The 114,218-nt window shown below is 72.5% G+C and carries 94 protein-coding genes (2 of these 94 only partly in view); 55 read left to right on the top strand and 39 right to left on the bottom strand.

Annotation, left to right across the window (positions count from 1 at the left end; genetic code table 11):
- From NQZ70_RS36710 to recA, 4 genes are all read right to left on the bottom strand, one after another.
- On the bottom strand, positions 1-97 hold the 5' portion of the coding sequence (locus NQZ70_RS36710) for an HDIG domain-containing metalloprotein (protein WP_237244368.1). Its footprint begins 875 nt before the window's first position; the window shows 97 of its 972 coding nt (coding positions 1-97); it begins with the start codon at positions 95-97; its stop codon lies off the left edge, out of view.
- 173 nt (positions 98-270) lie between these two features.
- Positions 271-1,011, bottom strand: coding sequence for a hypothetical protein (locus tag NQZ70_RS36705; RefSeq protein ID WP_237244367.1), 741 nt, complete (start codon positions 1,009-1,011; stop codon positions 271-273).
- 437 nt (positions 1,012-1,448) lie between these two features.
- Positions 1,449-1,952, bottom strand: a complete 504-nt coding sequence (gene sixA, locus NQZ70_RS36700) for a phosphohistidine phosphatase SixA (RefSeq protein WP_129578385.1) — start codon at positions 1,950-1,952, stop codon at positions 1,449-1,451.
- A 17-nt stretch (positions 1,953-1,969) separates the two neighbouring features.
- On the bottom strand, positions 1,970-3,148 hold the full coding sequence (gene recA / locus NQZ70_RS36695; RefSeq protein ID WP_129578384.1) for a recombinase RecA: 1,179 nt from the start codon (positions 3,146-3,148) through the stop codon (positions 1,970-1,972).
- A 364-nt stretch (positions 3,149-3,512) separates the two neighbouring features.
- Here recA and NQZ70_RS36690 point away from each other — a divergent pair, with 364 nt between their 5' ends.
- Entirely contained in the window at positions 3,513-4,877 is a 1,365-nt protein-coding gene (locus tag NQZ70_RS36690; protein WP_165374348.1) for a serine/threonine-protein kinase, read from the top strand.
- Between the two features lie 51 nt (positions 4,878-4,928).
- Here the strand turns inward: NQZ70_RS36690 and NQZ70_RS36685 are convergent, their stop codons facing one another.
- On the bottom strand, positions 4,929-5,663 hold the full coding sequence (locus NQZ70_RS36685; protein ID WP_129578382.1) for a tyrosine-protein phosphatase: 735 nt from the start codon (positions 5,661-5,663) through the stop codon (positions 4,929-4,931).
- A 71-nt stretch (positions 5,664-5,734) separates the two neighbouring features.
- Here NQZ70_RS36685 and NQZ70_RS36680 point away from each other — a divergent pair, with 71 nt between their 5' ends.
- Together NQZ70_RS36680 and NQZ70_RS36675 are read left to right on the top strand one after the other, a co-directional pair.
- Positions 5,735-6,277, top strand: a complete 543-nt coding sequence (locus tag NQZ70_RS36680; RefSeq protein ID WP_237244366.1) for a hypothetical protein — start codon at positions 5,735-5,737, stop codon at positions 6,275-6,277.
- Between the two features lie 125 nt (positions 6,278-6,402).
- Positions 6,403-7,629: an ArsA-related P-loop ATPase gene (locus tag NQZ70_RS36675; RefSeq protein ID WP_237244365.1), complete on the top strand. Its 1,227-nt coding sequence runs from the start codon at positions 6,403-6,405 to the stop codon at positions 7,627-7,629.
- A 120-nt stretch (positions 7,630-7,749) separates the two neighbouring features.
- On the opposite strand, the gene der is transcribed toward NQZ70_RS36675, so the two are convergent.
- Together der and era are read right to left on the bottom strand one after the other, a co-directional pair.
- Complete coding sequence (gene der / locus NQZ70_RS36670; RefSeq protein WP_129578380.1) at positions 7,750-9,537, bottom strand: ribosome biogenesis GTPase Der; 1,788 nt, start codon at positions 9,535-9,537, stop codon at positions 7,750-7,752.
- A complete protein-coding gene (era, locus tag NQZ70_RS36665; protein WP_207217584.1) occupies positions 9,534-10,466 on the bottom strand; it encodes a GTPase Era in 933 nt (310 codons plus the stop codon). Before era ends, der begins: the two co-directional genes overlap by 4 nt.
- Before the next feature lie 810 nt (positions 10,467-11,276).
- Between era and NQZ70_RS36660 the strand changes: the two genes are divergently transcribed.
- Both NQZ70_RS36660 and NQZ70_RS36655 read left to right on the top strand, forming a co-directional pair.
- A complete protein-coding gene (locus tag NQZ70_RS36660) occupies positions 11,277-13,997 on the top strand; it encodes a glycosyltransferase family 39 protein (RefSeq protein ID WP_129578379.1) in 2,721 nt (906 codons plus the stop codon).
- 129 nt (positions 13,998-14,126) lie between these two features.
- Complete coding sequence (locus NQZ70_RS36655) at positions 14,127-14,624, top strand: TIGR02266 family protein (protein WP_129578378.1); 498 nt, start codon at positions 14,127-14,129, stop codon at positions 14,622-14,624.
- Positions 14,625-14,651: 27 nt separating this feature from the next.
- Here NQZ70_RS36655 and NQZ70_RS36650 read toward each other — a convergent pair whose 3' ends face one another.
- Together NQZ70_RS36650 and NQZ70_RS36645 are read right to left on the bottom strand one after the other, a co-directional pair.
- Complete coding sequence (locus NQZ70_RS36650) at positions 14,652-15,629, bottom strand: zf-HC2 domain-containing protein (protein WP_129578377.1); 978 nt, start codon at positions 15,627-15,629, stop codon at positions 14,652-14,654.
- A 19-nt stretch (positions 15,630-15,648) separates the two neighbouring features.
- Positions 15,649-16,266 carry an RNA polymerase sigma factor gene (locus NQZ70_RS36645; RefSeq protein ID WP_129578376.1) on the bottom strand — a complete coding sequence of 206 codons (618 nt, stop codon included), beginning with the start codon at positions 16,264-16,266 and terminating at the stop codon, positions 15,649-15,651.
- Positions 16,267-16,779: 513 nt separating this feature from the next.
- Between NQZ70_RS36645 and NQZ70_RS36640 the strand changes: the two genes are divergently transcribed.
- From NQZ70_RS36640 to NQZ70_RS36595, 10 genes are all read left to right on the top strand, one after another.
- On the top strand, positions 16,780-17,700 hold the full coding sequence (locus tag NQZ70_RS36640) for a hypothetical protein (protein ID WP_237244364.1): 921 nt from the start codon (positions 16,780-16,782) through the stop codon (positions 17,698-17,700).
- Between the two features lie 26 nt (positions 17,701-17,726).
- Positions 17,727-20,135 (top strand): tetratricopeptide repeat protein, encoded by a 2,409-nt coding sequence (locus tag NQZ70_RS36635; RefSeq protein ID WP_129578375.1) that lies wholly within the window; start codon positions 17,727-17,729, stop codon positions 20,133-20,135.
- Complete coding sequence (locus NQZ70_RS36630; RefSeq protein WP_129578374.1) at positions 20,132-24,469, top strand: hypothetical protein; 4,338 nt, start codon at positions 20,132-20,134, stop codon at positions 24,467-24,469. The genes NQZ70_RS36635 and NQZ70_RS36630 overlap by 4 nt, the downstream gene beginning before the upstream one ends.
- Positions 24,466-25,821 (top strand): lipopolysaccharide assembly protein LapB, encoded by a 1,356-nt coding sequence (locus NQZ70_RS36625; RefSeq protein ID WP_129578373.1) that lies wholly within the window; start codon positions 24,466-24,468, stop codon positions 25,819-25,821. The genes NQZ70_RS36630 and NQZ70_RS36625 overlap by 4 nt, the downstream gene beginning before the upstream one ends.
- Before the next feature lie 14 nt (positions 25,822-25,835).
- Positions 25,836-26,084 (top strand): hypothetical protein, encoded by a 249-nt coding sequence (locus tag NQZ70_RS36620; protein WP_020738965.1) that lies wholly within the window; start codon positions 25,836-25,838, stop codon positions 26,082-26,084.
- 61 nt (positions 26,085-26,145) lie between these two features.
- Positions 26,146-26,736 carry a hypothetical protein gene (locus NQZ70_RS36615; RefSeq protein WP_129578372.1) on the top strand — a complete coding sequence of 197 codons (591 nt, stop codon included), beginning with the start codon at positions 26,146-26,148 and terminating at the stop codon, positions 26,734-26,736.
- 190 nt (positions 26,737-26,926) lie between these two features.
- Entirely contained in the window at positions 26,927-28,375 is a 1,449-nt protein-coding gene (locus NQZ70_RS36610; protein WP_129578371.1) for an AgmX/PglI C-terminal domain-containing protein, read from the top strand.
- A 147-nt stretch (positions 28,376-28,522) separates the two neighbouring features.
- Complete coding sequence (locus NQZ70_RS36605) at positions 28,523-29,161, top strand: hypothetical protein (RefSeq protein WP_237244363.1); 639 nt, start codon at positions 28,523-28,525, stop codon at positions 29,159-29,161.
- Positions 29,162-29,199: 38 nt separating this feature from the next.
- Positions 29,200-30,594 carry a hypothetical protein gene (locus tag NQZ70_RS36600; RefSeq protein ID WP_129578370.1) on the top strand — a complete coding sequence of 465 codons (1,395 nt, stop codon included), beginning with the start codon at positions 29,200-29,202 and terminating at the stop codon, positions 30,592-30,594.
- The gene (locus NQZ70_RS36595; protein ID WP_129578369.1) at positions 30,594-31,187 is read left to right on the top strand and encodes a polysaccharide biosynthesis/export family protein; all 594 of its coding nucleotides are present in this window, start codon (positions 30,594-30,596) and stop codon (positions 31,185-31,187) included. The genes NQZ70_RS36600 and NQZ70_RS36595 overlap by 1 nt, the downstream gene beginning before the upstream one ends.
- A 66-nt stretch (positions 31,188-31,253) precedes the next feature.
- On the opposite strand, the gene NQZ70_RS36590 is transcribed toward NQZ70_RS36595, so the two are convergent.
- Complete coding sequence (locus NQZ70_RS36590; RefSeq protein ID WP_129578368.1) at positions 31,254-32,177, bottom strand: PPC domain-containing DNA-binding protein; 924 nt, start codon at positions 32,175-32,177, stop codon at positions 31,254-31,256.
- A complete protein-coding gene (locus NQZ70_RS36585) occupies positions 32,174-34,195 on the bottom strand; it encodes an OmpA family protein (protein WP_129578367.1) in 2,022 nt (673 codons plus the stop codon). The genes NQZ70_RS36590 and NQZ70_RS36585 overlap by 4 nt, the downstream gene beginning before the upstream one ends.
- A 167-nt stretch (positions 34,196-34,362) precedes the next feature.
- Here NQZ70_RS36585 and NQZ70_RS36580 point away from each other — a divergent pair, with 167 nt between their 5' ends.
- From NQZ70_RS36580 to NQZ70_RS36570, 3 genes are all read left to right on the top strand, one after another.
- Positions 34,363-35,019 carry a nucleoside triphosphate pyrophosphatase gene (locus NQZ70_RS36580; RefSeq protein ID WP_129581791.1) on the top strand — a complete coding sequence of 219 codons (657 nt, stop codon included), beginning with the start codon at positions 34,363-34,365 and terminating at the stop codon, positions 35,017-35,019.
- On the top strand, positions 35,016-36,581 hold the full coding sequence (locus NQZ70_RS36575; protein ID WP_129578366.1) for a hypothetical protein: 1,566 nt from the start codon (positions 35,016-35,018) through the stop codon (positions 36,579-36,581). Before NQZ70_RS36580 ends, NQZ70_RS36575 begins: the two co-directional genes overlap by 4 nt.
- 84 nt (positions 36,582-36,665) lie before the next feature.
- A complete protein-coding gene (locus NQZ70_RS36570) occupies positions 36,666-36,929 on the top strand; it encodes a hypothetical protein (protein ID WP_012238561.1) in 264 nt (87 codons plus the stop codon).
- Here NQZ70_RS36570 and NQZ70_RS36565 read toward each other — a convergent pair.
- Positions 36,910-37,932 (bottom strand): RluA family pseudouridine synthase, encoded by a 1,023-nt coding sequence (locus NQZ70_RS36565; RefSeq protein ID WP_129578365.1) that lies wholly within the window; start codon positions 37,930-37,932, stop codon positions 36,910-36,912. The two genes, NQZ70_RS36570 and NQZ70_RS36565, sit on opposite strands and share 20 nt — an antisense overlap.
- Before the next feature lie 65 nt (positions 37,933-37,997).
- Positions 37,998-38,558 carry an SMI1/KNR4 family protein gene (locus NQZ70_RS36560; RefSeq protein WP_129578364.1) on the bottom strand — a complete coding sequence of 187 codons (561 nt, stop codon included), beginning with the start codon at positions 38,556-38,558 and terminating at the stop codon, positions 37,998-38,000.
- Positions 38,559-39,408: 850 nt separating this feature from the next.
- Between NQZ70_RS36560 and NQZ70_RS36555 the strand changes: the two genes are divergently transcribed.
- Together NQZ70_RS36555 and sixA (NQZ70_RS36550) are read left to right on the top strand one after the other, a co-directional pair.
- On the top strand, positions 39,409-41,262 hold the full coding sequence (locus tag NQZ70_RS36555) for a MopE-related protein (protein WP_165374346.1): 1,854 nt from the start codon (positions 39,409-39,411) through the stop codon (positions 41,260-41,262).
- Between the two features lie 80 nt (positions 41,263-41,342).
- A complete protein-coding gene (sixA, locus tag NQZ70_RS36550; RefSeq protein ID WP_129578361.1) occupies positions 41,343-41,864 on the top strand; it encodes a phosphohistidine phosphatase SixA in 522 nt (173 codons plus the stop codon).
- A 24-nt stretch (positions 41,865-41,888) separates the two neighbouring features.
- On the opposite strand, the gene NQZ70_RS36545 is transcribed toward sixA (NQZ70_RS36550), so the two are convergent.
- Entirely contained in the window at positions 41,889-42,923 is a 1,035-nt protein-coding gene (locus tag NQZ70_RS36545) for a MoxR family ATPase (protein ID WP_129578360.1), read from the bottom strand.
- A gap of 128 nt (positions 42,924-43,051) precedes the next feature.
- Between NQZ70_RS36545 and NQZ70_RS36540 the strand changes: the two genes are divergently transcribed.
- A complete protein-coding gene (locus tag NQZ70_RS36540) occupies positions 43,052-44,596 on the top strand; it encodes a flavohemoglobin expression-modulating QEGLA motif protein (protein ID WP_129578359.1) in 1,545 nt (514 codons plus the stop codon).
- 58 nt (positions 44,597-44,654) lie between these two features.
- Here the strand turns inward: NQZ70_RS36540 and NQZ70_RS36535 are convergent, their stop codons facing one another.
- Both NQZ70_RS36535 and NQZ70_RS36530 read right to left on the bottom strand, forming a co-directional pair.
- Complete coding sequence (locus NQZ70_RS36535; RefSeq protein ID WP_129578358.1) at positions 44,655-45,503, bottom strand: RNA polymerase sigma factor; 849 nt, start codon at positions 45,501-45,503, stop codon at positions 44,655-44,657.
- 113 nt (positions 45,504-45,616) lie between these two features.
- Complete coding sequence (locus NQZ70_RS36530; protein WP_129578357.1) at positions 45,617-46,408, bottom strand: enoyl-CoA hydratase/isomerase family protein; 792 nt, start codon at positions 46,406-46,408, stop codon at positions 45,617-45,619.
- A gap of 84 nt (positions 46,409-46,492) precedes the next feature.
- On the opposite strand from NQZ70_RS36530, the gene NQZ70_RS36525 reads away from it, so the two are divergent.
- From NQZ70_RS36525 to NQZ70_RS36505, 5 genes are all read left to right on the top strand, one after another.
- Positions 46,493-46,759 carry a phosphopantetheine-binding protein gene (locus tag NQZ70_RS36525; protein WP_044989135.1) on the top strand — a complete coding sequence of 89 codons (267 nt, stop codon included), beginning with the start codon at positions 46,493-46,495 and terminating at the stop codon, positions 46,757-46,759.
- A gap of 25 nt (positions 46,760-46,784) precedes the next feature.
- Positions 46,785-49,097: a beta-ketoacyl-[acyl-carrier-protein] synthase family protein gene (locus NQZ70_RS36520; protein ID WP_129578356.1), complete on the top strand. Its 2,313-nt coding sequence runs from the start codon at positions 46,785-46,787 to the stop codon at positions 49,095-49,097.
- On the top strand, positions 49,094-50,005 hold the full coding sequence (locus NQZ70_RS36515; protein WP_129578355.1) for a hypothetical protein: 912 nt from the start codon (positions 49,094-49,096) through the stop codon (positions 50,003-50,005). The genes NQZ70_RS36520 and NQZ70_RS36515 overlap by 4 nt, the downstream gene beginning before the upstream one ends.
- Positions 50,002-51,912 carry a beta-ketoacyl synthase N-terminal-like domain-containing protein gene (locus tag NQZ70_RS36510; protein ID WP_129578354.1) on the top strand — a complete coding sequence of 637 codons (1,911 nt, stop codon included), beginning with the start codon at positions 50,002-50,004 and terminating at the stop codon, positions 51,910-51,912. The genes NQZ70_RS36515 and NQZ70_RS36510 overlap by 4 nt, the downstream gene beginning before the upstream one ends.
- Positions 51,913-52,078: 166 nt before the next feature.
- Entirely contained in the window at positions 52,079-52,522 is a 444-nt protein-coding gene (locus NQZ70_RS36505) for a nuclear transport factor 2 family protein (RefSeq protein WP_237244359.1), read from the top strand.
- A 37-nt stretch (positions 52,523-52,559) separates the two neighbouring features.
- Here NQZ70_RS36505 and NQZ70_RS36500 read toward each other — a convergent pair whose 3' ends face one another.
- The 4 genes from NQZ70_RS36500 to asnS form a co-directional block, all read right to left on the bottom strand.
- Positions 52,560-53,474: a patatin-like phospholipase family protein gene (locus tag NQZ70_RS36500; protein WP_129578352.1), complete on the bottom strand. Its 915-nt coding sequence runs from the start codon at positions 53,472-53,474 to the stop codon at positions 52,560-52,562.
- A gap of 41 nt (positions 53,475-53,515) precedes the next feature.
- Positions 53,516-54,268, bottom strand: coding sequence for a hypothetical protein (locus NQZ70_RS36495; protein WP_129578351.1), 753 nt, complete (start codon positions 54,266-54,268; stop codon positions 53,516-53,518).
- On the bottom strand, positions 54,243-54,980 hold the full coding sequence (locus NQZ70_RS36490; RefSeq protein ID WP_236644106.1) for a class II glutamine amidotransferase: 738 nt from the start codon (positions 54,978-54,980) through the stop codon (positions 54,243-54,245). Before NQZ70_RS36490 ends, NQZ70_RS36495 begins: the two co-directional genes overlap by 26 nt.
- Positions 54,981-55,708: 728 nt before the next feature.
- Entirely contained in the window at positions 55,709-57,049 is a 1,341-nt protein-coding gene (asnS, locus tag NQZ70_RS36485) for an asparagine--tRNA ligase (protein WP_129578350.1), read from the bottom strand.
- Between the two features lie 94 nt (positions 57,050-57,143).
- Here asnS and NQZ70_RS36480 point away from each other — a divergent pair, with 94 nt between their 5' ends.
- Positions 57,144-57,971 carry a C2 domain-containing protein gene (locus tag NQZ70_RS36480; protein ID WP_237244358.1) on the top strand — a complete coding sequence of 276 codons (828 nt, stop codon included), beginning with the start codon at positions 57,144-57,146 and terminating at the stop codon, positions 57,969-57,971.
- A gap of 15 nt (positions 57,972-57,986) precedes the next feature.
- Positions 57,987-58,514, top strand: coding sequence for a TrmH family RNA methyltransferase (locus NQZ70_RS36475; protein WP_129578349.1), 528 nt, complete (start codon positions 57,987-57,989; stop codon positions 58,512-58,514).
- 37 nt (positions 58,515-58,551) lie between these two features.
- Here NQZ70_RS36475 and NQZ70_RS36470 read toward each other — a convergent pair whose 3' ends face one another.
- The 3 genes from NQZ70_RS36470 to groES form a co-directional block, all read right to left on the bottom strand.
- Entirely contained in the window at positions 58,552-59,085 is a 534-nt protein-coding gene (locus tag NQZ70_RS36470) for a GNAT family N-acetyltransferase (RefSeq protein ID WP_129578348.1), read from the bottom strand.
- A gap of 120 nt (positions 59,086-59,205) precedes the next feature.
- Entirely contained in the window at positions 59,206-60,834 is a 1,629-nt protein-coding gene (groL, locus tag NQZ70_RS36465; protein ID WP_020738935.1) for a chaperonin GroEL, read from the bottom strand.
- A gap of 33 nt (positions 60,835-60,867) precedes the next feature.
- Positions 60,868-61,158 carry a co-chaperone GroES gene (gene groES, locus NQZ70_RS36460; protein ID WP_061609505.1) on the bottom strand — a complete coding sequence of 97 codons (291 nt, stop codon included), beginning with the start codon at positions 61,156-61,158 and terminating at the stop codon, positions 60,868-60,870.
- Between the two features lie 453 nt (positions 61,159-61,611).
- Here groES and NQZ70_RS36455 point away from each other — a divergent pair, with 453 nt between their 5' ends.
- The 11 genes from NQZ70_RS36455 to NQZ70_RS36405 all read left to right on the top strand — a co-directional run bounded on the left by NQZ70_RS36455 (position 61,612) and on the right by NQZ70_RS36405 (position 76,872).
- On the top strand, positions 61,612-62,217 hold the full coding sequence (locus tag NQZ70_RS36455) for a hypothetical protein (RefSeq protein ID WP_237244357.1): 606 nt from the start codon (positions 61,612-61,614) through the stop codon (positions 62,215-62,217).
- Positions 62,217-62,882, top strand: coding sequence for a hypothetical protein (locus NQZ70_RS36450; RefSeq protein ID WP_129578347.1), 666 nt, complete (start codon positions 62,217-62,219; stop codon positions 62,880-62,882). The genes NQZ70_RS36455 and NQZ70_RS36450 overlap by 1 nt, the downstream gene beginning before the upstream one ends.
- Before the next feature lie 120 nt (positions 62,883-63,002).
- On the top strand, positions 63,003-63,863 hold the full coding sequence (locus tag NQZ70_RS36445) for a response regulator transcription factor (protein WP_324293032.1): 861 nt from the start codon (positions 63,003-63,005) through the stop codon (positions 63,861-63,863).
- Between the two features lie 345 nt (positions 63,864-64,208).
- Positions 64,209-66,146: a hypothetical protein gene (locus tag NQZ70_RS36440; protein ID WP_129578346.1), complete on the top strand. Its 1,938-nt coding sequence runs from the start codon at positions 64,209-64,211 to the stop codon at positions 66,144-66,146.
- Between the two features lie 72 nt (positions 66,147-66,218).
- Entirely contained in the window at positions 66,219-67,223 is a 1,005-nt protein-coding gene (locus NQZ70_RS36435) for a MoxR family ATPase (RefSeq protein ID WP_129578345.1), read from the top strand.
- A gap of 18 nt (positions 67,224-67,241) precedes the next feature.
- The gene (locus NQZ70_RS36430) at positions 67,242-68,195 is read left to right on the top strand and encodes a DUF58 domain-containing protein (RefSeq protein WP_129578344.1); all 954 of its coding nucleotides are present in this window, start codon (positions 67,242-67,244) and stop codon (positions 68,193-68,195) included.
- A gap of 2 nt (positions 68,196-68,197) precedes the next feature.
- Positions 68,198-70,105 carry a VWA domain-containing protein gene (locus NQZ70_RS36425; protein WP_129578343.1) on the top strand — a complete coding sequence of 636 codons (1,908 nt, stop codon included), beginning with the start codon at positions 68,198-68,200 and terminating at the stop codon, positions 70,103-70,105.
- Positions 70,102-72,924: a VWA domain-containing protein gene (locus NQZ70_RS36420; RefSeq protein WP_129578342.1), complete on the top strand. Its 2,823-nt coding sequence runs from the start codon at positions 70,102-70,104 to the stop codon at positions 72,922-72,924. The genes NQZ70_RS36425 and NQZ70_RS36420 overlap by 4 nt, the downstream gene beginning before the upstream one ends.
- A 225-nt stretch (positions 72,925-73,149) precedes the next feature.
- A complete protein-coding gene (locus NQZ70_RS36415; protein ID WP_129578341.1) occupies positions 73,150-74,091 on the top strand; it encodes a homocysteine S-methyltransferase family protein in 942 nt (313 codons plus the stop codon).
- Between the two features lie 72 nt (positions 74,092-74,163).
- Positions 74,164-75,495, top strand: a complete 1,332-nt coding sequence (locus tag NQZ70_RS36410) for a glutamate--cysteine ligase (protein WP_237244355.1) — start codon at positions 74,164-74,166, stop codon at positions 75,493-75,495.
- A gap of 63 nt (positions 75,496-75,558) precedes the next feature.
- Positions 75,559-76,872, top strand: coding sequence for a hemolysin family protein (locus NQZ70_RS36405; protein WP_129578339.1), 1,314 nt, complete (start codon positions 75,559-75,561; stop codon positions 76,870-76,872).
- A 1,805-nt stretch (positions 76,873-78,677) separates the two neighbouring features.
- Here NQZ70_RS36405 and NQZ70_RS36400 read toward each other — a convergent pair.
- Complete coding sequence (locus tag NQZ70_RS36400; protein WP_165374345.1) at positions 78,678-80,594, bottom strand: HEAT repeat domain-containing protein; 1,917 nt, start codon at positions 80,592-80,594, stop codon at positions 78,678-78,680.
- A gap of 188 nt (positions 80,595-80,782) precedes the next feature.
- On the opposite strand from NQZ70_RS36400, the gene NQZ70_RS36395 reads away from it, so the two are divergent.
- The 5 genes from NQZ70_RS36395 (at position 80,783) to NQZ70_RS36375 (ending at position 86,224) form a co-directional block, all read left to right on the top strand.
- Positions 80,783-81,736, top strand: coding sequence for an XdhC family protein (locus NQZ70_RS36395; protein ID WP_129578337.1), 954 nt, complete (start codon positions 80,783-80,785; stop codon positions 81,734-81,736).
- Positions 81,733-82,371 carry an NTP transferase domain-containing protein gene (locus NQZ70_RS36390; protein ID WP_129578336.1) on the top strand — a complete coding sequence of 213 codons (639 nt, stop codon included), beginning with the start codon at positions 81,733-81,735 and terminating at the stop codon, positions 82,369-82,371. The genes NQZ70_RS36395 and NQZ70_RS36390 overlap by 4 nt, the downstream gene beginning before the upstream one ends.
- 114 nt (positions 82,372-82,485) lie before the next feature.
- The gene (locus NQZ70_RS36385) at positions 82,486-84,819 is read left to right on the top strand and encodes a xanthine dehydrogenase family protein molybdopterin-binding subunit (RefSeq protein ID WP_129578335.1); all 2,334 of its coding nucleotides are present in this window, start codon (positions 82,486-82,488) and stop codon (positions 84,817-84,819) included.
- Entirely contained in the window at positions 84,816-85,298 is a 483-nt protein-coding gene (locus tag NQZ70_RS36380; protein WP_129578334.1) for a (2Fe-2S)-binding protein, read from the top strand. The genes NQZ70_RS36385 and NQZ70_RS36380 overlap by 4 nt, the downstream gene beginning before the upstream one ends.
- Positions 85,295-86,224, top strand: a complete 930-nt coding sequence (locus NQZ70_RS36375; RefSeq protein ID WP_129578333.1) for a xanthine dehydrogenase family protein subunit M — start codon at positions 85,295-85,297, stop codon at positions 86,222-86,224. Before NQZ70_RS36380 ends, NQZ70_RS36375 begins: the two co-directional genes overlap by 4 nt.
- Here the strand turns inward: NQZ70_RS36375 and NQZ70_RS36370 are convergent, their stop codons facing one another.
- On the bottom strand, positions 86,225-86,428 hold the full coding sequence (locus NQZ70_RS36370) for a hypothetical protein (RefSeq protein WP_129578332.1): 204 nt from the start codon (positions 86,426-86,428) through the stop codon (positions 86,225-86,227).
- A gap of 736 nt (positions 86,429-87,164) precedes the next feature.
- On the opposite strand from NQZ70_RS36370, the gene NQZ70_RS36365 reads away from it, so the two are divergent.
- Together NQZ70_RS36365 and NQZ70_RS36360 are read left to right on the top strand one after the other, a co-directional pair.
- Positions 87,165-87,842 carry a hypothetical protein gene (locus NQZ70_RS36365; RefSeq protein WP_129578331.1) on the top strand — a complete coding sequence of 226 codons (678 nt, stop codon included), beginning with the start codon at positions 87,165-87,167 and terminating at the stop codon, positions 87,840-87,842.
- A gap of 11 nt (positions 87,843-87,853) precedes the next feature.
- On the top strand, positions 87,854-88,501 hold the full coding sequence (locus tag NQZ70_RS36360) for a hypothetical protein (protein ID WP_129578330.1): 648 nt from the start codon (positions 87,854-87,856) through the stop codon (positions 88,499-88,501).
- A gap of 10 nt (positions 88,502-88,511) precedes the next feature.
- Here NQZ70_RS36360 and NQZ70_RS36355 read toward each other — a convergent pair whose 3' ends face one another.
- Together NQZ70_RS36355 and NQZ70_RS36350 are read right to left on the bottom strand one after the other, a co-directional pair.
- Positions 88,512-89,111 (bottom strand): hypothetical protein, encoded by a 600-nt coding sequence (locus NQZ70_RS36355; RefSeq protein WP_207217583.1) that lies wholly within the window; start codon positions 89,109-89,111, stop codon positions 88,512-88,514.
- A gap of 280 nt (positions 89,112-89,391) precedes the next feature.
- Positions 89,392-89,847, bottom strand: coding sequence for a hypothetical protein (locus tag NQZ70_RS36350; protein ID WP_129578328.1), 456 nt, complete (start codon positions 89,845-89,847; stop codon positions 89,392-89,394).
- Positions 89,848-91,016: 1,169 nt separating this feature from the next.
- Here NQZ70_RS36350 and NQZ70_RS36345 point away from each other — a divergent pair.
- Positions 91,017-91,883 (top strand): hypothetical protein, encoded by an 867-nt coding sequence (locus NQZ70_RS36345; RefSeq protein WP_129578327.1) that lies wholly within the window; start codon positions 91,017-91,019, stop codon positions 91,881-91,883.
- Positions 91,884-92,162: 279 nt separating this feature from the next.
- Here the strand turns inward: NQZ70_RS36345 and NQZ70_RS36340 are convergent, their stop codons facing one another.
- The 4 genes from NQZ70_RS36340 to NQZ70_RS36325 all read right to left on the bottom strand — a co-directional run bounded on the left by NQZ70_RS36340 (position 92,163) and on the right by NQZ70_RS36325 (position 96,064).
- A complete protein-coding gene (locus tag NQZ70_RS36340; protein ID WP_165374344.1) occupies positions 92,163-93,230 on the bottom strand; it encodes a hypothetical protein in 1,068 nt (355 codons plus the stop codon).
- 210 nt (positions 93,231-93,440) lie between these two features.
- Positions 93,441-94,088 (bottom strand): hypothetical protein, encoded by a 648-nt coding sequence (locus NQZ70_RS36335; protein ID WP_129578325.1) that lies wholly within the window; start codon positions 94,086-94,088, stop codon positions 93,441-93,443.
- Positions 94,085-94,558: a hypothetical protein gene (locus NQZ70_RS36330; protein ID WP_020739862.1), complete on the bottom strand. Its 474-nt coding sequence runs from the start codon at positions 94,556-94,558 to the stop codon at positions 94,085-94,087. Before NQZ70_RS36330 ends, NQZ70_RS36335 begins: the two co-directional genes overlap by 4 nt.
- Before the next feature lie 261 nt (positions 94,559-94,819).
- On the bottom strand, positions 94,820-96,064 hold the full coding sequence (locus NQZ70_RS36325; protein WP_207217582.1) for a hypothetical protein: 1,245 nt from the start codon (positions 96,062-96,064) through the stop codon (positions 94,820-94,822).
- A 200-nt stretch (positions 96,065-96,264) separates the two neighbouring features.
- Here NQZ70_RS36325 and NQZ70_RS36320 point away from each other — a divergent pair, with 200 nt between their 5' ends.
- Entirely contained in the window at positions 96,265-96,645 is a 381-nt protein-coding gene (locus tag NQZ70_RS36320) for a site-specific integrase (protein ID WP_269467623.1), read from the top strand.
- Between the two features lie 369 nt (positions 96,646-97,014).
- On the opposite strand, the gene NQZ70_RS36315 is transcribed toward NQZ70_RS36320, so the two are convergent.
- Positions 97,015-97,296 (bottom strand): helix-turn-helix domain-containing protein, encoded by a 282-nt coding sequence (locus tag NQZ70_RS36315; protein WP_129578323.1) that lies wholly within the window; start codon positions 97,294-97,296, stop codon positions 97,015-97,017.
- A gap of 98 nt (positions 97,297-97,394) precedes the next feature.
- Between NQZ70_RS36315 and NQZ70_RS36310 the strand changes: the two genes are divergently transcribed.
- Both NQZ70_RS36310 and NQZ70_RS36305 read left to right on the top strand, forming a co-directional pair.
- Positions 97,395-98,111, top strand: a complete 717-nt coding sequence (locus tag NQZ70_RS36310) for a sigma-70 family RNA polymerase sigma factor (RefSeq protein WP_237244353.1) — start codon at positions 97,395-97,397, stop codon at positions 98,109-98,111.
- A complete protein-coding gene (locus tag NQZ70_RS36305; protein ID WP_129578322.1) occupies positions 98,108-98,734 on the top strand; it encodes a JAB domain-containing protein in 627 nt (208 codons plus the stop codon). Before NQZ70_RS36310 ends, NQZ70_RS36305 begins: the two co-directional genes overlap by 4 nt.
- Before the next feature lie 193 nt (positions 98,735-98,927).
- Here NQZ70_RS36305 and NQZ70_RS36300 read toward each other — a convergent pair whose 3' ends face one another.
- From NQZ70_RS36300 to hisF, 3 genes are read right to left on the bottom strand one after another with little or no spacing between them, the layout of a single operon-like run.
- Positions 98,928-99,311, bottom strand: a complete 384-nt coding sequence (locus NQZ70_RS36300) for a TerB family tellurite resistance protein (RefSeq protein WP_129578321.1) — start codon at positions 99,309-99,311, stop codon at positions 98,928-98,930.
- 33 nt (positions 99,312-99,344) lie between these two features.
- Positions 99,345-101,762 (bottom strand): hypothetical protein, encoded by a 2,418-nt coding sequence (locus tag NQZ70_RS36295; RefSeq protein ID WP_129578320.1) that lies wholly within the window; start codon positions 101,760-101,762, stop codon positions 99,345-99,347.
- On the bottom strand, positions 101,759-102,571 hold the full coding sequence (gene hisF, locus NQZ70_RS36290; protein ID WP_129578319.1) for an imidazole glycerol phosphate synthase subunit HisF: 813 nt from the start codon (positions 102,569-102,571) through the stop codon (positions 101,759-101,761). The genes NQZ70_RS36295 and hisF overlap by 4 nt, the downstream gene beginning before the upstream one ends.
- A gap of 179 nt (positions 102,572-102,750) precedes the next feature.
- Between hisF and NQZ70_RS36285 the strand changes: the two genes are divergently transcribed.
- Positions 102,751-104,757: a zinc ribbon domain-containing protein gene (locus NQZ70_RS36285; RefSeq protein WP_165374343.1), complete on the top strand. Its 2,007-nt coding sequence runs from the start codon at positions 102,751-102,753 to the stop codon at positions 104,755-104,757.
- On the top strand, positions 104,754-106,019 hold the full coding sequence (locus NQZ70_RS36280; protein ID WP_129578317.1) for a hypothetical protein: 1,266 nt from the start codon (positions 104,754-104,756) through the stop codon (positions 106,017-106,019). Before NQZ70_RS36285 ends, NQZ70_RS36280 begins: the two co-directional genes overlap by 4 nt.
- A gap of 102 nt (positions 106,020-106,121) precedes the next feature.
- Here NQZ70_RS36280 and NQZ70_RS36275 read toward each other — a convergent pair whose 3' ends face one another.
- A complete protein-coding gene (locus NQZ70_RS36275; protein ID WP_237244352.1) occupies positions 106,122-108,401 on the bottom strand; it encodes an alkaline phosphatase in 2,280 nt (759 codons plus the stop codon).
- A 233-nt stretch (positions 108,402-108,634) separates the two neighbouring features.
- Between NQZ70_RS36275 and NQZ70_RS36270 the strand changes: the two genes are divergently transcribed.
- Together NQZ70_RS36270 and uraH are read left to right on the top strand one after the other, a co-directional pair.
- Entirely contained in the window at positions 108,635-110,068 is a 1,434-nt protein-coding gene (locus tag NQZ70_RS36270) for a DUF6986 family protein (RefSeq protein ID WP_129578316.1), read from the top strand.
- Between the two features lie 81 nt (positions 110,069-110,149).
- Positions 110,150-110,491 carry a hydroxyisourate hydrolase gene (gene uraH / locus NQZ70_RS36265; RefSeq protein WP_129578315.1) on the top strand — a complete coding sequence of 114 codons (342 nt, stop codon included), beginning with the start codon at positions 110,150-110,152 and terminating at the stop codon, positions 110,489-110,491.
- Between the two features lie 429 nt (positions 110,492-110,920).
- Here the strand turns inward: uraH and NQZ70_RS36260 are convergent, their stop codons facing one another.
- Complete coding sequence (locus tag NQZ70_RS36260; RefSeq protein WP_129578314.1) at positions 110,921-111,601, bottom strand: TetR/AcrR family transcriptional regulator; 681 nt, start codon at positions 111,599-111,601, stop codon at positions 110,921-110,923.
- A gap of 253 nt (positions 111,602-111,854) precedes the next feature.
- Here NQZ70_RS36260 and NQZ70_RS36255 point away from each other — a divergent pair, with 253 nt between their 5' ends.
- Positions 111,855-112,292 carry a CHRD domain-containing protein gene (locus NQZ70_RS36255; protein WP_129578313.1) on the top strand — a complete coding sequence of 146 codons (438 nt, stop codon included), beginning with the start codon at positions 111,855-111,857 and terminating at the stop codon, positions 112,290-112,292.
- A 96-nt stretch (positions 112,293-112,388) separates the two neighbouring features.
- Here the strand turns inward: NQZ70_RS36255 and NQZ70_RS36250 are convergent, their stop codons facing one another.
- A complete protein-coding gene (locus NQZ70_RS36250) occupies positions 112,389-113,942 on the bottom strand; it encodes an allantoicase (RefSeq protein WP_129578312.1) in 1,554 nt (517 codons plus the stop codon).
- Positions 113,921-114,218: the final stretch of an allantoinase AllB gene (gene allB, locus NQZ70_RS36245; protein ID WP_129578311.1), read on the bottom strand. It continues 1,058 nt past the right edge of the window; only the last 298 of its 1,356 coding nucleotides appear in the window; its start codon lies off the right edge, out of view; the stop codon is at positions 113,921-113,923. Before allB ends, NQZ70_RS36250 begins: the two co-directional genes overlap by 22 nt.

Genomic DNA, 114,218 nt, shown 5'->3' with positions numbered 1-114,218 from the left:
GCTGCGCGGGCTCGGCCCTCTCTGCTCGCTGAACGGCCCACTCGAGCGCCTCCATGGCCCGCTTCGGGCTCGCTTCCTGGGTGAGAATCTCCTGCACGCTGTCCTTCCACACTTTCGAGGTTACGGGATCGCCCGGGGCGCGCCGGTCGCGCGGCCCGCACGGGGGTCCGCCGGTTTAGAGCCAGCCGGTACTCCGCGCAATGGTTCGTCGCTCGGCGCCGGTTCGTCGCGCGTCGCGCCGGAGCGCGCAGGTCCGACGGAGACGGCGCGTCAGGTGCGGAGGAGCCTGCCCACGTGGTCCCGCTCCCACGCGAGGGAGCGCTCGTAGTCGCGGAAGAGCCGCTCGCGGGCGAGGAACTGGGGCGGATGGAGCATCCGGCGCCCGTTGCCGTGGCTCGCGGGCATCACGTGGTGGAGCATCTCGTGGTAGATGACGTAGGAGATGAAGTAGCGGGGGACCCAGGGCCGGTCGAGCACCGGGTGGATGCGGATCAGCCGCTCCACCGCCGAGTAGCTCCCGAGCTTGATGGTGCGCCGCGGCTTCCGCGCCTTGGTCCGCTTGCCCCAGGTGATCAGCGCGTCGACCACGCCGCCGAAGTACGTGTGGTTCACCTTCTGGAACAGGGTCAGCAGATCGTGCGTCCGCCCCTGCGTCGAGAGCGGCGTGCTCACCGGCCGGCTCGCCCGGATGCGATGACCGTTCTCGTCGATGTACTGGCCGACGAGGAGCGACGCGGCCCGGTCCTGGTTCACCACGTACCGGACGAGCGCATCCTGAACGACCGCCGGCGCGTCCAGGAACATGTGATGGACGCGCGCCTGCAGGATCCCCTCCCGCAGCGACGAGGAGATCATCTGCCGGTAGTTGTCGGTCACCGAGAGGAGCACCGGCCGCTTCTGGGCCAGCTCCAGGCGCCGGACGAGCGCCTGGCGCGCCCCCTCGTGCACGTAGATCTGCGGCTGGCCCGACGGCAGGTCGATGTCGATCGGATGGTGGCGGGGGTCCGGCACCCGGACGACGGCCCGAGAGACGCGCGGCCACAAGGAAGAGGGTGCTGCACCCTTCCCACCGCTGCGCGACAGACGGCCTGGAGGGGGTTGAGCGAAGGGGAAGACCATCTGTCCCGCCATCTCAATCCTCCTTATTTGGGCGTATTCTCGGGTGGGATCCTTGTCAAGCGAGCGGCCGAAATCATCGAAATCATTCGGATTTGTGATTACGTAAGCAGGGGGCCGGCACCGCCTGCGGGGGTGCGGCAGGCGCCCCGGCCGCCGCTCGCCCACAATCGGGATTTCCACCGCAAATTCATGGACTTGCCTGGGCCGCCGCGGCGCGCCGCGGGGCTGCTCCGGTCGACCCGGCTCGGGCCGCGCCGCCTTCCGCCTCGGACGCGTGCGTCTGCTCCCGCTCCATCGCGATGACCCGGCACGCGCACGGCGCGTCCTCGCTAGGCGAGCGCGCGCGGGTCGAGGATCCGCGCCACGCGCCAGCGGTGCTGCGCGTGCGGCGCCGGGTCGGGCTCGAGGGCGACGATCAGGGCCGTGGTGAAGCCGGGGAGGGCCAGGCCGGGCGCGCCCCGGCCGGACGCGTCGATGAGCGTCCGGACGAGGTGCTCCACGTTCGGCTGGTGCCCGACCAGGAGCGCGTCGGCCCCGCCTCGGGCGAGCGCGGCGACGAGCGCGAGCGGGAGATCGGCGTCGACCGAGAGCTCGTCCCGGACCTCGACCTCCGGCGCGCCGCAGCGGGGCGCCGCGATCTCGGCGGTCTCGCGGGCGCGCGCCAGGGGGCTCGCGAGCACCCGCGAGAGCGGCGCGCCGCCCCGGATGCGGTGGAGCTCGATCGCGACCCGCTCGACGCGGTCGCGGCCCTCGGGGGTGAGCCTCCGGTCCGCGTCCCGTCCGCTCGCCGCTCGGTCCTCCGCCGGGCCGTGCCGCATCACGTAGAGGTGCATGGCGGTCGCGGCCCGCGTCAGTTCGTCTTGCCCGGGGCGCGCCGGGTGTCCTGGCCGGACGGGCCCGCTTCGCCGCGACCCTTCGCCTGTGCGGGGGGCTCGGCCGCGGCCGCTCCGCCCTTCGGGCCGGCGGCCGCGGCGCCGTTCGCCGCGGCGCCCGCGCCGGCGCGGGAGATGCCGTGCTTCGCGAGGACCATCGACTCGATCTTATCGAGCACCGGCGGGTGCTGCTCGAGATAGGAGCGGGCGTTCTCCCGGCCCTGGCCGATGCGCTCGCCTTGGAACGAGAACCAGGAGCCGCTCTTCTCGATGATGCTCGCCTCGGTCGCGAGGTCGATGACGTCGCCGCTGTGGCTGATGCCCTGGCCGTAGAGGATGTCGAACTCCACCTCGCGGAAGGGGGGCGCCATCTTGTTCTTCACGACCTTGACGCGGGTCCGGTTGCCCACGACCGCCGGCTCCTTGCCGCCCGCGGCCGCCTCCTTGATGGCGCCGATGCGGCGGATGTCGAGCCGGACCGAGGCGTAGAACTTGAGGGCGTTGCCGCCGCTCGTCGTCTCGGGGCTGCCGAACATGACGCCGATCTTCATGCGGATCTGGTTGATGAACATCAGCAGGCACTGCGAGCGGGAGGTCGTCCCGGTCAGCTTGCGGAGCGCCTGGCTCATCAGCCGGGCCTGGAGGCCGACGTGGCTGTCGCCCATGTCGCCCTCGATCTCCGCCTTGGGGACGAGCGCGGCGACGGAGTCGACGACGATGATGTCGACGGCGTTCGAGCGGACCAGCATGTCGGCGATCTCGAGCGCCTGCTCGCCGTAGTCGGGCTGCGAGATGAGCAGCTCGTCGGTCTTCACGCCGAGCTTCTTGGCGTAGTTCACGTCGAGGGCGTGCTCGGCGTCGATGAACGCCGCCGTCCCGCCCGCCCGCTGGATGGCCGCGATGGCGTGGAGGGTGAGGGTCGTCTTGCCGCTCGACTCCGGCCCGTAGATCTCGACGATGCGGCCGCGCGGGTAGCCGCCGATGCCGAGGGCGATGTCCAGGCCGAGCGAGCCGCTCGGCACGGCCGCGACCTCGTCGTGCAGCGTCTGCCCGTCCTTGAGGCGCATGATCGCCCCTTTGCCGTACTCCTTCTCGACGCTCGCGATCGCGAGCTCCAGGGCGGCAGACTTCTGCTTGGTGTTCTTCTCGTCGCTCATGCGTACCTCGGGGCGGGGGGCCGAAGGGAGGGGGAGACCGAAGGGGATCACGCTGCCGGATCCCCGACGTGCGGGGCAACAGTTTCCGGCAGCTTTACTGTCCGGTTGTTCAGGAAGCAAGACCCCCGCACCCCGGATAGGACCGAAAACGTCCGCGCGCCGGCCCGGCCGGGCCGGGCCGGACGGCCGTCGCGCGCGGCCGCCGCGCCGGGCGCCGCGACAGCCTCGCGCCCGGTCGGACCGACGCCGGACAGGGCGAGGACGTCGCGGTCGGAAGGGCCGTTTCCCGGCTGCCGTGGAGTCTCACAACCCGGGCAACAATCGTGATCGTCGCACACCGGGAACGCTGGCGGACTCTTCATGTGTGGGCCACACCTTCCACGTGGGGGGCGGGGGCCGCTTTTTCCCGGGGTTTTCCCTGGGCCGGTACGAGTTCGTCCTGCGGGTGGCCGCAGGCGAGACGGGGGAGGTCTGGGCGGGTCGGCTCAGGCGCGAGCACGGGTTTCAGAAGCTCTTTGCCATCAAGGTGCTTCACCCCGAGCTCTCGCCCGACCCCGACGCCGTGCGGATGTTCCTGGAGGAAGCCGCGCTCGCGGCGCGCATCCGGCACCCGAACGTGGTGCCCGTCGTGGATCTCGGCGAGGAGGGCGGCACCCTCTTCTATGTCATGGAATGGGTCAGCGGCGAGCCCCTCTCGGCGGTGCTGCGCGCCGCGCGCCGGCGCCCGGCGCCGGTGCTCGCCGCGGCCCGGCTGGCGTACCAGATCTGCGCGGCGCTCGACGCGGCGCACGAGCTCCGGGACGAGGTCGGAAACCCCCGGGAGCTCCTCCACTACGACGTCTCGCCCGACAACGTCCTGATCACGTCCGAGGGGCTCGTCCGCCTGGTCGATTTCGGTATCGCGAGGTTCGAGGAGGAGCGGCTGTCGGAGCGCCGGCCTTCGCTCCGGGGCGACGGCGGGCGCGCCTTCGCCGCGGCGGCGGGCGGCGAGGGGGGCGCGCTCCTGTTCAGGAGCAGCGCGCCGTACATGGCGCCGGAGCACATCCGGGGGCAGCCGTGCGACCGGCGGGCCGATCTCTTCGGGGTGGGGGTGCTGCTCTACGAGCTCCTCTCGGGCGCGCACCCCTTCCAGGCCGACGACAGCGAGAGCACGATGACCCACATCGCGAGCGAGCGGCCCGCCGCGCCGCTGTCGTCGCGCGCCGTCCCGTCCCGCCGCGGGTTCGCCGAGCGGCTGAGCGCGGCGCCGCCGCCCGAGCCGATCCCGCCCGCGCTCGATCGCCTCGTCTCCGAGGCGCTCGCCAAGTCGCCCACCGCGCGCACGGCGACGGCCGCGCAGCTGATGCGCGCGCTCGAGGAGGCGGTGCCGGGCGCCGCGCACCCGGGCAACGACGCGCTGGTCGCCGCCTGGATCGGGCAGGTGCTCGGGAACGCGTCCCACCTCCGCACGCAGCAGCTGCGCGCCGCGCTCGAGTCGCTCGATCCGGGGGGCGGCGCGGCCGACGAGGCGGAGCCGCTGCCCGCCTGGCGGCGGTGGGCGCAGGCGGCGTGGGCGTTCGGGGCCGCGGTCCTCGGGGTCGCGCTCGCCGGGACCACGGCGGTGAGGGACAGCCCGCTCCCGCCGGCCTCGTTCGCCGCGCCGGCCGGGCCGCGCGCGGACAGCGCCGCGAGCAGCCTCGGCGCGCCCCCGCGCCGCCGAGGCGCGGCGACCACGCCGCACCGGAGATGAGCCGGCGCCGGCGCGAGGTCCCGCGCCGCCGAGGGAGCGGGGCCGCGCGCGTCAGGGGTCGACGGTGCCCTCGAGGATCGCGCGCGGGCCGTCGATGAGCATGAAGGTCGCTTCCTCCTCGCCGACCCTGGCGAAGAGGGCGTCGATGCCGCCGCGGACGTCGGCGACGTCCCTTTCGGCGTGGGCGTCGCTGCACGCGGCGTAGTAGTAGCCCTCCTCGAGCAGCTGCTCCGCGGCGCGGCGGGGGGTGCGCCCGTACTTGCCGGTGAGGGCCGCGACGTCGAGGAGGAGGACGGCGCCGGCGTCGAGGAGCGGATCCAGCGAGGAGCAGTCGTCGAAGACGGGCTCGTAGCGCTCCGGGTGGGCGATGACGGGGCGGAGCTTGCGGCGGCTGAGGTCGAAGAGCCGCTCGGCGACGCGGACGGGGAAGCTCCGGGTCGGGAGCTCGACGAGCGCCGCGCGGCCGCCAGGGTAGGGGAGGGCGCTGCCGTCGAGGAGGCGCTGGAAGACGATGTCATCGAAGAAGTGCTCCGACGAGAGGTCGAGCGCGGGCAGGCCGCGCGCGTCGTCGGCGCGGCGCAGCGCGGCGCACGTCGCGTCGTAGGCGGCGCGGAGGCTCTGCCGGGTGTTGTCGAACATCCCGGGGCGCATGTGCGGCGTGGCCACCACGGTGTCGAACCCGGCGCCGCGGAGCGCGGTGAGGAGGGCGAAGCTCTCCTCGACGGTGCGGGCGCCGTCGTCGATGCCGGCGACCCAGTGGCAGTGGAGATCGATGAAGCCGCGCATCGTGCGCTCGAACTTAGCAAAGTTGGCCGCCCTCGTGCGCTGCGACCATCCTTCGCGTGGAGGAGGTGTTCGTGTCGCTCTCGTTATCGAACCAGCAGCTTGTGCAGGAGCCCGGGTCGAATGGCGGTGCAGGGGGCCAGCGCGGCGACCAGCAGGGGAGCCGCGCGGAGCGGCCCGAAGGCCGAGGCGCGCTCTCGGCCGAGGGGGACGCGGCGGCCGCCGGGGAGGGGGCTCCCGCCTCCGAGCGGCGGCGCCGCCGCAGCGACGACCCGATCACCGCGCTGCACTATCAGCTCTCGACGACGCGCTCGGAGGCGAACCTGGACGTCGTGGTCCTCGTGGACGACAGCGGCTGCCTGGTCGCCGGGGCGGGCGCGTGGCCCGCGTGCGAGGAGCTCGCCGCGTACGCCCCGCTCCTCGCCAACCCGGACGCCGTCCAGAGCGCCGCGGTCGGCTCGCGCATCGCCGCGCTCACCGCGGAGGTCGAGGTGCAGAGCCTCGCCGTGGCGGGCGGGGAGGTGCTGCTCTGCGGCCGCGGCGGCACGGCGGAGCGCGGCGCCTCCATCGCCCGGGCCGCCGCCGGGTGCCTGCGCATCCTCCGCGCCGCAGCCTGAGCGCTGCGTTCACCGCGGGCCGAGCGGTCGTCCGGCCGCAGCCGGAGCGCTCGCCGCGCGGCCGGACGAGCGCTCGCGCCCCCCCGGTTCGTGCTACAAGGGGCCGCGACCTCAGGTCGCGCGCCATGCCCGGCCCGCTCGCACCCCCTCGAAACACCCCGCCCGCCGCCCACGCACCCCTCCGGGCGGACGACGCCGGCCTGGCCCCGCTGCTCGCCTCCCGCAGGGTGATCCTCTGCGTCGGCTGCGGCGGCGTCGGCAAGACGACCACCACCGCGGCGCTCGGCCTCGCCGCGGCTCGCCGGGGCAAGCGCGTGCTGTGCCTGACGATCGACCCGGCGCGCCGCCTCTCCCAGAGCCTCGGGCTCGAGGAGATGAAGACCGAGGCGCAGACGATCGAGCCGGCCCGGTTCGCCAGGGCGGGGATCGACGTGCCCGGCTCGATGACGGTGATGATGCTCGACACGAAGTCGACGTTCGACAGCCTCGTCGCCTCGCTCGCCCCGTCGCCCGAGCAGCGCGACCGGATCCTCGGCAACGTCCTCTACAAGTACATCTCCACGTCGCTCGCGGGCACGCAGGAGTACATGGCGATGGAGAAGCTCTACGCCGTGAGGAGCGACCCGAGCTACGACCTCGTCCTGCTCGACACGCCGCCCACGGCGAACGCGCTGGATTTCCTCGACGCGCCCGAGCGGCTCGTCGGCGCCATCGACAGCGCGGCGACGCGCTGGTTCGTGCAGGCCTTCCAGAGCTCCGGCAAGCTGTCGCTCAACCTGCTGGCGCGGTCGACCGCGGCGGTGCTGCGCGGCATCGGCAAGCTGACCGGCAGCGGCTTCCTCGAGCAGATCGCGGCGTTCATCAGCGAGATGAACGCGGTCTTCGGCGGCTGGAAGCAGCGGGCGGACGCGGTGGCGTCGGCGCTGCGCGGCCCCGACGTGGCCTACGTGCTCGTCACGACGCCCGATCCGCTCTGCGTGCGCGAGGTGCTGTTCTTCGCCGATCGCCTGCGCGAGCAGGACATGCGGCGCGACGCGTTCGTCGTGAACCGGGTCCACCCGGTGTACGGCGCCCTCCCCGGCGCCGCCGAGATCGCCGCCGCGCTCGACGGGAGCGACCTCGCGCTCGGCCCCGGCGCGGCGGCGCGCCTGCTGCAGGCCGCCGAGGACGAGACCCGCATGGGCAAGCTCGATCAGCTGAACCTGATCGCCCTCGAGGCGGCGCTGGAAGACGAGCAGACCGGCGGCAGCGTCCGCGTCGACGTGCCGGCGTTCCCGTACGACATCTACGACGTGGCCGGCCTCGCGAGGATCGCCGACGTGCTGGCGCCGCTGCCCGGGGCGGCGGGGTAGCCGGCCGCTTCCATCGAGGTGCGGCGCGTGCTGCGGTGCGGCAGCGCACGCCGCGGTCGGCGCGCACGTGCCGCGGCGGCGGCGCGGACGCCCGCGCCGCCCGCGGCCCTGCGGCGATGGCTAGCTGCGGCGGCGGCGCTCCTTGTACTTCACCCGGACCGGCACGCCCTCGAGACCGAACGCCTGCCGGAGCTGGTTCGACACGTAGCGCCGGTAGCTGAAGTGGAGCTTCTCGGGGTCGCTCGCGACGACGACGAACAGCGGCGGCGACGTCTCGGCCTGCGTGACGAAGAACAGCCGGGGCGCGCGCCCGCCGTGCGTGGGAGGCGGGTGCGTGAGGAGGATCTGCTCGAAGAAGCGGTTGAGCTCCCCGGTGGGCACGCGCTTCCGGTAGGCGTCGGCCACCTGGCCCACCGTCTCGAGGAGCTTCGCCACGCCGCGCCCGCTGCGCGCGCTCACGTGCACGATCGGCGCCCACGGCACGAACGCGAGCTTGTCGCGGGCGTCCTGCTCCGCCTTCGCGAGCGCCTTCCGGTCGAGGAGATCGATCTTGTTCAGGCCGATCACGATGCCGCACCCCCGGTCGACCGCGAGGCCGAGGATCTTCGCGTCCTGCTCGGCCACGCCCTCGGCGGCGTCGCAGAGCAGGAGCACGACCTCGGCCCGCTCCATCGCGCGGATCGCGTGCATCACGCTGACCGCCTCGACGGCGCTGTCCTCCTTCGTCACCTTCGACTTGCGCCGGATGCCGGCCGTGTCGATGAGCAAGAACCGCTTGCCGTCGCGCTCGGCCAGGGTGTCGATCGGATCGCGCGTCGTACCCGGCTGCGCGTCGACGAGCATCCGCTCCTCTCCCGCGACGCGGTTGACGAGCGACGACTTCCCCGCGTTCGGGCGCCCGACGATGGCGATGCGGAGCGCCCCCTCGGCCGACTCCTCGGGCGCCGCGGGCTCCTTGGGGAGCGCGGCCTCGATGGCCATCTCCAGATCCGAGATGCCGCGGCCGTGGAGGGCGCTGATCGGGATGAGCCGATCCATCCCGAGGCGGTACAGCTCCGCCGCCTCGGCCTCGGCGCGCGGCGAGTCCGCCTTGTTGGCGACGTAGATCACGGGCTTGCCCGCGCGGCGCAGGAGGCCGAGCTCGGCGTGCTCGGACGGCGTGACCGGCGTCACGGCGTCGAGCACGCACACGATCACGTCGGCCTCGGCGATGGCGAGATCGATCTGCCGCTTGATCCCCTGCCGCATGGGGTCGTCGCTCTCGGGGTCGAACCCGCCCGTGTCGACGAGCGTGAAGCGCCGTCCCCGCGAGGTGACGTCGCCGTAGTGGCGATCGCGGGTCACCCCGGGCTCGTCGTGCACGATAGCGACGCGCTTGCCGACCAGCCGGTTGAACAGCGTGCTCTTGCCGGTGTTGGGCCGCCCGACCAGCGCCACGATCCCGGCCGAGGGCGGCGGGGCAGGCGCGCCGGCCGCGGCGTCCTCGGCGGCCGCGAGGGCCTCGTCGGCGAGCTCCGCCGCGAGCTCGTCCCTGTCCTCCGTCGGATCGTGGCTGCTCTGCTCGAAGGCATTGCGCCCCTTGCTCAGCCCCGAGCCGCTGCCCTTCTTCGCGCCCGCTGCGGCCTTGCCGGATGCGGCAGCGGCCTTGCGGGGCACGGCAGCGGCCTTGCGGGGCACGGCAGCGGCCTTGCGGGGCGCGGCGGCCTTGCCGGGCGCCGCAGCGGCCTTGCCGGGCGCGCTCTTTCTGGAGGCGACCGCGCTCTTGCCGGAGGCGGCAGCGCCCTCCCTGGGAGCGACGCCGCCCCTCTTCTCGGGGCGAACGCCCGTCTTCGTCGCCCGGCCACCGCCGGCGGCGGCGGCCTGGCCGCGCCTGGTCCCCTTGGAAAGAGCTGGTTTCGCCGCGCTCACGAGGTCTCTCCCTTGTTGTAACCGAGCTCTTCCAGCCTCTGGAGCGACTCGCGCCACTCCGGCGTCACCCGCACCCAGAGCTTGAGGTTCACCTGCCGGCCGACGAGCTCCTCGATCCGGAGCCGGGCCTCCGTGCCGATCCGCTTGAGCTGCTCCGCGCCGGCGCCGATCAAGATCTTCTTCTGCCCGGGCCGCTCCACATGGATCGTCGCGTCGATGTGCAGCGCGCCGTCGCCCGTCGGCTCGACGTAGCGCTCGATCTGCACGGCGCTGGCGTGCGGCACCTCGGCCTTCGTCGCGCGGAGGATCTGCTCGCGCACGTACTCGGCGGCGAAGAAGCGCGTGGGCCTGTCGGTGAGCTCATCGGGCGCGAAGCCCCAGGCCCGCTCGGGGCACAGCTTCGCCACCTCGTCCAGCACGCGCTGGACGCCGTCCTCGCGCAGCGCCGAGATGGGGACGATCGCCGCGAACTCCCGGATCTTCGCGAACGCGTCGAGGAGCGGCAAGAGCCGCGCCTTGTCCCGCACCCGGTCGACCTTGTTGAGGACGAACACCACCGGCGACTCGCTCCCGAGGTCCGCGAGCAGCGTGAGGTCGCCCGGGTGCGGCGCGAACGGCGGGCCGTCCTCGCCTTCCGTCGCGCGCCGCGGGAGGCGCGCAGGATCCGGGGCTTCGGTCACGAAGACGATGACGTCGGCGCTCCGCGCCGCCTCGCGCGCCGCCTGGTTCATCACGCGCCCGAGCTCGGTGCGCGGCCGGTGCAGCCCGGGCGTGTCGAGCAGCGCGATCTCCGCCGGGCCGTGGTGCACGACCCCGAGGATCGCGTCGCGCGTCGTCTGCGGCGTCGGCGAGACGATCGCGAGCGGGTGGCCGAGCGCCGCGTTGAGCAGCGTCGACTTCCCCACGTTCGGCCGCCCCACCAGGGCCACGCGCCCGGATCGCCGCGGCAGATCGAGAGACGCGTCGGCCTCCTCGCTCCGCCTCGGCTCGGCGCGCTTCCTTCGCTGCTGCTGCCCGCCGCCGAGCGCGCCCGCCGCGCGCTCCGGGAGCGGTCGACCCTTCGCTTCGCCCTCGGGGCGAGGCTCGCGCCCCGCCTGGCCGCGGGCTGCGCTGGAGGAGCGCGCCGCGGCGCCGCGGTTCTTCCTGGCGCCCCGCTCCGCATCCCCTGCCTTGGCAGCGCGCTCGGCGCCGCCCCGGTCCGCCGCGCCTCGCCTGCCAGCGCGCTCGGCGCCGCCCCGCTCCGCACCCCCCGCCTTGGCAGCGCGCTCGGCGCCGCCCCGGTCCGCCTCGCCTCGCCCGGCAGCGCGCTCGGCGCCGCCCCGGTCCGCCTCGCCTCGCCTGGCAGCGCGCTCGGCGCCGCCCCGGTCCGCCTCGCCTCGCCTGGCAGCGCGCTCGGCGCCGCCCCGATGGCTCGCGCGACGCGACCTGTCGTCGGGGGGCGCCTCGTCTTCGCGTCGGGGCGGGCGCGCTCGCGGGATCGCCGCGTCGCCCGTTCGGGGATCGTCGCCGGACGATGCTCCCGGGCGGCCGACGCGGCGGCCGCCGTTCCTGGCAGGACGGGGGCCAGCGGCGGCCTGGGAGGGCTTCGGCGCCTGCGGGCGCGTTCTCGCGCCCTGGGGCGCGCTCGGGGGACGGCCTTTCACCACGCCGCGCGCGATAGCAGACGCCCAGGGGGGCTACAAACGCTTCCCTACGATCCGTGGTCAAGCGCGCGCGAAGGCGGTAAGGGGATGCCTCGCATGTCGAGCGCCCACCGAGGGGATCCACGAAGCGGAGCCCCGCCCGCCGCCCCCGACCCGCACGCGACCGGAGCCCCGTCCCATGACGAGGGGAGGCCGCGCGACGACCGCTCGGCCGAGGCCGGCGGCGCACCGGCCGCGGGCCGCGCGGGCGCGGTCGACGGCGACTTGCGCGGCGGCCCCGCGCGGCTCGCGGCCCTCGCGCTCGCGGCCCTCGCGCTGCTGCCCCTCCTCGGCAAGAGCGGGATCTGGGACCCCTACGAGCTCGACCGGGCCGACCTCGCCCGCCGCATCGCCATCCACGTCTTCCACGCGGCGCGCGGCGTGGAAGGCGTGGATCTCGCCGAGCCCGCCGGGCAGCTGCCGACCCTGACCGACCTCGGCATGGGCGAGCTCGGGTTCACCTCGATGGCGCTCGGCTTCCGGCTGCTCGGCCTGCACGACTGGGCCGGGCGCCTCCCGCTCGCGCTGTGGGGGCTCGCCGGCGCGCTCGTGCTCTACGAGTTCCTCGCCCGCCTCGTCGACCGCAAGGCCGGCCTGTACGGCGTCGCCGTGCTCGTCACGATGCCGCTCTACGTGATGCAGGCCCGCACCATGCTCGGCGACATCGTCACCATGGCGGCGCTCACGATGGCGTTCTGCGGGCTGACCGGCGCCCTGCTCGAGGGCGGGCGAAGGGCGCAGCGCGGCGCCCTGCTCGCGCCGGCCGCGTGGATCGCGGTGGGGCTCCTCGGCCTCGCCGCCGGATACCTCAGCCGCGGCCTGCTGATCGGGGTCGCCGTCCCCGCGCTCGGCGCCGGCCTGACGTGGATCGTGCTGCGCACGTCCGGCGCCTGGCCCGCGCCGGAGCGCCCGCGGCCCACGCTCGGCGATCTCGTGGGCGGCGCCGCGCTCCTGCTCGGCGTCGCCGCGGCGGCGAAGGGCCTCCTCGTGCTCGCGAGCGCGAGCGCCGACGCGCCGCTCCCGCGCGCCCTCGGCGTCGCGCTCCTCAAGAAGCCGCCGGTCGAGTCCACGTTCGATCTCACGCTGCGCCAGCTCGGGCACGCGCTCTTTCCGTGGAGCGCCTTCCTGCCGTTCGCCGTCGGCCGGCTCTTCCGCGCGCCGACCGCGGCGCGAGGGGCCGCGGCGGGCCTCGATCGCGAGGCCGGCGTCCGGATCGCCCTCGTCGTCACGTCGGCGCTCGCCTACGGCGCCTTCGCGCTGCTCGCGCCGCACGCCGGGGCGCTCCCGTTCAGCGGCCCCGCGCTCCTCGCCGCGATCGCCGCGCTCGCCGTCCGCGATCTCGAGCGCGGCGCCCCCTCCTCGCGGGCGCTCGCCGTCGGCTGCTCCGTGCTCGCCTTCGTCCTGTACCGCGACCTCGTCCTCTCGCCGGACCGGGCCCTCAGCGTCTTCTCCGTCGACAAGCCGGTGTTCCCGAAGAGCTTCGAGGAAGAGGCGGCCTCGGTGATGCGCCTCGTCCTGATCGCGTTCGCGGGCCTCGTGGCGCTCACCTGGTTCGAGGAGCAGCCCCGCGAGATCGACCGCGGCCTCAAGGCGTGGGCGCGCCGCCTCGAGCGCGACGTCCACGCCGGCGCCGCGGAGCTCGCGCGCATCTGGGGCGGCAACCTGCTCTTCCTGCTGATCGTCCTCGAGGCGGCGCTCGTCGGCGTCGGCGCGATGATCTTCGTCGGCAAGCGCATCGGATGGGGGACCGTCGCGCGGATGCCGAACCACCTCGCCACCTACGGGATGAACGCGTGGTGGGCGCTGCCCTTGCTGCTCGCGGTCGGGCCCGTTGTGCTCATCGCGGTGCGCGACGCGTTCCGCTTCGTCGTCGCGCGCGCCTCCGTGCCCCGCGCCCTCGGCACGCCGCTCGCCGGCCTCGTCGCCGGCTTCGCGCTGAGCTTCTGGTACTACCCCGCGCTCGCGGCCCAGCTCTCCCCGAAGGAGGTCTTCGAGTCGTACGCGTCGCTGCGCAAGCCCGGCGAGCCGCTCGCGATGCTCGGCGTCCGGAGCCGCGCGGCGGCCTACTACCAGGGCGGCGAGGTCGCGTCGTTCAACGACGCCCCGCAGGCGTTCGCCTGGCTCACCGCGCCCGCCGCGGAGGGCGCCGCCGACAGCGCCGCCGCTCCCGGCGCTCGCCGCTGGCTCGTCGTCAAATCCGACGAGCTGCCCAGGTTGAACAGCCTCTTCCGCAAGCACCACCGGCGCAACCTGCCCGTGCTCGACGGCCGATCGAGCCAGATCCTCCTCGCGTCGAACGAGCTCGGCGGCCAGCCGAACGAGAGCTGGCTCGGCCGTGTCGTGCTCGACGAGCCCGTCGCTCCCGCGAACCCGCTCGACGCGATGTTCGACGATGAGCTGGAGGTGCTCGGCTGGGAGCTGACCGACGACGAGGGCCAGCAGGCCTCGAGCGTGGTCCCGCAGAAGATCTACCACCTGCGGACCTTCTTCCGGGTGCACCGGCCGATCACCGGCAACTGGAAGATGTTCGTTCACATCGATGGGTTTCAGCGCCGTTACAACGGCGACCACGCCGTGATCGAGGGGCGCTACCCGATGAGCCTGTGGCAACCGGGCGACGTCATCGTCGACGACCACGAGCTAAAGCTCGAGCCCAACTTCACCCCGGGCGACTACGCGCTCTACTTCGGCTTCTTTGCCGGGGATACGCGCTTCGAGGTGACCCGCGGACCTGAACACGAGAACCGCATCCGCGGCGGCGTCATCCGCGTGCGGTGAGCCGCCGGTTGTGGGATTCCCGACGCATGCCGCGGCGCGCGCGTCCTCCTGTGCGCCGGGCGACCCACGCGCGGTCCTCGTCGTCGAGCGCCCTCGACGCGCGTGCGGAAAGCGGCTAGTCGCAGAAACATGACCGGGGGCCGTGGTGACTCGAACCATCCGCCCGACACGCCTGGCGGTTCGTCGGCCACCCCCGCGCAGAACGGCGCTTACGGGGACGCCGGCCATGCCGTCGAGGATGCCGAGTGCGAGCTCCCCCCGGATTCGCTCAACCGACGCTCGTCCGAGCGCCTCGACGTCACCTGGCTCGTGGACTGCGAGACGGATGACACGTTCCTCTACGCCTCCATCACCAACATCTCGGAGATGGGCATCTTCGTCCGCACGACGCAGCCGCTCTCGATCGGCACGCGGCTCACGCTCCGCTTCTCGCCCCCGGGGTCCGGGGGCTCGTACGTGCTCGAGGGGACGGTGCAGTGGGTCAACGAGGTGCGCCCCCTCCACGACAACCCGAACCCGGGCATGGGGATCCGCTTCGTCGATCTCACGCCCGACGATCGCGAGCGCATCGTCGACACGATCAGGACGATCGCCTACATCCGCGACGCGCCGGTGAAATCGAACTGACGCGGCGCCGGCGCGCGCCCGCGGCCGTCAGCGCCCCATCACGGCGTCGGGAGGTGCCGCCTGCGCGGGCCCCTGCTCGTCGGCGCGCGGCGGCGCCGCGGGCTTCGCGGCGGGCCGCGCCGCCGATGCCGGCGCGGGGGAGGCGGCCATCGGGACCGCGTTCTGCGCCTGCGAGCGCGCGGCGTTCGCCTCGAGGCCCGCGAGCATCTGCTCGGCGCGGTCGCCGTAGCCCTTCGCGGAGCGGAGCGCGAGCAGCAGCTCCCGCGCCTTGCCCGTCTCCCCGGCCGCCTGGTAACACCGCGCGGCCTCCCACATCGCCGCGTGCGCGGCCGGCGTGCCCGGGTACTGCGCGCCGACCTCGTCGAGCTTGCCGACGGCGGCCGCGCAGCCCGACGTCCGTTGCAGCGCCTGCGCGTCCCGGAGCGCCTGCCTCGCGCCGTCCTCGGGGGCCGCTGCCCCGCGCGCGCTCTTCTCCTTCGCCGCCTCCGCCGTCGGCCTGGGCGGCTCGCTCGCCTTGGCCTCGGCCATGCGCCGGCCGTCGCCCTCGTCCGCCGGCGCGGCCAGGGCGGTCGGCGCGGGGACGCTGGGCGGCTCCTGATGATCCGACGCAGGCTGGCCCCACTCGGTGACCCGCACGGGGGCCACGCCCGTCTTCGGGCGCAGCAGCAGCAGGCTCGAGCCGATGACGAGCACGAAGAGCGCCGCCATCGCCAGCTGCGGCCGCATCGCGTGGCTGCCGGCCCAGGCCAGCGCGCGGAGCGCCTTGCGCCGGAACGGCGTCTTCTTCTGCGCGACCTCGACCGCCTCGAGGATCCGCGCCTCGAGCTCCTCGCTCGGCTCCTCGAGCGGCAGCGGACCGGCGTCGCGGGCCGCGCGCAGCCCCGAGAACGCCGAGGCGCACCGGGCGCAGCTGTCCATGTGGCGCTTCATGGCCGCATGCGTCAGCTCGTCGAGCTCGTCGTAGAGCGCGTCCATCACGTGCTGGTCGAACTTCTCGCAGTCCATAGACAGCTCTTCCGGCGCGCTAGCGCAGCGCCCTCGCGTAATCCTCGTACTCCGAGAGGGCCTCCTGGAGCCGCTCCAGGGCGTAGCGCATCCGGCTCTTCACCGTGTTCTCGGGCACCCCCACGATCTGGGCGATGTCCTTGAAGGGCACGTGCCCGATCTCCCGGAGCAGGAAGACCTCCCGCTGCTCGTGCGGGAGGCCCTCCACGGCGCGGACGATGAGCTGCCCCATCTCGGCCCCGATCGCGACGCGGTCCACCGCGGCCTGGGGCGCCGGGTCCGCGGTCCGCTCGCCGAGCGTGGGGCCGTCGCCGTCGCCGGAGCCCTGGTCGAGCGACGGGTGGCGCCGGAGCGACATCTTGCGCAGGTGGTCGATGCAGACGTTGCGCGCGATGGCGTAGGCCCACGTGGTGAACCTCGCCTCGTGCTTGAAGTCGGAGGCGCTCTGCACGATCTTCACGAACACATCCTGCACCAGATCCTCGGCGACCGCAGGCCCGCGGACCTGCCGCAGGATGAAGTTGTAGATGGGCGTCTTGTGCCGCCGGACGAGCCCGGCAAACGCCGCGCGGTCGCCGCCCTGAAAACGCATCATCAGGGCTTCGTCGGTGACCTCCTCTCGAGAAATCGGGACCATCCTAGCTCCCGGAGCGGCCGAGCCTCTGCGGCGCTCCTTCGGCGGCCCGATCGGGGGGGTGTTCGTGGCGACGACCGCGACGTCGGATCGGACGCGCGGCGTGGCTCGAAGATCTGAGGCGCTCTCCTTCCCCTGACACAAGCGCACCTTAGCGGATCCGCCCCCGAGCGAGCGAGCCCCCTTCGCCCGCGTCGATGGGAGGGCCGCTGGCGTCGGGAGGCGCGCCCGCGTTCTGCCCCGCGGCGCCCTCGTGGCAGCGCACCGTCGGCCGGCTGAGGACGCCGCGGGCGCGCGCTGGGGGAAGGCGGCAGCACGTTTTCCTCTGCACGTTTCTGCACTTTTTTTGCATGGTCCGCGCCGCCGTCGCGCCGCCAGCGGCGGGGCGCTGCGCCGGGAGAGCGGAAGCTGCCCAGGTCGTTGCGCTCCGAAGCCAGCCGCCACTAGACTCGCCGGCACCGGGCGTGAGGTCGCCCCCCTCTGCTGACGAGGGTAAAACCACGAGGTTACCTTTCGATGCGACTTATCAGGATGCTGGCTGTGGGGGTGGGGGCCTCGTTCTTGATGGCCGTGCCGGCCTTCGCGCAGAGCCCGGGCGCCGCGTCGGGCAAGGCCGCCGCTCCTGCCGCCTCGGTGGCGCCGGCCGCCTCGGCGCCCGCGAACGCAGCGCAGGCCGCCCCCGCGACGGGCGCCGCGGCTGCATCGCCCGGCACCACGGCGGCGCCGGCCGCGGGCGCCGCCGCATCGCCCGGCACCACGGCGGCGCCGGCCGCGGGCGCCGCCGCATCGCCCGGCACGACGGCGGCGCCGGCGCCGGCCGCATCGCCCGGCGCGACGGCGGCGCCGGCCGCGGGCGCCGCCGCCCCGGCGATGGATGGCCCGACGTACGCGGTGCGGCTGCGCGATCTGGAGCAGCGCATCGACGAGCTCAAGGAGCAGATCCGCCGCAGCCATACGCGGCTCTCGCTCCTCAGCGACACGATCCTCTCCGGCGGCGGCGCCGGCTCGCGCGCCTCGATCCGGTTCAACAACGAGCTGTCGAGCGCGTTCCGCGTGACCCGCGTGCTGATCGTCCTGGATGGCGCCGTCCAGTACAACAAGACCGATCAGTCGGGCGCCCTGGCGGAGCAGACCGAGATCCCGATCTTCAACGGCTCGGTCCCGCCGGGGGATCACACCCTCCAGGTGCTCGTGAACCTGCAGGGCAACGGCTACGGGGTGTTCTCGTACCTGCGCGGCTACCGCTTCGAGGTGCGCTCCAGCCATTCCTTCACGGCGGTCGAGGGCAAGACGATCAACCTCCAGGCGGTCGCCTTCGAGAAGGGGGGCGTCACGACCCCGCTCGAAGAGCGCCCGGCGGTCCGTTTCGTCGAGAAGATTGTGAGCGGCCTCTCGGACGCTTCCGGGCAGCCGGCCGCCGCCGCTGGTGGCAAGTAGGTTCGAGCTCGTTAGGACAAGTCGCCATGACCTGGGACTCCGGATCGCGGGTTACCCCTGCCTTGCTTGGCCTGCTCCTGCTCGGCGCGGCCACGACCGCGGCCCCTGCCGACGCGTGGGCCCTAGACAGCGAGCGCGCCTACACGAGCGCCTCGCAGCAGATCAGCAGCGTCTCGTCCGGGCTGGGCGCCATCCAGTCGGCGATCCAGAAGTCCCGCGGCGAGCAGCGCACCCCGGAGCAGCGCATCGCGGACGCCGTCCTGCTGATGGGGTCCAGGGACTACGAGCGCGCGGCCAACGTGCTGAACCAGGTGGTCGAGAAGTACCCCGACCATCCGACGGCCTTCCCGGACGCGCTCAACCTGCTCGGCGAGACGTACTTCCGCTCGAAGCAGTACCTCTCGGCCCGCCGGGTGTTCCAGCGGATCGTCGCGAGCGGCGCCGAGCCGCGCTTCGCCGCCTACCAGGAGAAGGCGCTCGGCCGGCTCGTGGACATCTGCCTCCGGATCAAGGACTACGACGCCCTCGACGCCGTCTTCGCCTCGATGAACAACGTCCCGTCCTCCGCGGCGGGGAGCGCCCTCTCGTACGCGCGCGGCAAGGGCCTCTACGTGAAGAGGGACCTCGCCGGCGCGAAGGCGGCGCTCGGCGCGGTCGACCCGCGGAGCGAGTACTTCCACCAGGCGAGATACCTGCTCGGCCTGATCGCGGTGAAGGAGGCGACGCCCCCGCCGGAGCCGCTCAAGGAGGGCGACGTGCCCCCGGCGGTGCCCAAGACCCGCTACGTCGCCGCGATCGACCTGTTCCAGAGGGTGACGCAGCTGCCGGCCGACACCCCGGAGCACCGGCGCGTCATCGATCTCGCGTGGCTCGCGATCGGGCGGCTCTTCTACGAGGCCGACCAGTGGGCCCAGGCCGTGCAGGCGTACGGCCACATCGATCGCGTCTCGCCCGAGTTCGGGACCATGCTCTACGAGCTCGCCTGGGTGTACGTCCGTCTGGGCGACGTGGATCGCGCCCAGCGATCGCTCGAGATCCTCGCCATCGCCGAGCCGGACAGCCAGAACATCGCCGACGGCTCGCTGCTCCGCGGCGACCTGATGCTGCGCGCCGGCCGGTTCGAGAAGGCGCTGAAGGTGTACGAGGGGGTGCGCGCCACCTACGACCCGATGCGCGCGCGCGTGGACGCCTTCCTCGGCTCGACGAGCGATCCCGCCGTCTACTACGACAAGCTGAGCCAGGAGCAGCTCGAGGCGCTCGACACGAACGCCTCGCTCCCGCCGCTCGCGGTCCAGTGGGCGCGCGAGGCCGAGGACGGCCCGGCCGCGTTCGCGGTCATCGACGACATCCACTACTGCCGCGAGCTGATCAAGCAGTCGAACGAGCTGATCGAAAAGCTGAACGCCGTGCTCAGCTCGCCCAACCGGGTGCGCGCGTTCCCGGAGCTCAAGGCGGGCGAGGAGAAGGCGCTCGCGCTGCTCAACCGGGTCGCGCTGGCGCGCCTCGCGCTCGGCCAGGGCATGGACGACGTGGAGGACGATCCGCTCTCGGGCGAGATCGGCAGCGCGCGCGCGCGGCGCCGCGCGCTCGAGAAGCGCCTCTCGCGGGTGCCCGTCACCGACGCCGATTTCCAGGACCGGGAGGCGCAGGCGCTCAAGCAGTGGAACACCCAGTCGCAGCGCCTCCAGCAGCTGACGCTGCAGATGGACTCGCTGCAGGCGACGATCAACGGGCTCCGGCGGCTGCTCCGCGAGGGGCCGCACGCCGGCGTCGTCCGGGATCCCGCGAGCATCGCCCGCTTCGAGCACGAGCTCGCGCAGAACGAGCGCGACCTCGCGCTCTACCGCCAGCAGGCGGACGTGCTCCGAAAGCAGGTGAGCGCGGGCCGGGTCCAGGTCGGCTTCGGCGATCAGCGCTTCATCGAGGACGCGCAGACGCGCAAGGCCCACCGCGACGCCCTGACGCGGGAGGTCGAGCTGGCCGCGGCGGGCGCCGGCGGCGCGGATCTCGCGGCGTACGCGCAGCGGATCACGCCGTTGCTCCGGTCCGGCGATGCGGCGGACGCGAGGGTCGAGGCGGCGCTCCGCGAGATCGAGGGCGAGGTCGCGCAGAAGTCCTCGGGCCTCCGGCAGATCGTCAGCCGGGAGACGGCGAGCGTCGTGCACTACTCGGTGCAGCTCGACGCGCTCGACCGGGAGGCGCGCCTCGTCGTCGGCGAGGTCGCGATGCGGAACTTCGGCCTCGTCCGCGACCGGCTGAAGAACATCATCCTGCGCGCCGACGTCGGCATCACCGAGGAAGCCTGGGAGGTCCGCGAGGAGCAGATGACGCGTGTTCGCAGCCTGCAGGTCGAGCGCGCCCGTGAGGATCGGGTCCTCAAGGAGGAGCTCAACGAGGTCCTCGACGACAGCGGCGATCCGGAGGATGAGAAGTGAGCAACGAGCAGGGCGGCGCGAGCGCGCCGCAGATCGCTGATGCGTCGCGCCGAGGGGCGCAGATCCTCGGACCGGCGGGGGCGCGCGGCCCGCTCGGCGACGTCGTGAGGACGAGGCGCCGTCGCCCGCGCGGCGCGCTCGGGGTGGCCAGCCTCGCCCTGGTGCTGGCGGTCGCGCCCCTCGCGCTCTCCCAGCCCGCGCCCGCGCCGGCGGCCTCCGCCACGCCCGCGCCGACGACCGCCGCGCCGGGGGCCGCCGCGCCGGCTCCGCAGACCGGAGCCGCCCCTGCGCCGGCGGGCTTGCCGCCGGTGCAACCCTTCGCGCCGCCGATGTCCGTCGGGCGCAAGCAGGCGCCGCCGCCGCCTCCTCCGACGCCCGCCCAGCTCGCCGCGCTCGCGGCGCTCGAGAAGGAAGCGGCCGCCTACGAGAAGGCGGCCCGCGACTACCGGAGCGCCATCACCCGCATCGTGCAGCACCACTACGAGGACAGGCGCCGGCGCATCCTCTCGTCGCTCGACCGGGAGATCGAGACGGAGCGGAAGGGCCTCCGCGACGCCCGGGAAGAGGCGATCCGTAGGCTCGAGGCGTTCGTCCAGCGCTACAGCGGCCCGAACGCTCACCCCGAGAACACGCCCGACGCGATGTTCCGCCTGGCCGCGCTCTATGAGGAGCGCGCGCGCACCGACTCCGACGCGAGCGAGGATCTCAGCGTCGCGCTGCTCCCGGCCATCGCGCTTTACAAGCGCGTCATCCACGAGTTCCCGCAGTACCGCGAGCTCGCCGGCATCTATTACTACCTCGGCCACGCGCTGAACGACTCGGTGCGGTTCCCCGAGGCGCAGCAGGTGTGGCGCTCGCTCGTCTGCCACAACAAGTACCCGTACCCCGTCGCGCCCGACCCGAAGGACCCGACGCGCGACACCATCGGCAAGCTCCCGCAGGACCACGACGCCGACTACTGGACCGGCTGGGAGGCGCGCCACCCGACGCCCATCGGCCCCACGCCGGGCCGGGCGGCCCAGCCCGCCCGCAGGCCCGCGCGGGGCAAGGCCCCCGTCGTCGAGGACGAGACGGGCTACATCGATCCCTACCCCGACGATTGCCAGCCGATCCCGCAGAAGACGGCGCTCGGCGCCGAGCCCCGTTACGTCGCCGAGGTCTGGTGGCAGATCGGCGACTACCACTTCAACGAGATCGACCGCGCCGGCGGCCCGTTCAACTACAACAGGGCGGGGTCGGCGTACCGTCAGTCGATCCAGTACAAGAAGCCGCCTGTCCACGGCGTCGCGATGTACAAGCTCGCCTGGACGTACTTCAAGCAGCAGCGCTACGAGACCTCGGTACGCCAGTTCATCGAGCTGCTCCGCTACACCGACGAGCAGGAGAAGCTCACGGGCGATCCTGGCGCGGATTTCCGGGCGGAGGCGTACACCTACATCGCCGGCTCGCTCACGTACCTCGACTTCGTCGGCCCCGGGCCGGAGGAGCCCTACATCCCGCGGAACGACGTCCTCGACATCGAGACCGACCCGCGCATGGCCGAGCAGAAGATGCGGATCGCGATCGAGCGCGTCCAGGATCCCAAGCTGATCCCGCAGGATCAGAAGTGGACGGTCGAGATCTACAAGGCGCTCGCGCTGGAGTTCAAAGAGCTCAACCAGTATCGGAACACGATCGAGGTGAGCGAGATCATCCTGCAGAAGTGGCCGATGCACCGCGACGCGCCCGTGATCCAGAACCAGATCGCGGACATCTACGACACGCTCACGTCGCAGTCGCGCGAGGGCACGGCCGAGCGGGCGATGAACTCGGCCAAGGCGCTCGAGGCGCGGACGAAGCTCGCCCAGTACGTCGGGATGACGCCGTGGGTCGAGGCCAACAAGGACGATCCCGAGGCGATCCAGACCGCCGAGCGGCTCGTGCGCGGCGGGCTCCGCCGGGCCGCCGCCGATCACACGAACGCGGGCAGCGCCCTCGTGCAGCAGGCGCTGACGATCGACGAGAAGGAGACGCGCGACCCGATCTTCGAGCGGGCGCTCGGCGAGTATCGCCTCGCCGCGCAGGGGTGGGCCGGCTACCTGGCCCAGGACGAGAACGCCCCGGACGCGTACGAGAGCCGGTACTGGCTGGCCGACGCGCACCACATGGTCGTCGTGATCACGGTGGCCATGGATCGCTCGCCCACGCGGCAGGAGGTCGAGCTGGCGAGGAGCTCTGCGGTCAGCGTGCGCGACTCGAACGAGGACGACAAGTACCTGCAGCCCGCGGCGTACATGGTGGTCGACACCGCCCACCAGGCGCTCCTCGATAGGCACAAGCTCTTCCAGCGGACGAAGGGCGCCGAGGGGCTCGAGCCGCGGGAGAAGGTCAAGATCGTCGGCGAGGGCGACGAGCAGCGCGTCGTCACCGAGCCGCTGCCCCCGGAGGTCCAGGCGGCCGTCGCCGCGCGGGACGAGTACATCCAGCGCGTACCCCCCGCGCTCGACGCCCCGAAGAACATCGATCTCTACGCGTTCCAGGCGGCGGACTACTACTTCCTTTACGGCCAGTTCGCCGAGGCGCGCAGGCGGCTCGAGCCCATCTACGACGCGCAGTGCGGCAAGACCGAGTTCGGCTACAAGGCGTGGGAGCGTCTCACGACGATGTCGAACCTCGAGAACAACGTCGAGCAGAGCCGCAAGCTGGCCGAGGCGGCGCTCACGCGGAGCTGCGCCGTCAGCGAGGAGCAGAAGCTGAAGGAGGGCGACATCGCCCGGCCGACGATCTCCCGCGGCTACTACCTCGACGCGGCCCGCGCCTTCGAGAAGGCCGAGAAGATGCCGGACGGCCCGGCGCGCGTCGCCGCCTGGCGCGAGGCCGCGGCGCTCTACAAGGTCGCGCTCGAGAAGGCGCCGGCCCGCGACGAGGCGCCGGAGGCCGCCATGAACGGCGCCTACTGCTACAAGCAGGTGGGCGACTACGACCAGGCCATCGCGATGTACTCCCTGTTCATCAAGGAGTACGGAAACGAGGAGAACCTGGCGAAGCTCGAGAAGGGCGACCCGGGGGCGAACCCGCCGAAGAACCCCGATCCGAAGCGCTACGCCGAGCGGGTGAAGTACCTGAAGCAAGCCTACGACGCGCTCTCCGCCGCGTACGTCCTCTTCTTCAACTACCGCAGCGCGGCCGAGACCTACGACACCATCGCTCGCAACACGCGGTTCGAGCAGGCGGCGCGCCGGGACGCGGCCCGGAACTCGGTCCTGCTCTACGCGAACATCGGTGAGCGCGACAAGATGACGGCCTCGCGCGCCACCTTCATGAGCCTGAACCCGCCCCCCGAGCAGAAGGCCGACATCGACTTCCTCGTCGCGTCGGCGGACCTGAAGGCCTGGGACGAGCAGGGGCCCGACGAGGGCCCGAACCGCGCCGCGCGCACCAAGGCCATGCAGTCGATGGAGGCCTATTACGCGGCCAACAAGAACAACCCGGCCGCGAGCGGGTATGTCGTCCAGGCGGCCTACCACGCGTCCAAGATGCGCGGCGCCGCCGGCGATCCGAAGGCGCGGGAGTGGTGCAAGAACACCATGACGTCGTTCACGTCGTTCCGGAGCTCGGCGGCCGGCGACAAGAAGGCCCTCGGGTCGGTGCAGGCCGACATGGCGGCGGAGTGCGCCTACAAGGCCATCGAGGACCGCATCAAGGCCGAGTTCGACTACGACACGGGGCACCACCGCTACGAGGGGGTCATCGATCAGGTGAAGCGGGCCTTCGAGGCCGACATCGCCAAGGCCAACGATCGGTACTGGAAGGAGCTCCAGGAGGTCATCACCGCGTACGAGTCGCGGCCGTGGTCGGTCGCCGCGCGCGCGCGGCAGGGCTCGCTTTACGACTCGTGCCGCACGGGCCTGTACAACGCCCGCCCGCCGGGCCTCCGGCTCTACACGGACAAGGAAGAGAAGCTGCTCAAGCTCGCCGAGACGAGCGATCGCGAGGATCTCCAGGAGACGGCCGACGCGCTCCGGCAGAACCGCCGCGAGCAGTGGCGCGCGGCGCGCGAGCGGCTCCTCAACGACGCCGACAAGGCGATGGTCAAGTTCTATGTCGAGTCCGTCGTCTGGGCGAAGGCGTGGAAGGTGCGGAATCCGGCGGTGGACTATGCGATCCAGCGGCTCGCGTTCTTCACGGACATCCTCGGCGACGCCAAGCTCCGCGAGTGGAGCCAGGGGATCATCGATCCCGAGACGAAGCGTCCGTTCGAGTACAAGGATGGCATCTTCCTCCGGACGCGGCCCGGCATGACTCCGCCGCTCGCCCCCGACGGCCTCCCCCTGCCCCTGCCGGTCGTGCCATGAAGCGCCGCCTCTCCATCACCCTCTTCGTCAGCCTGCTCGCGGTCGTGTCGCCGTTCGCCCTCGCGTCCTGCGGTGAGGAGGCGACGCCGCCGCCCAAGGCGCCCACCCGCCCCGTGACCGGCCCTGCTGGCGCGGCCCCGCCCGTCCAGGCGCCGTACGGCATGAACGACGCGCCGAGCTCGATGCGGCCGTACGACCAGCCTGCCCCGGGGGCGCCGGTGGCCATGAACGCCCGCGCGGCGACCATCTACCAGGGCGGCCTGCAGGCGTTCGCGAACGGCGACCTCGCGAGCGCGAAGGCGCAGTTCACGCAGGCGACGCAGGCCGATCCGCGCGCCCACCAGGCCTTCTACTCGCTCGGCGTGGTGCAGGAGCGGCTCCGCGACGAGGGCGCCGGCGCGAGCTACCGCCAGGCGTTCACGCTCGTGCCCGACTACGAGCCGGCCATCGTCGCGTACGCGATGCTCCTCGCCCGGAAGGGTCAGCTCGGCGAGGCGGAGCGGCTCCTCAACGAGAAGCGCGGCCAGATGCCGAAGTCGGCGGCCGTCGCGGCGACGCTCGCGGAGATCAAGTCGCTCCAGCGGGACACCGGCTCGGCCCAGCGGCTCGCGCAGGAGGCGCTGAAGATCAACCCGGACTACCGGCCGGCGATGGTCATCATCGCCCGCGATCACTACAGGAACCGGCGCCTCGATCTCGCGCTGTACGCGCTCCAGGCGATCCTGGACGGGTTCGAGCCGGTCAGCGAGAACCCGCCGCGCGACAGGGACAACGCCGAGGCGCTGCTGCTCCGCGGCCTGATCTACCGGGAGCAGGGGCAGCGCGCCGCGGCGCTGGAGGAGTTCCGCAAGGCGGTGATGCGCCGCCCCGATCTCGTCGAGGCGCGGGTGCAGCTTGCGACCTACCTGCTCGAGGCGGGCAACGCCCAGGAGGCGCTGCCCCTCCTCGAGGGCGCCGTCCGCTTCGACGCCGAGCACGTGGCCGCGCACCTGAACCTCGGGGACGCCTACCGCCTGCTCGAGCGCTACGCCGAAGCGAAGCGCGAGTTCGACTGGGTGCTCGCCCGGAACCCGAACCTGCCCCAGGTCCACTACGACCTCGGCCTGCTGTACCTGTTCGCCCCGAGCGTCCCCGGCATGACGCCCAAGCAGCAGGTGGCGGAGGCGATCAAATCGCTCACGCGGTTCCAGGAGCTGCGCAACAAGGGCCAGCGCGACGACTCGGAGGAGCTCCTGAACCGCGCCAAGCTCAAGGAGGGCGAGCTCAACGCGGCTGCGGCCGCGGCGCAGCCCGCGGCTCCGCCTGCCGCCGAGGCGGACGGGGGCGTCGCCGACGCCGCGACCGACACGTGAGGGAGACCATGAGCATGTACAAGGCACTTGCGCTGGGTTCGGTCCTGCTCGCGATCCTCTGCCACGGCGAGCGCGCCAGCGCGCAGGAGAAGGGCAAGCAGCGCGGGGTCATCACGCTCGCCGAGGTGACGATCACCGGCCGCATCCAGAAGCCCATCGCGGCCGTCGACGTCAGCCGGATCCAGCCGAAGCTCACGCTCGCCGAGCTGCGCCAGCCCTTCCTGGACCGCATCGAGCAGGCGATCTTCAAGGAGCCGTTCTAGTGCCTCGGGCCGGAGATCTCGCCGGATTTCCGGGCGCGCATCGCGGGCGCTAGGCGGCGGCGTGTCCGCCGCGCTCTTCATCGCGCTGTCGATCGCGGCGAGCGGCGCCTGCGCCGCGATCTCATGGAAGCACCCGGCGCAGGTCGCGCGCGCGACGGGCGGCGACCTGACGGCGCTCGCGCGCTCGCTCCGCGCGCTGCCCGCCGAGGCGCGGCTCTCCGAGCTGGCGAGGCGGTCGCCGCCGGAGAGCTGGGAGCGCCGGCTCGCGCTCGAGGTCATGTCCGCCGCGGACCCGCGCGCGAAGATCGCGGCGGCGAACGACCTCCTCGCCGAGCTCGAGCAGCGGCTCGACGCGGGCGCGGGGTGGCCGCGCGCGGCGGCGCGCCTCTCGGCGCTCGCCGCGCTGCTCCTCGCCACGCTCTCTTTCCTCGCGCAGGCCGGGCCCTCGGCCATCGCGCTCGCCCTGGTCGCGGGCGCCGCCGGCGCGATCGCGTCCGCGGCGGCCGGGCGCGCCGGCCGCGCCGCCGCCTCGCGGACGCGCGAGGCCGTCGACGCGCTCGTCGGCGTCGCATTGGGCCCGCTCGACGGCGCTGCCGGAGCTCCGCGCGCGCCTCGCGCATCACCGCGGCGAGCGCGGCGCGCGCCCCCCTGAGCGCGGCGCGCTCTCCTGGACCGCCCCCAGCTGTCCGTGTACCCTCGCGGGCTGTGGTGCCCTCCGCTGCGCAGCGCTCCTTCCGCGGATCCAGGCCCGGGGCCCGCCGGGCCCTCGGGCGCGGCTCCGCCCGCCGCGCGCGACCGGCGTCGGCCCCTGCGTCGTCCCCTCTCTCCCGGAGCCCTTTGGAATGACCCAGCAGCACCCGCACCCCACCCCGTCGCGCCCCGGCCAGCCCGGGCAGATGACCGCGGTCATGCGGGCGGTCGCACCGGTGACCGGCCCGAAGGTCCTCAGGATCGGCCTGGTCCAGGGGGGAAAGGTGATCGAGGAGCGCGTCATCAAGCAGCGCACCCACGTCAGCATCGGGCCCAGCGAAAAGAGCATGTTCGTCATCCCGAGCAAGAGCATCCCGCCGAGCTTTCGGCTGTTCGAGCTCGTGGGCGGCGAGTACTTCCTCAATTTCCTGGACGGGATGACCGGCCGGGTCGCCTTCAAGGCCGGCGTCTCGGAGCTCTCTGCGCTCAAGTCGTCTGCCAAGCGCGTGACCGTGGGCAATGCCCAGGCCTATCAGGTCCAGCTCAGCGAGGAGGCGCGCGGCAAGATCGTCGTGGGGGAGACGACGTTCCTGTTCCAGTTCGTCGCGCCGCCGCCGGTGCAGCCCAAGCCGCAGCTGCCCGTCTCGGTGAAGTCGGGGATTGCGAACGACATCGACTGGACGACCACGATCATCGCCGCGTTCTCGTTCCTGTTCCATTTCGGCGCCGTCGGGTCGATCTACTCCGACTGGATGGATCCGGTCGTCGACGATGAGGTCGACGTCGCGGCGCTGCTCGAGTCCGTGAAGCAGCTGCCCCCGCCGCCGGTGGTCGAGCAGCCGAAGGAGAACGTCGAGGCGCCGGCCGCGACGGCGGCGCCGACCGCCGAGGCGCCCAAGGCCGCGAGCGGGGGCGGGAACAAGGGCGCGGCTGCCAGCGCGGGGAAGGGCTCCGGCGGGATGAGCGACGCTCGCGCCTCGGCGCTCACCAACGAGCTCGCGCAGCTCGACATGCAGATGCTGGGCGCGCTCAACTCGAGCGGAAACGCCACAGCCAGCGTCCTGAGCTCCGGCGATGTGCCGACGGGCCTCCTCGAAAACGCGGCCGCCTCCGGGTCCGGCGTCGGAAAGGGGGGTGTGGCGGGATTGAACATGGGGGGCGCCGGTGGGGGCACCGTGCGACCTGGCGCCGCCGGCGGCGGCGGCCTCGCGACCATCGGCAACACAGGGACCAGCGGTCCGGCGACCGCCGGTTCGGCGCAGCAGGTCAAGGGACCGGTCGGCAACGCCCAGGTGGGCGGGGCCGCGGTCTCCGGCGGGAGCGTCTCGAACGCGCCTTCCGTCGTGGCAGGGATGACCGCTGGGTTCCGTCGTTGCTACAATAAGGGGCTTCAGGAGGACCCGAGCATGAAGGGGTCGGTCCGGATCACCGCGAAGATCGGCCCGAACGGCGAGGTGCTCTCGGCGACCCCCTCCGGCGGCTCCGGCCTGTCCGGGACCGTGGTCTCCTGCGTGGTCGCGCGCGTCCAGAGCGCGCAGTTCGCGCCGCCCGAGGGCGGCGGCGCGACGGTTGTGATTCCTGTCACCTTCGTGAGCCAATAGGCCCGACGCCACCCAGATTCGTGGACAAGACGCAATCCTCCCCCTTCGCCAGAACGTGAATGGCGTGATGCCGTCGCGCATCCAATGGGGAAAAACCTGGTACGGGGCCTCCCGACAGGTCGAGCTGCTGGCCGTTCGGCATGTTCATTGCGTTTTGACAACCACGTCTGCCCGCACTTATACTGCGCGGGCCTGACTTCGGAGGCTTCGATGAAACGTGAACAGATCCCCGGCTTCGCAGCAGTTGCGCTGATCTCGGTCGTCATCGGCCACGGCATCGCTGCTGCGCAGGCGCAGACGGCGCCTCCGCCGGATGCGTCTGCGGGCCTCGCGCGGCAGGTGACGCTCTCGCCGGCCGAGCAGCTCGCGCAGAGCGAGACCTTCCTCGCTCGGATGGATGGGGCCCGGACGTCCGTTCGTCGCCAGCTCGAGACGGCCCGTTCGCAGCGAGACGTCGTGAAGACGCTCTGCTTGAACGACAAGCTGAATCAGATCGACGTCGCCATCCGCTCCGCCCGCGAGCGGCGGCAGGGCCTGGAGCTCGCCGTGAATCGGCGAGACGCCGATCTCTCCAATCACGAGTTCACGATCCTGACGGTCCTGCGCCAGCGCTCCGAGCAGCTGACGGCCGAGGCCAACCAGTGCATCGGCCAGGAAGCGGGCTATATCGGCGAGAGCGCCATCAAGGTCGATATCGATGAGAACCTCCCCAAGGAGGATCCTTCCGAGTATCCCGTCAGCCAGATCATCATCGAGCCGCCTGCGTGCAGTAGCTGTTTTCGGTAGGCGACCGCCTCTCTCGGATTGCCACTGCCCAATAGGCGATGAAACCTCGTGACACCATAGTCGCTGCCGTATTCACACTAACTCTGTCCCCGGCGTCGGCCCTCGCGCAGGATCAGCCCTGGCTCAAGGATCGCCGCTACACCGAGGGCATCGGGATTCGTGCCGGCGATCTCGAGCTGCACCCGGGGATCGCGGCGGAGTTCGGTTACGACTCCAACTTCTTTCGCAGGGACGAGGAAGACGTGGCCAGCGTGGACGACATCGGGCCTGTCGGCTCGATGCGGCTCCGGATCACGCCTTCATTCTCGCTCTCGACGCTCAGCCGGCAGCGCCAGGAGGTGACGCCCGACGCGCCGCCGCCGGACGTCGAGTTTCGCGCCGGCATCGCCGCGACCTATGATGACTTCTTCCCGGTCTCCGGGCCGGAGCGCGGGCAGGAGCGGCTCGGTCAGCAGCGGAACATCGGCGGCTCGCTCGACGCCAACCTGACGATCCTGCCCCAGCGCCCGTGGTCCGCGGTCCTCGACGCGTCGCTCGGCCGGACCATCGCTCCCTCGGACATCGGGATCTCCAACCAGAGCTTCCGGCGCGTCCACGCGGGCGCGGGAGCAGAGCTCGTGTGGACGCCGGGCGGCGGCCTGCTCGATTGGCGGCTTGGCTATCGCTTCGCGGGCACGTTCTTCGAGCTCGACGAGTACGACAGCCTGACGAACATGCAGCACATCGTCCGGACGCGGGGGCGCTGGCGCTTCTTGCCGCGCACGGCGCTCATCTACGACGCGTCGCTCGGGTTCGTCGATTACCCGAATCCAGGCGCCCAGCTCTCCTCTCACCCGCTGCGCGCGCAGCTCGGGATCAACGGCCTCGTGACATCGTCGTTCGGCCTCCTCGCGATGGCCGGCTGGGGCGCGAGCTTCTACACGCCGAACAACGACAACGACGTCGTGCACGACTTCGACAGCGTCATCGGCCAGCTCGAGCTGAAGTGGTTCCTGACGCCGAATCCGTCGGCCGACCCTGCGGCGGCGACGCTCGCGCTCTCATCGCTCTCGGCCGGCTTCACGCGCGACTTCCACGACAGCTTTCTCGCGAGCTACTTCGAGCGCGACCGCGGGTACCTCAAGCTGACCTATTTCTTCGGCGGTCGGTTCCTGCTCATCCTCGATGGCGGCGTGGCTGCCCACGTGTTCCCCGGGATCCCGGCGGATGACGGGCGCCTCGTCGCAGCCGAGGAGCCCTGGACGGACGTCCGTATCGACGCCTCTCTGTTCGGCGAGTACCGGTTCGCGGACTCTCTGGGAATCAACACCACGCTGCGGTATGGCAACAACATCAGCAGCACCGCGCTGAGGATCCTCGACGAGTCCAACGTCCAGAACCATCTCGGATGGCAGCAGTTCGAAGCCTATCTGGGCGTGCGCTGGTTCATGTGATGCGACGCTCGGGTCGGTGGGCCGCCGCCATCCTCGCGCTGGTGATCGCCGCCTGCTCGTCGCGCCAAGCCGGGCCGGTGAACCTGCCGCCTCCGGTGGAGGCGACGACGATCGGCGTCGGAGACGTGTTCGAGCTCCGCATCGTCGGGGAAGACAAGCTGCCCACGACGTTCACCGTCGCGCCGGACGGCACCGTCGACGTCCCCTACGTGAAGCGGCTCAAGGTGGCGGGCCTCGAGCCTCAGGAGGTGGCAGAGCTCGTCCGCGCGAAGCTCATGGAGGGGCAGGTCCTCACCGACCCCAGCGTGAGCGTGAGCATCAAGGAGTACAACTCGAAGCGGGTCGAGGTGCTCGGCGAGGTGCAGAAGCCTGGATCCCTGCCGCTCCAGCCTGGCATGACGCTGCTCCGCGCCATCTCGATGGCGGGCGGGTTCAACAGCATCGCGGACAAGGATCGGGTCACGATCCGCAGGAAGTCCCAGGGCAAGACGGTGTTCGCCACCGTCTCGGTCGAGGACATCATCGACAACAAGATCCCCGACGTGCCCCTCCAGGCAGGGGACTCGATCAACGTCGCCCAGCGCGTCTTCTGAGCGACGACGCGCCCGAGGGGCGGCGCGCCGTCCGCCGCCCCTCGATCGACGCAGCGCGCCGCGCGCTCAGTTCTTTCGCGCGAGGCGGAAGTGTTTCCGGCCCGTCGCCGGATCCACGGTGGGAGGCTCGATGCGGAGCATCGTCAGCGAGACCTCGCGCACGCGCCCGTCGCGCTCCTGGCGGAGGCGGATCCGCTCGCCGTCGGAGCTGATCACGGTGCACTCGCCGAAGTGGAAGTGGGTCACGCTGTCGCCCACTTCCGGATAGATGTCCTCCTCCTGGCGAGGGCGGACCGGGCGCTGCGGCAGCGGCACGGCCGCGGGCTCCATAACCGAGGCCGCCGCGCGGGCGGGCTCTGGAGCGAGGGCCGGCGCGCGGGGCGGCTCGGCGGCCGGCGGCGGCGCGCGGGGCGGCTCGGCGGCCTGCGCCGGAGGCGCCGCGCGCGTCGGCTCGGCGGCTTGCGCCGGAGGCGCCGTGCGCGCCGGCTCGGCGGCCTGCGCCGGAGGCGCCATCCGGGGCGCCTCGCTCGCGATCGCCGGGATGGCGGTCGACTGGGCGACGAGCTGCATGAGGCCCGTTCGATCGTCGAACGCCCGCGCGAGGGGCAGGTCGTCGAACGCCGTGACGCGGAGCTCGAGCCCGTAAACCCGAGCCCAGACGAGCTCGCCGGCGGCGAGCTGGAGACCGACGCCAGACTCGCGGGCGAGCGTGGCCGACAGGCGAAGCGAGGTCTCGCCCTGCTGGAGCGCGATGCTCCCGGAGAGCGCCACCACGTCGCAGGGCCCCTCGAGGACGCGCGTCTTCGCGTAGGCGCGGGATGCTTGATCGAACAGCGCGATCTCCGCCTTCTCGAGCGAGCCGATCCCCTCGATCCAGCCGGCGCGCGCCTCGGCCTCGTCAAGGGCGCGCACGAGCGCCGCTGGGAGCTCCTCGCCCCGATCGAGGCGGATGATCAAATGACGGGCACGGCGTGCCTCGAAAACATTCATCGCAGTTTCTTCTCTCCGGTCGTCGAGGAGGCTGCGCCCGGAGCACGGCGTGCTCCTTCCGAGCGCCGAGCGCGGGTCGCCGTCACCTCGATCTGGGGCGCGTCTTTCGCGCGCATGGCTGATGTGTCGCCAGCGGCGGCAGTGATCCGGTCCGCCGGGATACCTGCGCTGGCGAGGAGCTCCTTGACGGCGCTCGCGCGCGCGCCGGCGAGCTCGATCGCGCGCGCCGACGAGTCGCCCTGGCGATCGGGGTAGGCCTCCACGATGACGACGTCGAGGGGCATGCGCCCGCGCATGAGCTGGGCGATCATGCCGATCTGCGCCGCCAGGGCCGGCGGTACCCGCGCGCTGCCCGCGGGGAAGCGGGCCAGGCCGTCGAGGAGGATCCGATCGCCCGACCACTGCGGCAGCGACCTGGCTCCCGGCTCCGGGCAGCCGTCGGCGTCGTTCGCGCCGTCGATCGTCTCGGCCGTCACGGGGCACGCGTCGGCCGCGTCGACCACGCCGTCCTCGTCGTTGTCGGGATCGGGGCAGCCGTCGTCGTCCTGGAAGCCGTCGCGATCCTCGGGCTCGTCCGGGCACCGGTCGTCGGCGTCAGGGACCTGGTCGATGTCGTTGTCGGGATCGGGGCAGCCGTCGTCGTCCTTGAAGCCGTCGACGTCCTCCGCGCCGTTCGGGCACGTGTCGCGCTCGTCCGGGATCCCGTCGCCGTCGTTGTCGGGATCGGGGCAGCCGTCGCTGTCCTGGAAGCCGTCGCGGTCCTCGGCGGCGTTCCGGCAGGCGTCGGCGTCGTCCGGGATCCCGTCGCCGTCGTCGTCGTCGTCGGGGCAGCCGTCGCCGTCCTGGAAGCCGTCGATCGTCTCGGCTTCGTCCCGGCACCGATCGCGGTCGTCGGGGATCCGATCGCCGTCGTTGTCGGGGTCGGGGCAGCCGTCGCCGTCCTGGAAGCCGTCGCGATCCTCGGCGACGTTCGGGCACGCGTCGTCGCGATCCAGGACGCCGTCGGCGTCCGCGTCGCGCCCCATCGGCGCATAGCGCAGCCCGAGGTTGAACCGGAAGCGGGGCGCGGTGAGCGTGCCCTCGGCGGAGAACGGGATGGCGCTCCCGCCGCCGGCGGACAGCGAGACGTCGCCGGCGAGGAACGGAGCGCTCGTCGCCGAGAGGATCCACTCCGCCGGCACCAGCGCCGCGCCGCGGGCGGGCTGCTCGGCGAGCGTGTAGAGGGCGAACGCCTCTGCAGACGCCGTGAGCCAGCGGCCCGGGAGCACGTCGACCGCAGCGCCGAGGGCGCCGAGGAGCTGCGAGCCGATCTCGACGCCGAGCAGCGCGCTCGAGCCGCGGATCCGGGCCCCGACCTCGGCCGCGAGGCGGAGCTGGCCGAGCTGGTACGCCGCGGCGGCGGTCGGCGCGAGCGTGACGGTCCCGGCGCTGGCGAACGCGGTCCTGTCGCCGGTGGGCAGGCCGAGCTCGAGGCGCGCCGCGAGCGAGAAGCCGTCGAGCGGGCCGCTCCGGGGTGGCGGCACGATGGCGAACGCCGCGCCGAGGCGCGCGTCGCGCATCACGCTGCGGTGCAGCACCGCGTCGGTGCCGAGGACATCGGCGAAGCCCGCGCCGTCCTGGTACAGCGTGACCGGCGCGGCGACCGTGACCTCGAGGCGATCGGTGAGCCCGAGCGACCACAGGAAGGTCGCGTCGATCATGTTGTCGAGCACGTGGACGACCGTGCCGTCAGGGTCGGGCGAGGGGACACGCAGGCCCGCCGGCCGCGAGAGGTAGCTCGCCACGAGGCCGAACGAGGCCTTCGCGCTCGGCGTCGTCGCCGTGCTCCCCACGGCGAAGAAGGGGCCGCCGCCCGCGTGGGGCCAGAGATTGTCGGCGTCGATGCAGCTCGACATCCCGTGCGCCGGCGCGCACTCGTCCGCGCGCGCCGGCGCCGGGAGGACCGCCGCCATGAAAAAACCGGAGGCCACCAGCAGCGGGAGGCTTGATCGTGCCGGCACCCTCCAGTTGGCGCGCATCGCGCCCGACCCTCTACTACTGCCGGGGTGAGAGTCAAAACAGCAATCGTCTCGGCGCGATCCGGGGGCGCCCGACGCTCCGGTGGCGCGCTGCGCTCCGCGGTCGGTCCCGCGCCGTGCTACGACCACGCCCGGCCGGGGCCGGCGCCGCCGGCGCCCGCACGACCATGATCGACGACGCGCACCCGCTCCTGCTCGGCTCCGGCTCGCCGCGCCGGCGAGAGATCCTGACCACGCTCGGCCTGCCTCTCCGCGTGGCGGCGGCCGAGGTCGACGAGGCGGGTCGCCCCGAGGAGGGGGCTGCGGCTTACCTGGAGCGGGTCACCCTGGCGAAGCTCGCGGCCGCGCGGCGCCTGCAGCAGGCGGTCGGGGCCGGCGCGATCCTCGTGGCCGACACCTCGGTCATCCTCGGCGACTCCATCCTCGGCAAGCCCCGGGACGAGGGCGACGCGCGCGCCATGCTCCGCGCCCTCTCGGGCCGCGAGCACCAGGTCTGGACCCGGTTCGCCATCGCCGGCGCCGAGGCCGAGCTCGCGCCGGCGGTCACCCCGGGCCGCGCCGAGGCCCTCCACGCCGAGACGGTCGTGACGCGGGTGCGCTTCCGCGAGCTCGACGATGACGAGGTGGCGTCGTACGCGGCGACCGGCGAGGGGCTCGACAAGGCCGGCGCCTACGCGATCCAGGGGATCGGTGCGTTCGCCGTCGCGGGCATCGAGGGCTCGTATTCCAACGTGGTCGGCCTGCCGGCGTGCGAGGTCGTCGCGGCGCTGCGCGCCGCCGGCTTGCTCGCGCGCTTCCCGCTGTCGCCCGCGCGCTCGTCATGAGCGACGACCTCGCGATGGCCGCGCGCCGGCGCGACGGGGGCGCGATCTTCGCCCTCGCCCTCGCCGTGCGGATCGCCGTCGTCGCCTGGGCGGCCGGGCGCTTCCCGCCCACCGCCGACGGCACCTACTACCACCGCATCGCCGAGCGGATCGCGGCGGGGCTCGGCTACACGTGGCTCTGGCCCGACGGCGTCGTCACGTACGCCGCGCACTACCCGGTCGGCTATCCGGGCGCCGTCGGCGCGCTGTACGCGGTGTTCGGCGCGCGCCCTGCCGTCGCCATGCTGCTCAACGCCGTCGTCGGCGCGCTCGCGGCGCTCGCGGTTCACCGCCTGGCGATCCGCGCTGCGCCGCGCTCGCGCGCCGTACCGGCGCTCGCGGGCGCGCTCGTCGCGCTCCACCCCGGGCTCGTCGCGTACACCCCGGCCGTCATGACCGAGGGCGTCACCGGCTCGCTCGTCGCCTGCGCGGCGTGGGCGTCCGCGCGGGCGCGCGAGCGCCGTCCGGCGCTGGCCCCGTTCGCCTTCCTCGGGCTGCTCGTCGGCGCCGCCACCCTCGTCCGCCCGCAGGCGCTCCTGCTCGCGCCCCTCTTCGCCGGCCTCGCCCTCCTCGGCTCGCCGCCCGGCGACGCCGTGCTCCGCGGCTCCTTCGCCGCGCGCGCGGCGCGACGCGCGGCGCCCGTCCTCGTCACCGTCCTCGCGGCGCTCGTCGTGTGCGCGCCCTGGACGGCGCGCAACTGCGCGCGGATGAACCAGTGCGCGCTGGTCAGCGTGAACGGCGGCTGGAACCTCCTCATCGGCGCGGACCCGGCCTCCACCGGCGCCTGGGCGCCCATCCAGGTGCCCGAGGCGTGCCGTGAGGTCTTCGACGAGGCCGGCAAGGACGCGTGCTTCGGCCGCGAGGCGCGCCGCTACATCGCGGAGCACCCCGGCGCATGGCTCGGCCTCGTGCCCCGGAAGCTCGCGGCGACGTTCGATTATTGCGGCGCGGCCGGGTGGTACCTGCACGCCTCGAACGCGGCGGCCTTCACCGAGGACGACAAGGTGGCGCTCGGCGCCGTCGAGACGGTCTTCGAGCGCCTCGTCCTGCTCTGCGCGCTCGCGTGGGCAGCGCGCAAGCCCGCGCCGACGCCCGGCGCTCTTCCTCCCCCGCACCCTCACCCTCACGACCGCGCCCGCGGCCCCTCGCTCGCGCAGCGGGCGCTCGTGCCTGCCCGGCTCGCGCTGTTCGCGCTGGGGGTCGTCGCCGCGCTGCACGTCCACGCGTGGGTGGGCTACCTCGCGTTCCTCGGCCTGGCGCTGCTCCAGGGTCGCGCGCTGCTCCGGGCGCCGATGCTCGCGCTCTCGGCGCTCGCCGTCCTCGCCGCGACCGCGGCCACGCACGCCGTGTTCTTCGGGGCCGGGCGCTACGCGCTGGTCGTCTTCCCGCTCCTCTCGGGGCTCGCCGCCCTCGCCGCGGCGCGCCAGAGCCCGGAGCCGCCGCACGCCGGCGCGCCGCACCCCGCGAGCGGCGCGCCCTCCGCGCCACCGCTCCGGCGCGGGTCGAACGACGAGCTACTTTGACAGCGCCGCCTGGGCTGCTGCATCCTAGGCGCCCGTCGGCTCGGGAGCGCGTGCCCCCGGCCGGCGAACCTGGAGGAGAGACGGATGCCCTTGATTGAAACGGAAGAGGCCGCGCGCCGCCTCGCGCGCGCCATCGCAAGCGATCTCTCGCTCTACAACGAGGAAAAGATCGTGCAGGGCATCCAGCAGGATGACCTCTTCACGGTCCTCTCCGAGGAGATCGAGGAGGGCCGCGCCCTCTACAAGAGCCGCGTCTCGCCGGATCTGTACCAGAAGAATTTTTACGACCGCGCCCTCGTGGACATCCTGATCAAGTCCAAGGGCCACATCAAATCGAAGATCTGGTAGCGAGCCTCCGCAGCTGGTCGAGCGCCCTGCGCATGTCCGCGGGCAGCGCGCTCTCCCAGCGCACCGGCCTCTGCGTGGCGGGGTGGATGAACCCGAGCACGCGCGCGTGCAGGGCCTGCCGCCCGAGCTCCTCCGCGATCGCCCGCACCGCCGGCTTCTTCGGCGGCTTGCCGTAGAGGGGGTCGCCGAGGACGGGGGTCCTGCCGCGCTCGGCGAGGTGCACCCGGATCTGATGGGTGCGGCCCGTCTCGAGCGAGCAGGCCACGACCGTCGCCGCGTCGCCGAGCCTCTCGAGCACGCGGACGTGCGTCACCGCGCGGCGCGGCGCGGCGCCGCCCGCGCCGGCGTCGCTGCGGATCCACGACGTGAAGCGGAGCCTGTCCGTCGCGTGGCGGCCGTGCAGCGTGTCGTAGGTGGCGTCTCGCGCCTCGCCCGCCACGATCGCCGCGTACTCGCGCTCGATCTCGTGCCGCGCGAAGCGCGCCTTCAGCGCCTCGCGGGTGGGCTCGTCCTTGGCCACGACGAGCAGGCCGCTCGTGCCTCGGTCGAGCCTGTGCACGATCCCGGGGCGGACGTGGCCCATGGGATCGCGCGGATCGGCGGGCGCCAGGGCGAACCCGGGCAGGGCGAGCAATCCGTTGACGAGCGTGCCCGACGCGTGCCCGCGCGCCGGATGCACGACGAGCCCCGCCGGCTTGTCGATCACGAGCAGGTGCTCGTCCTCGTACACCACCGCGATGGCCACGCCGGGATCGGCCGCCGCTGCGGGGGGCGACGGCGCTTCCGGCCGGATCTCGACCAGGGCGCCCGAGCGCACCGCCACCGACGCGCGCGCGGGCTCCCCGTCGACGAGGACCCGGCCCGCGGCGATCCACCGCTGCACCGCCGCGCGCGAGGTCGCGCGGCCGGCGCGCTCCAGCAGGTGGACGACGAGCTTGTCGAGCCGGTCGTGCGGGTCGCCGTCGTCCACCCGAAAGTGGAGCGCTTCCGCACCGGCAGCCATCGCGTTCGTCACGGGCGTCGTTCACGGCCGAGCGGCGCCAGCCCAGCGGCGTCGCAGCCGCGCGATCAATACTCCGTATCGCCCTCGTCGTCCTCTTCGGCGGTCCCGAGCTCGGGGTTGAGCGCGACGTGCGACTCGAGGTCCTCGAGCCGCTGCGCCTCGGACAGCCTGGCGAGGCCGCACTGCTCGACGAGGTACAGGTCGAACGCCGTGTAGCGCGGGAAGACGCGGACGTTCGTGTCCTCGTTGTCGAGGCCGAGGATGACGAGCTCGCCGTCCCGCCTGGCCTCGCCGAGGTAGAGCGCGTTCCACGGGTGACCGGGGAGGTTGGGCAGCCGCACGACCTTGCCCCGGAGGCGCGACTCGGTCCAGCCGAGGTCGGTCTTCGCCTCCGCCAGCTTGCGGACCGAGGTGAGCTTCGGTCGCGGCGCCGACGGATCCTGGCCGAAGCGATGCCGCCCCTTGAACCGCGGGCCCAGGCTATCGAGGGTGAAATCGAACTCCAGGAACGCCCGCAGCGTGGGCGGCAGCTCGACCATCAACTTCGACTCGAGCGCATCGAGCGCCGCCTGGCTCGCTCCCACGGCGGCATGGCTGGAAGGGCGCTTCTTCAGTTGCGCGATCACCCGATGCACAAGCTCAACGCCACGTTCGATCGGTGCCATGGTTCCACGGGCCGCAGTTGCGCGGCGTTCTTCAGGACCCAAAGGGCCTCACTGGGGCCGCGTTCTCGGCCCCGGCTGTTGCGGGCTCGTCGCGCGCTCGGGCGGCACTCTACATCAGCCGACCGGGAGCGCGTCCCTCTATGGTGCCTACCGGTCCGGTCCGCTCGGTGTCAACCCGCGATCGCACTTGCTGTCGATCATTCATCCGCAGGAAGCGGCCGAGCGGGCGCCATCCTCGGTCACCCGCGCGCCCGTCACCCACGCCGCGAAGAACGAGGGCCGCCTCGCTCCCGTGAGCGGAGGGCACGCCGCGCCCGCCAGATCAGGAAGACGACCGCGCCGAGCACCACGGCCGCGCCGACCGCCAGGATGACCCATTGTGGCGCAGGGTAACGGCCGCGCTGCAGGCCAGGAGGCGGCCGCTCGACCTCGATCTGGAGCTGCGCGCCCACGGGGCCTCGTTACACGCGGATGCGTCGACCCGCAACTGATCCGCGGCGCGAGCCGGCCGGATTCGGCGCGTCGCCCCACCCGCCGGCCGGCACCCCACCTCCCGGTGTCCAGCCGCGCAGCGCGAGGCGACAGGCCGCCCGAGGACATGCAGGCAGCGGGTCGGCGTCAAGGGATCAAAACTTGCCTCCATGGAAACTCGGGCGTGTACATTGAAGCGACGCGTGGGCACCCTGCGGCCGGTGCGAGTGGGTGAGCGATGAAGCCGGGCTCTTCAGCATGGGTCGGGGAGGCGCGTCGGCGGTCCCCAGGGATTCGACGGTTCCTCTTCGCGATCGGGGCGTGGGCGGCTCTCGGGGTGATGGCGGGAGCGTGCGGCCGGACGAGCCTGCTCGAGCTCCCGGACACCGGCGTCGGCGGGCTCGGAGGCGGCGGGGGCGGCACGACGAGCGCGAGCGCGTCGACGTCGTCGAACGGCGGCGGCTTCGGAGGCTCCGCGCCGTGCGGCGGCGACGCGGACTGCGACGACGGCGACGCCTGCACCCGCGACACCTGCGTCGACGAGCGCTGCGAGCACGCGCCCCGCGACGATGACGGCGACGGCGTGGGTCCGACGATCTGCGGCGGGAGCGACTGCAACGACTTCAACCCGTCCGTCTTCCCGGGCGCTCCGGAGATCTGCACGGACGCGGCGGACAACGACTGCAACGGCGTGAGCGACTGCTTCGATCCCGCGTGCGCCGCAGGGCAGGACTGCGGCTGCACCCCGCGCCCCGGCGGTGAGCGCTGCGACAACGGCGTCGACGACGACTGCGACACGCTCGTCGACTGCTTCGACGCGGACTGCTCGGGGACCCGCTCCTGCAGCTGTTCCGCCTCGGAGATCGGGGCGTGCGGCAACGGCGTCGACGACGACTGCGACGGCATCTTCGACTGCGACGACGGCGACTGCGGCTCCGACCCGCGGTGCGTCTGCAGCGCGAACGGCGAGCGCTGCGACAACGGCGCGGACGACGACTGCGATCTCCTGGTCGACTGCGCCGATCCGGACTGCCGCAGCAGCTTTCCTTGCGTGTGCCAGCCGCCCGTCTCGCTGGAGCGGTGCGACGACGGCCGGGACAACGACTGCGACGGGCGCGTCGACTGCGCGGACCCGCAGTGCATCACCGCGCCGGCCTGCAAGGCTTGCGTGCCGGAGGTCTGCGACGACGGCGTCGACAACGATTGCGATGGGCACATCGACTGCGCCGACGCGGCCTGCGTGTTCGCGCCGAGCTGCGCGCCGACGCCGGAGCAGTGCAACAACGCGCTCGACGACGACCGCGACGCCCTGATCGACTGCCAGGATCCGGACTGCGCGAACAACCCGGTGTGCGTGCTCGAGCAGGCGAACTGCCTCTCGCCGAAGCGCATCCCCGGGACCGGCACCTACACGGGGGACACCTCCGGCCACGTGAGCGAGACCCGGGGCGCGTGCGGCGGCGACGCCGGCGAGGCGGTCTTCTACTTCGTGCTCACCGCGCCGTCGCGCGTGCACCTCGACACGCGCGGGTCGAGCTTCGACACGACGCTCTACGTCCGCACCGGCATCTGCAACACCGGGCGGGAGATCGGCTGCGATGACGACAGCGGCGGCGGGTCGTGGGCCTCCCGGCTCGACTTCAGCATCCTCTACCCGGGCGCGTACTTCGTCTTCCTCGACGGCTTCACGGTCGATCCCTTCGGCGGCGCGAACGAGGGCCCCTTCGCGCTCAACGTCGAGATCGTCCCGAACCCGAGCGAGATCTGCGACGACGATCTCGACAACGACGGCGACCACTACGTCGACTGCGCCGATCCGGACTGCGGCGCCTTCGGTCCCTGCCGGGGCTGCGCGGGCGGCGCCGCGCCCGGCCCCGAGTTCGGGACCGCCGCGTGCACCGACGGGATCGACAACGACTGCGACGGCACGCTCGACTGCGCCGACGAGGACTGCAGCGCAAGCGACTTTTACGTGACGGAGTGCTGCGACGGCCGCGACGACAACGGCAACGGGATCCCCGACGATTTCAGCTGCCGGTGCGCCTCGGACGCGGATTGCGACGCGGGGCAGATCTGCTACACGCACACGTCGTACACGTGCGGCTTGCCCTGCAACAGCTTCTTCGGGAGCATTTGTCCCTTCGTTGCGCCGGGCTCGCACTGCAACGACGCGACCAGCCAGTGCGAGTTCTGAGGGCCCGCGGGCCTGCGCCTCCGCCGGCTGCGCGCGCACGGCGCTCCCCTGCTGGCGGTCGCCCGGGCTAAGTTCACGCCATGGAGATCCTCATCATCCGCCACGGCCAGGCCGTGGACGACGCGCCTGACCTCGGCGACGCCGGTCGCTGGCTCACGGGCAAGGGTCGCAAGGTGACCCGGCGCGTCGCCAAGTGGCTCGCGAAGCAGAAGGGCCGACGCCCTGCGGCGATCTGGACGAGCCCTCTCGTGCGCTCGGTGCAGACCGCGGAGATCATCGCCGAGGCCGCCGAGCTGACCGACGACGTCTCGGTCATCGCCGAGCTCTCTCCCTCGCGGGACACCGCCGAAATACTCCGCCTGCTCTCGCAGTATCAGGGGGCTCAGCCGCTGGCGCTCGTGGGGCACGAGCCCTCGCTGTCGGCGCTGGTGACATCGCTGCTCGGCGACGTCGGCTGGACGGGCCTGAAGAAGAGCGGCGTCGTCGCCGTGAGCTGGGACGGGCGTGGGCCGGGGACGCTGCGCTTCGCCCTGGATCTGAAGGCCATGAAGGCGGTCGACCCGGTGAAGGACGCGCAGCAGCAGGCGCCTCGCCCGCGCTGAGCGCCGTCCGCGCCTCGGCGCCGCTCAGCGCACCGACCGCTCCACGGCGCTCAGCACGTCGACGTCGCGCACGCCGTCCGCTTCGGCGCGGTACGACAGCACGATCCGGTGCCGCAGCGCCGGGATCAGCAGGGCCCTCACGTCGTCCACGTCGGCCGCGGCTTCGCCGCGGAGCGCCGCGCGCGCCTTGGCCGCGATCACGAGCGCCTGGCTCCCGCGCGGCCCCGCGCCGTAGCGCACGTAGTCCCGGACCTCCTGCGCGGCGCGGTCGGTCCCCGGCCGCGTCGCCCTCGCGAGGCGCACCGCGAGGTCCACGGCCTCGTCGGTCACCGGGATCCTCGGGATGAGGCGGCCGATCGCCCGCACCTCGGCCGCCCTGAGCACCGCCTCGATCGCGGGCGGCTTCCCCGAGGTCGTCCTCCGCGCCACCTCGCGCTCCTCGGCCTCGCTCGGGTAGGTGACGTGGATCTCGAGCAGGAAGCGGTCGAGCTGCGCCTCGGGCAGCGGGTACGTCCCCTCCTGCTCGATCGGGTTTCGCGTCGCGAACACCTGGAAGGGGTCGGGGAGGGCGTGCGTGGCGGTCCCGACGGTCACCTTGCGCTCCTGCATCGCCTCCAGCAGCGCCGCCTGCGTCTTCGGCGGCGTGCGGTTCACCTCGTCCGCGAGGACGAGGTTGTGGAAGATGGGTCCGGGCTGGAAGCGCAGGCTCCGGGAGCCGTGCTGCTCGTGCAGCACGTCGGTCCCCGTGATGTCGGCGGGCAGCAGGTCCGGCGTGAACTGGACGCGCCCGAAGCTGAGGTCGAGCGCCTTGGCGAGCGACGACACGAGCAGCGTCTTGGCCAGCCCCGGGACGCCGACGAGCAGCGCGTGCCCGCGCGCGGCGAGCGTGATCAGCATGGCCTCGACCACGTCGTCCTGCCCGACCACCGCCGCCGCGATCGCCGAGCGGAGCCGCTTGGCTCCTTCCGCTGTGCGCTCGAGGAGCGCGGCGTCCGAGAGGGAGCTCGACTCCTCGTCGGCGGTCGTCTCGGCGTCGTTCCTGTGCTCGGGATCGCTCATAGGGGCAGGGCTCGTACCCCGAGGCCGCGATGCCGACAAGGACCCGGCGGAGCCGGCGCTCACCGCGGCGGATCCTGCTCCGTGGAGGTTTGCTCCGACAGGTGAGCAGGTGTTAGCAATCGATCGCAATGGCGCAGAGCTCTGAGGCCCGGGAGAGGAGGGGGCCGCGCGCGGCGGACGGGGAGGCGCAGCGCGAGGTCAAGGTGAGCGAGCCAGCGGACGAGCCGTACAGCGGCGGCGCCGGCGCGGCGGAGGACGGCGCGGAGGCCCCTGGGGCGGGGGGACAGGGCGTCCCTGACGAGGTCGGCGGGTCGAACGGGGAGGCGCCTTCGGCGCCGCTGGAGTCGCTGAGCTTGCGCGACGGGCCGATCCCGCACGCGCCGCTGTCGCCGGTCGCTGGGCCGTGGCGTTCCTACAAGGAGATCCTCGCGAACCTGGCCCAGCGCGTGCTCGAGGCGCAGCGCCCGATCCGCATCCTCCAGGCGCTCCGGTGGGAAGCAGACGTCGAGGAGCAGTTCCTCCGCGCGAAGCAGCGCGAGCTGCCCAGGGTGACCTACGCGGACGACCTCGGGTTCGATCCGGCGGCGAAGCAGCGCGAGCTCGAGGAGATCCTCCGCGACGCCGAGCGGGACCTCGGCAAGCGCGATCGGCTCGGCCAGATCCTCCGCGCGACCGCGGACGAGTACAGGAAGGTCGTGAGCATGCTCATGGGGCGGGGGACCAAGGCGTTCTACGACCTGTCCCGCGAGCTCTACGGCTCCCCGAAGGACAAGCTGCCCGACGGAAAGACGAGCGTGCGGGACATGGGGTTCGTGCTCTACGACCTCCTGACGGCGATCGGCGGCGAGCGGCTCGGCCCGTCGCAGCAGCGCGAGATCACGGCGGAGATGGCGGCGCTCGAGCTGAACGCCCGCTTCGACCGCTTCTTCGGCGGCGCCTCGATCCGCGTGCAGGTGGACGATTCGCTCCTCGCCGATGCCGCCGCCGGCAGCGACTACGTGAAGATCCGGAGCGGCGCGATGTTCTCCAGGAGCGACGTCGACATCCTCGAGGCGCACGAGGGGTGGGTGCACGTCGCGACCAGCCTGAACGGGCAGGCTCAGCCCGTGGCGCGCTGGCTGGCGAAGGGGCCTCCGCGCACCACGGCGGTTCAGGAAGGGCTCGCCGTGCTGGTCGAGATCCTCACCTTCAGGAGCACGCCGCGTCGCGCGAAGAAGCTGAACGACCGCATCCTCGCGGTGGACAAGGCGGAGGACGGGGCGTCCTTCCTCGACGTGTTCGAGTGGTACCGCACCGAAGGGTACGAGGAAGAGGAGTGCTTCCAGAACGCCCGCCGCGTCTTCCGCGGCGGCGTGCTCGCGGGAGGGGCGCCGTTCACGAAGGACGCCTGCTACTGCAAGGGGATCGTCCTCAACTATGCCTTCATGCGCGCCGCCATTCAGCACGATCGGGCGATGCTCATTCCCTTCCTGTTCGTGGGGAAGGTCGCGCACGAGGACGTCCCCGTCCTCCACGCGCACGTGACCGACGGGATCATCCGCCCGCCCCCGTATCTCCCGCCGATGTTCGACGACATGAACGGGCTGGCGATCTGGATCTGCTACTCATCCTTCTTCTCGCGCCTCGGCGGGACGGCGCTCGCCGAGCACTACGGCAGGATGCTGGAGCGCTGATGGCGGCCGCCCGGCGCGCCGCGCCCGGCGGCGCGCCTCTCGACCGCTCGGCGCTCGCTCACGCGGGCGGCGGGGCGGAGGCCTGCGCGCTCGGGCCGGCGGCGCGCGCGTGGGCGATCGCGTGCGCCACCGCGATCCAGAGCCTGCGTCGGATCGCGTCCGGCACATCGGGGACGAGCCTGGCCGCGTCGAGGAGCGACTCTTCGTCCGCCGCGCGGGACCGCTCCGCGACCGGGAGGCTCAGCGGATCGCGGAGCGCGCGCCGGTCCTCGGCGTTCATGCGCTTCACCGCCACGCGGAAGTCCTCGCGGGCGAGCCGGAGGCGGTTGCGCACCGTGTTCTCGTTCACGTCGAGATCGCGCGCGATGTCGGCGCTCGTCATGTCGAGCAGATCGTGCATGATCAGGACGACCCGCCGTTCGAGGTCGATCGCTCCGAGCAACCGGCCGACGAGCTGGCCGCTCTGCTCGCGTGCAAGCAGCTGTTCCGAGCTCAAGCCCGGGTCGGCGAGATCGAACGGCCAGCTCGCCCCCGCGCCGACCGCGATCTCTCGGCGGCGATGGGCGCGCCCGCGGTAGTGGCCGACCTGCCGCCAGGCGATGCCGAACAGCCAGCGCCTGAGGGGCTCGCCGAGCGGGCTCGGGGCCTGCGGAGCCCTGCGGCCCGCGCTCGGCGCGCGGCCGGAAGGGGAATGACCCGCGCGCGCCCCGTCGGTGCCGCGCCCCGGATCGAAGCTCTCCAGCGCGTGGTACGCAGCGATCATGACGTCTTGCAGGACGTCGTCGACGTCGCGCTCTGCCACGCCGAGCCATCGGAGCGCTTGCCGGAGAAACGACAGGCCAACCGTGTACACGGTCTCGAAGCTGGGCCGCTCCAGAAGCGGCACGTGCTCAAGAGGCTGTTGCATGCCTGAACTTACGTGCAGCAGCCCAAGCTGATTTGAAAATCGTCAGACCATCCCAAGGAAGCTGTCTATTGTGATGGACATTACGTGCGCCGCGCTGCGCGTGCTTCGCGCGTTCACTTGCCCTGGAACACGGGTTTCCGTTTCTCCATGTAGGCGGCGAGCCCCTCGCGCGCGTCCTCCGACGCGAACAGCTCGGCCTGGAGCTCTCGCTCGAGGGCGAGCCCCTGTTCGAGCCCCACCTCGAAGCCTGTCTGCACGGCGCGCTTGATGCGTCCGACCGCCAATGCCGCGCGACCCGGCAGCGTGAACGTGTGGCCGTACGCGAGGATCCGGTCCATGAACTCGTCGTGGGAGGCGGTCTCCCAGACGTCGTTGACCAGGCCGACCGCGAGGGCGGTCTCGAAATCGAACGTCTGGCCCTCGCACATCAGCTGGATCGCCCGAGATTTCCCGATGAGCCTGGCGAGGCGCTGGGTGCCGCCCGTGCCGGGAAGGACGCCGAGCGCGACCTCCGGGAGACCGATCTTGCCGGCGTTCCTGCGGGCGATGCGGAGGTCACAGGCCATCGCGATCTCGAGGCCGCCGCCTACAGTGTGGCCGTTCAGCGCCGCGATGCAGAGCTTTGGCGTGTGCTCGAGCCGGCTCAGCGTCTCGTTCGCGTGGAGACAGAAGTAGTATTTGAACGTCGGATCCGATTCGCGGAGCATGTTGATGTTCGCTCCGGCGCAGAAGAACTTTTCGCCGTGCCCGGTGATGACGATGACGTGCACATCGTTGTCGAAGCGGGCCTCGAGGATGGCCGCGTCGAGGTCCTTCATCATCTCGTGGGTGTACCCGTTGACGGGCGGATCATTGAGGGTAAGCAGCGCGACGCCTGCAGAGGTGGCGTAGTCGACGAGAGCCATGGGCGCTCTTTACCAAACCGTCAGAAAAAGCGCTGCCCCCTGGTAGAAAGGCGCGGAATTGTGCTACCCCGCAGGGACGTGCTCATGAACGCGCAGGACGTGCGGCAGAAGTTAAAAGAACTCATGGTCGAGGAGCTGAACCTCGAGGGGAAGACGCCGGCGGACATCGACGACGCCGCGCCGCTGTTCGGCGAAGGGCTGGGCCTCGATTCGCTGGACGCGCTCCAGCTCGCCATGAGCGTGGAGGAGCGCTTCGGCGTCCGCATCCCGGAGGGCGACGAGGCGAGGCCGATCTTCGCATCGGTGGACGCGCTCGTGGCCCACATCATCAAGTCGACCGCGGCCGCGTGATCGCGCCGCAGAGAGCCGTTCGAGCGTGCGAATCTGGGTGACGGGCATCGGGGTCGTCTCGCCCCTGGCGCGCGGGGCGAGGGCGACGATGGACCGGCTCATCGCAGGCGAGCGGGCCTTCGCGCCGCTCTCCCTGTTCGAGATCCCCGGGACGCGCGCGCGCATCGCCGCGGAGGTCCGCGACCTCTCCCCGGAGGACGTCGCCCCGCCGGGCGAGGCGGAAGGGTGGTCCCGGACCGACGCGATGGCGGTGCTCTCGGCCCGCGAGGCGCTCGCGCACGCGGGCGTCGACCCCGGGGCGATGCCGGTCGATCTGGTGGTCGGCGGCACGACCGCCGGGATGTTCGAGACCGAGGAGCTGCTCGCCTGGCTCTCGCACGATCCCAGCGCGATCGCTCCCTTGAAGCGGATGCTCTCGCACCCGCTCTCGTCGACGGCCGACCACGTCCGCGCCGCCGTCGGCCCGTTCCGCCGGGTGAGGAGCGTCTGCAGCGCCTGCTCGAGCGGCGCGAACGCCCTCTTGCTGGGCGCGGCCTGGCTCCGCGCCGGCCTGTCCACCCGCGTGCTCGCGGGGGGCGCCGACGGCCTGTGCCGGCTGACGTACACCGGCTTCGGCGCCCTCGCGGCCGTCGATCCGGATCCGTGCCGCCCGTTCGATCGGCGGCGCGCCGGGCTGAACCTGGGCGAGGCTGCGGCGTTCCTGCTGCTCGAGTCGGAGGACGCCGCGCGCGCGCGGGGAGCGGAGCCGATCGTCGAGCTCCGCGGGTGGGCGACCGGCGCCGAGGCGCATCACATCACGAACCCCGAGCGCGAGGGGCGCACCGCGGCGCGCGTCATGCGCGACGCGCTCCGGTGCGCGGCGCTCACGCCCTCGGATCTCGACTATGTCAACGCGCACGGCACCGCGACGCCGCTGAACGACGTCATGGAGAGCGCCGCCCTGCGCGCCTGCCTCGGCGCCGAGGTGAGCCGCATCGCCGTCTCGTCGTCCAAGGGGCAGATCGGGCACACGCTCGGCGCCGCGGGCGCGGTCGAGGCGGCGATCACCGCGCTCGCCGTCGCGCGCGGCGTGATGCCGCCGACCGGCGGCCTCGAGGAGGTCGATCCGGAGTGCCAGCTCTTGCACCTCAAGGAGGCGCGCGAGGCGCCGATCCGGGCGGCGATGTCGAACTCGTTCGGCTTCGGCGGCACGGACAGCGTGCTCGTGTTCGCGCAGCCCGATCGGTTTCCGCCGCCGCTCGGCGCCGGCGGCGCGCCCGTGCGGCGCTCGGTGGTCGTGACGGCGGCCGCGACGATCGGCCCGCTCGGCGTCCTCGCCACCCGCGGCGGCGCCGCGTACCTCGAGCCCGGCCCTCCGCCAGCCGAGGGCTCCATCGCCTTCAACACGGGCGCGCACCTCGATCTCGCGCGCGCGAGGCGGCTCGATCGCGCCGGCCGCCTGACGACGGCCGCGATCCTCACCGCGCTCTCGGACGCCGGCCTCGGCGGCGCGGCTCCGGGCGACGCGGGCGCGGGCAACCCGGCGGCCGACGTCGCGCCGAGCCGCACCCTGCCCGGCGCCATCGTCGGCGCCTCGTTCGGCAGCGTCGACGCCTCGACCGCCTACATGCGGCGCATCTACGACAAGGGCGCGAAGTACGCGAGCCCCGCCGATTTCCCGAACCTGGTCCCCTCGTCGCCGGTCGGGCACGCCTCCATCTACCTGGGCCTCCGCGGGCCGGTGTTCGCCATGGCCGACCTCGGCGCGACCGCGGAGTCGGCCATGGTCACGGCCATCGAGCTCATCACCGCCGGGGAAGGGGAGGCGCTCGCCGCCGGCAGCGTCGAGGAGGCGAGCCCCATGATCGAGCGGTGCCTCGGTCCGGTCTGCTCGCAGGTCGTCAGCTGCGGCGCGCGCAGCGAGGGCGCCGCCGTGCTGCTCTTCGAGAGCGCCGCGCGGGTGCGCGAGCGGGGCGCGCGCCCGGTGGCGACGGTGGCCTGGTGGAGCTCCTGGCGCGGCGACGGCGCGGGGATGCTCGCGGGAGCGCCGGCGCCGGCGCCCCTCGGCGCTCCCGGGGAGGTCGCGCAGCGCGCGCAGCCCAGCGCTCCGTTGCCCGCCGCCGTGTTCGTCGGGCGGAACGAGGAGCGCGTCATCGCCTGCCTGCGCGGCTCGCCGTGGGCCGAGGTGCCGTGCTCCACGCTGGCGCCGCGCGCGGGCGATCACGAGGGCGCTGGCGGGTTCGCCGCCGCCGCGGCCGTCGCGGCGCTCGCGAGCGGCGCCCTCGCGAGCGTGCTCGTCCTGGGCGGCGCACCCGACCGCGGATACGCCATCCTGCTGGTCGCTCCCGGCGACGCGTGACGACATCGCTGCCTGCGCCCGGCCATCGTGAGCGCCGCCTCGTGAGCGCCGCGTGCCTCCTGCTCTCGCTCGCGTGCACCCCCGCTTGCGCCGCCACCGTCGCGCGGCGCGGCAGCCCGCTCGACGCCGAGTTCGCGCGGATGCTGCCTCGGCCGTCGCCGGGCACGCCCGCCGCGCGGCACGATCCGTCGGCGTGGCGCGAGGGGCGGGAGCGCCTCTCGGCGCTCCGCCGCGAGGTCGAGGGGGCCGGCCCGCGCACGCTCCGCGTCCGCCTTTCGCTGCGGGAGCCGCGCACCGGCCAGGTGCTCGAGGCGCGCGGGGCGATCGCGATCGCCCCGCCGGCGATCGACGGGCGCGCGCCCGCCGCGGGCGGCGCGGTCCTCGCGCCGGAGGGCGCGCTCCGGATGATCCTCCTCGGGCCAGGCGGCACCACCGCGCTCGATCTGTGGGCGCGCGGCGACCGCTTCCGCTTCGCGGTGCCCGCGCTCGACCTGCTGAAGCGCGGCGACGCCTCGACGCCGCGAGCGTCGCTCCGCGGCCTGCCGGTAGATTTCCTGCGCTGGTGGATGCTCCACCCGGCGGCGGGGACGCTGCTCTGGTACGAGCGCGCCGCGAGCACGGCCTCGTTCGTCCTGCGAGACGGCGACGCCGTGATCGATCTGCGGATCGACGACCGCGGCCTGATCGGCGCGCGCCGCACGACGTGGGCGGCGGAGGGCGCGCGCCGGCGCCTGCTCGACGAGGAGGTCGTGATCGCCGAGGGCATGGGCTGCAGCCATGTCCGCTACGCGCAGGCCTCGACCGGGCTGCTCGTCACCGTGACCTGCGAGGCCGAGGAGCGGGATCGCGCGCCGGACCCGCGCGCCTTCGTCGATCCCGACGCGATCGGGACGGAGGACGGCTCATGAGCGACGCCTGCGTCATCGCCTCGGGCGCCGTCTCTGCGCTCGGCCTCGGCCCTCTCGCCTACCGCGTCCCCGACGCCGGCGAGCCCGCGCCGGTCGCGATCGCGCGCGACGAAGAGCTCGCGCGCGCCGGTCTCCTGCGGCCCTTCGCCGCCCGCGCGCCCGCGGCGCTCGACGTCGCTCCGGGGGCCGATCGCGCCACGGATCTCCTGAAGGCGGCGCTCTCGCAGACGCTCGCGGCGCTGGAGCGCGTGCGGCCGGACTGGCGCGGCGAGCGCATCGGCATCGCCCTCGGCACGTCCAGCGGCGGCATGCTCACCGCAGAGCGGTTCTTCGCGGCCCGGGCCGAGGGCGCCGACGCCGGCTCGCTCGCCGCGCTGGCCTCCGGCGCGACCTACTTCGCGCCGTTCAACGACGCGCTCGCCGCGTTCGGGCTGGAGCGGACCCCGCTGCGCACGCACCTGCTCGCGGCGTGCGCCGCGAGCACCCTGGCCATCGGCCTCGGCCTCCGCTGGCTCGATCGCGACGCCTGCGATCTCGTGCTCGCCGGCGGCTACGACGCCCTCAGCACCTTCGTCGCCGCCGGCTTCGAGGCGCTCCGCGCGACCACGGCGTCGAGATCGCGCCCGTTCCGCCTCGGCCGCGACGGCATGGCGCTCGGCGAGGGCGCGGCCGTCGTCGCCCTCGTGCGCGAGGATCGCCGCCGCGGCGCCCCGGTGATGGTCCGGGTCGCCGGCTTCGGCGCCTCCACGGACGCGGTGCACATCACCGCCCCGGATCGGACGGGCTCAGGGCTGATGCGCGCCGGCGCTGCCGCGCTCGCCGACGCCGGGTGGCCTGCCTCGCGCGTCGGCCTCGTCAGCGCCCACGCCACGGCGACGCCCTACAACGACGCGATGGAGTCGCGCGCGATCGCCGCGCTGTTCGCCGCGCCCCGCCCCGCGGAGGGCTCGGGCGCGCCGCCGGGCGCCGAGCGCCCTCCGCCCGTCGTCCACCCGTTCAAGGCCCAGATCGGGCACACGCTCGGGGCCGCGGGCGCGCTCGAGACGCTCGCGGCCGCGGCCGCCCTCGCGGCGTCCATCGCCCCGCCGGCGGCGTCCGAGGGCGAGCTCGACCCCGACGCTCCGGCCCTCCTGCTCGAGCGCGCCGAGCCTCGGCCGCTCGACGCAGCGCTCAAGCTCTCGGCGGCCTTCGGCGGCGCGAACGCCGCGCTCCTGCTCACGTCCTGCGCGAGCGGGCGGAAGCCGCGGCGCGCTCGCCCGGTGCACCTCCGCGCCGCGGCGCGCGTGACGGGCTTCGATCTCGGACGCCTCGCCGAGACCACCGGCATCCCGCGCGACCGCCTCGCGCGCCTCGACGCGCTCTGCCGGCTCGGGCTGACCGCCGTGGCGGCCCTCGCCGACGTCGTCGGCGAAGGCGCCTTGCGCGGCGCCGGCATCGTCGCGGGCCACGCGCTCGCGACGATCGACACCAACGACGTCTACGACGCCCGCCGTCGCGCGCGCGGCGCCCGCTTCGTCGAGCCGCGCCTCTTTCCCGCCACGTCGCCGAACGCGATCGCGGGGGAGTGCGCCATCGCGTACCAGCTCACCGGGCCGAGCTTCGCGGTCGGCGCCGGGCTGGGCGGCGCGCTCGAGGCGCTCCGCGCCGCGGCAGAGCTCGTCGCGTCCTCCGACGCCGATCGCATGGTCGTCGTCGCGGCCGACGACGCCGGGCCGGTCGCGCGCGAGCTCCTCGGCCTGACCGTCGCGCAGCACCGCGCGGTCGCCTGCGGCGCCGTCGCGCTCCTCCTCCAGGCGGAGCCAGGCGACGCCGGGCGCCTGCGCGAGGTCGATCTCGACCTCCCCGTCGACCATGGCGGCCCGGTCGGCCACCTCGCCCTCCTCCGCTGGCTCGACGAGCACGGGTAGCGGGGGGCGCCCGTCCGTGTCATCCGCGGCGGTCTTGATCGCTTCGCTTGCCGATCCGCACCCCGATCTGGCAAGGTCCCCGGCTGGAATCAGCTGCTTCCCCTGAGCGTTGTCCTGCCCGCGTATGCTCTGCCGCCAAACAAAAGCTGTCGCCTCGTTCCTCGTCGTGGCTTCGACCGTCCTCGCCGGCTGCGCGACCCACTACATCCCGAACACGGACGTCGTGGACAACGACGACAACCGCAAGATCATCTCGTTCTGCGAGAAGTACCGGAACGCGGTGGAGAGCAAGAACGTCGGCGCGCTGCTCCAGCTCGCCTCGCCCAAGTACTACGAGGACGGCGGCAACATCGACGCCTCGGACGACCTCGATTACGCCGGCCTGCGCGAATACCTCAACGGCAAATTCCAGGAGGCGCGCGCCATCCGCTACGAGATCCGCTACCGGCGCGTGCTCCGGGAGGATGACGTCATCTACGTCGACTACACGTACAGCGCCAGCTACCGCATCCCGGGCCGCAAGGGCGAAGAGTGGCGCCGCAAGGTCGACGACAACCGCCTCGAGCTGGTGGAGCACCAGAACGAGTACCGCATCGTCGCGGGGATGTAGCGCCCGGCCGCGCCGCCCTGCGGCGGGGGGCGCGGCGCTAGTTCAGCGCGCTCTTGGAGGAGGGCGCGTCGAAGACGCCCTTCTCCTTCGCGGCGGCGAGCACGCGGAGCGCCGTGCGGTAGCCGCGCAAGACGAGCGGCTTCGCGGCGAACCGGTTCATGTAGCTATAACGGCCGATCGCGGGCGCCACGTCGAGGAAGGTGACGTTCGGGTAGAGCTTCGAGAGCAGCTCGACACCGCGGCGCTCCTTCTCGGCCAAGAGGATGCTGAGCGACTGCCGGACGACGCCGGGCGCGCCGCTCCTCGCGATCGAGCGCTGCGAGTCGTCGCGCTCCTCGGGGCGGTAGATGTTCGAGATGATCACGATGTTCGCGCCGGCGTTCACGGCCACGTCGGCGGAGAGCGTCCGGATCACCTCGCCGCTCAGGTGATAGCGGCCGTTGATGCGGTAGGGCCGGAACAGGCCGGGTACGCAGCAGCTCGCGGCCACCGCCTGGCTGATCGGCGTGGCCTCGTCGTAGCCCGGGCCGAACACGACGCGCTTGGCGCTGTCCACGTCGACGGCGGTGACGTAGACCGCGTGCGGCAGCTGCCGGAAGTCGTTGATCGGCAGCGTCCGGCGCACGTAGCGCTCGAGCCGATCGATCGAGAACACCCCCGAGCAGAGGTACCCCGGGTCGAGCAGATCGCGCAGGGCGGGCGCGCCGAAGAAGCTCGACACGTGGAGGCGAGGCCCGCGGTGCCGTCGCCTCCACGGCAGGCGGTACGCGTCGAGCAGCACGTCGAGCGGGATGTCCTGCCCGTACGTCGCGCTGACCAGCGCGCCGGCCCCCGCGCCCACGTAGATCTCCGGATGGATCCCGAGCTCCTCGCAGGCCTTCAGCACGCCGAGGTGCGCCAGGCCGCGCGCCGCCCCCCCGGAGCCAACGAACGCGATCTTGAGGCGGCTCATCGAGCCCTGATCTTGTCGGAGATGCGGCACGAGCGCAAAGCCTACTGTAGCTGGAAGTCCTCGAGCAGCCGATAGATCTTGAATCGCGGGCCGTCTCGCCGCAGCCAGACCACGATCTCGTCGCCGAGCAACCGGTCCGCCGCGATCCGCGCGGTCATGATCGGCACGCGGATCACGATGTCCTGGTCGTCGAGCGTCTCCGGCTGGATCGCGGGGTGTTGCGGCGTCGCGAGCACGTCCTCCGCCCGGAAGATCTGCAGCTCCGATTCGCGGTAGACCGGCTCTCCGGCGAGCTTTCCGTACTCGAGCCGCCGGAACCGCTGCTCCCAAAAGAGCCCGGCGCTCGGCGGCTGCCCCGATCCGCCGGAGCCGGTGTGGATCGCGAGGGCGTCGCGCGTCAGCAGCTCGCCCAGGGCCTCGCTGTCCTCGGCGATGATCCGCTTGAAGAACTCGGCCACGACGTCCAGCGCCACGCCGACGCCGAGCGGCGTCCGGAGGGTCACGACGCGGTCCCTCACGTCTGCCTGGTTCGCGGGTCGCGGCGGGGCGCTCGCCAGATCGATCGCCACGCCGTCCGGACGGCGGCGATCGTCGGGGAGCTCGGAAGCGGCGGGGAACGAGGCCGGGCCTCCCAGCCCGCACCCGAGGAGGGGCGAGCCGAGGAGCGCGGCGAGGAGCAGCGAGGGGAGCGCCGGCGGCGCTCGCGAGGTGTCGGGGACGCCGGCCGGCGCTGCGTGCGCCGCGGCCCGTTGCGGGCCGTGGGGGCGTTCAGATCGGCTCGATCGCTGGAGCATCGGCGCGCGTGAACGTCACGATCGCACGCTCGCCGACGTGGGTCCACCCCGCGGGGCACTGGTCGTCGTCGAAGTCCGACGCGACGAGCGTGAGCCGGCTCGCGGCGTAGTCGGGCATGCGCATGCGGCCGAGGCCGCCGTCGCTCAGGAGCCGCTCCATGTCGTCGCTGCCCTGGTAGATGCGGTACGCCATCGGCGTGCCGCCGTGGGCCGCGAGCAGGTACTCCGGGTTGGTGACCACGATGTTCATCGCGCTCGGCCCCGCCCCTTCCTCCGCGCAGAGCCGATCGACGAGCGCGATGGAGGACCGGAGGGCCGCCCGCGCGCTCGCCGCGTCCACGTTGGGCCGATCGAGCTGGCCGCTGTCGTGGAGGAACGAGAGGAACAGGTGGAAGAGGATCTCGCTGTCCGTCTCGCCGCGGACGTCGCGCTGGAGGAACTGCGGCAGCGAGTCGCTGAGCTGGCTCCGCAGCCGGGCGAACCCTTCGACCGTGCCCGTGTGGGCGAACAGCCACTGCCGGTAGCGGAACGGGTGCGTGTTCTCGGTGCGCAGGCTGCCGACCGTCGCAGCCCGGACATGCGCCACGAGGATGTCGGCGCGCACGTCCTTGGTCATGTCGACCAGGCTGATCTCGGGTCGATCGTCGATCGGCCGGCGCTTGAGGAGAATCTCTCCTCCCTGGTAGAAGCCGACGCCCCAGCCAGGGATCACGCCCTCCTTTCGGCGAACCGTGAGGGCACGGTCTTCAAGCTCGATCGCACGCGCGCCGAGATCCGGACGGTTACCGATGAAGCCGACGAGACGAGCCATAGCTTTGTCCTCGCGAGTTGGGCCGGGGGCAGGGTCCGGCTCGCCGGTAGAGCGCTCCCTCATCTGCAAGCAGGGGTGGCTCCGTCGGTCGGCCGAGTGAGCGTGGGTCGCGCGTTGCGCCCTATGCTTTCTTGATACGACAGAGTCGCCCTGCAAGCGGAGCAAAAACGGATCCCCAGCGGCGACGCTCGTCGCGGGCACGGCCTGACCACACTGCCCGCCGCTCGTCGCGGCGGTCGCTGGTCGCGTTACCTCTCACTCATGCTCCTCGTCCCACGGAGCGCTCCCACCCGCTCCTCCTCCCCGCCTCCCCCCGCCTCCCCGCGCGCAGCGGCGAGCCTCATCCGCTTCTGCGCGTCGGCTCGTCGCGTCGGCACCGTGGCGCATCGCGCCGTGGCGCGCGCCCTCCAGCGCTCGGCCGCCCCGCCGGTAGCTCGCGCCGGTCCCGCGACGTGCGGCCGGCACAGGCGGTTGCTGCACAGCGGGCAGCGGCGCAGCGGCGCAGCGGCAGTCGCGCAACGTTTGCGGGGCAGAGCGCGGCGGGGGCGAGATCGGCCCCGCGCGGCGCGCGAGGTGAAGGTGAGACAGCGCGGCAGCCAGAAACCCGGCAGGATCTCTGACGCGCGGCACTACGGCGAGAGCCGATTCAGCATCCGCGGGAACGGGATGGTCTCGCGCACGTGGGGCAGACCGCAGATCCAGGCGACGCTCCGCTCGACACCCAGCCCGAACCCCGCATGCGGGAAGGTGCCATACCGGCGCAGGTCCAGGTACCAGCTGAACGCCTCGGGGGGCAGCTTGTGCGCCTCGATTGCCCGCTCGAGGGTGGCGAGATCGTCCTCGCGCTGCCCGCCCCCGATCACCTCACCGTAACCCTCCGGCGCCAGGACATCGACGCAGAGCGCGAGCCGGTCGTCCGTCGGATCGCGCTTCATGTAGAAGGCTTTCACCTGGGCCGGATAGCGGTGGATCATGACGGGGCGATCGTACCGGCTGGAGATGATCGTCTCGTCCTCGCCGCCGAGATCCTCGCCCCAGGGAAAATCGGGAATTCCAGTCTCTCCAGCCGTCTTGCGTTTCTCCGCGCGCGCCTCGTTCAGGATGGCGACGGCCTCGTCATAACGGATGCGCGGGAACGGCTTCTTGACGGCCTCCAGCTTCGTGACGTCGCGCTCGAGCACGGCGAGCTCGGGCCGGCGCCGCTCGAGGACGCGCTCGACGATGAAGCAGAGGAAGTCCTCCGCGAGGTCCATGTCGCCCTCGAGGTCCATGAACGCGACCTCGGGCTCGACCATCCAGAACTCGGCCAGGTGGCGGCGGGTCTTCGACTTCTCCGCGCGGAACGTGGGCCCGAAGCAGTACGCCTTCCCGAACGCGGCCGCCGCCGCCTCCATGTAGAGCTGCCCGGACTGGGTGAGGTACGCCGGGTCGCCGTGGTAGTCGGTCTGGAACAGCGTGCTCGTCCCCTCGCACGCGTTCGGCGTGAAGATGGGCGCGTCGACGAGCGTGAACCCCCGCCCGTCGAAGAAGTCGCGGATGGCCTGGATGATGGTGTGACGCACGCGCAAGATCGCGTGCTGCCGCCTCGAGCGCAGCCAGAGGTGGCGGTGATCCATGAGGAAATCGGTCCCGTGCTCCTTGGGCGAGATGGGGTACTCGCCCGTGGTGGGGCCGAGCAGGCGGAAGCCGGACGCGACGACCTCGAACACCCCGGCGCGCTTCGGGTGCGCCTTCACCTGGCCGGTGACCTCGATCACGCTCTCCTGGGTGACCTTGTCGGCGGCCGCGAAGACCTCGTCGCCGACGTCGCTCTTGGCCATCACGCACTGGACGGTGCCGAAGCCGTCGCGCAGCTCGAGGAAGTGGAGCTTGCCGCTCGAGCGCTTGTTGTAGAGCCATCCGCGGAGCACGACCTTGCCGTCGACATGCGCGCTGAGGTCGCTGGTAGCGATCACGGGCGAGTCCTGCATGGGTGCCGGAAATAGCACGGTTTAGTTGCGGCTGACGCCGGCTCCGGCCAAAAATGGCGCCATCGTGGCCCTCCGAAAGCCTCGCGCGCTCTGCATGCCTGCGTTGTCCAAGCTGCTCGCCGCAGGGGGCAAGCTGCTCGCCACAGGGGGCATCCTGCTCGCCGCAGGGGGCTGCTCGTTCCTCTACCCGGAGCTCGCGACCCGGCTCCGCGAGCCCCCTCCAGAGCTCGAGCTGCATCCGCCCCCGCCTGAGGACGTCCGGTGGCTCCGGGTCGTCCGGGCGAGGATCCCGGAGCGCACGCGGGACGGCCGAGCCTGGGATCCAGAGGCGGGAGGCCTCCCCGATCCGTATGCCCGCGTCCTGGTCAACGGCGAGGAGATCTTTCGGACCAAGGTGCAGGAGGACACCGTCGACCCGACGTGGCCCGATGGGCCGAGCGGAAACTTCCACGTCTCGCCCGAGGATCGGCTCCGGGTGGAGGTCTGGGAGTCGGACGCGCTCGTCGACAAGCCGATCGGGGTGCGCGACATCGGCCGCCCGACCGACTCTCAGCGCGCCGCCGGGGAGATCGAGGTCGAGCTCGACGGGGGCGGCTGGCTCACGCTGGCGTTCGAGCCGGCCCACGCCAAGCTCGGCCTCGGCTTCTGGTACGAGCTGCACTCGGGCGCCGCGTTCATCTCGCGGACGGTCGAGGGGGGGCCCGCCGAGCGCGCCGGGCTCCGCAAGGGCGACGAGGTGCTCGAGATCGCGGGGCGGCCCGTGCGACGCCTGTCCGTCGCCGCGATCCGGGGCGCGTTCGACGCCGCGCCGCGCGCCGGGCTCGTGCTCCTGGTCAAGCACGCGACGGGCGCCACCGAGCAGCTCAGGCTCCACGAGGGCCCCATCTATCCGCTGTTCGATCGCTACGCCGCCGCCGAGTAAGGAAGCCAGCGCGCCGTGAAGATCCCGCCGTTCGGGCTCACCACCCAGGAGATCCGCGAGGAGCTCTCCCCCCTGCGGAACGACTTCTCGATCGCCGTCTGCCGGGCGAAGAACCCGTTCAACATCGGCGCCATCATCCGCGTCGCGCACTCCTTCCTGGTGCGCGAGATCTTCTTGATCGGGACCGAGCCCTATTACGAGCGCGCCTCGATGGGCATGCAGAAGTACGAGACCATCGTCGAGTGCCCCGACGAGGCGGCCTTCCTCGAGGCGGCGCGCGGCCGTCCCCTCATCGGCGTCGAGCGCGACCACGCGCGGCGGACCCTCTGGGAGGCGCCGTTTCCCCGAGGGCTCGTCTTCCTGTTCGGCAGCGAGGACGACGGGCTGCCGCCGGCGCTGCTCGACGCGTGCGAGGACGTGATCGCGATCCCCATGTACGGGATCAACCACTCGTACCCGGTGGCGATCGCCGCGGGCATGACCATGTGCGAGTGGGCTCGGCGCCACGACCCGCGCGGCGGCGTCAGCCGCGCCGGGGCCTGAGGCGCGCTTCCGCGGGCCCGCCGCGCGCGAGGGGCCGCTACTCTCGGGAGCGCTCGAAGACGAGCAGCTCGCCCAGGAGGGCGTGGTCGAGCGTCCCGGCCGGGCGCATCCCGAGCTTCTCGATCACCCGGAGCGACGCGCGATGCCAGGCCGGCGTGGTGGCGATCACGCGCCTCACGTTCGCCTGCTGCAGCGTCCAGTGCAGGACGGCGCGCGACCCCTCGGTCGCGTAGCCCTGGCCCTGGGACCTCCCCTCGACGCCGTAGCCGATCTCCACGGTGCCGGTCGCGTCGGGCCGGCCGTTCAGCACCACGCTGCCCACGACGACGCGCTCCTCCTGCCCGCGCGTCACCATCAGCCGCGTGCCCCACAGGAAGGCCTCCGGATCGTCGCGCAGCCGGTCCAGCGGCGAGCTGAAGGCGCGCTCGACGAGCGCGCGCCCGGGCCAGGCGTCGGGGAAGCGCGCGCCGGACAGCGCCTCGGCCTCGAGGCGATCTCCGCGGATGACCGCCTCGAGCAGGGGCAGCGAGACCGGGGTCAGATCAAGGCGCTCGGTAGTCAGGGTGCTCATCGCGAACCTGCGCGGATCAGATCACGCGTCGCGGCCTGCCGGAAGTCGAAATGGAGAAAGGCCGGCTTCCCCAGGGGGAAGCCGGCCCTCACCCGACGGGCTTAGCTGCCCGCGCCGCGATCAGAAGTCGTGGCCGTGGCCCGCGTGGGCGCCGCCGGCCGCCGCCTTCTCCTCCTTCGGCCGCTCGGCGATGAGCGCCTCGGTGGTGAGCATCAGGCTGGCGACGCTGGCCGCGTTCTGGAGCGCCGACCGGACGACCTTGACCGGATCGATGACGCCCATCTCGAGCAGGTTGCCGTAGTCGCCCGACGCCGCGTTGTAGCCGAACGAGTCCTTGCCCTCGCGCACCTTCTGCACGACGATCGAGCCCTCCTCGCCGGCGTTGGCGGAGATCTGGCGGAGGGGCTCCTCGATGGCGCGGCGGATGATGTTCACGCCGAACCGCTGCTCGTCGTTGACCTGGATCTTCTCGAGCGAGCTCTGCGCGCGGATGAGCGCCACGCCGCCGCCCGGGACGATGCCCTCCTCGACGGCCGCGCGGGTCGCGTGGAGCGCGTCCTCGACGCGGGCCTTCTTCTCCTTCATCTCGGTCTCGGTCGCGGCGCCGACCTTGACCACCGCGACGCCGCCCACGAGCTTCGCGAGCCGCTCCTGGAGCTTCTCGCGGTCGTAGTCGCTCGTCGTGTTCTCGATCTGGGCGCGGATCTCCTGCTGCCGGGCCTTGATCTTGTCCTTCTTGCCCTGGCCGCCGACGATCGTGGTGTTGTCCTTGTCGATGATGACCGTCTTGGCGCGGCCGAGATCGCTGATCGTGACGTTCTCGAGCTTGAGGCCGAGCTCCTCCGCGATCACCTGGCCGTCCGTCAGGACGGCGATGTCCTTCAGCATCTCCTTGCGGCGATCGCCGAAGCCCGGCGCCTTCACGGCCGCGCAGTGCAGCGTGCCGCGGAGCTTGTTCACGACGAGGGTCGCGAGCGCCTCGCCCTCGACGTCCTCGGCGATGATGAGGAGCTGCTTCTGGCTCTTGGCGATCGCCTCGAGCACGGGGAGCAGGTCCTTCATGTTGGAGATCTTCTTCTCCGAGATGAGGATGTAGCAGTCCTCGAGGTTCGCCTTCATCGCCTCGGGGTCGGTGACGAAGTACGGCGAGAGGTAGCCGCGGTCGAACTGCATGCCCTCGACCACGTCGAGCGTCGTGTCGGCGCTCTTGGCCTCCTCGACCGTGATCACGCCCTCCTTGCCGACCTTCTCCATGGCGTCGGCGAGGAGCTTGCCGATCGTCTCGTCGCCGTTCGCGCTGATCGTGCCGACCTGCGCGATCTCCTTCGCGTCCTTCGTCTGCTTGGCGGAGCTGTGGAGGTGCCCCACGATCGCCTCGACCGCCTTGTCGATGCCGCGCTTGATCTCCATCGGGTTGTGGCCGGCCGCGACGAGCTTGGAGCCCTCGCGGTAGATCGCCTGGGCGAGCACCGTGGCCGTGGTCGTCCCGTCGCCGGCGATGTCGCTCGTCTTCGAGGCGACCTCGCGGACCATCTGGGCGCCCATGTTCTCGAAGCGGTTCTCGAGCTCGATCTCCTTGGCGACCGTCACGCCGTCCTTGGTGACCGTCGGCGAGCCGAAGCTCTTCTCGATGACGACGTTGCGCCCCTTCGGGCCGAGCGTGACCTTGACCGCGTCGGCGAGGGCGTTGACGCCCGCGAGGATCATGCTGCGGGCGGACTCGTTGTAGATGATTTCTTTGGCTGCCATGGTGTCTCTCCTAAGTTCCTGCTGTCGCCCGCGTCACTTCTCGATCACGCCGAGGATGTCGTCCTCGCGGAGGATGAGGTGCTCCTCGCCGTCGATCTTCACCTCGGTGCCCGAGTACTTGCCGAAGAGGACGCGATCGCCCTCCTTGACGTCGAGCTTGCGCACGGTACCGTCCTCGCCGACCTTGCCGTTGCCGACGGCGACGACCGTGCCCTCGATCGGCTTCTCCTTCGCGGTGTCCGGGATGTAGAGACCCCCCTTGGTCTTCTCTTCTTCCTTCACGCGCTGAACGATCACGCGGTCCTGGAGCGGTCGAATCTTCATGTTTGCGAATCCTCCGGGGACGAGCGGCCGCGTCCCACGAGACGGCAGGACCCAGACGGCCTGTCTGAGCGGCCGCAAGGTCCCATACGATTGCAGTCTGGGCACTTTGCTAGCACTCACCTCAGGGGAGTGCTAGCGAGCGCGCCGAAGATAGCCACCCCCTCCAGGGTGTCAAGCGCAGGCCAGTCCGGCATTTCGGGCGCTGGCAGCCAGGCGTCCGGGTGGCTGTAAGTTCTGGAGATTGCAAGGGAAGGCGCGGGGCGTGCGGCTGGGCTTGGCCAGGTCCCTCGGCTAAAGTGAGTGTATGAGGGCGGAAATGCGGCAGCACCGTGACGCGACGCCCTCACGGTCCCCTGCCCGAGGGAGGCCGACAGGACGTGTCTGGTTGACCTGAGCGCGTGGTGGCCCGGGTTCCTTCGGTATCCAGGGTGCCCGCGCAAGTGAGGTGCCCCCGTGAGCCAAGCGATCTCTGTGTCCCCGAGCATGACCCGCTACTTCCAGGAGGTTGTGGACGAGGCGCTCCGAGTTCGGAACGTCGCCGCGACCGAGGCGGCGTCGAGTTATCTGGTCGGTCTGCTTTGTGCCTTCGCTCACCCGGACGAGCACGCCGAGTCCACCTTCAACCAGCCCCTGACCTTTCTCCTGCGCGACGCCCTGGAGGCCTCCGGCGCCGAGCGCTTCCGGCGGCTGCGCAACCTCGGCGACGGCGTCCTCTACGTGGTCGGCTTCTTCGGCGGCCACATCGAGCTCAAGGGCATCGATCGAGGCTATGTGGTCGGGGTCGGGTCGACAGCCTACCACCACGCCGCCGCGATGCTGCGCCTCAACGCGCGCGGCGGCCAGGGCCCCGACGTCCTCGCCGAGATGGCCGAGAAGTTCGAGCGCTTCGTGAGCGTCTTGAACGATGTGGCCGACGGCACGCTCGCGTCCGGCGCTCGGGACGAGCGCTCGGTGCTCCGGATGTACGAGCGCTGGGCCCGCACCGGCTCCAGCCGGCTCGCCGAGGAGCTCGGGGCGCGCGGGCTCGTGCCGAGCCGGGGCACGGGCGGGCTCAACTGATGCGGGGCGCGACCTTCCCCGCCCGGATCCAGCAGCACCTCGCGCGCACCTACGCGCTCGACGACGCCCCCGCCGTCGACGATTTCATCCGGCCGACGGACGGCGGCGCGCGCGAGGCGCTGCTGATCCGGCACGCGGACGGGGACATCGAGGTGGCGCTGCACCTGCCCCGCCGCGCGATCACGCGCGGGCGGGAGGGGACGTTCGACGAGATCTGCCAGATCGTCGAGGGGGTGAGCCACTTCCTCTACGTGGCCGAGCGGGCGCGCAGGGAGCTGCCGGCGACCCAGCTCGAGCTCGAGCTCCAGGCCGAGGTGGACAAGTACGTGCTGCTCGTCCACGGCGGCCTGGCCGACGAGGTCGAGCTCCCGGGCCCGCCGCTCCGGCGCCGCCACGAGGCCGCGCCGCCGGGGCCAGCGCGCTTCGAGCCCGAGCGCGCCGCGCGGATCCGCGCCCACCTGTTCGAGCGCGTCACCTTCATGGATCCGCCGGGCACCGAGACCGGGGATCGCTACCGGATCGCGAACGAGCTGGCGGCGCGGTTCGTGGGCCGGCTGGAGGCCGAGCTTGCCCGCCGCGGCCGGCACGCCGAGCTGCTCGCCACGCTGCGGCGCTTCTACGCGGCGGGACAGACGGAAAAGATCGCCCTCGCGCGAGCGGCGTGATCGCGGCCTCGCCGGCGCTCGGGGTCGCCGCGGGAGGGCGGCTCCGAGCGCACGTCGCATCCATGTGGGCTCGTTCTCTCTTGACCGGTTCGCGCGCACGTACTCTCATCCGCATCCACGATGCCTTCCGCGAGCATGACGCCGCCCCGTGTGCTGGTGGCCGAAGACGAACCGGCGATGTTGAGCCTCGTTGCGCGCCACCTGAGGAACCTGGGCTTCTCCGTGATCGAGGCCTCCGAGGGCGACGCCGCCTGGGAGCTCGCGCGCGAGCACCAGCCGGACCTCGTGATCCTCGACGTGATGATGCCCGGCATGAGCGGCTGGGAGATCTGCAAGCGGCTGAAGAGCGACACGTCCGACGGCCGGCCGTTCGCGAGCACCGGCGTCATCATGCTCACCGGGATCGGCGAGAACCTGAACGAGATGACGTCGCCGCTCTTCGCCGCCGACGCCTGGCTGAACAAGCCGTTCGATTTCGCCGACCTCGACGCGCGGGTGCGCGAGACGCTCGCGCGCTACGCGAAGCCGCTGCCCGACGCGAACGGCAGCAAGGGCCAGCCGAGCGCAGCAGGCGAGGAGATCGAGGCGGAGCAGCCGTCCGGAGAGCGCGCGACGGGGGCGAAGAGATCCGCGGCGAACGGCGCTGCGACGGTCAGGGCGGCCGCGAAGACGTCCCCTGCGAAGAAGACCGCCGGGAAGAAGGCCGCGGCGAAGCCGGCTGCGAAGAAGGCCGCGGCGAAGCCGGCTGCGAAGAAGGCCGCGGCGAAGCCGGCTGCGAAGAAGACCGCGAGGCCGGCCGCGAAGAAGGCCGCGGCGAAGCCGGCTGCGAAGAAGGCCGCGGCGAAGCCGGCTGCGAAGAAGGCCGCGGCGAAGAAGCCGGCCGCGAAGCAAGCGGCGCCCAAGAAAGCCGCGGCGAAGAAGCCGGCAGCGACGAAGAAGGCGGCCGCCAGCAAGGCGGCACCCAAGAAGAAGACGAAGTAACCTAGCTGGACGCCTGCGCCGTGCGCGCGGGCCCGGTCAGGACGTTTCCACCGCATCCGTCGAACGCTCGTGCTCGTCTGCTGGCGCAGCGGCGCCGGGGATCCATGCGGTCGTAACCCGGAGGGAGGGCCCTCACGCGCGCCCGGCAGCGCGATCGACGCCGGCGGTCGCTGAGCGCTGAGGCTTCCCCGCGCGGGAATGATCGGGGTTCGCCGCGCGTCATGCCCTCACGCGTCGCGCGCAGCCTCCCAGGAACTTTCGGGCGTCCGACCCGTCAGCAGGTACAATGCTGCGACGTTTCCTCTTCGAGGGGCCCCGCGGGGGGCGTCCGGAGCGCTGGGCACCGTGAGCGACTCTCGCACGAAGCATCTGGACCGTATCCGTAGCGCCGCGTTCGCGGTCGAGCTGCGGCTCCGGGTCGCGCGCGCGCTGCGCGCGCTGCCGACCGCGCTGACCCTCGCGCTCGCGATCGCGGCCGGAACGCTCGCCGTCCACAAGGCGCTCCCGGCGCACCTGAGCGAGCCGCGCGCCAGGCAGATCCTGCTCGGCGCGGGGCTGCTCGTGCTGGCCACCGTCGCGCTGGCGATGCTGCGCCGCCTGCCCCCCCGCGCCGGTACGATCGCCCTCGACCGGCACCACGGCCTCCACGACCGGTTGACGAACGCCCTCGCCTTCGACGCGCTGCCCGCGGCGCAGCGGACCGCCCTGATGGAGGCGGCGATCGACGACGCCTGCGAGCACGCAAACGAGCTGCGCCCCGCCGGCGCCGCGCCGCTCGCGCTCCCGCGCGAGCTCTGGGCCTCGGCCGCGGTGGGCCTCGGCGTGCTCGCGGTGGCGCTGCTCGAGGTGCGCACCCCGCGGAAGCAGGCGCCCGTCGCGCAGACGATCGACGCGCTCACGATGTCGCCCGACGACATCGAGCTCTTCAAGGACGCGGCCAAGGCGCTCGACCGGCAGGATCAGAGCCCGGAGATGAAGTCCGCGGTCGAGCGGTTCAACCAGCTCATCGAGGACATCGCCAACAAGCGCCTCGACCGGACCGAGGCGTTCCGCCGCATGGAGGCGCTCGAGCGCGAGCTCCTCAAGGGCGCCGAGGCCGACCTGAAGGCGCTCGAAGAGGCGCTGAAGGAGACCGGGCTCGACCTCAAGCGGAGCGACCTGGCGAAGGGCGTGGGGGAGTCCCTCGAGAAGAAGGACCTCGAGCAGGCGAAGAAGGAGCTGAAGCAGCTCGCCGAGAAGCTCCGCGACAAGAAGCAGAAGCTCGACAAGGCCGAGATCGAGCGGCTGCGCAAGGCGCTCGCCGACGCGGCCTCGCGCCGCAAGGAGGCCCTCGCCGCCATCAACGAGAAGCGGGCCGAGGTGCGCGAGCAGCTGCTCAAGCAGAAGCAGAAGGCCTCCGCGAACGAGCGGCAGAAGTCCGAAGAGGAGCGGCTCCTCAAGAAGAAGGAGCGCGAGCTGGAGCGGCTCGACCGCGACGCCGAGCAGAAGGAGCGGACCGGGCGCCAGCTCGACCGGCTCGACCGGGAGCTCGCCAAGGCCGCCGAGGATCTGATGCGCGATCTCGGGATGTCAGCGGACGATCTCGAGCAGGCCGCCGAGGACATCAACCGGATGCAGCAGGAGGAGATGTCCGAGCAGGAGAAGGAAGAGCTGCGGCAGCGGCTCGAGGAGCTCCGGGAGCTCGTGCGCCAGCAAGGGCAGGGGGGCAAGCAGCGGATGGCGAGGATGCTCCGCTTCGGCAAGCGCGCGCGCGGCAACCAGGGCAGCGGCGAGCAGCAGCAGGGCCAGGGCCAGCAGGGCCAGGGCGACGGAGAGCAGGAAGGGCAGGAGGGCCAGCAGGGCCAGGGCGGCCAGGGCAAGGGCGGGCAAGGCCAGGGTCAGGAGCTGGTGATCGGGCCCGGTGGGAAGAAGATCCTGATGCCCGGCGGGCAAGGTCAGGGGCAAGAGGGGCAGGGGAGCGGCCAGGGCAACCAGGGCGGCGGCAACCAGCCCGGAGGCGACGGCGCCGGCTCCGGCCGCGGCGGCGAGATCGCGGGAAAGCGCACGGACCCGAAGCTGGGGACCCAGGACGTCCAGGCGCAGGGGCTCGACACCCAGCAGGGGCCCTCGAACAGCGAGGTGATCCTCAGCGCCGCCGAGCGGGGCTTCAAGGGGACCGGCTACAAGAAGGTCTTCACCGACTACCACACGGTCGCAGAGCAGCAGATCAACAAGGATCAGATCCCTGATGGATACCGGTTCTACGTGAACCGGTATTTCCAGCTCATCAGGCCGCGCGAGTGAGTCGAGCCGTCGGCTCGATCGTGACCGCGCCTCTACAGGCGCTCCGCGGCAGCGGGCGCGAAGCAGGAAGCTATGGCCGAGAAGACGAAGGAAGCAGCGCGGGCCGAGGTGGACGAGTTCCGCGCGAGCGTCGGAGAGCTGCGCGAGGAGGTGGGGAAGGTCATCGTCGGCAACCGCGACGTGGTCGACGGCGTGCTCACGTGCATGCTCGCGGGCTCGCACGCGCTGCTCGAGGGCGTGCCGGGGCTCGGCAAGACGATGCTCGTCCGCACCATGGCCGAGGCGCTCGACCTCCAGTTCTCGCGCATCCAGTTCACGCCCGACATGATGCCCGCCGACATCATCGGCACCACGGTCATCGACGAGAGCGCGGGCGGGCAGCGGTCGTTCTCGTTCCGCAAGGGGCCGATCTTCGCGAACATCATCCTCGCCGACGAGATCAACCGGGCGACGCCGAAGACGCAGAGCGCGCTCCTCGAGGCCATGCAGGAGCACCGGGTCACGGTCTCGCGGCAGAGCTACACGCTGGAGGAGCCGTTCTTCGTCCTGGCGACGCAGAACCCCCTCGAGAGCGAGGGGACGTACCCGCTGCCCGAGGCGCAGCTCGATCGGTTCTTCTTCAAGCTGCACGTGCCGTTCCCGAGCCGCGACGAGCTGAACGCGATCCTGGAGCGGACCACCGGGACCGACGCGCTGGCGGCGCGGCCCGTCCTCAACAAGGAGCGGATCATCGCCATGCAGCGGCTCGTCCGCGAGGTGCCCGTGGCCAAGCACGTGCAGGACTACGCGGTGCGGCTCCTCCAGGCGACCCACCCCACCGAGGGCGACAGCCTCGACGAGGTGAAGCGGTTCGTGAAGTTCGGCGCGTCGCCGCGAGGGGCGCAGGCGCTCCTGCTCGCCGCGAAGATCAGGGCGCTGTTCGAGGGGCGGTTCGCGGCGTCGGTCGACGACGTGCGCGCGTGCGCGCTGCCCGCGCTGCGGCACCGCGTGCTCCTCAACTTCGAGGGGGAGGCCGAGGGCGTGAAGACCGACGAGGTGCTGCAGGCCATCCTGAAGCGCTTGCCGGAGAGCAAGTGAGGCGCCGCCGAAGGTAGCATGGGGCTCTTCGACGCGTTCAAGCGGGCCGCCGCGCCGCTGCGGCGGCTCTCCGCGGTCTCCGCCGGCGCCTCCGACGAGGAGCTCTTCGACGACGAGTTCCAGCGCAAGCTCGACTACCTCGCGATGGTGAGCCGCCGCGTCTTCTCGGGCGCGATGCGCGCGGAGCGGCGGACCAAGAAGACCGGCTCCGGCGTCGAGTTCGCCGATCACCGCGACTACGCCCCGGGCGACGACTTCCGGTACCTCGACTGGGCCGCGTACCAGCGCTTCGACCGGCTCCTCATCCGGCTCTACGAGGAGGAGGAAGACCTCTCGATCTACTTCATCCTCGACACCTCGGCGTCGATGGCGTTCGGCGACGGCGCGAAGCTCAGGCACGCGAAGCGCCTCTGCGCCGCGCTCGCGTACGTCGGGCTCGCCAACCTCGATCGGATCGCGATCGTCACCGCGACCGACGAGATCAGCGGGCGCATGCAGTCGACCCGCGGAAAGGCGCGGATCTTCAGGATCTTCCGCTTCCTCGGGCAGGCGCGCGCGGACGGCGCGACCGACCTCGGCGAGGCGATGAAGACGTTCGTGGCGCAGCACAAGCGGCGCGGGCTCGCCGTGATCCTCAGCGATCTCTACGATCCGGTCGGCTTCGAGCGCGGCATCAACGTGCTCCGGTACAACCGGTTCGAGCCGTTCGTGCTCCACATCGTCGACCCGAGCGAGGCCCGGCCGGCGCTGCGCGGCGACGTGCGCGTCTACGACTGCGAGACCGGCGACGAGCGCGAGGTCACGGTGACCGCGAAGGTGCTCGACCGCTACGCCGAGGCGTACGAGCAGTACCTCGACGAGATCCGCCGCTTCTGCACGTCGCGGCAGGTGAGCTACTTCCGCGCCGACGTGTCCGTCCCCTTCGACGAGCTGATCCTGCGCGTGTTCCGCAGAGGCGGCTTCCTCCGGTAGCGATGCTGCACTTCACCGGCGTCCCGCTCGCGACCCTGCTCCAGATAGGCGCCCTCGCCGGGGCGGTGGTCGTCGTCTTCTACATCCTCAAGCTGCGCCGGCGGCCCGTCGCGGTCCCCTTCTCGAAGATCTGGGAGCGCGTCCTCCGCGACAAGGAGGCGACGAGCCTGTTCTCGCAGCTGAAGCGGCTGCTCTCGCTCCTCTTGCAGCTCGCGCTCCTCGCGCTGCTCCTGCTCGCGCTCGGGGATCCCCGCCCGCAGGCGAACCTCGTCGAGGGGCGCAACATCGTCGTCCTCATCGACGCGAGCGCGAGCATGCAGGCCGTCGACGTCGCGCCGTCGCGCCTCGAGCTCGCGAAGGAAGAGGTCAGGAAGATGGTCCGCGGCCTGTCCGGCAGCGACCGCATGCTGCTGGCCCAGATGGACGCGGCCGTCACGCCGCTGTCCACGCTCACCGGCGAGATCTCCGACCTCGAGGCCGCCCTCGCGGCGGTGAGGCCGACCGACGCCACGGCCGACTTCGCGCGCGCGCTCCGCTTCGCCGGCGACACCCTGAGCGGGCTCCCGTCGCCGGAGGTCATCGTCGTGAGCGACGGCGCGCTGGGCGAGCTGGCCGACGCCGGCGGGCCGGTGCGCCTCGGCGACGTCAAGCTCTCGTTCCTGCCCATCGGCAAGGGGGCGCGGAACGCCGCCATCACCGAGTTCTCGGTGCGGCGCTACCCGCTCGACAAGAGCCGCTACGAGGTGATGCTCGAGGTCACGAACACGAGCGACGAGCCGCTCGACCTCGAGCTGTCGCTGCTCGGCGACGGCCAGCTCACGGACCTGACGCGCCTCCGGCTCCAGCCCAAGGAGAAGCTGCCCCGCTTCTACCCGAACCTCTCCGGCGCGTCGAAGACGCTCGAGGCGAAGCTCGCGCTGGCCGACGGCGGCTCGGATGATCTCCCGGCGGACAACCGCGCCTACGCGCTGCTCCCCGAGCGGCGCCGCGCGCGCATCCAGGTCGTCTCCGCGGGGAACATGTTCCTCGAGGCGGCGCTGCTCCTCGACGAGTACCTCGACGTGACGTTCGTCGAGCCGCAGCGCTACCCGGCGGCGTCCTCGTTCGACGTGACCATCTTCGACGGCGTGGCGCCGAGCGTCGCGCCCGGCAGCGGGAGCCTGCTCTACCTGAACCCGACCGGGACCAACCTCCCGTTCGAGGTGGGCAAGGAGGTCCTCGACGACGATCCGAACTACGGCCTGGGCTTCGACGAGCTCGACGCGAAGCACCCGCTCCTGCGCTACACGGCGCTCAGCGACGTGAACATCGCGCGCGCCCACGTGCTCAAGGGCAACAAGGAGGACAGGGTCGTCGGCCGGAGCCACAGGGGCCCGCTGCTCATCGAGGGGCGGCGCGGCGGCGTGAAATTCGTCGCGCTCGGCTTCGACGTCCGCGAGAGCGATTTCCCCCTCCGCATCGCCTGGCCGCTCTTCCTGCTCAACGCGATCAACAACTTCGTCGAGGAGGACACGAGCTACATCTCCTCGTTCCGCACGGGCGCCGTCTGGCACATCCCGGCGTCCTCGTCCGCGGAGTCGGCCAGCCTGGAGCTGCCCGACGGGACGAAGCGGGCGGTCCCGATCCAGGACGGGCGCGCCGTGTTCCTCGGACAGCACGCCGGCTTCTACACGCTGCGCGTCGGCGCCCCCGGCGCGGAGGAGGTGAGCATGTTCGCCGCGAACCTGTCCGCGCCCGAGGAGAGCGCGATCGCCCCCGCCGCCGAGCTCAAGGTCGACGGGCGCGGCGCGGGCGCCGTGGGCGAGTTCAAGATCGGCGTTCGCCGCGAGCTCTGGGTCTACCTGCTCGCGGCGGTGCTCCTCGTGACCGCGATCGAGTGGTTCACGTACCACAGGAGGGTGACGGTGTGAGCGCGTTCACTGGCCGCAAGTTCCGCGTCGTCGCGTGGGCCATCACCTGCGCCGCCCTCGGTGGGATCCTGTTCTGGGCGTACCGGAAGTACGTCCTGCTGCATCCGGATCCGACGCTCACGTGGGTGCGCGAGGGGGTGAAGTACGAGCTCCTCAACCCGAAGATGCTCGGCGCGCTCCTGCTCGCGCCCTGGTTCGTCGGCGTCCTCGCGGGCTCGCTCGCCGACCTCCCCCTCCCGCAGCGCGTGCTCTCGGTGCTGCTGCGGATCGCCTTCGTCGCGCTGATCGCGCTCGGGCTGTCGCGGCTCGCGAGGACCGCGACCACGGAGAAGGTCGCCACCATCTACCTCATCGACGTCTCGGAGTCCGTCACCGACGAGTCGATCGACGACGCGCGCGCGGCGCTCGACAAGGCGTTCGCCGAGAAGCCGGAGGACGGCGTCATCAAGGTGATCACCTTCGCGCGGCGGCCGCGGCTCGTCGAGCGCGCCGCCGGCGAGGCGGCCGGCGGCGACGCGGAGCGGCGCGCGCCGGCCATCGGCCGCCACCTCGACGAGAAGGGGCAGCGCGGCGACCTCGGCGCGGGCTCGAACCTCCAGGCCGCGCTCCAGCTCGCCTACGGGCTGTACCCGCCCGGCTACCTGAAGCGCGCCGTGCTGATGTCGGACGGCGTCCAGACCGACGGCGACATCCTCGCCGAGGCCAACCGGGCGCGCGACTTCGGGGTGCGGCTGTTCTCCATCCCGTACCGGCGACCCGCGCCGCCCGAGGTCGCGGTGCGCGAGCTCAGGATGCCGGACCGGGTCAAGGTCGGCGAGACGTTCGAGATCCACGCCGACATCTACGCGAGCCGCGCCACCAAGGCCCGCGCGCGGCTGTTCCAGGGGGAGGCGCTGAACGGCCTCGAGGGCATCCGGGATCTCGAGCTCAAGGCGGGGCCGAACGACGTCGTGTTCAGGAGCGTCGTGCGCATCGCGGGGCAGGTGACCTACGCGCTCGAGCTCGATCAGATCGCGGACGACAAGTTCAAGGAGAACAACCGGTACGCGACCACCATCGACGTGCCCGGGCGCCCGTCGGTGCTCTACATCGAGGGGACGCCGCAGCACGCCGGCCCGCTCTCGAGCGCGCTGACCGCGCAGCAGCTCGACGTCGACGTCAGGCCGCCGGCCGGCTTCCCCGGCTCCCTCAAGGAGATGGAGCGCTACGACTTCCTGATCGTGTCCGACACCCCGAAGGAAGCGCTCAGCCTGCAGGGGCAGGAGATCATCGAGAGCTACGTGCGCGATCTCGGCGGGGGGTTCCTCTTCGCCGGCGGCGAGTCGGGCTACGGCCTCGGCGGCTGGTACCGCACCACCATCGAGCGGATCCTGCCGGTGCGGATGGACAACGAGCGGAAGAAGGACATGCCGAGCGTCGCGATGGCGCTCGTCATGGATCGATCGGGGTCGATGACCGGGCTCCCGCTCGAGATGGCCAAGGCCGCGGCGAAGGCGACCGCGGGGGTCCTGTCGTCGGACGACCTGATCGAGGTCATCGCGTTCGACTCGGCGCCGACCCGGTACGTGAAGATGCAGCCCGCGCGCAACCGCTCGCGCATCGCCGGCGAGATCGCGCGCATCCAGCCGGGCGGCGGGACCGAGATCTTCACCGCGCTCGACGCCGCCTATCAGGACATGACCGTGACGCAGGCGCGCAAGAAGCACGTCATCCTCCTCACCGACGGTAAGGCGTCCACGGGCGGCATCCGGGACCTCGTGTCCGCGATGATCGCCGAGTCGATCACCGTGACCACGGTGGGGCTGGGGAACGATCTCGACGAGCAGCTGCTCAAGATGATCGCCGACGTGGGCGGCGGGCGCTTCCACGCGGTCCCGGACCCGAACAACCTGCCGCGGATCTTCACCAAGGAGACCGAGATGGTGGCGCGCGCCGCCGCCGTCGAGGAGTGGTTCCCGGTCACGCAGGTCGGCGACGCGGCGTTCCTCCGCGGCATCGACGTCCGCACCGCGCCGAACCTGCACGGCTACGTCTCGACCAAGCTGAAGCCGCCGCCCGCCCAGGAGCTGCTCACGAGCGACGCCGAGGAGCCGATCCTGGCGCGCTGGCGGGTCGGCCTCGGGTGGACGCTGGCCTGGACGAGCGACGTCAAGGCGCGCTGGGCCGTGGAGTGGCTCCGGTGGCCGGGCTTCGAGAAGTTCTGGGGGCAGCTCATCCACGAGCACATGCGCCAGAAGCACCGGCGCGAGCTCGACATGAAGGCCGAGATCGTGGACGGAGAGCTGCGCGCGTCCGTGGACGCGTTCGGGGCGGACGACCGGTTCGAGAACAACCTGACCTCGCGCCTCAGCATCATCGGGCCCGAGCCGGGCGGGGCGACGCGGGTGGTCGACATGCGTCAGACCGCGCCGGGCCGGTACGAGACGGCGCTCGCGCTGGATCGGTACGGCTCCTTCCTGCTGCGGGCGGAGCACCTGCGCGAGGCCGAGGACGGCTCGCTCCGGCCCGTCGCCGTCAGCTACGGCCACGTCTCGAACCCGTACCCTCGCGAGTACGCGAGCTTCGAGCCCGAGCTCGCGACCCTCGAGAAGGCCGCGACGTCGACCGGCGGCGCGGTCGATCCGAGCGGCGTGGCGGCCATCTTCGACCCGGCCGGGGAGAAGGTGACCTTCCACGAGGAGCTCTGGCAACGGTTCATCTACGCCGCGATGGTCGTCTTCCTGCTCGACCTGTTCGTCCGGCGGGTGCGGCTCTTCGACCGGAAGTTCGTCGCGCGCCGCGGGCGCGGGGTAGGAGGCCGGAGCCTCCCCGCGGTATGACGACCCGCGGCAAGGCCGAGCCCTGCATGAGCGCTGATCCTGCGTTCCGCCCAGGTGTCGCGCCAAGCGCCGGCGAGCGAGCGTCAGGTTGTCCCCGACTCCGCTGCATGAATCGCTGTGCCCCAGACCGCTGGTCCGCACCATTTCGCGACGCGGAGGGGCTGTCTTGGGCTAGTTTCCCCTTATAGACCGGTGGTAGAGGAGCCCTGGAAAGCAGCGAAGGACGTGAACGCGCTCGAGGCCTCCACCTCTCGGCCTCCGGTAGGTCGTCCGCTCATCATCAGCGGAGATCCGCTCGCCTCGCTCCGCGGCCGTGGGGCCTCGGTCTCGTCCAACACCGCCCTCGGCCGGCTGCTCCGCGAGTCGCCTCGGACGATCGCGGAGCTGCACGAGCAGGAGATCGCGCTGGGGATCGACGTGGTCCGGGCCCTCACGTCCGCGACGACGACGCGCGCCCTGGCGCCCATCGGCATGGCGTTCCGCGCCGCCGCGCTCACCGGGACCGCGGTCGAGCTCGCCACGGAGGCGGCGGGCGCGGCCGCGCGTCGCGTGGCGGTGGCCGGTATCCTGGGCCACACTGCCGCCGCGCCCATGGCCGATCGGATTGCGGAGGATTACGCGGTCCATGCGGCCAGGCTGGCGGCCGCCGGCTGCGAGATCCTCGTCGCGTGCGGCTTCGATCCCGCGCAGGCGGCGTGCGTCTCCCCCGCGGTCGCGCGGCTCGCGCGCCGCGCGGCCGTGGTGAGCGCCAGCACGACGCAGCTGGCGACGTGGGCGCTCGTGGAGCTCGACGGGGCCGGGCGCACCGCCGACGGCGAAGGGTTCGAGGAGGTCGCCCGGGGGGCGCTCGACAGCGGCGCGGACGCGCTGCTCTTCGAGGTCGCGTCGATCGACCTCGGGCTGAGCATCCTCCGGCGCCTCGAGGGCGTCGCCCACGAGGTCCAGGTCGGCGTGCTGCTCGGCGTCGAGCCCGCGCAGGCCGACGCGGCCGAACGCCCGGCGCCCGCCGAGGCGTGCGACGCCTGGGCCGCGTCCGCGGTGCGCCTCATCGAGGCGGGCGCCCGAATGCTTGGGGGAGGGACGGGGACGACGCTGGCGCATCTCGGCGCGCTCGCGAAGATGCTCCGTACGACGCAACGCGCGCCCCTGCTCAGGCGCGCGCTCTAGGCGAGAACGAAACCAACCGGAAACGTGATGATGGCCGACGCAAGCCACGCGAGTGAGTCGAAGTCTCAACCGTTGAAGACGTTCGACGACCTGCTGTTTCCCTTCCACGAGGCCGTGAAGCCCGAGGCGCTCCACCGGATCGGCGCCGAGGCGGAGAAGTTCGGGGTCGACGCCAGGACGGGCGCCGCCATTCCGTACGAGGGCGCGCGGAGCGTCCTGTCCGTGCTCCAGGCGCTCGTCGAGCGGCACGGCTGGACGCCCGAGCACGAGACCCCCGGCGGTCCGCTGATCGCGCTCGCCCGGGCCGGCGCCTCGGTGACCCTCGAGCCGGGCGGGCAGCTCGAGCTGTCCGGGGCGCCCCTCGAGAGCATCCACCAGATCTGTCTGGAGATGAGCGGGCACCTCGCGGAGCTGCGCGACATCTCCGCCGAGCTCAACTTCGCCTGGCTCGGCATCGGGTTCCACCCGTTCGCGTCGCAGGCGGAGCTCTCCTGGGTGCCCAAGGCGCGCTACGCGATCATGCGGCGCTACCTGCCGACGCGCGGCGCGTACGGCCTCGACATGATGCGCCGCACCGCCACGGTGCAGGCGAACTTCGACTACGCCAGCGAGGAGGCGGCGATGCGCGCGCTCCGCGTGTCGCTCCGGCTCTCCCCGCTGGTGACGGCGATCTTCGCGAACTCCCCGTTCTACGAGGGCGCGCTGTTCGGCGGGCGGAGCTACCGCGCCAAGGTCTGGCTCGACGTCGACCCCGCGCGGCAAGGGCTGCTCCGCAACGTGCTCGAGCGCGGCCGCCGCTTCTCGGACTATGTCGCGTGGGCGGTGGACGCGCCGATGTTCCTCATCAAGCGCGACGGCGAGGTGATCGAGAACACGGGGCAGACGTTCCGCGAGTTCCTGGAGCACGGCTTCCAGGGGCACCGGGCCACCCGCGCCGACTGGGAGATGCACCTCAACACCCTGTTCCCGGAGGTCCGGCTCAAGCGGACGCTCGAGGTCCGCGGCGCCGACTCGCAGCCGGCCAACCTGGTCTGCGCGCTCCCGGCGCTGTGGACCGGGATCCTGTACGACGCGCGCGCGCTCGACGAGGCCGACGCCCTCTCGGAGAGCTTCAGGTTCGACGAGCTCGAGGCCGCGCGCCCGATGATCGCCGAGCGCGCGCTCCGCGCTACATTCCGCGGCAAGCCGCTCGCGTCGATGGCCGAGCGGCTCCTGTCGATCGCGGCGGGCGGCCTCGAGCGGCGCGCGCGCCTGAACAAGAACGGCAAGGACGAGCGCGTCCACCTCGACCGGCTCAGCGCGCTCATCGCCAAGGGGCAGTCCCCAGCGGATGCTCTCGTCGATGGACTCAGCAACGACGACCCGGACCTGCGCAGCAAGATCCTCCATCGTGCGAGGATCTGAGCGCGGCTCGTCGCCGAGGAGGCGAGGCGTGGCAGGCGCACCCGGGGGAGGACGAAGGCCGGCATGACGTTCGTCTATCTCCTGGGCACCGCGCTCCTCGTGCTCCTCAACGCGTTCTTCGTCGCCTCCGAGTTCGCCATCGTCAAGATGCGACCGACGCGGCTGGAGCAGCTCGTGCGCGAGGGGGACGCGCGGGCCCAGCTCGCGCTCCAGATGTCGCAGCGGCTCGACGCGTACCTCTCGGCCAACCAGCTGGGCATCACGCTCGCGTCCCTCGGGCTCGGCTGGATCGGCGAGCCGGCCATCGCCCACCTCATCGAGCCGCTGCTCGCGCCGCTCGACGCGTGGTCGGGCGTCGGCGCGCACGCCATCGCCGTGGGCATCTCGTTCATCATCATCACGTCGCTCCACACCGTGATCGGCGAGCTCGCGCCGAAGTCGCTCGCGATCCAGCGGACGGAGAAGGTCACGCTCTGGGCGGCGCGGCCGCTGCACGGGTTCTTCGTCCTGATGTGGCCGGTGATCTGGGCGCTCAACTCGATGGCGAACGGGTTCGTCCGGCTGTTCGGGCTCCGGCCGGCGGGCGAGGAGGAGATCGCGCACACGTCGGAGGAGCTCCGGCTGCTCTTGACCAAGAGCCCCGCGGGGCTCGACCCGGCGCTGCGCAGCATGCTCGTGCGCATCTTCGACCTGCGCCGGCGCACGGCGAGGCACGTGATGTCGCTCCGCTCCGACGCGGCGACGCTGCGCGCGAACATGACGATCGAGGAGGCGGTGCGGACCGTGGCGGACGCCGGGTACTCCCGGTACCCGGTGCTCGACGAGCAGGGCAAGAACGTGCTCGGCTACCTGCACCTCCGCGACCTGTTCGACGTCCTGAGCCACCGCCGCCGCGCGACGCGCGTGGCCGAGCTGCTCCGCAAGCCGATCTTCGCGCGCGAGAACACCTCGGTCGAGCGCCTCCGCCTCGAGATGCAGGCGCGCCAGGTGCCGGTGGCGATCATCACCTCGGCGTCGGGCGAGTTCATCGGGCTCGTCACGATGGAGGATCTCATCGAGGAGATCGTCGGCGAGATCCGCGACGAGAACGACGAGGAGGTGCCGCCCATCCACCGCCGCGGCGGCGGCATCGTCGACGTCGACGGCCGCGTGCTGCTCGCGGACCTGGAGCGCGACGCCCATATCGTGCTGCTCCCCGAGGTGAAGACCGTGGAGACCGTCGGCGGGTATATGCTCGGCCGGCTCGAGCACCCGCCGGAGGCCGGCGAGCGCGTCGAGTGCGAGGGATACACGCTCGTGGCCATGGACGTCGCCGGCCGGCGGGTGCGCCGCGTCCGCATCGTCCCGACCGACGCGGCCGGGGGCGAGCGGTCGTGACGATCGCCGCCCCCTGCGCCGCGGATCCGCGCGCCGGCGCCGTCCGTCGGGGGCGCCGCCCGGGAGGGCGGTGCGCGCCCGGGCGCGCACCCCGGAGCTGGGCGGTTCGGGGGCGAGCTGCACGCGGATCCAGGTACAAACTTCGGCAGACCGGTACTACGCTGGCTCCGTAAGTGGAAACGCTTGCAACTCGGATCTTGCGCGATGGCCCGCTGAACGAGCTCGATGCCGTCGGCTGGGCCATCCGTCTCGCGAAGAGGATCGAGGCGCTGCACGCCCTCGGCGTCGCGCACGGCGCTATCTCGCCCGAGTGCGTGCTCACGACCGCGGTCGACCGCACCTCGAAGGCCATCCTGGCCGATCTCCGGCAGACGCCGAGCCGCATCGCCTACCAGTCGCCCGAGCGCGTTGCAGGCGGGACGCTCTCGCCCGGCGACGACGTGTGGGCGATCGCGGCGACGCTCTACGAGGTGCTGACCGGGACGAGCGCCTTCGGCGGCGGGAGCGACGCCGAGACGCGGCAGCGGATCGCGAGCTCCTCGCCGGCGCCGCTCGCGGTCTTCGACGTCGGCGACGACGATCTCCAGCGGGTCCTCGACGACGCGTTCCAGCGCGATCGCTCCCTCCGCACGACGAACGCCGCCGCCTTCCGGCGCGCCCTCGAGGAATGGCACCCCGACCCCGCGGTGCGCACGCTGCTCCCGCTCGACGACGAGGACTCGACGAGCGACGAGGACGACGACGAGGTGCGCACGCTGATGCGCGTCGCGCCGCTGAGCTCGAGCCAGCTCGACGAGATCATCGCGCAGCGCGCGGCGGCAGCGGCGGCTGGGCAGCCGCCGCCGCCCCTCCCGCCCGAGCGCCCGCAGTCGCCCGCGGCGTACCAAGCCGCGCCGGCGCCGAGGCCGGGCGCCGCCCCTGTCCCCAGGGCGGCCGCGGCCGCGCCGGCCGCGCCGGCCGCGCCGGCCGCTCCCGCAGCGCGGGGCCCCGCGCCGGTCGCGCGGGGGCGGCTCGCGGGCATGGGGGCGGTCCCGCTGACCCAGTCGTTCGGCGATGACGGCGAAGGCGAGGAGCAGATGACGCTCATGCGGGAGGGGTCGCTCGACGCCCGCGGAGCGGCTGGGCCGGCCGCGGCAGCGCCCCCGCGCCTCGGAGGAACGGCGTCCGTCGCGCACCGCGTGGGCGGCGTCGGGCGGCCCGCGGCGGGCGCGGTGTCGCCGGCCGGAGGCCCTCGCGAGGCGTCGGCGCTCGGGGTGCCGGCCGCGGCGCTGTCCGGGCGCGAGCGTCCGGGCGCGGCGCTCGGCGCGCCGGCCAGGCCGCAGGCTCGGGGCGACGACATGCCCTTCCTCGGCGATCTCGACGACGGCATCCACGACGAGCCCACGCTGGATGCGCCCACGGTCGTCGATGACGACGACGACGAGGACGACGTCCCGACGCGGACGAGGGAGGCGCCCCAGGGCACGTCCGACGTGCCGCTCCAGGTCGCGGCGGCGCCCCTCGGAGCGGCTGTCCCCGGAGCGGCGCTCGCCGATGCGGCGGCGAAGGGCCGCGCCGCTGGAGCGCCGCTCGATCGCGCGCCGGGGTCGCCGCTCGCCCCTGCGCCCGCGGGCGCCGACGCCGGTGGGCTCCGCGAGCCGAGCGCCGCTGCCGCCCGTGCGGCGGGCTCGCCGCAGCCAGCGTCGCCGCCTCCGCAGAAGGCCTTCCCCGCGCAGCCGAGCGCCGCGCCGGCGCAGTCGGGCGCCGCGCCGACGCAGTCGGGCGCCGCGCCGACGCAGTCGGGCGCCGCGCCGGCGCAGCAGGGCTCAGCCGCGCCGGCGCCGTCGCCCTTCGGCCAGGTCGACGACGCCATGCTCACCGACGCGCCGCCCGACCGCTCGGGGCGGCTCGGGATGATCATCGCGGTGATCGTGGCGCTGCTCCTGGCGGCGGGGGCGATGCTGTTCGCCGCGCAGCTCGGCCTGCTGGGGGCCGCGCCCGGCGCGCCCGGGCCGCGCTGGATCCAGCCGGTCCCCGCGCCGGCCGTCGCCTCGGCCGCGGCTCGCCTGCGGCCGGGCCTCCGCCTTGTGGAAGCTCTGGATCTGTGCGTCGAAGCCGCCCATGTCCACGCGCTGCAGCGCCTCGGGCCGGAGGCCTGAGCGGCGCGCCGTCGCCTCGGTCCGCTCGGCGAACGGCGAGATCCACACCAGCCTCCCGCCGGGCGCGAGCGCGCGCGCGGCGCCCTCGACGAAGCGCTCGAGCTGGGCCTCGAGATCCCCCGTGCGCTCGACGCGCCGCCCGAGGGGCGGGTTCGTCAGGATCAGCGTGGGGGCGTCGCCCGGGGGCGGCGCGCCGTGCGCGTCGCGCTGGAGGAGCTCCGCGCCGCGCGCGCCCGCGGCGTCGAGGTTCTCCCGCGCGACCGCGAGCGCCCGAGGATCGCGATCCGAGCCCACGAGCCGCCGGTACGGCCCGAGCAGGGCGCGCTCGCAGAGCTCCAGGCCCGAGCCGACGAACGGATCCCAGACGACGTCGTCGGCGCGCGCCCCCGCGATGCGCGCGAGCGCCGCCGCGATCGTCGGGTGCGACGCCGCGGGCACGTCGCCCCGGCGGTACGCGAACCGCGGGTCGGGCAGGCGCGGGGCGAGCTCGACCCGGACGCGGCCGGCGCCCTCGTAGACGACGACGTCCCACGTGCTCTGGGTCGGATCGTTCACGAGCTCCGGGGCCTCGGACTCGACCGCCGCCGCGGCGCGGAACACCGCGGCCCGGCGCTTGCCGCCGCCGGCCCAGTCGATGCGGTAGCGGACGGCGCCGTTCGTGAAGCGGCCCAGGATCTCGCGCGACTCCCGCGAGAGCAGCCGCTCGGCGACGGCCGCGGCGAGATCGGCGCCCGGATCGAGCTTCCGCAGCGGCAGCGGCAGCGCGAACGACAGCATCGTGCGGGCCCCGAACAGCGCGTCGAGGCGGCCGCTCAGCATCACCTCGACGCGCGTGCCGCCGCACGCATCGCTCCGCAGCTCGGGGACGAGCGCCCCGCCCGGAGCGCCCCGGTCGAGCGCCGCGAGCTCCTCGGCGAGGATCGCCTCGAGCCCGCGCCGGCAGCGCACCGCCACGCGCACCGGGCGCTCCGGCGCGCGATCGCCGGCGATCTCCGACGGCTCGCCGCGCGTGAGGGTCCTCCTGGCCAGCAGCTCGGCGCGCGCGCGCACGCCGGCGGTGTCGTCGTCGCCGCCGAGCTCGGCCAGCACGTCGAGCGCGGCGCCGCCGCCGACCTTGCCGAGCGCGTCGATCAGCGCGCGGCGGACGTCGGGCGATCGCTCGCCGCGCGCCGCCTCGGCGAGCGCCTGCTCGACGAGCGGCCGATCGACGTCCGCCGCGGGCGGCTTGCCGAGCGCGACCGCCGCCATCCGGCGCGTGCGGCGGTCGTCGTCGCGGAGGCGCGCGACCAGGTAGTCGCGCGCCCGCCCGGCGATCTCGGGCTCGAGCGGCGCGGCGGCCATCAGCTTGCCGACGAGCCGGGTGAGCGGCGCGCGCAGCGACGGCGGCGCGGCGGCGGCGCGATCGAGCGCGGTCGGCAGCGCGGCCGCGCCGGCGCGCCGCAGCGCCCGCTCGGCCAGCTCGGCGGGCTCGCCGGCCGCCTCGAGCAGCGCGATCAGGGCGGCGAAGTGGCGGCGCCCCGGCGTGAAGCCCGGGTCCGACAGGGCGCGCTGGAGGTCGGGGTCGGGCGTGGCGGGGGAGCTCATGGGGTCTCGGATCTCCACGTTTTCATTGGGGATCCCGCCGGTCATCGCCGGCCGGGATCCGGGGGGCGCCTGCGCCGCTCGCCGCGCGGGCCCGACTTTCGCGACAAGCGCGGCGTTCCGGCAAGCTCTTTCGGCGCAGGCCCTCTCGGCGCTCTCGTTTTCGGTCCCCGGGTCGCTAGAGTTCCACCATGCCGGATCTGAGCCAGGTCATCCCGCGGACGGCGCTGCCGCACGACGTGCTGCGCGCGGCGCTCGGCGCGCTCGAGGCGGGGCGGCGGGTGGTGCTCGCCTCGGTGGTGGCGCGGCACGGATCGGCGCCGTCGACGCCGGGGCAGAAGCTCTGCCTGTTCGAGGATCTCACCGCGATCGGCACGATCGGGGGCGGCGCCGTCGAGCGGGCGGCGCTCGGGATCATGGGGCGCGCGCTCGACGAGCTCGCCACCACCCCGAAGCTCGAGACCTTCCGCCTGGGCCCGAGCCTCGGCATGTGCTGCGGCGGCTCGGTCGAGGTCCTCATCGAGCCGATGCTGCCCGCGGTGCACGTCCTCGTGATCGGCGCCGGGCACGTGGGCGCGTTCGCGGCGCCGCTCCTCGCGTCGCTCGGCTTCCGCGTCACCCTCTGCGACGCGCGCGCCGCCGCCGCCGACCCCGCCCGCGTGCTGCCGTCCGCGCCGCTCGCCGGCGTGTCGCCGCCGCACGACGGCGCGCAGCAGGGGCCCCTGCCGGCGCTCGCCGAGCAGGTGCGGCTCGTGCTCGCCGATCACGACGACCCCGACGTGACGGCGGGCCTGCCGGGGGATCTCGGCGAGGCCGCGGCGCTCGTGATGACGCACGACCACGGCCTCGACCAGGAGGCGATCGCGTGGGCGCTCGCGCGCGGCTTCGGCTACGTCGGCGGGGTCGGGAGCCGGGCGAAGGCGGCGCGCACGCGCGCGCGGCTCGAGGCGAAGGGGGTGCCGGAGGGCGATGTCGCGCGGGTCAGGATGCCGGTCGGGCTCGACATCGGCGCGCGCTCCCCGGCCGAGATCAGCGTCGCCCTCGCCGCGGAGCTCATCGCCTGGCGCTCCGGGCGACAGCGCGCGCGGTGGTCGTTCGCGTCGCCCGCCGCGGTCGCGCCGGCAGGGGAGGAGCAGGCTCGATGAAGACCGTGATCACGATCGTGCTCGCCGCGGGCGCGGGCAAGCGGCTCGGGGGGCCCAAGGCGCTCCTCGCCTGGCCCCCGGCGGAGAAGGGCGGGGCCGAGCGGCCGCTCGCGATCGCGCACGCGGAGGCGCGCCTCGCGGCCGAGAGCGCGCGGGTGCTCGTGGTGGTGCGCACCTCCGTCTTCCACGCGCTGCTCGCCCACGTGCGGCCGGGCATCGACCTTGTGTCGTGGACCGCCCCGGACGACCTCGGCCCGGCGGGCTCGCTGGCCGTCGCCGCGCCGCGCATCGGCGACGCGGACGCCGTCGTCGTGACGCCGGTCGACGTGCCCCCCGCGAGCGCCGCGACGGTGGCGCGGCTGCTCGCCCGGCTCGACGCGGGCGCGCCGTCCGCGGCGCCGCCGCTCGCGGTGCGGCCGCGGCACCTCGGCCGCGGCGGCCACCCGGTGGTGCTGCGCGCCGAGGCGCTGCAGCGCTACCTCGAGGCGGATCCACCGCCGCTCCGGGATCACCTGAGGGCGCTCGGCGACCGGTGCGTGGACGAGGAGGTGGACGATCCGGGGGTGCTGCACGACCTGAACGTCCCGGTCGACGTGATCCGCGTGCTCGGCGGGCCGCCGCGCTTTCTGGCCTGACGGAAGCCGGCGCTGCGGCGCTCGCCGACGTCGCGCGCCGGGCGTGGGGGCGCGCGGCGCCGGGTCGACGTCGCCCGGGCGACCGGGCTATCGTCGGTGAGGAGGAGCAGAAGAATGGCGACGAGCCCTCCAGCCTCAGCGAGCGCGGTGGGGAACAGCGTGCCCCGCGCCGACGGCCCCCCCAAGGTCACGGGGTCGTCGCGCTACGTCGACGACCTCCCGGCGATGCCGGGCGAGATCTTCGGGCGCACCGTGCGGAGCCCGGTGCCGCGCGGGATCCTCCGCGGGGTGCGGTTCGACCCCGCGTTCGACTGGAGCGACGTCACGGTGGTGCTCGCCGAGGACGTCCCGGTCAACGTGGTCGCGCTGATCCTGGACGATCAGCCGATCCTCGGGGCGGGGAGGGTGAACCACGCCTACGAGCCGATCGTCCTGCTCGGCTGCGCCGACCGGCTGAAGCTCGCGCGGGCGGTCCAGGCCGTCACGCTCGACATCGATCCGCTGCCGCCGGTGCTCGACATGCGCGCGTCGCTCGAGGGCAAGGAGATCCTCTGGGGCGCCGACAACGTCATCAAGCGGTACCTCATCACGAAGGGGCGCCCCGACGTCGAGCGGGAGCGCGGCGAGGCCGCCATCGACGCGGCGATCGCGCGCTGCGAGGTGGTCGTCACCGGGACGTACGCCTCGCACCACCAGGAGCAGCTCTACATCGAGCCGCAGGGGGTCATCGCCTGGTGGGACGAGGCGGGCGCGCACGCGACCGGCTCGATCCAGTGCCCGTTCTACGTGCACAAGGCGTTTTTGAAGGCGTTCGGGCTCCCGCCCGACCGGATCCACATCACCCAGTCGGTGACCGGGGGCGGCTTCGGGGGCAAGGAGGAGTACCCGTCGATCATCGCGCTCCACGCGGCGCTCCTCGCGAAGAAGAGCGGCCGGCCGGTGCGGATGATCTACGACCGGACCGAGGACATCGAGGCGACGACGAAGCGCCACCCGGCGTCGTGCGAGATCACGAGCGGCTGCGATCGCGACGGCACGCTCCGCGCGCTGAAGATCCGGATCCTCATGGACGGCGGCGCGTACGCGACGCTGTCGCAGGTGGTCCTGTCGCGCGGCGCCCTGCACGCCTCGGGCGCGTACCGCTGGGACGACGTGTGGATCGAGGCGACCGCCGTCGCGACGAACACGCCGCCGAACGGCGCCTTCCGCGGCTTTGGCGCGCCGCAGACGATCTGGGCGATCGAGCGGCACCTCGACCGCGTCGCGCGGGAGCTCGGCCGCGATCCGCTCGACCTGAAGGCGAAGAACGTGCTGCGCCCCGGCGACTCGACCGCGACGGGGCAGGTGCTCCACGCGAGCGTCGCGGGCGAGGAGTGCATCGCGAAGGCGATCGAGGCGAGCGGCTACCGGCAGAAGCGCGCGGCCGGCCCGGTCGTGCGCGGGCGCGTGGCGCGCGGGATCGGGCTCTCCGTGTTCATGCACGGCGCGGGGTTCACCGGGTCGGGCGAGCGCTACCTCAAGGGCAAGGTCGCGCTGGATCTCGCGCCCGGCGGGCGCCTCCGCATCCGCACGGCGTCGACGGACATCGGCCAGGGGACGGAGACCGTGTTCCGGCAGATCGCCGCGGACGCGGCGGGGCTGCCGCTCGACCGGGTCGAGTTCGCGGTGCCGTGCACGACGACGGTGCCCGACTCGGGCCCCACGGTGGCGTCGCGCACCGTCATGGTGGTCGGCTCGATCCTCGAGGCGGCGGCGCGCGAGCTCGCGGGCCGCGTGCGCGCGGAGCAGGAGGCGGCGCGGCAGCGTGCCGCGGAGGAGGGGCGCGCGGGCGCGGCGGCGCCGAGCTTCGAGGAGGCGGCCGACCTGCTGCTCGCCCGCGAGGGGCAGGTGACGTCGCTGAAGCAGTACGAGCCGCCGGGCTACGTGCGCTGGGACGACGAGGCCTACAAGGGCGACGCGTACCCGTGCTTCGGCTGGGCGTGCGACGTGGCCGAGGTCGAGGTGGACCTCGACACCTTCGAGGTGACGGTGGTCGACTTCTGGTCGGCCGCCGACGTGGGCAAGGCGATCCACCCGGTGATGTGCAAGGGGCAGATCGAGGGCGGCAGCCTCCAGGCGATCGGCTGGGCGCTCTCCGAGGAGATCGTCTGGCAGGGCGGCAAGATCAGGAACCCGCGGATGACCAACTACATCATCCCGACGTCGCTCGACGCGCCGCCGTTCCATGTCGACCTCGTCGAGGCGCCGTTCCCGTTCGGTCCGGGCGGCGGGGCCAAGGGCATCGGCGAGATGCCGATGGACGGCGGCGCGCCCGCGATCGCCGCGGCGGTCGAGCACGCGACGGGGATCGCCGCGTGGGCGCTGCCGCTCACGCCGGAGCGCCTGTTCGAGGCGGCGCGCGGCGCCGCGGCGCCGCGGCCGGCCGCGGGGGGAGGGGAGCGCACATGAAGGTATCGCTCGTCGTGAACGGCTCGCCGCGCGAGGTCGACCTGCCACCGCTCTCGCGGCTGCTCGACGCGCTCCGGGGGCCGCTCGGGCTCACGGGCACGAAGGAGGGGTGCGCGGAGGGCGAGTGCGGCGCGTGCACGGTGCTGATCGACGGCGATCCCGTGAACGCGTGCCTCGTCGCGATCGGGCAGTGCGAGGGGCGGCGCGTGACGACGGTCGAGGGCCTCGGGGCCGCCGGGCACCTGTCGCCGCTGCAGCGCTGCTTCATCGAGGAGGGCGGCGCGCAGTGCGGGATCTGCACGCCCGGCATGCTCATCTCCGCCGAGGCGCTGCTCGCGCGGAACCCGGATCCGTCGGAGCTCGAGGTGCGCGAGGCGCTCGCGGGCAACCTCTGCCGCTGCACCGGTTACCAGCGGATCGTCGAGAGCGTCCGCGCCGCGGCGGCGCTTCGTCGCGGCGGGGGAGGGGAGGCGCCGTGAGCATCGCGGATCTCGGGCTGTTCGAGATGCGGCGCGTGTCGGGGCTCGGCGCCCTGTGCGAGCTCGTGGCGGAGCAGGCCGCGCGCGGCGCGGCGGTCGCGCTCCTGGCCGGCGGCACCGACTGGGTCGTCGAGCAGGAGCTCCGGCCGCCGCTCGGCGCGCCCGCCCCGGGGGGCGCCGGCCCGGCGGCGCCGCCGCTCGTCGTCGACGTGTCCCGGCTCTCGGACCTGCGCGGCATCTCGATCTACCGCGACACGCACGGCGACACGCTCCGGGTGGGCGCCGCGACGACCTACCTCGAGATGCGCCGGAGCGACGCGATCGTGGAGCGGGCGCCGCTCCTCGCGCGGATGAGCCGCGACGTGGGCGCGGTGCAGATCCAGGCGCGCGGGACGCTCGGCGGCAACCTGGCCACGGCGTCGCCGGCGGCCGACGGCGTCGCCGCGCTCGCCGCCTACGACGCGACCGTCGTGGTGCAGAGCGTGCGGGGCGAGCGGCGCATCCCGATGAGCGCCCTGCAGACGGGCTACAAGCGCACGTCGCGCGCGCCGGACGAGGTGATCGTGGCCGTGGAGATCGCGCTGCCGGAGCGCGGATCGCCCTGGTACTGGCGGAAGGTCGGCGCGCGCCGGGCGCAGGCGATCTCGAAGGTCGCGCTCGCGGGGGTGGCCGAGGTGCGATCCGGGCGGCTCGCGCGGCTCGGGCTGGGGATGGCGTCGGTCGCGCCCACGACGGCGCTCCTGCCGACCGTGCGCGCGCTGTGCCTCTCGCGCCCGCTCGGCGAGCTCACCGCGGCGGAGGTCGACGCCGCGGTGGGGCAGGACATCTCGCCCATCGACGACGTGCGCTCGACGCGGGCCTACCGGGAGCACTGCGCTCGCGGGGTGGTGCGAGAGCTCCTCCGGCAGCTCGGCGCGCCGGTCTGATCACTCCATCCCGTCGAGCTGCGCGGCCTCGGGCCGTCGGCTGCGCCCGCCAGACCGCGCCGGCCGCTCGCGCGACGGCGGCGCGGGCGAAGGATCCATGTCCACGTCGTCGCAGCGGGCGCACCGCCGCGGGGTGTTGGTGCCGGCCTGGAAAATGGTGACGCAGCCGCAGGCCTGACAGATCATGCCGATGTCGTAATTCATGAGCACTCCTCGACGACGAACGCTCCGGGGCGGCCCGAGCGGCGGGAGGATGCGCTGAAGGGGCGACGCGCGCGCGACGGCGCTGCAACATCGCGCGGAAGGTTCGAAGCGTGGATGCCGGGGCTCCGGGGGTGTCCAGAACGAGCGAAGGGACGACCTCGACGTGGCGGCCGGTTCGTTCCGGGCACCTGAGGCGCCGCGGAGGGATCCGAGCCGGGCGGGACCAAGCCCGGGCGGGTGCGCCGAGCCGCGCGCCGGCGGGGGGCTGTGCGCGGCGGCGCGCGGGTGGGCGCTCGGCCATCGGCCAAGACGGGGGCCGGGGAGCTTGCGCATGCAACACCACCCGGCATGTCTCACTTCGGGCCATGCCTTCTGAGACGTCTCGTCGCGCGCCACACAAGGCGCGCCTGAGACGTAGAGTCCCCTGAGAGCTTATGGCACCTCGTTCGGTGCTCGATCGCGCCCACCCGCGCGCCGCCGCGCACAGCCCCCCGCCGGCGCTCACGTCGCATTGCGAGGAGGGCCGACATGGAGACGCCGGCCTGCGGGGCGCGCGGCCCTGAGGCTGTTTCGGAGCTCCGGACCCTCGACGGCGCGCGTGAGCGCGACGCGCTCGATTCGTATCGGCACCTGGGTGTACCCTCGTTTCCATGCCGGAACCGAGACCTCCTGCGAACTGCGACGAGCTCATCGACGACGCGGGCCGGGACGAGCTCGGGGGGCGGACGCGCGACTCATGACGGAGAGCGCCAAGAAGACGGGGCTCGCCATTCGTGTTCTGGCCGCGACGGTTTTGCTCGTCCCTGCCTTTGGCTCCGGCGTGCTGGTCGGCAGATCGATCCTGGACCGGAGGCCACCGGCGGCGGAGAAGAGAGAGGAGCCTACTTCGGATCGCTCGACGCGGATGGACCGGAGAGAGCTCGCTGGTTGTCAAGAAAAACTGGCAGGTCGTTCGGAGCCGCAAGCGATCGCCTCGGCCGCCGATGCTCCTCCGGGGGAAGGGCAACAAGACGCTCCCGAGAAAGCAGCCACCGTCGAGGAGCTCGAGGTGGAGCTGAAACGGTGCAGGAAGAGCGAAATCCTGGTCAACGCGGAGGTTTGCAGCGCCGCGGCTCGTCAGTTCAGGGCGCTGATGGCTTTACCGAAGGACGGGTTGATGTGCGGGCCGAAGTCTAGGTCTGCCGATCTCATCGAGCAGAACTTCGAGAGCTGCGCGGCGCTCTCGGACATTCCCGCGGATTTTCGCTTGGGCGACCTCACGAAGGAAGAGTCGAGCCTCGTCGCGGAAGCGATCCGGATTCGTGAGACGCTCACGGAAGAAGAGCTGCTCCGCAGCCTGAAAGAGTTCGTCTGGACGTGCACGGAGACGCCCCCGAAGCTCCCTCCGATGCCGAAGCAGGCACCGAAGCCTTAGGAGATTGACACATGAGCGAACGCCTCAAGAGCGCTGGCCTCGTAGTTCGTCTCCTTATCGCGGTAGCCGTGCTCGGCCTCGTCTTTGGTGGTGGCGTGCTGGTCGGCTGGGCGACGCGGGAGCGCAGACCTCCGGCCATGGAAAAGAGCGCGGCGTCGATCCCTGATGCTGAGGTGAAGCGGGAGCTCGCTGCATGCCGACGCGCAGTGAAAGCGCGCGCGAGAGCCACAGCCATCCCGCCGGCCACGGCGACGGCTCCTCCGGGAGAAACGGACGACGCCGGGGTGGAGAAAGCCGTCGCCAAGGTCGAGGCACTGCAAAAAGAGGTAGAAGAATGCAGAGTCCGAGAGACCTTGTCCAATGCCTACGTTTGCGGCACCATTACAGATCACAGCAACCTGCTGTTCGTCTTGACATACAGCGCATCATGCGTGGACGAGGCGGGGGTTGGAGAGTTTCTCGTCAATAGTGTCGAAAAATGCACAACCTTCGACGACTTTTCAGCGCATCTGGACGAAGACGAGCTAACGCAAGAAGAAAAATTTAGAGTCGCACAGTCAGAGCAAAACCGCGCATTGAGGACAAGGGACGACTTGATACGTAATGTGCAAGAGACATTCCGCAGGTGCCGCAAAAGATTCGGACTGTCTCCCGAATGAACGAACGCGTTCATAACGTCATCTCCCAGACCGTCTGGGTGGGTGGGGCTTCGATGGGTGAACCGACCAGGTCGGAGGAAGACCAGGGCGTTTGCGTGTCGCGCGCGTGGTCGCTCCTCCCATCGTCCAGCTTGTCGAGCGCGAAGGTCAAGGCACCCCAGAGCCGCCAACGAACGGGTATCGGGCCGCCAGAGAACTCGATGGGTGAGCGGAGCTCTAATCCCATCGCGACTTTATGACCCCATATCGCCAGGTCGCTGCCCCGGACCGCGAGCGAGGGAACGGCGCTGACGACACCATTCTTGCCGCCGACCATGAACCCCAAGTTCGCTTGCGCGCGCTTGCCATGAAGAGCGTAGAACCGCACGCCGCCGAGATACGCAATCGACAGGGGAACGTCCGAGGGCTGCGGCATGATGGCCGCCGACGCCGCCCCCGTGAGCTGGATCAACGGCAGCGCGGTCTCCCAAAGGTTTATGTGACCCGCGGTGGCGGGTGCGCTGGTGATGACACCGCTCACGGGTTCGCTCGGCCTCTGCGAGCCCTGCCCCTTGGCGGTCATTTGCAGAAGCCACCCGCCGCGCCGGTTGTCGAAGACAGGGACCCCCACGCCAATGCTGCTTCGCCGATCCCGAGAGGGAGCACGGGCATCCCGCCGGCGCAGGGAGAGTATCGTATCTGCCTGTACGAAAAGCGCGTCATGGCGAGGAGCGGAATTCCCGCCACGCGTTGTCTCACTTGGAACTGCCCAACGCCCCAGAACCCGTTGAAGGGCTCGGGGGCCGCGCAGGGGCCCGCGTGAGCGAACACCTTCGAGGGGCGGACAAAGGCGGAGACGACGATAATGACGGTCGCGAGGATGCGCGCAGGCAGGACCATCACTACCACCCTCACTCCTCGGGGATGAGCTCCACATCCTCCATGGGGTGCGCCGCTGGCTGTCCCCGCGGCGGGCAGACCAAGAAGCTCAATCTCGCATACACGGGCTGTCCATCGGGCCCGAACTCTTTGATGACGTCGGGGGGATTAACGACCGCGCAGTACCCCGACTCGAAGTAGGTAAAATCCTCAGTGCACCAATTCTGCTCCAGTAACATCAAATAAACGTACTCCGAATAAGCAGCGCTCTTTTTCCGGATTTTCTCGCACTGAGGACCATACCATCTTCTTCCGCGGAGGAGCGGATCTCTATTATAATTCCACCCCTGACAACATTCGAACAAGCACTCCGCGGGGATGCAGTTCTGATCGAACCAGTTCCCGACGACGGGCTGAGCTCTCTGCGGGGCATCGCCGAACGTGCAGCCTGCGAGAGCGAGCGCCGCGACAGCAGCGGCGATGACCATCGGTGCCGTTCGAACCGCCGTCCGGGTGCGGCAGGCAGGCACCCAGCTCCTCAATTCATGGCGCCTCATGTGAAGATCTCCTCGAGGGGACGGCACTCTGGAGCTTGGCGTGCGTCGCGAAGGGCCTCTCGACGCGTCCGACAAGCGCCGGCCACCCGAGGAAGGCTCCTCCCAGACATAAACTAATGGCTCGGCCGCCGCAACGTTTGCGACAGGTGTCGTCGAACTCCTCAACGACATCGCCGTCGCGGCCGGCGCACATGTCGGGACGAGCTCGCGTCGTCGCGCGCCGGTGCGTCGGTCGCCACGCGCTCGGCAGCGGCGCTCTACGCCCCGCAGTCTGTGGAGCGCAGACGGACGCCGGGCACCACAGCCGCTCGCCCCAAGGATTTCGTCCAGATAGAATCGTGCGTTGTTCGCCTTGCTGCACCCGATGGGGACTCTTCGCCGCCCCGCCCGGACAAACTCAAGAGCGCCGTCGTCGAGCGCCACGGCGACGCGATCCGGTTCCGTCCCACGCGGCTTCGGTGTCACGAGCGGCGGCCGGTACGGCGCCTCGGCGCTGACCGCTTCGCACGCCTGCGTCCACTCCGCCGTCGTGCGCACCGCTGCGCGTGACGCCCGCGCCGTGCCGCGCCGTGCCCAGCATCGGCCGGTGGGCTGCCAGCACGTCGCGGCTCCCTGCCAGCACCTCCCGGGGACTCCCCCAGCAGCCCCGGGATGCCTGCCTGCACCCGCTGGTACGGCTCCTCGAACGTGCTGGTACGGCTCCTCGAACGTGCTGGTACGGCTCCTCGGACCTGCTGGTACGGCTCCTCGAACGTGCTGGTACGGCTCCTCGGACCTGCTGGTACGGCTCCTCGAACGTGCTGGTACGGCTCCTCGAACGTGCTGGTACGGCTCCTCGAACGTGCTGGTACGGCTCCTCGAACGTGCTGGTACGGCTCCTCGGACCTGCTGACACGATTCCCGGCCGTCTCGGCGGCGCTGGCCGCGCTCCCGGCCCGCTGGGCCCACGCGCCGGTGCGCAGGGGCGCCCCCCGGGCGCGCTGGCGCAGCGCCGCGGAGACGCAATCGTGCTCTCCGGATCGGCGGAGCACGTCTGGAGCGCTGCGAGCTCTGCCGTCGTGCTACGTCTGCCCGCTCGCCACCCCAATGGTGGTAGGTTCATGGGAATCGAATTGTCGCAAGAGCAGCACGCCGTCCTGAAGGAGACCCGCGCGGTCGCCACCCCCGCGGCGTTCCGGACCCTCCTCGATACCGCGCGCCCCGAGATGGACCGCATCGTCCGCGAGGTCATGGAGCCGAGCCAACCCATCTCGACCACCCTCACGGAGCTCCGGGACCTCTACCTGTCCGTCGTCCAGTACGAGGCGCCGCTCGCGAGCAAGGCCTACGGCCCCGAGCGCCGCGCGCTGCTCCGCGCCGCCATCCAGCTCCTCGACACGGCGAACCTCTGGTTCGGCGAGGGCAAGCGCACCGGCGCTTACCAGGTGCGGCCCGTCGACCAGGTGATCAAGGCGAGCCGGCCGTGGCGCGCGCGGCTCAAGGCGTTCGCCGACCAGGCGTTCGCGTTCGAGCCGGACGTCGCCGACCAGTTCGCCGACGTCAACACGAGCGGCACGCTCACCGAGGAGACCAGCGACCTCGCCATGCTGCTCCGGCTCGCTGAGCAGCACCAGACCCGCCTGTCGCCCGTCGGCCTCACCGAGGAGTTCCTGCGCGAAGGCAGCGCCTTGCTCGACGAGGTGAGCGGCCGCGACCTGCTCGGCATCCTCGGCCTGCGCAACCGGGAAGAGGCGATGGTGCTCCGCAACTCCATCGTGACCTACGCCACGCTGCTCGGGCACGAGGCGCGCGCCGCCGGCGTCAACGCCTGCTGGGACATCCCCGAGGGCAAGCGCCGCTTCAGCGCCGCCTCGTTCCGCAACGCCCTGCGGCGGCTCCGCCCGAAGCGCCGGGGCACCGCCGCCGCGCCGGACGAGCCGGCGCCGCCCGAGCCTCCGCCGGTCGAGCCGACAGGCGCGCCGGTCTGAAGCCGCGCCGGATCGAGAACGCGGCGCGCTAGCGCTGCGGACCCGCCGTAACCCCTCCGTCATTCCGGCAGGAGCGCCTCGCCCAGCCGGTCGCGCTCCGCCACGGCCGTCTCCTCGTCGCCCGTGGCGGGCGCGGGCCGAACGCCTCGCCAATCTGCTGCGGGGCGGGCTGCCGCGCGAAGCGCGGTTGCCCGAACCGGCAGCCGCATTGGCTTGTTCGGCGCCCGGTCAGGAAGAACGAATCACGCGACCACCACCGCGGCTTGCGTTCTCCCGTCGTCATCTCGAAGGGCTGCGCGTCTTTCGTCGGCGCGCGGGCTGCCGCCCCGATGCCGCCCCGAGGCGCTTCCGAATCGCCGCTTGTGTTTGGCGGGGCAGCGTCGCGAGGTACTCCTCCGACAACGCACGAAGCATCGCGTCCGGCAACGCGAGCACCGCCTGCGCCTCGGTGAGCCCGGCGAGGCGCTGCTCGGGCGCGTACGCCTGCAGCACCTGCTCCGGGGCGAGCCCCGCGAGGCGCTGCTCGGGCGCGTACGCCTGCAGCACCTGCTCGGGGGCGAGCCCCGCGAGGCGCTGCTCGGGCGGCAGCCGCGCAACGAGGCGTGCCAGCGCCTGCTCGAAGCTCTCGACGACCCGCTTTTCGTCCTTCATGTGCCGCTTCCTCTGCCCCGGGAGGGGGTGCCGAACTTGCTCGACATGCTCCAGGAGCGCCCAGAACACCGCGACCTCCGCCGGGGAGAGCGCCGGGATGCCGCCGGGGTCGGCGACCATCCCAGGGGTCACAGTGTACAGCAGATGCTCGCCCTCGCGAGCGTTGGCGGGCACCGTCTCCACCACCCGCAGCGGGAAGACACCGAGCCGCCCCTCGTGCGTGCCCGGCCCGGTCGGTGTGAGCGTGCAGCCGAGCGACATCAGCGCCTCGGTGAAGCGCGGGGTGAGGCTGGGCGCGAGCACGCGAAGGGCGACCGCGGCGGGAGCTTCGATCTCGGCGACCACGAGGTACTGGAGCGCATACGCGAGGAGCATGCGCGCGTCGTCGCGCTCGAGCTCGTCGGTCGGCCCCTTGAAGTGCACGAGCGTGTGCTCGGCCAGCTCGCCCACCACGCTCGTGAGCAGGCGCGGCCTGGGTGGGGCTCCGCGACGGCTGCGACGGAGGATGACGATGTCGACGCGGAGGGGCTCGCGGGCGAGCTGGAACTCCGAGATGCACTGGTACCAGCCCTCGGGGAGCACGTGCTCCAGGAGCGCGACGAGCACCGGGTGCCAGGCGGTGTAGACGCGAACACGCCGCTGTCGCTGCGAGGATCGAACCTTGCGCGTCGCCGCCGTGCGTATGCCCTTCGCCATCAGGAGCAGCGCTACCACGACCGTCGCCCGCCGGCGACTTCGTGGCGTGGCGCGGTGACATCGGCGACGACGTGCTTTGCCCCGCGGCGTTCCCGCCCCGCATCAGGTGTTGGGCGACAACAACCATCGGCTATGCGCTCTGGCGTCGAACGTTCGGGGCTTCACCCGCGCGCGAAGCGCGCCGGGTGCAAGCCCTTGTTCGGCCGCACCCTACGGAAAAGCGTCAGCCCAGTCCTTCAAGCCGCCAACCAGTTCAAAATCCCGCCGCCACACCAGGCGATAGGCTTCATAGGTGGCACGATCGATCTTCTTGTCGGGCTCGAACTCCTCCTTGTTCGTCGAAAAGAACATCGCCTGGCGCCCTGAGCGCGACGCCTCGCTTCGATCGTTGAGTATTGATGTCAAGATGTAGAAATCCTTCAGGTCAACGCCGCCCATTCGCACAAGTGAGCTCAACTTATCCATCATGGCGAGCTCCGGCAACGGATCGCTGAAGATGTTAATGGCAGTGTCTCGAAGGAGAGCCTGCCTACGCTGTTCGGTATCCAGCGTCATGTAAGCGCGAACGGCAGGGGCGTTCATGGACGCTTCGATATGGTTAAGCTCGGCCACGCCGTTGCGATATGCCTTCGCGACGGCGTTTCGAACCTCCTCGAAGGGCTTATAGAACCGACGGATAGCATTGGCGACCGCGCCCCTGCTCTCAAGAACCGCCGCTCGGGGGATCCGGAGCTCGCAGTCACCATTCTTGGCCTGCTCAAGCAGGCGCATGGACGATTTGTGCGCGTCATCATGAGCAACGACGAATGCGACAACCCAATTGGCCTCGACGTAGACGATCGGAACAGATGCGCTCACGCCGCGTCTCCCGCCTCGAGAACGTCGTCCCACTGCTCGAAGTGAGCCTGGGCTAGGTTGCCGATGACCTCCGGAACCATTGCCGGGACGGCTTCCGACGGAAGGAAGCTGCTCCATGCACCGGCGATGGCTTCAAGCCACGTCAGGACTTGGCGCGAAAACGCACCGCCGGTCTTAGGAGGACCGAGCGTGGCGGCTTGCAGCAGCAGAGGAGTCTCAACCTTGCTTACATCGAACTCGTTGTCGTCGAAGCTCATCGACTTGAGTAAGTCCCGAACCACGTACGTCCAGGCAGGCGTGACGATCAGCCCCACGCGCACATTCCTGTCGAACATCCGCCGCTCGAACGCGCCGATAACTCGGTCTGGCGCTTCACCGCCGATCTCTGGATGGATCTCAACGATCATGCTGCGCTGCCGGGATTCCGGATCGACGGCGATGATCGTGGTCGGATGAGCCTGGACGTTCATGTACCGGGTATTCTCTCAGGTCCGGGGATGCAGGTCAACCTAGCCCTTGCACCTGTCGGCCGGCGCCTGAGCGGGACGGCGGTACGGCTTCCGTAGGACGCGCCGCCCCCGCCCGTCTGCCCCGGGCGACGTTGGGCGCGAGAGCGTCGCCGAGGGGTACGCTCGCCGGCCGGTGACAGGGACCAGCCGGCCGAACGCTCGGGTGTGCTGCGGGCGCGCGGAGCGCGACCGTCTGCACCACCCGTGAGTTATACTGGCTCTTCATGTTGCCGCCCTGCCTTGAACACTTGTTGCCTGTCGTACATGACCTCGTTTCGTCAACGCCGCCTCAAGCTCTGCTTGAATGCGATTTCTGACATCCGCCGGTTTCGCGTCGCTCTTGAACTCGATCCGGTGAACATGCGCAATGTCGAACGCTCGCGACGACGGCCCGGCATTGGGTCCTGGAACTGTATCCCGAGCGAGGGCGAGCAGAAGTATCTGCGCCGGGTCCTTGCTTGCAAGCGCGTATCCGACTTCGACGAGAACGTTCTCGTTGACACGCAGCCTTCCGTCGTACTGATACACCGCGGTCAAGTCCCCGACGAAAAGCTCGGCACGCCGGATCTTGTTTTGAATCTCGACATCAATTCGAATGGCGCCGTCCCCCGGTTCGCTCGCCTCAATCAGCCTGAGCGGAGGAACAGGTCGGCGATTACGATTGATTCGGCGGATAGTCTCCTTAAGCGCATCCTTGAAGATGTTGCGCGAGTCTCGGAACTCCGACTGCCAAGCCCAAAACACGTCTAAGTGCGTGCGCGTGTCGAACTCAAGGATGCTGGTGTTGGGCGCCAGGCCGAGTCGAAGGGATATTTCTGAATCGTAGTAATGTCTTCCGAGCTTTGTCAGGGCGATCGCCGGATGCGTCGTACTGCCACGATATATCTTCGTAGCACCTGCGAAGAAGCCGCGAGGGTGCCTCGGCAACTCCTCGAAGGTTGCACGGATGGCGTCCTCGGAATATTCCCGCAAGTACACGAGCAGCTCTTCGGGGGCAATGGCCTCGGCCTCGCCGAAGGTGCCTGTCCGCTTGGAATTATGGATAGTGGGGGCCATCGCCAAAGCAAGCATGAGATCCTCTAGCGTGTGGTCAAGCTGACTGACGAGAGCTGGGTGCCGAAGTCCCCGGGTAAGGAGAATCTGCTCGCGTGCGCGCCATCCCTTTGGAGTGGCGCCATAGAGACGCATTCCCCCGTGCTGCATCGTGGTATCTGCCAGGTCCTCGGTAACGAACTCCTGCAGGATTGTTTCAACCTGCGCTGCTGTCGCAGGATAGTAGCTCGTTATGTGCTCGGGGACGAAGTTCTCCTGCAGGAGGGGCACGAAGTTATAGCCAGCGAGTATTCGCTCTCGAAGGGGCCATGTGTCATCCGCCGGAGGGTCGTAAGGATGCGTCATCCGTTTGCCCGTGTCGTTCGTGAGGTTTCTGCTCAGTATAACGTCGCAATTGGCTGTGATGCACGACATGTCCACGCATTTCGCATGTAGGCCGCGAACCGTGGCACCCTATCTCCATATTCCCGAGGATAAGTCGCGGCCCATCATGGCCTATCTCCGCAATTCCGCAGATAGACCGCGACCTTCCGCAGCCTATCTGCGGGATTGCGGAGATAGGCCGCCGCTGCGTATCTACGTATTCCCGTTGCTAGGTCTCGGACGGCGACGGCGTGTCGTCGCGCAAGATTCGCGCCGACGGCTGGGTACCCGTCCGCTTCCACAGCGGCAAGCCCCCACGGCAGCTGGGCGCGGAAGAGGTCACGGCCTTCCTTGACGAGCTTGCGGTCGCACGCCGCCCCGCGGCATCCACGCAGAACCAAGCGCTGTGCGCGCGCCTCTTCCTTTACAAGCGGGTTCTCGACCTGCAGATACCCCGGCTCGAAGCGCTCGAACGGGCACGCCGGCCGGAGCACCTCCCCTCGGTCCTCTCGCGGCTCGACATCAGGACGATCCAGACGCTGCTCGGCCACGACGATGGGCGGACCACGATGATCGACACCCACATAGTCGACCGCGGCCCTCTCGGCGTCGTCAGCCCCCTTGGCCGCTGACCGCCGCGTCAGCGGGGAGCGCCTTGAGCTCCGACCCCACCCCGTCGTCCCGGCCCCACTCATCGTGGAAAGGTAGCGTACCTGACGGCTGCCTCGCCTTGTCGAGGGAGGCCAGCGCGTGTTCGTGCGGGCTCCACACCGGACGACTCGAGCTCGGCCGCGGCGTCCACGCCGCGCGCTCGCAACGGGCATCCCCCTCGCCGATCCCGTCATCGTCACGCCCACCGGGGCAGCTCCGTCCCGAACCAGGCGAGCGGCCCAGGATCTGGGCGTCGGCGTGCCATGGGCGATGCCGCCCGCCACGCACGTGGTGACGTGGGCGCCGCCTCGTTCCGCAGCGGCCTCGAAGCGCTTGCCCAACGTTCGGGATCACGGCTCGCGGAGTCGTGCCTTGCGTGGCCGGCCCCGCTTCACCGGCGGTAGCTCCCGCTGGCGGAACAGCACGCCGAGTCGGACGCCGAGCACGTCGGCCAGCCTCACAAGGACCGCCACCCCGACGTTGCTCTGGGCGTGCTCGACCTTTTGGAGGAAGCGGAGGGCGATCCCAGCCGCGTCGGCGAGCTCTTGCTGCGTCATGCCGCGCTTCTCGCGGATCCGGCGAACGTTAGCCCCGATGAAGCGGAGCACCTCCTCCAACCGCGCATCAGGCATGGCGAAGGAATCGGCGCTCGTCCGATCTGGAATACTGCCCCATATGGCACATTTGGATTGCTGGGTCCCTCTGCACCACGTAAGCTCTCCACAAGCAAGTGCTGCCCGCGACGGCGCCAACCGTCCGGGCAGCGTGGCCGAACCCCGCCAAACCGAGGTCCGACATGGAAAGAGTACGTCCACGCCCCGAACAGGGCCAAGAGATCGATCCGCCCTCACGCCGCCGCCCGCGCTCCACGGCTCGCGGCCGGCTCGGTCGCCCGCCCGAGCCCCGTCACGCGTCGTCTCACCCCGCCGTCTATCTCGAAGCCACGGCGCTTCTCGAGCACCGCCCGCTCATCCGGAGCACGCTGCGCGCCCGCGGCGTTCGCGCCGCGGATCTCGACGACGTCACGCAGGAGACCGTGCTCGGCGCCTTTCGCAGCATGCGCGCCGGCCGCTTCCGGCCGTCGCCCGATCAGCCGCCGGGCGACGCCCTGCGCGCCTGGCTGGCGGCGGTCGCCTCGCGGCAGGCTTCGCACTACCGCGACAAGGCGTACCGCCGCTACGAGGTGGCCGCGGTCGAGCCTCACCGGCTCGCGGCGTTCGCTGCGCACTCTCCGGAGCCGCGACTCATGGCGCGCGGGCTGCTCCGCGCCTTCCACCACCTCCGCGCGGAGCTGCGCGACGTCCTGGCGCTCACCGCCTCCGGTCTCACGATGCGCGAGATCGCCGAAGCGCTCGCGATCCCGAGGCCGACCGTCGCCACGCGGCTCCGCCTCGCGCGGCGTCTCTTCGCCCGAGCCCTCACACGCCGGCGGAGGTGGCCGCGATGACCAGCGCCACCGTCGACGCGCCCGCCGAGACGGCGGCCGAGATCCCGACCGCGACCGAGGCCGGCCTGATCGAGATGGTGCTCGGCATCCCGGCCGTGGGGCCGCGCATCCTCGGCACGGCCGCCCTCCCGTCCCTCGGTCGTCTCTCTCCCGCGGCGCTCGCCGAGCGAACCCAGATCGCGCTCCTGGACGCCACCCGGCTCGCCGCGGCCTTCGAGCTCGGCCGCCGCGCTCACGCCGCGCGCGCTCGCCGAGGCGCGCTCCTCACCGACGCCGCGCGCGTGGCGCGTTACTTCGGCCCGAAGCTCGCTCCCCTCGTCCACGAGGAGCTCTGGATCGCGTCGCTCGACAGCCACGGCCGCGTGCGCGAGACGCGCATGCTCGCCCGCGGTGTCGACGACGCCGTCTACGCGGGCCGCGCGACCATCCTGCGCGCTGCGCTGGACATGGCAGCCGTCAGCTTCGTCCTGGCCCACAACCACCCGAGCGGCGATCCGACGCCGACCGGAGAGGACCATGCGATGACCCACGAGCTGCGCCACCTTTCCCATGAGCTGAACGTCCCGCTCCAGGCCCACGTCATCGTCACGCCCAGCGGGCGATACGCCGCCGTCCTGGAGTAGCCATCGCGGGCCGCAAGCGCGCCAGCCTCGCCTGAGCTCCTGCCGAGGGGAGCGGGTGGCGTCGATGCGCGAGAGGAGCGCAGAGCTCGCGCCCGAGCTCGGCCAGCCCGCCGTCTGGGTCGGCGGAACGAGCTCACCATGGGAACGCGGGTCGCGGCGAGGCCCGCAGCGCGCGGGCGCCGCTCCGGCCACGTCAGAGCAAGGTCAGGAGGCGCCGGGCGCGGGCCTCGGCTGCCTGGATGATCTGCTCGGACTCGGCCTCGGGGATCTCGAGCTTCTTGCACAGCGCGGCGATGTACTGCTTCTCGGCGTCGTGCTGCTCGCCGTCGACGAAGGTGAGCAGCACCGCGTGCTGGAGCAGCGTGCGGCGGTCGTCGCCGCCGAGCTCGCCGAGGGGCACGTCGTCCAGGGTCCTCCGCTCGGTGGCGTAGGCGCGGATCTCCTTGGCCTGATCCTCGTTCGCCTCGAACGCCGCGATCAGCCCCTCCACCATCTCGCGCTCGGCGTCGTGGAACTCGCCGTCCGCCCACGCCACGCTCACGAGCGACTTCACGATCGCCATGCTCTGCTCTTGCATGGCGACGAGTGTCGTCGCTCCTCCGGGGCAACGTCAATCGCGAGGGGGCGGCGTCCTCGCCTCCGCGTGCGGCACGAGGTGGAGCACGCCGCGCGCGAGCGGCCCGGCGATCGAGGCGAAGAGCTCGGGCCGCAGCGTCCCGGCGAGCCCGGCGCAGAGCAGGGCCAGCGCGACGAGCGCGAGCCACAAGGACAGGCCTCTCCGGCGCGGGGTCACCACGGGCGAGGGCGGCCTGCTGTCCTCGTCCAGCGCGAGCGGCTCGGCTGCGGGCGCGGCGCGCTCGGACGGAATGGGACGGCTCGCCCCGGAGAGCGGCGGGCGCGCGCCCGGGAGGGCGAGCGCGGCGCTCGCGGAGAGGGATGCGACCGGCGGCGGCGTGAGGGTGAGGTCGAGGCCGGCGAGCGCCTTCATGCTGCGCGCGGCGCGGCGCTGCGCGCTGTGCTCCGACTGCGCCACGAAGCGCGCGACGAGCTCGTCGACCCGGGAAGCGCCGGCGCCGTCCGCCGGGGGGCGCGCGCTCGGGGACCGCCGCGAGGCGCTCCACACGATGGCGTCGATGGGACCGAGGCCCGCCGGGCACGGCTCCTCCGCCGGCGCCGCGTCCGCGGGCGGATCGGCGGAAGCTGCGTGCGCGGGCGGGTCGGCCGGCGCCGCGTGCGCGGGCGGATCGGCGGAAGCTGCGTGCGTGGGCGGCAAGACGTCGGGCGCCGACACCGGGGCCACGGCCTCCACCGCGAGCGATGCCTCGGCCGGCAGGGCAGGAGCCGCCAGCGGCGCGGAGGCCGGCGCGGGCAGAGCGTCGTCGCTGCGCGGCGCCGGAAGCGGCCAAGGCAGCGTGTGCCGCGCCGCCGGCGTCTCTTCGACCGACGCGGCCGCCGCTCGAGGACCCACGGGCAGGCCGCCGAGGTGCTCCCGATGGACGAGCGGCCAGCCGCCGTACGCCGGGGTGACCTGGAGAGCTGCTGCCTCCTCGACCTTGTAATGAATGGCGGGCGCGCGCGCGGTCTCGACCGCCTCCGGCGGGACGTCGGGCGCGCGCGCGGTCTCGACCGCCTCCGGCGGGACGTCGGTCACGTCGGCGGTCGCCTCCGCCGGAGGGGCCGCCACGGCGCCTTCGGCCGCCACCATCTCGGCCCAGACGGCCGTGGCCACGGTCGGCGTCGGCTCCTGCGAGAGCGGGACGACGCCGGCCGGATCCGGCGAGAGCTCGACGAGGATCGACTCGGTGGGCGTGGGCTCCCGGGGAGGCGGCTCGACGACGGCAGGGGCAGGGGAGAAGTCGACGAGGAACACCTCGATCCCCTCCGGGCCCGTGAGCGCCTCCCCGTACGCCGAGGCGCCGCAGACGACCGGCGAGGAGGCGACGACGGCGCGCGCCTCGGCAGGCGCAACCGCTTCCACCGCCGGCGCGATCGGCGAGCTCGACGCGATCGGCGCCACGGGCGCGATCGACCGCACTGGCTCGATGAGCTCCGGGATCAACGGGATCTCGGCCGGCGCTCCGTCCGCCTCGACCTCGACGACCGCCTGCACGACGGTCGGCGTAGGCTCCGGAAAAGCCTCCGCTTGCGCGGCGGCGTGTGCGGGAGGCTCGACCGCGTCGGTCTGCGCGGCGGCGTGGGTGGAAGGCGCGGGCGCCCCGGCATGCTCGTCGGCGCCTGCGGCGCGCTCGGGTGACCGCTCGACGGCGGCGGTCCCAGCGACCTCGCCCGCGATCGCGGGGGAAAGCGAACGCCCCGCGGTCTCGCACGCGACCAGCCCGGGGCTGAGGGTGAGCTCCACGATCGCAGGCGCGACCGGCCCCGGGCTGAGGGTGAGCTCCACGATCGCCGGCGCCGGCGCCGGCGGCGCGACCTCGGCGGCCTCGTCGCGCGCCGTCACGGCGGCCGGCTCGCGCGCCGCGACCGCTGCCTCTTCGCGCGGCGCGCGCGCCGGTGGCGCGGGCGGCGGCTGCACCCCGTCGCTCGCCCCCTGGGCCGCCGGCCTCGCCTGGACCTCCGCCCGCGCGCGTCTCAGCCGGCCGGCCTCCTTGGCGCGCAGCGTCTCGCGGGCGAGCCGCGCCAGCGCGCGCCGGGCCGCGTTGCGGTTCACCGGGATCAGCGCGGCCTCGAGCTCCCGCGCCACCGCGTCCGGGTCCTGCTCGGACGCGGGGCGCGGGCGCGCCGTCGCCGCGAGGTTCGGCATGCTCCCGGCCGACGCGGAGAGCAGCCGCGCGAGCAGATCGCGCAGCAGCCGCGCCGCCTCGGCGGGCGCCACCGGCTCGCCGCGCGAGCGCACCGTGACCGTGCCCTCGGTCGTGAGCAGCACCGCGCGATCGTCCAGCCGCAGCGGCAGCCGCGACGTCGCGTCGCCGACCGCCAGCGCGAGGTAGCCCGAGGTCTCCGGCACCAGCGACGCGCACCGCGCGTGCGCCGCCGCGAGCACCTCCTCCAGCGTGACGCAGGCGCTCACGAGAGCCCCCGCGCCGCCGCGCCGCTCGATCCGCCCGCGCGCGCCGGCCTGACCGGCACCCCCGCCGCCTCGAGGTACGCCTTCGCCTCGCCGATCGTGTACTCGCCGTCGTGGAAGATCGACGCGGCGAGCGCGGCGTCGGCGCCGCCCTCCACGAGGCCGGCGCGCAGGTGATCCAGGTTCCCCACGCCGCCCGAGGCGATCACCGGGACCGGCACGGCCCGCGCGATGGCGGACGTCAGCAGGAGGTCGTACCCGTCCCGCGTGCCGTCGCGGTCCATGCTCGTGACGAGCAGCTCGCCGGCGCCCGCCCGCGCGATCTCCTCGGCCCACGCGACCGCGTCGCGCCCCGTATCCCGCCGGCCGCCGTGGGTCACCACCGTCCAGGCCACGCGCGAGGGATCCGGGATCCGGCGCGCGTCGATCGCCACCACGATCGCCTGCGTGCCCCACCGGTCCGCGGCGCGCCGCACGAGGTCGGGATCATTCACGGCGGCGGTGTTGATCGCCACCTTGTCGGCCCCGGCGTGGAGGAGCGCCTCGATGTCCTGCTCGGACTTGACGCCCCCGCCGACCGTCAGCGGGGTGAACAGCACGTCCGCCGTGCGCGCCACGACGTCCAGGATGATGCCGCGCTTCTCGTGCGACGCGGTGATGTCGAGGAACGTGATCTCGTCCGCGCCCTCGGCGTCATAGCGGCGGGCGGCCTCGACGGGATCGCCGGCGTCCCGCAGCCCCACAAAGCGGACGCCCTTCACGACGCGGCCGTCCTTGACGTCGAGGCACGGGATGATGCGCTTCGCGAGCATACGTCCGCGTTAGCGTACCTTCCGGCCGCGGGCCAACTGTTGCGCGGCGCGCCGGCGCCGGCGCCGCGGGCGCGACCTCCCGTGGTTTCGCCGTCGTTTCTGCCGCGAGGACGGCGCCGCGCGCGCGCCGGATCGCCCGGAGCCTGACCGCGCCGCGGTTCCTCGCTACCATGGCGCCCATGCACTGCCCGCACTGCGGGAAACCGATCCCCGAGGGCGCGAACGTGTGTCCGCACTGCGGCGCCGCGCTCGCGCCGCCGGGCGGAGCCGCGGGCTATCTGAAGCCCGCGGCCCGCACCATGGTCGGCGTCGCGCTCCCCGATCTGCTCCGGCAGGGGTCGTCCGCTCCGGCCGATCCGGGCGGCGCGGGCCACGGCAAGGCCGCGCTGCCGCCCGTGGCCGGCGCGCCGGGCGCCGCCTCGCGCACGATCGTCGGCATGCCCGCCGCGGTCTTGGGCTCGGCGCCCGGGCGGGCGGACCCGCGCCTGTCCGGGGGCACGCTCGCCGTGGGGACGCCGGGGGCAGCCGCGCCGCGAGCGCGCTTCGATGCATCGGCGCCGCCGGGCGCGCCGGTGCACGCGGCCCCGGGCGCGCCGGTCTACCCGCCGCCGGGCGCGCCGGTGCACGCGGCCCCGGGCGCGCAGCTCCTCGATCACACGGTCCCCCTCGCCCCGGGCCTCGCGGCGCGCGGTCCGGCGCCGCCGCCGGGCGCGTCCCGCACGCTGGTCGGCGTCGCCCGGCCCGGCATCGCGCCGCTCGCGCCCGGCGCCCCGGCCGACCCCGCGCCGGATCCCGACCTCGAGGCGCGCTACCAGCCGGCCGGCGAGCTCGGCGCCACGATCGCCCCGATGCGCTTCCGCGCCCCGGAGCTGCGCAACCCCGTGCTCATGCGCCCGCACCGCCTGAAGCAGCGGCTCGCGCCGGCGCCGCCGCAGCGGCGCGCGCGCTCGTCGCGCCGGGCCGTCGTGGTCGTCGCCGCGGGCGGCGTGCTCGCGCTCGGCGCGGTCCTGTTCGCGCTGCTCTGGCCGAGCGCGCCCCCGGTGACCGCGCGCGCCCGCGCCGACGCCGGCGGCCGCGAGGTCATCGAGCTCCGGTGCGACAGCTGCCCCGACGGCACGGCGGTCTCCATCGGCGAGGGCCGCGCGACCATCGCCGGCCGCGTCGCGCAGATCCCGCTCGCGAGCCCGCTCTCCGTCGGCGAAAATCACATGAAGGTCGCCATCGACCGCCCCGGCAGGGGGCGCGATGAAACGGTCGGCGTCTCCATCCACGTCGCGTACCGGATCCGCCCCGACCTCGGCACCCTGCAAGGGGAGCGCCCCTCGATCCAGGTCGTGGTCGAGGCGAGCAAGGGCACGCAGGTGACGCTCGACGGCAAGGAGGTCGCGCTCGCGAGCGGCCGGGCCATCGAGTCGATCGACGTCATCGAGGCGGTCACCGGGCTCTCGGACGAGACGAAGACGCTGAGCCGGCAGGTGCCGTACACGGTCGCGCCGCCCGATGGCCCGCGCGAGCAGGGCGTCGTGAGCGTCGCGGTCGGCATCGTCCCGCTCGGCATCGAGGCGCCCGGCCCGAGCGTGGTCATCGACAAGGAGAGCTTCGTGCTCGCCGGGCGCACGGCCCGCGGCGCCCAGCTCTTCGCCGGCGCGCACCCGATCACGGTCCGCCCCGACGGCACCTTCGCGCACGTGATGAACGTCTCGTCCGTGGGCGCGACCCAGTTCGAGGTGCGCGCGAAGATGCAGGGCATGGCCCCGCGCATCGCGAAGATCGCGGTGCGCCGGGTCGACCGGCTCGAGACCGCCGCGAAGGAGTTCGCCGGCCGCAACCCCATCGGCTACGTCGAGCTCGCCGCGGGCGGGAAGGACGTCATCGGCAAGCCGATCGCGCTGACCGGCGAGGTCCTCGAGGCGCGCCGGCAGGGGTACTCGACGCTGATCCTGCTCTCGATGCCGCGGACGTCCGGCTGTAAGCAGGCCGGCGCGGCCGCCGCCAGCGCGGGCCCCGGCGCCGCGGCGCGCTCGCCCGAGACCTGCAAGGTCCGCCTCGTCCACGGCGCCGACAACCCCGCCCAGCGCGGGGACGTCCTCACCGCCTACGGCAGCGTCGCGCCCCCGTTCGTCGCGCCGGGCGGCGCCGAGATCCCCGAGGTGTGGGTCGAGTTCACCGTGAAGGGCGCCCGGTGAGCGCCGCGCGCGCGACAGAGCGCCGGCCGCGCCGGCCGCGCCGCCTCGCGAGGGCGGGCCTCGCCGCGGCCGCGGCCCTGCTCCCCGCCGCGGCGCCGTTCGCCTTCGCCGACGCGGTGGACACGAGCCGGCCGCACACGATCGTGGTCGGCGCGCCCCGCGGCTTCGCGCCGAGCGAGCGGCTCGACGCGCGCCGCACCGGCCGCTCCGCGGCGCGGCTGCCCTTCCCCGCGCGCGAGGTGTGGCGAAAGCAGCTCCGCGGCGGCATCGACGCGGCGCCGCTCGCCGACGCCGAGGGCGATCTCGTCCTCACGCTGACCGTCCCCGAGGTCGTCAAGCTCGGCGCCGACGGCCGGGAGCGCTGGCGCGTGCGCATCGGCGACAGCGCGCCGCTCGCGCCCGCCGCGATCACGAGCGACGGCACCATCGCGCTGATCACCTCGTCCGGCCTCGCCGTCGGGCTCACGCCGGCGGGGGGCGTGCGCTTCGCCGTCCCCCTCGGCCTCCGCGGGCGCGACGCCGACGTGACGCCGCTCGCGCTCGACGACGGCGGGCTCGTCGCGGCCGCGGGGCGCTCCCTCGTCGAGCTCGCCGCGGACGGCGGCGTGCGCGCCCGCGCCGAGCTCCCGGATCGCGCGACCGGCGCCCTGCTCGCGGGCCCCGACGGCACGCTCGTCACCACCGAGTCGGGCGCGGTGCTGACCTGGCGTCCGCCCAGCGCGCCGAGGCGGCTCGGCTCCCTCGGCGGCCTACCCCGGCGCGGCGCCGCGCTGGCCGACGCCCGCACCCTGCTCGCGGTCGTCGACGGCCGCCGCCTGGTCGCGCTGGATCTGCCGACCGGGACCACCGGCGTCCGCGCCGGCGGCGCCTTCGGCGCGCTCGACGGGCCGCCCGCCGTCGGCGCCCGCGGCGTGGCCGTGGTCCTCTCGACCGCCGGCCTGCTCGTCGGGGTCGACCCCTCGGGCAACGAGGCGCTCCGGGTCGCCATCGACCGTCCGCTCGCGGCCCCGCCCGCCGACGGTGGCCTCTCCGGCTTCTTCGGGCCGGTGGACGCGAAGCCGAGCCCGCCGGTCGTCATCGACCGCGCGGGCCGCGTCGGCTTCGTGAGGGCGAGCGGCCGCGCCGGCGTGGTCGAGGCGGACGGCAACGTCTCGATCGCCGCCGAGCGCGTCTGCGCGGCTCCGGTCGCCGTCGTCCCCGCGGGCGAGGAGCGGATGGCGATCGCCTGCCGCGACGGCACCGTGGTGATGCTGGCGCACTGAGCCGCGCCGCGCGGCCGTGGCGCGCTCGACGACCGGCCTGCCGCGCTGCCGCGCGAGGGCTGCGGCCGGCGCGCCGGCGCGGCGCGCCGGGGCCGCCGTGGGTCAGCTGCCTTCGCTCGACGTGGCCGGGCTCCACTTCTTCCAGGTGCCCTCTTCTTCCTTGTACAGCTCCGACCCGCCCGTCGTCTTGAACCGCGCGATCGTGATCTGGCCGTCGAGCGTCGCCTTGTCGGCCTCCTCGTATAGGGGCTTCGCGAGCGCGTCTGCGGGGAGCATGTGCATGCTCACGACGAACTCGTCGGCGTTCGCCTCGGCGATGCAGAACCCGTTGCTGTTGGCGTTGCTGAAGGCGAGGTAAGGATTGATATTCGTCGCCTCGTTGACGAGGTACGTATCGATCGTGAGGGCGATGCTCTCCGCGCCCATGGCGTGCTTCAGCAGCGGATGGCTGGCCACCTGCCTCTGCAGCCGCGATTGGTACGTGTCCGACGAGATCGCGGCGCCGACGAACTCCACGATCTTCGCCGGCTCGGCGTCGGCGCGGTCCACCGCCGGCGTCCCTGCGAGGAAGGCGCCGAGATCGCCGGTGATCGCCACCACGTTGCCGGCCGTCGCGATCTCGCTGAGCAGCGCGTTCCGCTGCTCGCGGAAGCCGTCCCAGCCGTCGCAGCTCAGGTAGAAGCGCCGCTTGAGCGGGTCGTCCTCCGCGCGGGACGGCGTGAGATCGATGGCGAGCTGCGAGAGGCAGTATTCGTTGCCCCACACCTTCCACGTGCTCTTGGACTCCTTGATCGTGTCCTTGAACCAGGCCAGCTGCGCCTCCCCCATGACCATGGTGTCGCTCCCCGTGGACGGATCGTACACGAACCGCGAGGCCGCATCGAAGGTCTCCTTGACCACGAAGTAGCGCGACCCGAACGCGCTGTAGAAATCGGGCTTCTCGAGCGTGAAGTCGACGTGCTTCCCGAGATCGACGTAGGCGATCCCGACGTCCATTCCAGCGAAATCCATTCTGGTGAGGAGGGGCAGCTGCTCTCCTGCTGACCGCTGCTCGTTCAGCTTCGCCACGATCGCGTTGACGAACGAGGCGCTGATGGAGCGGGGCGACTCGTCCTGCGCGAACCCGAGGCTCGGATCGAAGCCGAGCACGGGCGCGGCCTCCTCCAGCGCCGTCGCGTACAAGTCTTCGACGTCGATATCGTCGAAGTAGGGGCCCATGTGCTCGGGCTCGCTTCCGAGCCGAGCCACGAGCTCCGCCTGCTTCGCGATGACCTTCCCCGGGAAGCCGTCCTCCGGGATCAGGTGATCCGCGCGGTAGGTGCGGAGATCCGTCATCACGAGGTGGACGTGCTTTCCGAAGGTGAAGTCCCGGTAGATGGTGATGTCCTGGGGGTAGTCGGCCGTCCTGTCGTAGCTGAAGTCGTCGCCCGCCGGGTAATCGACCGGCATGTACTCGAACCACGCCTGGTTCGCCGCCTTGCGCCGATCCACGTCCGTCTCCGGCTGCCGGCCGTTGAAATAGGTCGCGGTCGCGCCGTAGCACTCGCTGGAGAACTCGTGATCGCCCCAGATGGCGATCATGGGAAACAGCTCGTGCACCCGCTGGAGCGCCCGATCCGACCGGTACGTCTTGTAGAGCTCCCGATAGTTGCTCAGCGACCGGGCGGCGCGGTACGGGGCGCCCTCTGCCGGCTCGAAGGCGATCGCGCCGTTCACGTCGGCGAAGGTGACCTTGCGCTCCTCCGAAGGGGTCTGGATGCTCGGATCGCCGGTCGTCTCGTAGATGTAGTCCCCGAGGTGGACGACGAAGTCGAGCTGCTCTCTCGCCAGGGCCGCGTAGGCGTTGTAGTAGCGACCGACGTAGTCCTGACACGACACGAAGGCGAAGCGCACCGGCACGTCCGCGTCGGGCGTCGGCGCCGTCCGCGTCCGCCCGATACGCGAGCTGACACAGCCGTCGGCCGTCGTGTAGAAGAAGCGGTAATAGTACGTCGTCCCGGGGCTCAGGCCGCTCACCTTGATCTTGACGCAGTGGTCGAACTCCGCCCGGGCGCTCACGGGGAGCCGCGTGCTGGTCGATCCAACGGTGGCCGCGCTGCTGGACGTCGGCGTGAGCGTCACGAGCTGCGTGAACGCCTCGTCGAGCGCGATGACGAGCGCCAGGCTGACATCCGCCGTCTGCTGGCTGTCGGCGAGCCGGGTCCACAGCACGACGCTGTCGGACCTCGGGTCTCCGGACGCCACCGACTGGGGAAAGTAGGCGTCGTTCTCGTGCGCGTCGCACGCGCCGGCCACCCCCTCGTCCTCGGAGCAGGCCGTGGGCACGACCACCGAGCCGGCGGTTACCAGGGTGGCGCGAAGAAAGTCTCGGCGTCGCATCATCGATTGAAGCCCTCCGACGACGGATACACCCCGGGCGCGGCGCGCGCAACGGCGGCGCCGGCCCCTCCCTCGCGCCCGAGCGCCCCTCGGGCTCGCTCGGGCGCCGCGGCCGCGCATGGCGTCTCGCCGCGACGGCGCGAGCGCGACTTGACGTGCCGAGTCAGGCGGCCTCTCGTGTGCGTCCCACCTGTCGCGCCACCCACCCATCACCCATCACCCACCACGTGCACGCCATGTTCCAGACCAGCCTCTCCCCTGATGCGCTGCGCGGCGCCCTCGCGCGCCTCCGCAGCGGCCACCCTGGGCTCGACCGCGCCGGCGCGCGTCAGCCGGTCCATACCGTCTACGGCGGCGCTCACCTGTTCAAGGCCGATACGGCCCGCAAGCTCGGGGCCGTGGCGCTCCGCGCCGTCGAGGAGCACGCGCCCGACTTCGCCGCCTTCGCGCGGGCGCTCGGCCTGCCCGGGGCCGACGGGCTCCCGGAGGACCGCGCCAGGGCGCTCGCGCTCTCGGCCGCCATCGAGGCCGCCGGCGGCGCGGCGGCGGGCGCCTCCGGCCCGGCGCGGCTCGCGCACGCGGTGCACGCGCGCGTGCTCGACAAGCTCCGCCGCGAGCCGGTGGAAGATCTGCGCATCGACTTCGAGGACGGCTACGGCGTGCGCCCCGCGCACGAGGAGGACGCGCACGCCGCCGCCGCCGGCCGCGAGGTCGCCCTCGGCATGGCCGCGGGCGGCCTGCCGCCGTTCCTCGGGATCCGGATCAAATCGCTCGGCGACGGGGGCGCCGAGCGGGCCCTGAGGACGCTCGATCTCTTCCTCTCCTCGCTCGTCGCCGCTTCGGGCGGCGCGCTCCCGCCCGGCTTCGTGGTGACCTTGCCGAAGGTGGTCGCGCCCGAGCAGGTCTCCGCGCTGGCGGACGCCCTCGACGCGCTCGAGGCCGCGCTGAGGGTGCCCGTCGGCTCGATCCGGATCGAGCTGATGGTCGAGACGCCGGCCTCGATCATCGGCCCGCGGGGCGAGATCGCGTTGCCCGGGATGGTCGAGGCGGCCCGCGGGCGGTGCGTCGCGGCGCACTTCGGCGCTTACGACTACACGGCGAGCTGCGAGATCACGGCCGCCCACCAGCACCTCGCGCACCCGGCGTGCGACTTCGCGCGGCACGTGATGCAGATCGCGCTGGCCGGCTCGGGGGTCTGGCTCTCCGACGGCGCGAGCAACATCCTGCCGGTCGCGCCGCACCGCGCGCGGCCCGGCGGGGCGCCGCTCTCGCCGCAGCAGGTGGAGGACAACCGCCGCGCGGTCGTCGGCGCCTGGCGGCTGAAGTACGAGCACGTCCGTCGCGCGCTCGCGAGCGGCTACTACCAGGGCTGGGATCTGCATCCGGCGGAGCTCCCGGTGCGCTACGCGGCCACCTACGCGTTTTTCCTGGAGGGCGTCGAGGCGACGGCCGCCCGGCTGCGGAGCTTCATCGAGCGGGCCGCCCAGGCGACCGTCGCCGGGACGGTGTTCGACGACGCCGCGACGGGGCAGGGGCTGCTGCGCTTCTTCCTGCGCGCGGTCAGCGCGGGCGCGATGACGGAGGGCGAGGCGGCGGAGCGGACCGGCCTCGCGCCGGACGAGCTCAGGGAGCGCTCGTTCCCTGCCATCGTGGCGCGCCGGAGCGCGTGATATGGGAGGCTCGGAACGGACGGCATCGCGCGAGGGCCCGAGCCCCGAGCCCGAGCGCGGGCCCGAGCGCGAGGAGGATCGATGAGCGCGATCACGACGCACGTGCTGGACACGTCGCGGGGCCGCCCGGCGAGCGGCGTGCTGGTGGTGCTGGAGGTCGGCGACGGCGGCGGCTACCGGGAGGTCGGCCGGGGCGCGACCGACGACGACGGCCGGCAGCGGGGCCTGCTCCCGCCCGGCGAGCGCCCGGTCGAGGGCACCTATCGGCTCACCTTCCACACCGGGGCTTATTACGCGGCGCTCGGGTCCGAGAGCTTCTACCCCACGGTCTCGGTGCTCTTCGAGATCCGGGACCCGGCGCAGCACCATCACGTCCCGCTGCTGCTCAGCCCTTACGGCTACACCACGTACCGCGGCAGCTGAGCGCGCGCCCGGCGACGCGGGCGAGAACGAGGCCGAGCCGATCCGCTGCGTGAGCTGGCTCGTTGCGTTCGCGCCCTGCGCCTGGGGCGGCGGGCGGCTCCCGATGGAGGGAGTGGAACGATGCGTCGGCCGGTGGGAGCGGGCAGCGAGGCGGCTGTAGCGCCGGGCGCGCTGCCCGAGGCGGCGCTGGCCAGCGCCGTGCGCGCCGTCAGGGGGAGATGAGATAGATGATCGTGAAGGCCACGGTGAGCGTCGCGGCCGCGAGCGCGATGAGCTTGGGCATGGTCCAGTCGTCTTCGATCTTCGGGTTCTCTGTGCTCATCGGGTGCCTCCGCCGTGCTCTCCGCGCGCGTCGCGCGCGCCCGTCTCCTGGCAGAACGCGGGCTCGCCGTCAACCCTGACCCCCCGGCCGCGGCGGACCGGGCGCCCTCAGGCGGGCGCCTCCGCCGCCGCTTCGCCGGCGCCCTGTCCGCCCGCGTGCAGCATGGCCAGCCGCACCACCTCGGGCAGCAGATCGGCGAGCAGGTCGCGCAGCGACGCCCGGTCGAGCTCGTGGCGCTCGATCCAGTCGAGGCTCGTCGCCTCCACGAACCCGATCCACCCGCGGAGCGCCACCCGGAGCGCCGGAGGCCGCTCGGCCACCGGCGCATCGGCGAGCAGCTTGTCGAGGAACCGGCTGCGCGTCTCCTCGATGATCGCCAGCACCTCGGCGTCCGAGCCGATGCCGCCCCGGAAGACGGCCGCGTAAGAGATCCCCTGTCGCTCGACGTAGGCCAGATAGGCGTCCAGCCCGGTGCGCAGCCGCTCCGGCACCGGCACGTCGTCGACGTCCAGCGACCGCTCGACGAGCTCGCGCGCCGCTTCACGTAGGACGGCGATGTAGAAATCGCGCTTGGTTGGAAAATAATGATAGAGAAGCCCTTTCGAGATGCCTGCGGCCTGCGCCACCTCGTCGATGGACACGTCGTCGTAGGCTCGCTGGCTGAAGAGCTCGAGCCCCAGCGCGAGCAGCTGCGCGCGGCGTGCGTCGAGGTCGAGCCGCTGCCGGGGCGGCTTGCCCTCGCCGCGCCTGGGCGTCGCGGCGCGGGACGGCTTCCGGGTCGAGATCATGAGTGGCGGACACTCTACGCTTCCGTCGATCCGGGTTCAATCGCGGCAGAAGCGGCGACTTGGGTCCATGCATTGGGCCGCTCCTGTCCGCTTTCGTCCCCGACTCAGCGCGCCGGGCGCGACCGATGGAAGGGCCGTGTCCATCGCAGCCCTCCTCGCCTGCGCCGCCGTGCTGCGGCGCGCGGGCCGGCGTCGTCTTTGCTCTTCGTGGCGCCCTCGCGTGGCGCATCCCCGGGATGTGCAGGAGGGAGACATGCCGCATCTCACGATGTCCGCTCTGGGCGCCGTCCTCTTGGCGGCGGCGCCTGCGCGCGCGGCGTTGCCGGAGCGCCCGCTCCGGCCGCTCACGGCCGCGCTGACCGGGCAGGACGAGGCGCCCGGTCGCGGCGATCGGCGGGGGAGCGGCACGGCCCGCCTCACGCTCGATCTCGTCCTCGGCGAGGTCTGCTTCGACCTCACGGTCTCCGGGATCGCGCCCGCGATCGCGGCGCGCGTCCACGAGGGCTCTTCCGGCCATGCGGGCCGCGTCGTCCTCACGCTGATGCCGCCGCTGGGCGGCAGCTCCACGGGCTGCGTCGGCGCGTCCCGCGACGACCTGAGCGCGCTGCTCGCCGCGCCGGAGCGGTATTACGTCGACGTCCGCACCGCCGATTTCCCCGACGGCGCCTTGCGAGGCCAGCTATCGCGCTGAACGATCGACATCCCGACGACCGGCGTCCCGGACAGGGGTCGTGCCGCCGCCAAAGCCCTCTGGCGCTCCACCCTCCTCGCGGCCGTGCCCCGGGATCTACGCGCCCCACAGCAGCTTCTTCAGCCGTATCCCCGTGATCTTCCGCTGCTCCTCCGCGGCGATGTGCAGCTCCTCTTCCGGCGTGTGCTCGATCCGCTCGCGCAGCGTCTCCAGCATCTCGTCCGCGCTCTTCCCGGTCGCGCAGACGATATAGATGAACCCGAACTTCTCGTCGTAAGCCAGGTTGTAACGCGCGAGCGCCTCCCGCGTCTCCTCGGCCGCCGCGCTCATCCCCGCCTGCTCCTGGCTCGAGAACCGCCTCGCCGTCGCGCTCGCCTCCGCGGCCTCGGCCTGCGGCCTGGTCTCTCCGATGCGGGGGTGCGCGCGGAACGCCTCGAGCCAGTCCTCCGGGCCGAGCCGCGCGAACACCTGCGACGCCGTCGCGTGGAGCTCCTCCTCGCCGCGGAACGGCCGCGCCGCCGCCATCTGCGACGCCCACGAGGACGCCCCGCACGCCGCGCGGAGCTCCGCCTCCGCCTCCCGGTCGGTGAGCGCGTTGAGCCAGCGGAGCCGCTGCTCCGCCGCCCCGCTCCGGGTCGCCTTGCCGAAGATGCGGAGCCGGCTCACCCCGCCGTCAGGATAGATGTTCAGCCGCACGTGCGTGAACGGCCCCGCCGCGCGGAGCTCCTCCTCGAAGAGGTGCCGCGTGTGCGCCTGGAGCTTCGTCTGCGGGACGATCTCCCGGAAATCGCCCGCGCCGGCGAGCTCCGAGAGCGGGCGCCCCGCCGCGTCGATCCCCTCGATCATGCAGCTGTCGGGGTAATTGCCCTTGAAATGGTTCGTGTCGACCTCGATCCGGTGGATCTCGCCCTGGGCCGCGAGCGCCACGAGCGCCCAGTCGTACCCGGGCCCCCTCCGGCGGCGCGTCTCCCAGCCCTCTCCCATGTTCGCCGCCCGGCCGGGCATGATGAGGTTGTGGCGCACCCCGAAGAACATGTCGCTGCACGAGAGCACGCGGGCGCCGTTCTCCGCGGCCGCGAGATCGATCTCCGCGCCCGCGCGGTCGAGCCGGCGAAAGTCGGGGACGGCATCGCCGTGCACCCGGAGCCGCGCCACCCCGCCGTCCGGATAGATGTTCAGGCGGAGGTGCGTGAACCGGAAAGGGCAGCTCACCGCGAACGCGTTCTGCGCGTCGCCCGCGAGCGGCGAGCGCGGCAGGATCTCGACCCAGTGGGTCCGCGGATTGAGCAGCTCCTCCACGGGCGCGTCGGGCCGCGCCGCGCACGCCTCGATCGAGCAGTGCTCGGGGTAGTTGCCCCGGAAGAACGCCGTGTCGACGACGACCCCGCGGATGATCCCGGGCAGCCCCAGCCGGACGAGGCACCAGTCGAACCCGGGAGTCCGGCGCCGGCGCGTCTCCCAGCCATCCATCCACTTGCCGCGATCGGTGTACTCGTGCTCGAGGAACACCGGCTTCGTCGCCTTGAGCAGGTTCTCCTTCGGCGCGAAGAACTCGTCGTTCGCCGAGAGCACCGCGCCGCCCAGGCGCTCCGAGGCGAGATCGAGCGCCTCCGCAAACGCCGGCCCCGTCACCCCTCTCTCTTCAGCCATCGCCCCCTCGCCTCTCCGGAGAAGCTCCCGCGGTCGAACACCTTCTCGCCGCGGAGGTAGGTGGCCTGGACGACCCCGTGGAGCTCCTCCCCCGCGTACGGCGTCACCTTGTGCCGGTGCTGGATGAGCGGCGGCTCGACCCGGAAGCTCGCCTCCGGATCCCAGATCACGAGATCCGCGTCGAACCCGCGCCGGATCTCCCCCTTCTGGCGCAGCCCGGCGAGCCGCGCCGGCCCCCGGCACAGCCAGTCCGCGAGCCGCTCGAGCGGGACGCCC

The sequence above is a fragment of the Sorangium sp. So ce836 genome (assembly GCF_028553905.1).
GTDB lineage: Bacteria > Myxococcota_A > Polyangia > Polyangiales > Polyangiaceae > Sorangium > Sorangium cellulosum_D.
The sequence above is the reverse complement of the archived record's forward strand: the minus strand, read 5'-3'. Positions and strand labels throughout refer to the sequence as shown.

What these genes read in the sequence shown, in the direction of transcription:
- sixA (WP_129578385.1), bottom strand. Translation starts at nt 1,952, where the DNA reads ATGCACCTCTACGTGATGCGGCACGGCCCGGCGGAGGACCGAGCGGCG.
- recA (WP_129578384.1), bottom strand. Translation starts at nt 3,148, where the DNA reads ATGAGCGACGAGAAGAACACCAAGCAGAAGTCTGCCGCCCTGGAGCTC.
- NQZ70_RS36685 (WP_129578382.1), bottom strand. Translation starts at nt 5,663, where the DNA reads ATGCGCGGCTTCATCGATCTCCACTGCCACTGGGTCGCCGGCATCGAC.
- NQZ70_RS36675 (WP_237244365.1), top strand. Translation starts at nt 6,403, where the DNA reads ATGCCCGGCCCGCTCGCACCCCCTCGAAACACCCCGCCCGCCGCCCAC.
- NQZ70_RS36660 (WP_129578379.1), top strand. Translation starts at nt 11,277, where the DNA reads ATGTCGAGCGCCCACCGAGGGGATCCACGAAGCGGAGCCCCGCCCGCC.
- NQZ70_RS36655 (WP_129578378.1), top strand. Translation starts at nt 14,127, where the DNA reads ATGACCGGGGGCCGTGGTGACTCGAACCATCCGCCCGACACGCCTGGC.
- NQZ70_RS36650 (WP_129578377.1), bottom strand. Translation starts at nt 15,629, where the DNA reads ATGGACTGCGAGAAGTTCGACCAGCACGTGATGGACGCGCTCTACGAC.
- NQZ70_RS36645 (WP_129578376.1), bottom strand. Translation starts at nt 16,266, where the DNA reads ATGGTCCCGATTTCTCGAGAGGAGGTCACCGACGAAGCCCTGATGATG.
- NQZ70_RS36640 (WP_237244364.1), top strand. Translation starts at nt 16,780, where the DNA reads ATGCGACTTATCAGGATGCTGGCTGTGGGGGTGGGGGCCTCGTTCTTG.
- NQZ70_RS36635 (WP_129578375.1), top strand. Translation starts at nt 17,727, where the DNA reads ATGACCTGGGACTCCGGATCGCGGGTTACCCCTGCCTTGCTTGGCCTG.
- NQZ70_RS36625 (WP_129578373.1), top strand. Translation starts at nt 24,466, where the DNA reads ATGAAGCGCCGCCTCTCCATCACCCTCTTCGTCAGCCTGCTCGCGGTC.
- NQZ70_RS36620 (WP_020738965.1), top strand. Translation starts at nt 25,836, where the DNA reads ATGTACAAGGCACTTGCGCTGGGTTCGGTCCTGCTCGCGATCCTCTGC.
- NQZ70_RS36610 (WP_129578371.1), top strand. Translation starts at nt 26,927, where the DNA reads ATGACCCAGCAGCACCCGCACCCCACCCCGTCGCGCCCCGGCCAGCCC.
- NQZ70_RS36600 (WP_129578370.1), top strand. Translation starts at nt 29,200, where the DNA reads ATGAAACCTCGTGACACCATAGTCGCTGCCGTATTCACACTAACTCTG.
- NQZ70_RS36595 (WP_129578369.1), top strand. Translation starts at nt 30,594, where the DNA reads ATGCGACGCTCGGGTCGGTGGGCCGCCGCCATCCTCGCGCTGGTGATC.
- NQZ70_RS36590 (WP_129578368.1), bottom strand. Translation starts at nt 32,177, where the DNA reads ATGAATGTTTTCGAGGCACGCCGTGCCCGTCATTTGATCATCCGCCTC.
- NQZ70_RS36585 (WP_129578367.1), bottom strand. Translation starts at nt 34,195, where the DNA reads ATGCGCGCCAACTGGAGGGTGCCGGCACGATCAAGCCTCCCGCTGCTG.
- NQZ70_RS36580 (WP_129581791.1), top strand. Translation starts at nt 34,363, where the DNA reads ATGATCGACGACGCGCACCCGCTCCTGCTCGGCTCCGGCTCGCCGCGC.
- NQZ70_RS36575 (WP_129578366.1), top strand. Translation starts at nt 35,016, where the DNA reads ATGAGCGACGACCTCGCGATGGCCGCGCGCCGGCGCGACGGGGGCGCG.
- NQZ70_RS36570 (WP_012238561.1), top strand. Translation starts at nt 36,666, where the DNA reads ATGCCCTTGATTGAAACGGAAGAGGCCGCGCGCCGCCTCGCGCGCGCC.
- NQZ70_RS36565 (WP_129578365.1), bottom strand. Translation starts at nt 37,932, where the DNA reads ATGGCTGCCGGTGCGGAAGCGCTCCACTTTCGGGTGGACGACGGCGAC.
- NQZ70_RS36555 (WP_165374346.1), top strand. Translation starts at nt 39,409, where the DNA reads ATGGCGGGAGCGTGCGGCCGGACGAGCCTGCTCGAGCTCCCGGACACC.
- sixA (WP_129578361.1), top strand. Translation starts at nt 41,343, where the DNA reads ATGGAGATCCTCATCATCCGCCACGGCCAGGCCGTGGACGACGCGCCT.
- NQZ70_RS36545 (WP_129578360.1), bottom strand. Translation starts at nt 42,923, where the DNA reads ATGAGCGATCCCGAGCACAGGAACGACGCCGAGACGACCGCCGACGAG.
- NQZ70_RS36540 (WP_129578359.1), top strand. Translation starts at nt 43,052, where the DNA reads ATGGCGCAGAGCTCTGAGGCCCGGGAGAGGAGGGGGCCGCGCGCGGCG.
- NQZ70_RS36535 (WP_129578358.1), bottom strand. Translation starts at nt 45,503, where the DNA reads ATGCAACAGCCTCTTGAGCACGTGCCGCTTCTGGAGCGGCCCAGCTTC.
- NQZ70_RS36530 (WP_129578357.1), bottom strand. Translation starts at nt 46,408, where the DNA reads ATGGCTCTCGTCGACTACGCCACCTCTGCAGGCGTCGCGCTGCTTACC.
- NQZ70_RS36525 (WP_044989135.1), top strand. Translation starts at nt 46,493, where the DNA reads ATGAACGCGCAGGACGTGCGGCAGAAGTTAAAAGAACTCATGGTCGAG.
- NQZ70_RS36510 (WP_129578354.1), top strand. Translation starts at nt 50,002, where the DNA reads ATGAGCGACGCCTGCGTCATCGCCTCGGGCGCCGTCTCTGCGCTCGGC.
- NQZ70_RS36500 (WP_129578352.1), bottom strand. Translation starts at nt 53,474, where the DNA reads ATGAGCCGCCTCAAGATCGCGTTCGTTGGCTCCGGGGGGGCGGCGCGC.
- NQZ70_RS36495 (WP_129578351.1), bottom strand. Translation starts at nt 54,268, where the DNA reads ATGCTCCAGCGATCGAGCCGATCTGAACGCCCCCACGGCCCGCAACGG.
- asnS (WP_129578350.1), bottom strand. Translation starts at nt 57,049, where the DNA reads ATGCAGGACTCGCCCGTGATCGCTACCAGCGACCTCAGCGCGCATGTC.
- NQZ70_RS36480 (WP_237244358.1), top strand. Translation starts at nt 57,144, where the DNA reads ATGCCTGCGTTGTCCAAGCTGCTCGCCGCAGGGGGCAAGCTGCTCGCC.
- NQZ70_RS36470 (WP_129578348.1), bottom strand. Translation starts at nt 59,085, where the DNA reads ATGAGCACCCTGACTACCGAGCGCCTTGATCTGACCCCGGTCTCGCTG.
- groL (WP_020738935.1), bottom strand. Translation starts at nt 60,834, where the DNA reads ATGGCAGCCAAAGAAATCATCTACAACGAGTCCGCCCGCAGCATGATC.
- groES (WP_061609505.1), bottom strand. Translation starts at nt 61,158, where the DNA reads ATGAAGATTCGACCGCTCCAGGACCGCGTGATCGTTCAGCGCGTGAAG.
- NQZ70_RS36450 (WP_129578347.1), top strand. Translation starts at nt 62,217, where the DNA reads ATGCGGGGCGCGACCTTCCCCGCCCGGATCCAGCAGCACCTCGCGCGC.
- NQZ70_RS36445 (WP_324293032.1), top strand. Translation starts at nt 63,003, where the DNA reads ATGCCTTCCGCGAGCATGACGCCGCCCCGTGTGCTGGTGGCCGAAGAC.
- NQZ70_RS36435 (WP_129578345.1), top strand. Translation starts at nt 66,219, where the DNA reads ATGGCCGAGAAGACGAAGGAAGCAGCGCGGGCCGAGGTGGACGAGTTC.
- NQZ70_RS36430 (WP_129578344.1), top strand. Translation starts at nt 67,242, where the DNA reads ATGGGGCTCTTCGACGCGTTCAAGCGGGCCGCCGCGCCGCTGCGGCGG.
- NQZ70_RS36425 (WP_129578343.1), top strand. Translation starts at nt 68,198, where the DNA reads ATGCTGCACTTCACCGGCGTCCCGCTCGCGACCCTGCTCCAGATAGGC.
- NQZ70_RS36405 (WP_129578339.1), top strand. Translation starts at nt 75,559, where the DNA reads ATGACGTTCGTCTATCTCCTGGGCACCGCGCTCCTCGTGCTCCTCAAC.
- NQZ70_RS36400 (WP_165374345.1), bottom strand. Translation starts at nt 80,594, where the DNA reads ATGAGCTCCCCCGCCACGCCCGACCCCGACCTCCAGCGCGCCCTGTCG.
- NQZ70_RS36395 (WP_129578337.1), top strand. Translation starts at nt 80,783, where the DNA reads ATGCCGGATCTGAGCCAGGTCATCCCGCGGACGGCGCTGCCGCACGAC.
- NQZ70_RS36390 (WP_129578336.1), top strand. Translation starts at nt 81,733, where the DNA reads ATGAAGACCGTGATCACGATCGTGCTCGCCGCGGGCGCGGGCAAGCGG.
- NQZ70_RS36385 (WP_129578335.1), top strand. Translation starts at nt 82,486, where the DNA reads ATGGCGACGAGCCCTCCAGCCTCAGCGAGCGCGGTGGGGAACAGCGTG.
- NQZ70_RS36380 (WP_129578334.1), top strand. Translation starts at nt 84,816, where the DNA reads ATGAAGGTATCGCTCGTCGTGAACGGCTCGCCGCGCGAGGTCGACCTG.
- NQZ70_RS36370 (WP_129578332.1), bottom strand. Translation starts at nt 86,428, where the DNA reads ATGAATTACGACATCGGCATGATCTGTCAGGCCTGCGGCTGCGTCACC.
- NQZ70_RS36365 (WP_129578331.1), top strand. Translation starts at nt 87,165, where the DNA reads ATGACGGAGAGCGCCAAGAAGACGGGGCTCGCCATTCGTGTTCTGGCC.
- NQZ70_RS36360 (WP_129578330.1), top strand. Translation starts at nt 87,854, where the DNA reads ATGAGCGAACGCCTCAAGAGCGCTGGCCTCGTAGTTCGTCTCCTTATC.
- NQZ70_RS36350 (WP_129578328.1), bottom strand. Translation starts at nt 89,847, where the DNA reads ATGGTCATCGCCGCTGCTGTCGCGGCGCTCGCTCTCGCAGGCTGCACG.
- NQZ70_RS36345 (WP_129578327.1), top strand. Translation starts at nt 91,017, where the DNA reads ATGGGAATCGAATTGTCGCAAGAGCAGCACGCCGTCCTGAAGGAGACC.
- NQZ70_RS36340 (WP_165374344.1), bottom strand. Translation starts at nt 93,230, where the DNA reads ATGGCGAAGGGCATACGCACGGCGGCGACGCGCAAGGTTCGATCCTCG.
- NQZ70_RS36330 (WP_020739862.1), bottom strand. Translation starts at nt 94,558, where the DNA reads ATGAACGTCCAGGCTCATCCGACCACGATCATCGCCGTCGATCCGGAA.
- NQZ70_RS36325 (WP_207217582.1), bottom strand. Translation starts at nt 96,064, where the DNA reads ATGTCGTGCATCACAGCCAATTGCGACGTTATACTGAGCAGAAACCTC.
- NQZ70_RS36315 (WP_129578323.1), bottom strand. Translation starts at nt 97,296, where the DNA reads ATGCCTGATGCGCGGTTGGAGGAGGTGCTCCGCTTCATCGGGGCTAAC.
- NQZ70_RS36305 (WP_129578322.1), top strand. Translation starts at nt 98,108, where the DNA reads ATGACCAGCGCCACCGTCGACGCGCCCGCCGAGACGGCGGCCGAGATC.
- NQZ70_RS36300 (WP_129578321.1), bottom strand. Translation starts at nt 99,311, where the DNA reads ATGCAAGAGCAGAGCATGGCGATCGTGAAGTCGCTCGTGAGCGTGGCG.
- hisF (WP_129578319.1), bottom strand. Translation starts at nt 102,571, where the DNA reads ATGCTCGCGAAGCGCATCATCCCGTGCCTCGACGTCAAGGACGGCCGC.
- NQZ70_RS36285 (WP_165374343.1), top strand. Translation starts at nt 102,751, where the DNA reads ATGCACTGCCCGCACTGCGGGAAACCGATCCCCGAGGGCGCGAACGTG.
- NQZ70_RS36275 (WP_237244352.1), bottom strand. Translation starts at nt 108,401, where the DNA reads ATGATGCGACGCCGAGACTTTCTTCGCGCCACCCTGGTAACCGCCGGC.
- NQZ70_RS36270 (WP_129578316.1), top strand. Translation starts at nt 108,635, where the DNA reads ATGTTCCAGACCAGCCTCTCCCCTGATGCGCTGCGCGGCGCCCTCGCG.
- uraH (WP_129578315.1), top strand. Translation starts at nt 110,150, where the DNA reads ATGAGCGCGATCACGACGCACGTGCTGGACACGTCGCGGGGCCGCCCG.
- NQZ70_RS36260 (WP_129578314.1), bottom strand. Translation starts at nt 111,601, where the DNA reads ATGATCTCGACCCGGAAGCCGTCCCGCGCCGCGACGCCCAGGCGCGGC.
- NQZ70_RS36255 (WP_129578313.1), top strand. Translation starts at nt 111,855, where the DNA reads ATGCCGCATCTCACGATGTCCGCTCTGGGCGCCGTCCTCTTGGCGGCG.
- NQZ70_RS36250 (WP_129578312.1), bottom strand. Translation starts at nt 113,942, where the DNA reads ATGGCTGAAGAGAGAGGGGTGACGGGGCCGGCGTTTGCGGAGGCGCTC.